Source organism: Bradyrhizobium betae, from assembly GCF_004123905.1.
GTDB classification, from domain to species: domain Bacteria; phylum Pseudomonadota; class Alphaproteobacteria; order Rhizobiales; family Xanthobacteraceae; genus Bradyrhizobium; species Bradyrhizobium betae_A.
On the sequence record NZ_MZXW01000021.1, the window covers coordinates 170,287 to 285,629 of the forward strand.

99 protein-coding genes and 2 pseudogenes (2 of these 101 only partly in view) are annotated in these 115,343 nt (G+C 64.1%); 67 read left to right on the forward strand and 34 right to left on the reverse strand.

All coding sequences use genetic code 11. The annotated features are described in order from the left end of the window. Both B5V03_RS19020 and B5V03_RS19025 read right to left on the reverse strand, forming a co-directional pair. Positions 1-1,526, reverse strand: partial view of a xanthine dehydrogenase family protein molybdopterin-binding subunit gene (locus tag B5V03_RS19020; RefSeq protein WP_129271935.1) — the 5' portion only. It extends 661 nt beyond the left edge of the window; the window shows 1,526 of its 2,187 coding nt (coding positions 1-1,526); its start codon is at positions 1,524-1,526; its stop codon lies off the left edge, out of view. Positions 1,527-1,537: 11 nt separating this feature from the next. Then, entirely contained in the window at positions 1,538-1,987 is a 450-nt protein-coding gene (locus tag B5V03_RS19025; RefSeq protein ID WP_092029291.1) for a (2Fe-2S)-binding protein, read from the reverse strand. A 269-nt stretch (positions 1,988-2,256) separates the two neighbouring features. Between B5V03_RS19025 and B5V03_RS19030 the strand changes: the two genes are divergently transcribed. The 7 genes from B5V03_RS19030 to B5V03_RS19060 all read left to right on the forward strand — a co-directional run bounded on the left by B5V03_RS19030 (position 2,257) and on the right by B5V03_RS19060 (position 10,828). Beyond that, the gene (locus B5V03_RS19030) at positions 2,257-2,511 is read left to right on the forward strand and encodes a hypothetical protein (RefSeq protein WP_129271936.1); all 255 of its coding nucleotides are present in this window, start codon (positions 2,257-2,259) and stop codon (positions 2,509-2,511) included. A gap of 84 nt (positions 2,512-2,595) precedes the next feature. After that, complete coding sequence (locus B5V03_RS19035; RefSeq protein ID WP_129272037.1) at positions 2,596-3,654, forward strand: radical SAM/SPASM domain-containing protein; 1,059 nt, start codon at positions 2,596-2,598, stop codon at positions 3,652-3,654. Next, a complete protein-coding gene (locus tag B5V03_RS19040; protein WP_129271937.1) occupies positions 3,651-5,597 on the forward strand; it encodes a RiPP maturation radical SAM C-methyltransferase in 1,947 nt (648 codons plus the stop codon). The genes B5V03_RS19035 and B5V03_RS19040 overlap by 4 nt, the downstream gene beginning before the upstream one ends. Beyond that, positions 5,594-6,754, forward strand: a complete 1,161-nt coding sequence (locus tag B5V03_RS19045) for a radical SAM protein (protein WP_129271938.1) — start codon at positions 5,594-5,596, stop codon at positions 6,752-6,754. The genes B5V03_RS19040 and B5V03_RS19045 overlap by 4 nt, the downstream gene beginning before the upstream one ends. Then, positions 6,751-8,175, forward strand: a complete 1,425-nt coding sequence (locus B5V03_RS19050) for a hypothetical protein (protein WP_129271939.1) — start codon at positions 6,751-6,753, stop codon at positions 8,173-8,175. Before B5V03_RS19045 ends, B5V03_RS19050 begins: the two co-directional genes overlap by 4 nt. A gap of 22 nt (positions 8,176-8,197) precedes the next feature. Further along, positions 8,198-9,037, forward strand: a complete 840-nt coding sequence (locus tag B5V03_RS19055) for an aKG-HExxH-type peptide beta-hydroxylase (RefSeq protein WP_129271940.1) — start codon at positions 8,198-8,200, stop codon at positions 9,035-9,037. 174 nt (positions 9,038-9,211) lie between these two features. Then, positions 9,212-10,828, forward strand: a complete 1,617-nt coding sequence (locus B5V03_RS19060) for a B12-binding domain-containing radical SAM protein (RefSeq protein ID WP_129271941.1) — start codon at positions 9,212-9,214, stop codon at positions 10,826-10,828. 5 nt (positions 10,829-10,833) lie between these two features. On the opposite strand, the gene B5V03_RS19065 is transcribed toward B5V03_RS19060, so the two are convergent. After that, positions 10,834-12,222, reverse strand: coding sequence for an MFS transporter (locus tag B5V03_RS19065; protein WP_129271942.1), 1,389 nt, complete (start codon positions 12,220-12,222; stop codon positions 10,834-10,836). A 172-nt stretch (positions 12,223-12,394) separates the two neighbouring features. Between B5V03_RS19065 and B5V03_RS19070 the strand changes: the two genes are divergently transcribed. Both B5V03_RS19070 and B5V03_RS41535 read left to right on the forward strand, forming a co-directional pair. Continuing rightward, on the forward strand, positions 12,395-13,456 hold the full coding sequence (locus B5V03_RS19070) for an isocitrate/isopropylmalate dehydrogenase family protein (protein WP_129271943.1): 1,062 nt from the start codon (positions 12,395-12,397) through the stop codon (positions 13,454-13,456). Positions 13,457-13,527: 71 nt separating this feature from the next. Continuing rightward, positions 13,528-13,683 carry a hypothetical protein gene (locus tag B5V03_RS41535; protein WP_164988122.1) on the forward strand — a complete coding sequence of 52 codons (156 nt, stop codon included), beginning with the start codon at positions 13,528-13,530 and terminating at the stop codon, positions 13,681-13,683. 4 nt (positions 13,684-13,687) lie between these two features. Here B5V03_RS41535 and B5V03_RS19075 read toward each other — a convergent pair whose 3' ends face one another. Together B5V03_RS19075 and B5V03_RS19080 are read right to left on the reverse strand one after the other, a co-directional pair. Beyond that, a complete protein-coding gene (locus B5V03_RS19075) occupies positions 13,688-14,782 on the reverse strand; it encodes an amidohydrolase family protein (RefSeq protein WP_129271944.1) in 1,095 nt (364 codons plus the stop codon). 244 nt (positions 14,783-15,026) lie between these two features. Next, positions 15,027-16,802, reverse strand: a complete 1,776-nt coding sequence (locus B5V03_RS19080; protein WP_129271945.1) for an adenylate/guanylate cyclase domain-containing protein — start codon at positions 16,800-16,802, stop codon at positions 15,027-15,029. Between the two features lie 334 nt (positions 16,803-17,136). Between B5V03_RS19080 and B5V03_RS19085 the strand changes: the two genes are divergently transcribed. Next, entirely contained in the window at positions 17,137-17,490 is a 354-nt protein-coding gene (locus B5V03_RS19085) for a UBP-type zinc finger domain-containing protein (RefSeq protein ID WP_129271946.1), read from the forward strand. 237 nt (positions 17,491-17,727) lie between these two features. Here the strand turns inward: B5V03_RS19085 and B5V03_RS19090 are convergent. Continuing rightward, positions 17,728-18,078, reverse strand: a pseudogene (locus tag B5V03_RS19090) (SDR family oxidoreductase); the annotation flags it as partial. A 118-nt stretch (positions 18,079-18,196) separates the two neighbouring features. Between B5V03_RS19090 and B5V03_RS19095 the strand changes: the two are divergent. Next, positions 18,197-19,219, forward strand: coding sequence for a Bug family tripartite tricarboxylate transporter substrate binding protein (locus B5V03_RS19095; protein WP_245502269.1), 1,023 nt, complete (start codon positions 18,197-18,199; stop codon positions 19,217-19,219). A 127-nt stretch (positions 19,220-19,346) separates the two neighbouring features. Here B5V03_RS19095 and B5V03_RS19100 read toward each other — a convergent pair whose 3' ends face one another. Further along, on the reverse strand, positions 19,347-20,090 hold the full coding sequence (locus B5V03_RS19100; protein ID WP_129272039.1) for an SDR family NAD(P)-dependent oxidoreductase: 744 nt from the start codon (positions 20,088-20,090) through the stop codon (positions 19,347-19,349). Positions 20,091-20,235: 145 nt separating this feature from the next. Between B5V03_RS19100 and B5V03_RS19105 the strand changes: the two genes are divergently transcribed. The 5 genes and pseudogenes from B5V03_RS19105 to B5V03_RS19120 all read left to right on the forward strand — a co-directional run bounded on the left by B5V03_RS19105 (position 20,236) and on the right by B5V03_RS19120 (position 26,426). Further along, positions 20,236-21,006, forward strand: a complete 771-nt coding sequence (locus B5V03_RS19105; RefSeq protein ID WP_129271947.1) for a methyltransferase domain-containing protein — start codon at positions 20,236-20,238, stop codon at positions 21,004-21,006. 199 nt (positions 21,007-21,205) lie between these two features. Beyond that, entirely contained in the window at positions 21,206-22,219 is a 1,014-nt protein-coding gene (locus B5V03_RS19110) for a DctP family TRAP transporter solute-binding subunit (protein WP_129271948.1), read from the forward strand. Positions 22,220-22,479: 260 nt separating this feature from the next. Then, positions 22,480-22,830: pseudogene (locus B5V03_RS42920) on the forward strand (TRAP transporter small permease); the annotation flags it as partial. A gap of 234 nt (positions 22,831-23,064) precedes the next feature. After that, a complete protein-coding gene (locus tag B5V03_RS42925) occupies positions 23,065-24,348 on the forward strand; it encodes a TRAP transporter large permease (protein WP_245502275.1) in 1,284 nt (427 codons plus the stop codon). A 146-nt stretch (positions 24,349-24,494) separates the two neighbouring features. Then, positions 24,495-26,426: an alkyl/aryl-sulfatase gene (locus tag B5V03_RS19120; RefSeq protein ID WP_129271949.1), complete on the forward strand. Its 1,932-nt coding sequence runs from the start codon at positions 24,495-24,497 to the stop codon at positions 26,424-26,426. A 268-nt stretch (positions 26,427-26,694) separates the two neighbouring features. On the opposite strand, the gene B5V03_RS19125 is transcribed toward B5V03_RS19120, so the two are convergent. Next, positions 26,695-27,765 (reverse strand): glycosyltransferase family 4 protein, encoded by a 1,071-nt coding sequence (locus B5V03_RS19125; protein ID WP_129271950.1) that lies wholly within the window; start codon positions 27,763-27,765, stop codon positions 26,695-26,697. Positions 27,766-28,066: 301 nt separating this feature from the next. On the opposite strand from B5V03_RS19125, the gene B5V03_RS19130 reads away from it, so the two are divergent. From B5V03_RS19130 to B5V03_RS19145, 4 genes are read left to right on the forward strand one after another with little or no spacing between them, the layout of a single operon-like run. Continuing rightward, entirely contained in the window at positions 28,067-29,830 is a 1,764-nt protein-coding gene (locus B5V03_RS19130; protein ID WP_129271951.1) for an ABC transporter ATP-binding protein, read from the forward strand. A gap of 57 nt (positions 29,831-29,887) precedes the next feature. Next, the gene (locus B5V03_RS19135; RefSeq protein WP_129271952.1) at positions 29,888-32,092 is read left to right on the forward strand and encodes an amylo-alpha-1,6-glucosidase; all 2,205 of its coding nucleotides are present in this window, start codon (positions 29,888-29,890) and stop codon (positions 32,090-32,092) included. Positions 32,093-32,111: 19 nt separating this feature from the next. Then, complete coding sequence (locus B5V03_RS19140) at positions 32,112-32,648, forward strand: PRC-barrel domain-containing protein (protein WP_164988124.1); 537 nt, start codon at positions 32,112-32,114, stop codon at positions 32,646-32,648. Between the two features lie 23 nt (positions 32,649-32,671). Then, positions 32,672-33,982: an MFS transporter gene (locus B5V03_RS19145; RefSeq protein ID WP_129271953.1), complete on the forward strand. Its 1,311-nt coding sequence runs from the start codon at positions 32,672-32,674 to the stop codon at positions 33,980-33,982. A 36-nt stretch (positions 33,983-34,018) separates the two neighbouring features. Here the strand turns inward: B5V03_RS19145 and B5V03_RS19150 are convergent, their stop codons facing one another. From B5V03_RS19150 to fixL, 4 genes are all read right to left on the reverse strand, one after another. Beyond that, a complete protein-coding gene (locus B5V03_RS19150; protein ID WP_164988125.1) occupies positions 34,019-34,729 on the reverse strand; it encodes a helix-turn-helix domain-containing protein in 711 nt (236 codons plus the stop codon). Positions 34,730-34,882: 153 nt separating this feature from the next. Beyond that, complete coding sequence (locus B5V03_RS19155) at positions 34,883-35,311, reverse strand: response regulator (protein WP_129271955.1); 429 nt, start codon at positions 35,309-35,311, stop codon at positions 34,883-34,885. 73 nt (positions 35,312-35,384) lie between these two features. Continuing rightward, positions 35,385-36,002, reverse strand: a complete 618-nt coding sequence (gene fixJ, locus B5V03_RS19160; RefSeq protein ID WP_129271956.1) for a response regulator FixJ — start codon at positions 36,000-36,002, stop codon at positions 35,385-35,387. Between the two features lie 3 nt (positions 36,003-36,005). After that, positions 36,006-37,523, reverse strand: a complete 1,518-nt coding sequence (gene fixL, locus B5V03_RS19165) for a sensor protein FixL (RefSeq protein WP_129271957.1) — start codon at positions 37,521-37,523, stop codon at positions 36,006-36,008. Between the two features lie 202 nt (positions 37,524-37,725). Here fixL and B5V03_RS19170 point away from each other — a divergent pair, with 202 nt between their 5' ends. The 12 genes from B5V03_RS19170 to B5V03_RS19225 all read left to right on the forward strand — a co-directional run bounded on the left by B5V03_RS19170 (position 37,726) and on the right by B5V03_RS19225 (position 49,513). Beyond that, on the forward strand, positions 37,726-38,559 hold the full coding sequence (locus B5V03_RS19170) for a universal stress protein (protein WP_129271958.1): 834 nt from the start codon (positions 37,726-37,728) through the stop codon (positions 38,557-38,559). 26 nt (positions 38,560-38,585) lie between these two features. Next, the gene (locus B5V03_RS19175; RefSeq protein WP_129271959.1) at positions 38,586-39,011 is read left to right on the forward strand and encodes a CBS domain-containing protein; all 426 of its coding nucleotides are present in this window, start codon (positions 38,586-38,588) and stop codon (positions 39,009-39,011) included. A 299-nt stretch (positions 39,012-39,310) separates the two neighbouring features. Next, positions 39,311-40,960 (forward strand): cytochrome-c oxidase, cbb3-type subunit I, encoded by a 1,650-nt coding sequence (gene ccoN / locus B5V03_RS19180; RefSeq protein ID WP_129271960.1) that lies wholly within the window; start codon positions 39,311-39,313, stop codon positions 40,958-40,960. Between the two features lie 10 nt (positions 40,961-40,970). Further along, a complete protein-coding gene (gene ccoO, locus B5V03_RS19185) occupies positions 40,971-41,705 on the forward strand; it encodes a cytochrome-c oxidase, cbb3-type subunit II (protein ID WP_129271961.1) in 735 nt (244 codons plus the stop codon). 12 nt (positions 41,706-41,717) lie between these two features. Further along, positions 41,718-41,882, forward strand: a complete 165-nt coding sequence (locus B5V03_RS19190; RefSeq protein ID WP_015687703.1) for a CcoQ/FixQ family Cbb3-type cytochrome c oxidase assembly chaperone — start codon at positions 41,718-41,720, stop codon at positions 41,880-41,882. A gap of 6 nt (positions 41,883-41,888) precedes the next feature. After that, entirely contained in the window at positions 41,889-42,764 is an 876-nt protein-coding gene (gene ccoP, locus B5V03_RS19195; RefSeq protein WP_129271962.1) for a cytochrome-c oxidase, cbb3-type subunit III, read from the forward strand. Positions 42,765-42,877: 113 nt separating this feature from the next. Then, the gene (ccoG, locus tag B5V03_RS19200; RefSeq protein WP_129271963.1) at positions 42,878-44,341 is read left to right on the forward strand and encodes a cytochrome c oxidase accessory protein CcoG; all 1,464 of its coding nucleotides are present in this window, start codon (positions 42,878-42,880) and stop codon (positions 44,339-44,341) included. 15 nt (positions 44,342-44,356) lie between these two features. Beyond that, positions 44,357-44,842 (forward strand): FixH family protein, encoded by a 486-nt coding sequence (locus B5V03_RS19205; RefSeq protein WP_129271964.1) that lies wholly within the window; start codon positions 44,357-44,359, stop codon positions 44,840-44,842. 11 nt (positions 44,843-44,853) lie between these two features. Further along, positions 44,854-47,046, forward strand: coding sequence for a cation-translocating P-type ATPase (locus B5V03_RS19210; protein WP_129271965.1), 2,193 nt, complete (start codon positions 44,854-44,856; stop codon positions 47,044-47,046). Further along, positions 47,046-47,213: a cbb3-type cytochrome oxidase assembly protein CcoS gene (gene ccoS, locus B5V03_RS19215; protein ID WP_129271966.1), complete on the forward strand. Its 168-nt coding sequence runs from the start codon at positions 47,046-47,048 to the stop codon at positions 47,211-47,213. The genes B5V03_RS19210 and ccoS overlap by 1 nt, the downstream gene beginning before the upstream one ends. 128 nt (positions 47,214-47,341) lie before the next feature. Further along, positions 47,342-48,484: a patatin-like phospholipase family protein gene (locus B5V03_RS19220; RefSeq protein ID WP_129272042.1), complete on the forward strand. Its 1,143-nt coding sequence runs from the start codon at positions 47,342-47,344 to the stop codon at positions 48,482-48,484. Positions 48,485-48,562: 78 nt separating this feature from the next. Continuing rightward, the gene (locus B5V03_RS19225) at positions 48,563-49,513 is read left to right on the forward strand and encodes an oxygenase MpaB family protein (RefSeq protein ID WP_164988137.1); all 951 of its coding nucleotides are present in this window, start codon (positions 48,563-48,565) and stop codon (positions 49,511-49,513) included. Positions 49,514-49,798: 285 nt separating this feature from the next. Here the strand turns inward: B5V03_RS19225 and glgA are convergent, their stop codons facing one another. After that, on the reverse strand, positions 49,799-51,214 hold the full coding sequence (gene glgA, locus B5V03_RS19230; RefSeq protein ID WP_129271967.1) for a glycogen synthase GlgA: 1,416 nt from the start codon (positions 51,212-51,214) through the stop codon (positions 49,799-49,801). A 184-nt stretch (positions 51,215-51,398) separates the two neighbouring features. Between glgA and B5V03_RS19235 the strand changes: the two genes are divergently transcribed. The 3 genes from B5V03_RS19235 to B5V03_RS19245 all read left to right on the forward strand — a co-directional run bounded on the left by B5V03_RS19235 (position 51,399) and on the right by B5V03_RS19245 (position 55,027). Next, a complete protein-coding gene (locus B5V03_RS19235) occupies positions 51,399-52,595 on the forward strand; it encodes a CaiB/BaiF CoA transferase family protein (RefSeq protein ID WP_129271968.1) in 1,197 nt (398 codons plus the stop codon). Positions 52,596-52,744: 149 nt separating this feature from the next. Next, positions 52,745-53,812 (forward strand): alcohol dehydrogenase, encoded by a 1,068-nt coding sequence (locus B5V03_RS19240; RefSeq protein ID WP_129271969.1) that lies wholly within the window; start codon positions 52,745-52,747, stop codon positions 53,810-53,812. Positions 53,813-53,947: 135 nt separating this feature from the next. Then, positions 53,948-55,027 (forward strand): isocitrate/isopropylmalate dehydrogenase family protein, encoded by a 1,080-nt coding sequence (locus B5V03_RS19245; protein WP_129271970.1) that lies wholly within the window; start codon positions 53,948-53,950, stop codon positions 55,025-55,027. A gap of 43 nt (positions 55,028-55,070) precedes the next feature. Here the strand turns inward: B5V03_RS19245 and B5V03_RS19250 are convergent, their stop codons facing one another. From B5V03_RS19250 to B5V03_RS19270, 5 genes are all read right to left on the reverse strand, one after another. Further along, complete coding sequence (locus B5V03_RS19250; protein ID WP_129271971.1) at positions 55,071-55,352, reverse strand: hypothetical protein; 282 nt, start codon at positions 55,350-55,352, stop codon at positions 55,071-55,073. 103 nt (positions 55,353-55,455) lie between these two features. Next, entirely contained in the window at positions 55,456-56,271 is an 816-nt protein-coding gene (locus tag B5V03_RS19255; protein ID WP_129271972.1) for an enoyl-CoA hydratase, read from the reverse strand. Between the two features lie 121 nt (positions 56,272-56,392). Then, positions 56,393-57,754 (reverse strand): L,D-transpeptidase family protein, encoded by a 1,362-nt coding sequence (locus B5V03_RS19260; protein ID WP_129271973.1) that lies wholly within the window; start codon positions 57,752-57,754, stop codon positions 56,393-56,395. Between the two features lie 399 nt (positions 57,755-58,153). Next, positions 58,154-58,525 (reverse strand): helix-turn-helix domain-containing protein, encoded by a 372-nt coding sequence (locus B5V03_RS19265; protein WP_045008888.1) that lies wholly within the window; start codon positions 58,523-58,525, stop codon positions 58,154-58,156. Between the two features lie 29 nt (positions 58,526-58,554). Beyond that, positions 58,555-59,601 carry a LysR family transcriptional regulator gene (locus B5V03_RS19270; protein WP_129271975.1) on the reverse strand — a complete coding sequence of 349 codons (1,047 nt, stop codon included), beginning with the start codon at positions 59,599-59,601 and terminating at the stop codon, positions 58,555-58,557. A gap of 492 nt (positions 59,602-60,093) precedes the next feature. Between B5V03_RS19270 and B5V03_RS19280 the strand changes: the two genes are divergently transcribed. After that, on the forward strand, positions 60,094-60,360 hold the full coding sequence (locus tag B5V03_RS19280) for a hypothetical protein (RefSeq protein ID WP_129271976.1): 267 nt from the start codon (positions 60,094-60,096) through the stop codon (positions 60,358-60,360). 203 nt (positions 60,361-60,563) lie between these two features. After that, positions 60,564-61,295: a cytochrome c biogenesis CcdA family protein gene (locus B5V03_RS19285; protein ID WP_129271977.1), complete on the forward strand. Its 732-nt coding sequence runs from the start codon at positions 60,564-60,566 to the stop codon at positions 61,293-61,295. A 91-nt stretch (positions 61,296-61,386) separates the two neighbouring features. Here the strand turns inward: B5V03_RS19285 and B5V03_RS19290 are convergent, their stop codons facing one another. From B5V03_RS19290 to B5V03_RS19315, 5 genes are all read right to left on the reverse strand, one after another. Next, complete coding sequence (locus B5V03_RS19290) at positions 61,387-62,304, reverse strand: MBL fold metallo-hydrolase (protein ID WP_164988138.1); 918 nt, start codon at positions 62,302-62,304, stop codon at positions 61,387-61,389. Positions 62,305-62,396: 92 nt separating this feature from the next. Beyond that, complete coding sequence (locus tag B5V03_RS19295; protein WP_129271978.1) at positions 62,397-63,602, reverse strand: NAD(P)/FAD-dependent oxidoreductase; 1,206 nt, start codon at positions 63,600-63,602, stop codon at positions 62,397-62,399. A gap of 522 nt (positions 63,603-64,124) precedes the next feature. Then, the gene (locus tag B5V03_RS19305) at positions 64,125-65,081 is read right to left on the reverse strand and encodes a helix-turn-helix domain-containing protein (RefSeq protein WP_129271980.1); all 957 of its coding nucleotides are present in this window, start codon (positions 65,079-65,081) and stop codon (positions 64,125-64,127) included. A 249-nt stretch (positions 65,082-65,330) separates the two neighbouring features. Then, positions 65,331-66,839 carry a sensor histidine kinase gene (locus tag B5V03_RS19310; protein WP_164988126.1) on the reverse strand — a complete coding sequence of 503 codons (1,509 nt, stop codon included), beginning with the start codon at positions 66,837-66,839 and terminating at the stop codon, positions 65,331-65,333. 292 nt (positions 66,840-67,131) lie between these two features. Further along, positions 67,132-67,476, reverse strand: coding sequence for a DUF1236 domain-containing protein (locus tag B5V03_RS19315; protein ID WP_129271981.1), 345 nt, complete (start codon positions 67,474-67,476; stop codon positions 67,132-67,134). 138 nt (positions 67,477-67,614) lie between these two features. Between B5V03_RS19315 and B5V03_RS19320 the strand changes: the two genes are divergently transcribed. Further along, positions 67,615-67,848: a hypothetical protein gene (locus B5V03_RS19320; protein WP_129271982.1), complete on the forward strand. Its 234-nt coding sequence runs from the start codon at positions 67,615-67,617 to the stop codon at positions 67,846-67,848. 229 nt (positions 67,849-68,077) lie between these two features. On the opposite strand, the gene B5V03_RS19325 is transcribed toward B5V03_RS19320, so the two are convergent. Beyond that, entirely contained in the window at positions 68,078-69,352 is a 1,275-nt protein-coding gene (locus tag B5V03_RS19325; RefSeq protein ID WP_129271983.1) for a serine hydrolase domain-containing protein, read from the reverse strand. A gap of 162 nt (positions 69,353-69,514) precedes the next feature. Here B5V03_RS19325 and B5V03_RS19330 point away from each other — a divergent pair, with 162 nt between their 5' ends. Together B5V03_RS19330 and B5V03_RS19335 are read left to right on the forward strand one after the other, a co-directional pair. Next, entirely contained in the window at positions 69,515-70,432 is a 918-nt protein-coding gene (locus B5V03_RS19330; protein ID WP_129271984.1) for an intradiol ring-cleavage dioxygenase, read from the forward strand. Positions 70,433-70,761: 329 nt separating this feature from the next. Next, positions 70,762-71,595, forward strand: coding sequence for a Crp/Fnr family transcriptional regulator (locus tag B5V03_RS19335; RefSeq protein WP_129271985.1), 834 nt, complete (start codon positions 70,762-70,764; stop codon positions 71,593-71,595). 16 nt (positions 71,596-71,611) lie between these two features. Here the strand turns inward: B5V03_RS19335 and B5V03_RS19340 are convergent, their stop codons facing one another. Next, positions 71,612-73,342 (reverse strand): bifunctional protein-serine/threonine kinase/phosphatase, encoded by a 1,731-nt coding sequence (locus B5V03_RS19340; RefSeq protein ID WP_164988127.1) that lies wholly within the window; start codon positions 73,340-73,342, stop codon positions 71,612-71,614. A gap of 67 nt (positions 73,343-73,409) precedes the next feature. Next, the gene (locus B5V03_RS19345; RefSeq protein WP_129271987.1) at positions 73,410-74,249 is read right to left on the reverse strand and encodes a formate/nitrite transporter family protein; all 840 of its coding nucleotides are present in this window, start codon (positions 74,247-74,249) and stop codon (positions 73,410-73,412) included. 687 nt (positions 74,250-74,936) lie between these two features. On the opposite strand from B5V03_RS19345, the gene B5V03_RS19355 reads away from it, so the two are divergent. The 11 genes from B5V03_RS19355 (at position 74,937) to B5V03_RS19405 (ending at position 88,483) form a co-directional block, all read left to right on the forward strand. Further along, the gene (locus tag B5V03_RS19355) at positions 74,937-76,256 is read left to right on the forward strand and encodes a CmpA/NrtA family ABC transporter substrate-binding protein (protein WP_129271988.1); all 1,320 of its coding nucleotides are present in this window, start codon (positions 74,937-74,939) and stop codon (positions 76,254-76,256) included. Between the two features lie 63 nt (positions 76,257-76,319). Further along, positions 76,320-77,216, forward strand: coding sequence for a nitrate ABC transporter permease (ntrB, locus tag B5V03_RS19360; RefSeq protein ID WP_129271989.1), 897 nt, complete (start codon positions 76,320-76,322; stop codon positions 77,214-77,216). Positions 77,217-77,229: 13 nt separating this feature from the next. Continuing rightward, entirely contained in the window at positions 77,230-78,024 is a 795-nt protein-coding gene (locus B5V03_RS19365) for an ABC transporter ATP-binding protein (protein WP_129271990.1), read from the forward strand. 327 nt (positions 78,025-78,351) lie between these two features. Then, positions 78,352-79,731 (forward strand): MFS transporter, encoded by a 1,380-nt coding sequence (locus tag B5V03_RS19370; RefSeq protein ID WP_129271991.1) that lies wholly within the window; start codon positions 78,352-78,354, stop codon positions 79,729-79,731. Positions 79,732-79,853: 122 nt separating this feature from the next. Continuing rightward, complete coding sequence (locus B5V03_RS19375; RefSeq protein WP_129271992.1) at positions 79,854-80,282, forward strand: globin family protein; 429 nt, start codon at positions 79,854-79,856, stop codon at positions 80,280-80,282. A 10-nt stretch (positions 80,283-80,292) separates the two neighbouring features. Continuing rightward, on the forward strand, positions 80,293-81,510 hold the full coding sequence (locus B5V03_RS19380) for an NAD(P)/FAD-dependent oxidoreductase (protein WP_129271993.1): 1,218 nt from the start codon (positions 80,293-80,295) through the stop codon (positions 81,508-81,510). 1 nt (position 81,511) lies between these two features. Continuing rightward, the gene (locus B5V03_RS19385) at positions 81,512-84,214 is read left to right on the forward strand and encodes a nitrate reductase (protein WP_129271994.1); all 2,703 of its coding nucleotides are present in this window, start codon (positions 81,512-81,514) and stop codon (positions 84,212-84,214) included. A 243-nt stretch (positions 84,215-84,457) separates the two neighbouring features. Further along, positions 84,458-85,354, forward strand: coding sequence for an SMP-30/gluconolactonase/LRE family protein (locus B5V03_RS19390; RefSeq protein WP_129272048.1), 897 nt, complete (start codon positions 84,458-84,460; stop codon positions 85,352-85,354). A gap of 8 nt (positions 85,355-85,362) precedes the next feature. Then, positions 85,363-86,202 carry an aldo/keto reductase gene (locus B5V03_RS19395; protein ID WP_129271995.1) on the forward strand — a complete coding sequence of 280 codons (840 nt, stop codon included), beginning with the start codon at positions 85,363-85,365 and terminating at the stop codon, positions 86,200-86,202. Between the two features lie 199 nt (positions 86,203-86,401). Further along, a complete protein-coding gene (locus tag B5V03_RS19400) occupies positions 86,402-87,343 on the forward strand; it encodes a DMT family transporter (protein ID WP_164988141.1) in 942 nt (313 codons plus the stop codon). A 60-nt stretch (positions 87,344-87,403) separates the two neighbouring features. Next, positions 87,404-88,483 (forward strand): zinc-binding dehydrogenase, encoded by a 1,080-nt coding sequence (locus tag B5V03_RS19405; protein ID WP_129271997.1) that lies wholly within the window; start codon positions 87,404-87,406, stop codon positions 88,481-88,483. 162 nt (positions 88,484-88,645) lie between these two features. On the opposite strand, the gene ppk2 is transcribed toward B5V03_RS19405, so the two are convergent. Beyond that, a complete protein-coding gene (gene ppk2, locus B5V03_RS19410; RefSeq protein WP_129271998.1) occupies positions 88,646-89,566 on the reverse strand; it encodes a polyphosphate kinase 2 in 921 nt (306 codons plus the stop codon). A 74-nt stretch (positions 89,567-89,640) separates the two neighbouring features. Beyond that, positions 89,641-90,102, reverse strand: coding sequence for an Lrp/AsnC family transcriptional regulator (locus B5V03_RS19415; RefSeq protein WP_129271999.1), 462 nt, complete (start codon positions 90,100-90,102; stop codon positions 89,641-89,643). A 131-nt stretch (positions 90,103-90,233) separates the two neighbouring features. Between B5V03_RS19415 and B5V03_RS19420 the strand changes: the two genes are divergently transcribed. After that, entirely contained in the window at positions 90,234-92,597 is a 2,364-nt protein-coding gene (locus B5V03_RS19420; RefSeq protein ID WP_129272000.1) for a transketolase, read from the forward strand. 301 nt (positions 92,598-92,898) lie between these two features. Continuing rightward, the gene (locus tag B5V03_RS19425) at positions 92,899-94,329 is read left to right on the forward strand and encodes an aldehyde dehydrogenase family protein (RefSeq protein ID WP_129272001.1); all 1,431 of its coding nucleotides are present in this window, start codon (positions 92,899-92,901) and stop codon (positions 94,327-94,329) included. A 175-nt stretch (positions 94,330-94,504) separates the two neighbouring features. On the opposite strand, the gene B5V03_RS19430 is transcribed toward B5V03_RS19425, so the two are convergent. Beyond that, the gene (locus B5V03_RS19430) at positions 94,505-95,482 is read right to left on the reverse strand and encodes an SMP-30/gluconolactonase/LRE family protein (protein ID WP_129272002.1); all 978 of its coding nucleotides are present in this window, start codon (positions 95,480-95,482) and stop codon (positions 94,505-94,507) included. Positions 95,483-95,571: 89 nt separating this feature from the next. On the opposite strand from B5V03_RS19430, the gene B5V03_RS19435 reads away from it, so the two are divergent. Both B5V03_RS19435 and B5V03_RS19440 read left to right on the forward strand, forming a co-directional pair. Beyond that, positions 95,572-96,396 carry an NAD-dependent epimerase/dehydratase family protein gene (locus tag B5V03_RS19435; RefSeq protein WP_129272003.1) on the forward strand — a complete coding sequence of 275 codons (825 nt, stop codon included), beginning with the start codon at positions 95,572-95,574 and terminating at the stop codon, positions 96,394-96,396. A gap of 356 nt (positions 96,397-96,752) precedes the next feature. Further along, positions 96,753-97,178, forward strand: coding sequence for a hypothetical protein (locus B5V03_RS19440; RefSeq protein WP_129272004.1), 426 nt, complete (start codon positions 96,753-96,755; stop codon positions 97,176-97,178). A gap of 154 nt (positions 97,179-97,332) precedes the next feature. Here the strand turns inward: B5V03_RS19440 and B5V03_RS19445 are convergent, their stop codons facing one another. After that, positions 97,333-98,007, reverse strand: coding sequence for a GntR family transcriptional regulator (locus tag B5V03_RS19445; RefSeq protein ID WP_129272005.1), 675 nt, complete (start codon positions 98,005-98,007; stop codon positions 97,333-97,335). 177 nt (positions 98,008-98,184) lie between these two features. Here B5V03_RS19445 and B5V03_RS19450 point away from each other — a divergent pair, with 177 nt between their 5' ends. The 4 genes from B5V03_RS19450 to B5V03_RS19470 all read left to right on the forward strand — a co-directional run bounded on the left by B5V03_RS19450 (position 98,185) and on the right by B5V03_RS19470 (position 103,099). Beyond that, complete coding sequence (locus B5V03_RS19450) at positions 98,185-99,897, forward strand: IlvD/Edd family dehydratase (protein WP_164988128.1); 1,713 nt, start codon at positions 98,185-98,187, stop codon at positions 99,895-99,897. 63 nt (positions 99,898-99,960) lie between these two features. Further along, a complete protein-coding gene (locus B5V03_RS19455; protein ID WP_129272007.1) occupies positions 99,961-100,956 on the forward strand; it encodes a TRAP transporter substrate-binding protein in 996 nt (331 codons plus the stop codon). Between the two features lie 227 nt (positions 100,957-101,183). After that, on the forward strand, positions 101,184-101,762 hold the full coding sequence (locus B5V03_RS19465; protein WP_129272049.1) for a TRAP transporter small permease: 579 nt from the start codon (positions 101,184-101,186) through the stop codon (positions 101,760-101,762). After that, positions 101,759-103,099, forward strand: coding sequence for a TRAP transporter large permease (locus B5V03_RS19470; RefSeq protein ID WP_129272008.1), 1,341 nt, complete (start codon positions 101,759-101,761; stop codon positions 103,097-103,099). Before B5V03_RS19465 ends, B5V03_RS19470 begins: the two co-directional genes overlap by 4 nt. Positions 103,100-103,104: 5 nt before the next feature. Here the strand turns inward: B5V03_RS19470 and B5V03_RS19475 are convergent, their stop codons facing one another. Both B5V03_RS19475 and B5V03_RS19480 read right to left on the reverse strand, forming a co-directional pair. Continuing rightward, the gene (locus tag B5V03_RS19475; RefSeq protein ID WP_129272009.1) at positions 103,105-103,677 is read right to left on the reverse strand and encodes a histidine phosphatase family protein; all 573 of its coding nucleotides are present in this window, start codon (positions 103,675-103,677) and stop codon (positions 103,105-103,107) included. Continuing rightward, entirely contained in the window at positions 103,674-104,468 is a 795-nt protein-coding gene (locus B5V03_RS19480; protein ID WP_164988129.1) for an enoyl-CoA hydratase/isomerase family protein, read from the reverse strand. The genes B5V03_RS19475 and B5V03_RS19480 overlap by 4 nt, the downstream gene beginning before the upstream one ends. A 228-nt stretch (positions 104,469-104,696) precedes the next feature. On the opposite strand from B5V03_RS19480, the gene B5V03_RS19485 reads away from it, so the two are divergent. Next, positions 104,697-105,917, forward strand: coding sequence for an NAD(P)/FAD-dependent oxidoreductase (locus B5V03_RS19485; protein WP_129272010.1), 1,221 nt, complete (start codon positions 104,697-104,699; stop codon positions 105,915-105,917). A 166-nt stretch (positions 105,918-106,083) separates the two neighbouring features. Here B5V03_RS19485 and rbsK read toward each other — a convergent pair whose 3' ends face one another. Both rbsK and B5V03_RS19495 read right to left on the reverse strand, forming a co-directional pair. Then, on the reverse strand, positions 106,084-106,989 hold the full coding sequence (gene rbsK / locus B5V03_RS19490) for a ribokinase (RefSeq protein ID WP_129272011.1): 906 nt from the start codon (positions 106,987-106,989) through the stop codon (positions 106,084-106,086). A gap of 18 nt (positions 106,990-107,007) precedes the next feature. Next, positions 107,008-107,901, reverse strand: coding sequence for a sugar kinase (locus tag B5V03_RS19495; protein ID WP_129272012.1), 894 nt, complete (start codon positions 107,899-107,901; stop codon positions 107,008-107,010). Positions 107,902-108,116: 215 nt separating this feature from the next. Between B5V03_RS19495 and B5V03_RS19500 the strand changes: the two genes are divergently transcribed. The 7 genes from B5V03_RS19500 to B5V03_RS19530 all read left to right on the forward strand — a co-directional run. Then, positions 108,117-108,965, forward strand: a complete 849-nt coding sequence (locus B5V03_RS19500) for a VOC family protein (RefSeq protein ID WP_164988130.1) — start codon at positions 108,117-108,119, stop codon at positions 108,963-108,965. A gap of 222 nt (positions 108,966-109,187) precedes the next feature. Then, a complete protein-coding gene (locus B5V03_RS19505) occupies positions 109,188-109,847 on the forward strand; it encodes a TetR/AcrR family transcriptional regulator (RefSeq protein WP_129272051.1) in 660 nt (219 codons plus the stop codon). 308 nt (positions 109,848-110,155) lie between these two features. Further along, entirely contained in the window at positions 110,156-110,965 is an 810-nt protein-coding gene (locus B5V03_RS19510; RefSeq protein WP_129272014.1) for an ABC transporter permease, read from the forward strand. Between the two features lie 52 nt (positions 110,966-111,017). Continuing rightward, positions 111,018-112,010, forward strand: a complete 993-nt coding sequence (locus B5V03_RS19515; RefSeq protein WP_164988131.1) for an ABC transporter substrate-binding protein — start codon at positions 111,018-111,020, stop codon at positions 112,008-112,010. Beyond that, positions 112,007-112,855 (forward strand): ABC transporter ATP-binding protein, encoded by an 849-nt coding sequence (locus B5V03_RS19520; protein WP_129272016.1) that lies wholly within the window; start codon positions 112,007-112,009, stop codon positions 112,853-112,855. The genes B5V03_RS19515 and B5V03_RS19520 overlap by 4 nt, the downstream gene beginning before the upstream one ends. Positions 112,856-112,859: 4 nt before the next feature. Next, a complete protein-coding gene (locus tag B5V03_RS19525) occupies positions 112,860-114,257 on the forward strand; it encodes a hypothetical protein (protein WP_129272017.1) in 1,398 nt (465 codons plus the stop codon). Further along, positions 114,254-115,343, forward strand: the 5' portion of a protein-coding gene (locus tag B5V03_RS19530) for a Gfo/Idh/MocA family protein (RefSeq protein ID WP_129272018.1). 62 nt of this gene lie beyond the right edge of the window; the window shows 1,090 of its 1,152 coding nt (coding positions 1-1,090); it begins with the start codon at positions 114,254-114,256; the stop codon falls past the right edge of the window. The genes B5V03_RS19525 and B5V03_RS19530 overlap by 4 nt, the downstream gene beginning before the upstream one ends.

Consider the following 115,343-nt stretch of genomic DNA (forward strand, 5'->3'; position numbering starts at 1 on the left):
TGCTCGACCAGCAGGTTCGGCACCGAATAGCCGATCGCGGCCTCGCCGGATTGGGCGACGCCCTGGAAGGCGGCCGGATCCATGCCGTTCTGCAGCGCTTCGGGGCGCAGCGAGAACAGGATCGACTGCCCGGACAGGCGGTAATGCAACGCGACCAGGTTGTTATTGGCATCGAACGCGCCGGTCATCTTGCACTGGGTGACCGGGTGATACCGGCCATGCGCCATGTCCTCTTCGCGCGACCACAGCAGCTTGATCGGCGTGCCCGGCATCTGCTTGGCGATCAGAACGGCCTGGCGGACATAATCGGTCTGGCCGCGCCGGCCGAAGCCGCCGCCGGGCATCACCTTGTACATGTCGCACTTCTCGGCCGGCAGGCCTGAGGCCTCCAGCACCGCCGCGAAGACGGCCTCGCCGTTCTGCGTGCCGCACCAGACCTCGCATTTGTCGGCCGTGTAGAGCGCGGTGGCGTTCATCGGCTCCATCGTGGCGTGGTTCTGGTAAGGATAGTTGTAGACGGCTTCGACCTTCTTCGCCGCACCGGCAATCGCCGCTTTGACGTCGCCGTTCTTGTTGCCGACATAGGCCGGCTGTGCGTCGTCGAGGCCTTCGGCGAGCCACTTCGCAATCGACTCGCTGGAGACTTTTGCATTCTCGCCCTCGTCCCAGACGATCGGCATCGCTTCCAGCGCGGTCTTGGCGTGCCACCATGTGTCGGCAACGACGGCGACCGCGGTGTCGCCGACCTTGACGACCTTCTTGACGCCTTTCATGCCGGCGACCTTGGCTTCGTCATAGCTCTTCAGCTTGCCACCGAACACCGGGCAGTCCTTGATCGCGGCGTTCAGCATGCCCGGCAGCTTGACGTCGATGCCGTAGATCATGGTGCCATTGGTCTTGTCGGCGGTGTCGAGCCGCAGCAGTCCCTTGCCCGCGATGGTCCAGTCCTTGGGGTCCTTGAGCTTGACGTCGGCCGGCGGCGTCAGCTTGGCGGCGGCTTCGGCGACCTTGCCGTAAGTCGTGGTCTTGCCCGATGCCTTGTGGGTGATGACGCCCTTGGCGACGGTGCATTCGGAGGCCGGTACCTTCCACTCGTTGGCGGCGGCCTCGATCAGCATCACGCGTGCGGTGGCGCCGCCCTTGCGGACATAGTCCTGCGAGGAGCGGATGCCGCGGCTGCCGCCGGTCGAGAAATCGCCCCAGGCGCGCTTGCGGGCGACACTCTGGCCGGGTGTCGGGTACTCGGTCGTGACCTTCGACCAGTCGCATTCGAGCTCTTCGGCGACGAGCTGGGCAAGGCCGGTGAGCGAACCCTGGCCCATCTCGGAGCGGGCGATGCGGATCACCACGGTGTCATCGGGCTTCACCACGACCCAGGCATTGACCTCGGGCGAGCCGTCGGCGGCGCGCACCACGGCGGGGCCGCCGAAAGGAAGGTCGAGGCCGATGGCGAGGCCGGCGCCGACTGCGGCGGTGCCGACGACGAAGGCGCGGCGGTTCATCTTGGGAGAGACGTGCTTGTTCATAGGGCGGCTCCTCAGGCGCTGGCGATCGTGTGGATCGCTTCGCGCACCTGCTGGAAGGTGCCGCAGCGGCAGATATTGGTGATGGCCTCGTCGATATCGGCGTCAGTCGGTTTCGGCTTCTCGGCGAGAAGCGCCGCGACCGCCATGATCATTCCGCTCTGGCAGTAGCCGCACTGCGGAACGTCTTTCGCGATCCACGCTGCCTGCACCTTGTGCAATGTATCGCCGGAGGCGAGCCCCTCGATCGTGGTGATCTTCTTGCCCTCGGCCTCGCTGACCGAAACGCCGCAGGAGCGCATGGCGACGCCGTCCATGTGAACGGTGCAGGCGCCGCATTGTGCAATGCCGCAGCCATATTTGGTGCCGGTCAGGCCGGCATTCTCGCGGATCGCCCAGAGTAGCGGCGTATCCGGCTCGACATCGAGTGTGAAGGTTTTTCCGTTGATTGTTAGATTTGCCATCGCAAGTCCCTTGATTGGCCCAATCCACCGATTGGACTCAGGGAAACAATGTGTCTGGCAAATTGGAACTGTTCAAATCAATAGTCCGAGGGGTGGTTCTCAAAGAGGCTGACATGCGCGGGGAAGAATGTCGGGAGCACGGTGTTGCGCGTTGTGAATGGCCGTACAATTCCGCAGCCTTTGGTCGCATCGATTTCATTTGACTATCTGGGGGTATTGTACAACCTTGGGTTTGATGGATCATTAGTCCATCCTAAGGGAGAAGTGCCATGGGTCGCATTGTCACGATTGATCTCGAAAAGGTTCTCGCGTCAGGTAACGATCTCAAAGCCAAGTCACCTTCTGGTCTCACCAGCCACGCCGACCTGCTCGGCCTTGCCAGCGACGTCAGCAAGGATCCGGTCGCCTATCTGAGCAGCGTTGGCGTACAGCTCGACGACACGACGGCGACGATGCTGCGGAGCAAGCTGGCCACGCGTAGCGGTGGCATACAGGCCGGTTCGATCCATATCGACCTCATCTGATCCGGCTTCGGCAAACTTTCGTCGGCAGATCATGATGGCCGGCTGACCGGTTCGCCGGGCAGCCGGGATATGGGGTCGTCGGCCATGGCGCTCGGCGCACAATATTTATCCGATTTCCGCGCGGCCAGGGTGACGCCCAAGAATCTCGTTTTGAACGTCACGCTGAAATGTCCGCTCAAGTGCTCGCACTGTTGCTTTTCATCCGACATGTTTCACGGCGGCCATCTTTCCGCCGCTGACGTTCATCGGTGCATTCAGCAGGCTGCGCAGATACCGTCGATGGAGATCGTCCATTTCGTCGGTGGCGATCCGATGCTGCACGCGGATATCGTGGCTGACGCCGTGGCGTTGGCCTCGTCGCTGGGCTTGCGCGCCGGCATCACCACGAGTGCGTTCTGGGCCAAGTCGCCTGCGCGCGCGATGGCGGCTGTTCAACGACTGCGGGTCGCGGGCCTCACCGAGATGACGCTGTCGTATGATGATCCCCACGCCGAGTTCGTGCCGCTGAACTTCATTGCCAATGCGGTCGCTGCCGCGCGGGACAACGGCCTGCTGCTTCGAATCGCGGTGGTGGTCGAGGCCGGCTCGCGGATCACGGCCGCCAGCCTGCGCGTCGACCTTGGCCTTCAGGATGAGCCCGGGATCAACATCTACGAAACTGTCGCCAACTCGACCGGCCGTGGCGAGGGCACGGATGAGGAAACGCGAGCGGGGCGCGTTCGCCACGCGTCGGCTTACCGCGGACCGTGCGAGTCCGTTCTCCACACCCTCACAGTCGATCACGAGGGCGGCATCCAGCCCTGCTGCGGCGTGCTTCCTCACTACGATTCCCTGAAAGTCGGCCACATTGCGGAGGAGGGGATCGAAGCCGCCATGCGGGCGGCCGCCGACGATCCGCTCTATAGATGGATCAGGCTGGAGGGACCCGTTGCCATCCTCGCTGCTGTCACGGCCGACGATCCCGTGCCAATGCGCGCGGAGGAGTTCGATGGTATCTGCACCGCCTGCGATCGTATCTTCCGCTCGCCGGATCTGCTGGCGCGGGTGCGCGAAGCCGCCGAGGCGCGCCGCAGCCAGATCGAGACCTGCGAGATCCTGCTGGACGGCCAGGCCGGACCTGCCAACCTCGTGGCCGCCCCATGAGCGTCGATGTCCTCTTCTGCTCGGCGCCGGTGATGTCCGTGGTACGCCCGTCCGCGGCGCTCGGCCTGTTGCAGGCGCTGCTGCGGCAGAAGGGCATTCGGGCCGAGTCGCTCTATCTCAATCTGCTCTTCGCGGATCGCATCGGGCTCGACCTGAACGAGCAACTCGCGGAGAAGCTGCCAAGCCATCTTCTGGCCGGCGATTGGCTGTTCGGCGATTGCCTGGGCGCGCGGCCCGACCGACCGCAGGTGCAGCGTCATATCCAGGAGCTCAGCGCCGCCGTCGAGCGAAAGGGATTGGCGCAGCTCCATGAGATCCGCCGCAATCTGATCCCGTCCTTTGTCGCCGAAGCGGCGGACCGGCTGCTCGAACGCAACCCAAAAATCATCGGCTTCACCTCGATGTTTGAGCAGACGGTCGCCTCGCTCGCGATCGCGGCCGCGGTGAAAGAGCGCGATCCGTCCGTGATCGTCTGCCTCGGCGGCGCCAATTGCCATGGCCCGATGGGCGCGGTGTTGCTGAAGAACTTTTCGCAGATCGACTACGTCTTCAATGGCGAGGCCGATACCGTGTTCGGCCCGGCCGCTGAGGCGATTCTGCGCGGCGAGCAGCCCCGCGGTATGCCGGGATGCCTGTCACGTGAACAGTCTGCCACAGGTAGCGCGGCCGGTCCGACCGCGATGGATGCGCTGCCGATACCGGACTACGCAGACTATTTCGCGCAACTGGCTTGGATGTCTGAAGCCTCGCGCGTGCGTCCTTCGATTCCGTTCGAGTCGTCGCGGGGCTGCTGGTGGGGGCAGAAGCATCACTGCACCTTCTGCGGCCTGAATGGGGAGGGCATGGCGTTCAGGGCAAAGTCGGCGCCACGCGTGCTCTGCGAAATAGAGACACTGCATGCGGAATTCGGGATCGGACGTTTTGCCGCCACTGACAACATCCTGGGCATGTCCCACATCGACGGCGTGCTGGGAAAGCTCGCCGAACGCCCGGCGCACGGCTTTCGCTTCTTCTACGAGATCAAGGCCAATATGGACGAAGCGCAGCTCGAGAAGCTGGCGCTGGCCGGGACTGTCTGGCTGCAGCCCGGCATCGAAAGCCTCTCAGACCCGGTGCTGCATCTCATGCGCAAGGGCGTGAGCGCCTTGCTCAACCTCCGTCTGCTGCGCAATTGCCGTGAGCTTGGCGTCGGGCTGGTCTGGTCGATCCTCTATGGCTTCCCCGGCGAGCCGCGCGACGCTTATGACGCCGTCGCCAAGATGGTGCCGCTGCTCGAACACCTTCAGCCGCCGGTCGGCTGCGGCCGCATCCGGCTCGACCGCTTCAGCCCCAATTTTGAGCGCGCCGCCGAGATCGGCTTTCACAACGTCACGCCGATGCCGGCCTATGGCGCGATCTATGACGTCCCGGACGAAGATCTCGCTAACCTCGCTTATTTCTTCGAGGGCGATGCGCCGGACGCCGCACGTGAGCAGGATCTGGTGTCGCTCAAGGACGCAAGCGCAGGCTGGCGCGCGCGCTGGTTCGACCAACCCTTCTCACCGCAATTGACGATGACGGCCGTGGGCACCGCGCATCTCGTCAGCGACACCCGCGCATGCGCGCTTCAGCCGTTTTATTGCCCGACACCGTCCGAGGTCGCCGTGCTCAATCTGCTGCGCAATCCCTGCACGCGGCCGAACATTGCTGAGCAGCTTGCGGATCGCTTTGACGTGACATCAGTCGAGGCCGCAATGGATGCGGTCTTGATGCGGCGGTTCGCGATCGAGATCGACGGCAGGATGCTCTCGTTGGTCACGGACGCCGGCCGGGAGGTTTTTGACGCCGACGCGCGCGCCGAGTTTCCGCTCGGCTTCGTTCTTCCGCGCGAGCGCCCGAAAATTCACGCGAGCTTGACGGATCTCCGCGATGAGCCGGCAGGCCTCGAACGGGTGCAGCCATGACCGTCGAAGTCCGCCCGCTCGGCGACAAGTGCAACATCAAGTGTCGCTACTGCTATCAGGAGGGCATCCGCACCGCCGGCAACGTCCCGACGCGCTACGATCTCGATGCGATCATCGCGACGCTGGACAGACTGGGCGAGCCGTTCAGCCTGTTCGGCGGCGAGATCATGATGACGCGCCGGTCCGATCTCGAACGCCTGATGCAGCTGGGCTTCGACCGCCATGGCGGCGTCGGCATGCAGACCAACGGCACGCTGATCGAGGAGCGCGACATCGAGCTGTTCAGGAAATACCGCGTGCGCATCGGAATCTCCATCGACGGGTCGGGACCGCTCAACGATGCCCGCTGGGCCGGCAGCCTTGCAGCAACGCGGCGCGCGACTGCGCGCATCGAGGCCGCGATCGAGACGCTGTGCCGCGAGGGCATGCCGCCGAACGTGATCGTGACGCTCAACCGGATGAACGCCGCGCCGGGGCGGCTCGACGTGCTGTGCGACTGGATCGGGTTTCTCGGCAGCCTCGGCGTACGCAAGCTGCGACTGCATCTGCTGGAGCAGGACGAAACGGAAGGAGGCGAGGGCCTCGCGCTCACCGCGCAGGAGAATCTCGTGGCTCTCAGGCGATTGCGCCGGCTCGAACAGGAGCTGCCGTCAGTCGAGTTCGACATCTTCACGGAGATGGCCGCGATGTTGGGGGGAGACGACGCCCGCACCTCATGCGTGTTCCATGCCTGCGATCCCTATGCGACGCGCGCCGTGGTCGGCGTCGAAAGCGACGGCCGGCTCGGCAATTGCGGCCGCACCAACAAGGATGGCGTCACCCATCTGCGCGCGAGCCGCGAGGCTTTCGAGCGCCAGCTCTCGCTCTACCGGACGCCGCAGGCCGATGGCGGATGCCAGGGCTGCCGGTTCTTCCTCGCCTGCAAGGGCAACTGCCCGGGCACCGCGATCGGCGGCGACTGGCGGATGCGCTCGATTGACTGTCCGGTGTGGTTCGGCCTGTTCGAGGATATCGAGACCGAACTTTTGGCGAGCGGCGAAATCGCGATCAGCCGGTCGGAGCTTCGACCTGATCTCGAAGCGAAGATGATCGCGGCATGGTCGATCGGTGACAATCCGACATTGCATTCGCTGCTCCAGCCAGCGGATTCAACATGAAATCCGCGTGGCTGACATGCTGGTTGGCTTGGCCTCGTCCTCCACTTGCGGCCGCGCCGCGCGAGCCTGTTGTCGCGAAGGCGGCTACGCAGCGCATCAGTTTCAGCGGCCCACAGGCGCGTGCGCTTTGGCAGCCGCGCCTGGAACGTCTCGGCGAGGCGGCACTCGCGATTGAACTGGAGATGGTGCGACGGAAGCACATTGCAGCGACGGTGCTGTGGACCGGCTATGATGGCATCGAGGCCTTGACGGAGCGGGTGCGTGCGATCGGCCTCGAGGCCAGGCCGATCAAGGCTTCGCTCGGCTACGCCGCCGACTGGTCGCAGGACGCGTCGATCGACGAGCCGAAGCGGCTGCTCGACTATGCGTTCCTGATCGGCGCTGCGCCGCTCGACGCAGCGATGGCCGATCCGGCAGCAGAGGACATGGCAGAGACGGCGATACGGTTCGGCTATCCCGCCTGCTGCGCGGAATCCTGGGCGAATCATCTTCGGCGCGGCGGAAGCGATCCGCTGGCTCGTGTGCTTGCGCGTGAGGACAAGACAGCCGTGCCAGCCCACACCGCACTCGCAGTTTTGGGGCTGGGGCCGGTGCGGCACGCGCCATGTTCGACGGACTGCTCCGCCACGCGCGATCGTTCGCGTCCGTTTCTCGATCTCGGCCGAGAGCTGGGATTCGTCGAGGAAATGAGCTGGCTCGAAGAGATCGCGGGTTGGACGGTCGGCGCGTCGCTGGTCAACGGCGTCGCCGAAATCACGACGGCTGCGTTCCGCTGCACCTGGCTGTCCGACGAGGGGCCGTCGCAACCTCGTCTCGCCGCGCCAGCGCGCCGCCCGGAAAAACGAAAGGCCGCAGCGATCGAGCTCGTCGACAGCGCCCACGTCCTCGCCGAACTCGGCACCGGATTTGAATCGGCCGGTTTCGCGAGTCCTTTCGCCATGCGCTCGCGCTTCAGCGCCGTCGTCTGGGAACAGACCGCTGCGCTGCGCCGCGCCACAACGGCTGTGCATATCGGCTGCGGCGATGGCTTGCTGCTGGAGTTGATCGCGCAGACAAAGCCAAAGCTGAGATTATACGGCACCGAGGAAGATACTGCGGCGGCTGAGGCCGCGCGCCAGCGGCTCGGCGCGTCATTCCCCGTGCTTGGCGGGACCAGTACAGATGTATTTGCGGTGCTGTCGCGTCTTGCGCCTGAAGGCATCGATCTCGCTTTCGTCGATCCGGAGCAGCTTGGCGATCGCGACGCGCTCGCCGCCATCTCCGCGATCGCAAGGTCGATCATCGTGATCGGCACCGACCGGTCGCTGCGCCGCTTCAGGGATATCGACAATCTTGCGGCAACGATGGGGCTTGCCCTGCTGCCCGGGCGCGCAGCGCGGGTGTCCGCGACGCTCTCGCCGGCGATGGATCGCCTGCACTGACTGGTTTGAAGGAGAACGCGCCATGAATGCGACGTCGATTGACTGGGAACGCACGGCACGCCCGCAGGCCGATGGTTACGACACGGCCGTCGCCCTCGGCCTGATCGAAACCGAGTCGACCCCGTGGCGCCCGTTGCCGCCGCAGCGTTCCCCGGTGAACGGTGCGCCGACCGTTGCGGAGGGCAGGGTTGTCCTGCGCATTGAGGATCCACTGCTTCCCGCGCCGCGCTTCGTCCCCGACACGCAAGCCATCACGGCCATGGAGCAGGCGCTTCATTATGTCCACCGCTGGCCGCTCGCTGCAAAACAATGGCCTGACATCGTGCACACGATCCAGTGCTATCACGACACCGAGCAGCCGACCGAAGGGCCCGGCCGCCTCGGCTCGGCCAGCCATTCGGTCGATGCGCGGTTCGGTGTCATCGGCTTGACGGTGAACTGTCCGCTCGCGACGGCGCAGGCGATCGTCCATGAAATGGCCCATCACAAGCTGCGGGCGTTCGGTGTCGCCAACGAGAATGCGATCCGGATCATCAGCAATCCGCAAGACGAGCTCTATGCGAGCCCGATCGTGGTCGACCGGCCGCGTCCGATGACGGCTGTGCTGCACGCGCAATATTCGTTCATCCACGTCACCCAGCTCGACGTGCACATGCTCGAGCAGGAGGAGGATCCGCAGGTTCGCAGCGACATCCGCACGCTGCTTGCGCGAAATGCGTCAAGGATGGAGAAGGGGTTCGAGACGTTGCGGCAGCACGCGCGCACCGACGCGGCCGGCCGTGAGTTCCTCGGCGCGTTCTACGCCTGGTGCAGTGATGTCCTGGCAGCCAGCCGGAAGCTGCTGGCGACCGAGCACGCTTGATCAGCGGGCCGGGTTCCAGCCCTGGACGCCAGATGCGCGGCGTGGGGCGACGTCCGTTCATGAACGGCGGTTCCAGGTCCGATCATCACTGCGCTGCAGCGACAGTTTGTCCCTTTTGCCGGGATGCAAGACGGAAACGCTTTGCTACACTGCACCCGAGTCAAGAGGAGTTCCATGAACGTGGCGAGCCCCTGCAACGTGCTGATGCTTTATCCGCTGTTCACGGCGGAGTCGTTCTGGAGCTTCGGCGAGTCCTGCAAGCTGATGGGCGTGCGGCGCCCGGCCGCTCCCCTTGGCCTCATCACCGTCGCCGCGATGTTGCCGAAGGACTGGACGGTGCGGCTGATCGACTGCAATACGCAGCCCTTCGGTGACGACGATCTCGCCTGGGCCGATGTCGTCTTCACGGGCGGGATGCTGCCGCAGCAGGCCGACACGTTGCGCCTGATCGACATGTGCCGCGCGGCGGGCAAGCCGGTGGTCGTCGGCGGTCCCGATCCGACGTCGAGCCCGCACATCTATGAGCGGGCTGACTTCGAGGTGCTCGGCGAAGCCGAGGGCGTCATCGACGAATTCATTGCGGCGTGGGAGAGCGGCAAGCGCTCGGGCGTCTTCACAGCGCCGAAATTCCAGGCCGACGTCACCACGACGCCGGTGCCGCGCTTCGACCTGCTGAAGTTCGAGGACTATCTCTATCTCGGTGTGCAGTATTCCCGCGGCTGCCCGTTCACCTGCGAGTTCTGCGACATCATCGAGCTCTATGGCCGCGTGCCGCGGACCAAAACGACCGAGCAGATGTTCGTCGAGCTCGAGACGCTCTACAACATGGGCTATCGCGGCCATCTCGACTTCGTCGACGACAACTTTATTGGCAACAAGAAGTCGCTCAGGCAGTTCCTGCCCAAGCTCGCTGAATGGCAGCGCGCGCATGGCTATCCCTTCGAATTGTCGACCGAGGCTTCGGTCAATCTGGCCGACGATCCCGAATTGCTCGACCTGATGGGTGCGGCCAATTTCTTTGCCATCTTCGTCGGCATTGAAAGCCCGGACCCTGCGACGCTGGTCGCGATGCGGAAGAAGCAGAACACAAGACGCAACATCGCCGAGAGCATTCACAAGATCTACGGCGCCGGCATGCTGGTCACCGCCGGCTTCATCGTCGGCTTCGACAGCGAGAAGGTTGCGATGGCGGATGCCATGGTCGACTTCATCGAGGAGGCCGCGATTCCCGTCGCGATGGTCGGTCTGCTCTACGCGTTGCCGAACACGCAGCTCACGCGGCGTCTCGCCAAGGAAGGCCGGCTGCACGCGGACCACGATCTGGCTTCGACCACAGGCGGCGACCAGTGCACCGGCGGCATCAATTTCGATCCGGTCCGTCCGCTGCGCGACATCCTGATGGACTACAAGACGGTGCTCGAGCGGGTCTATAGCCCGGCGGCCTATGCAGGCCGCATCGACAAGCTGATGATGCTGCTCGACCGCTCCAGGCAGCGCCACGAGCTTGCCGAAGGCGACATCCGCGCCAGGGTCGGCGCGATGGAGACGGTCCACCGTGTGGTCACGGCCATTCCGAACGGACGCCCGCTGTGGCAGACCTTCATGAACTGCGCCAAGCGCGACACGTCGTCGGCGCGGATCGCGGTGCAGATGATCGCGGCCTATGCGCATCTCGGGCCGTTCTCGCGTAAGGTCATCGATGCCATCGACGCGCGCCTTGCTGCGCTTGACGACGAGACGGTCATTCCGGCGCCGCCGATCGACGCGACGGCGGTCCGGTACCTCGCCTGAGAGGTTTACTTCACCGCCAGCCGCAGAAAACTCATCACACTGCCGAGCGCGGCAAAGCCTGCGCCGAGCGAGAGCGCGACGGTTGCGCCATCGTGACCGGCAAGCGCGAAGCAGAGCGCAGCGAGCGCCGCGCCCGTCGTCTGTCCCGTCAGCCGCGCGGTCGCGACGATGCCGGAGGCGCTGCCGCTGCGGTGGGGCGGCGCGCTCGACATCACCGCCTTCATGTTCGGCGCCTGGAAGAAACCAAAACCCATGCCGCAGATCACCATCCGCCAGATGATGTCGGGGATCGCAGGATTGGCCGGAAGCATCGCGAGCAGCGCCATGCCGAGACCGAGCAGCACGAGGCCGATGCCGCCGAGCAATCCCACTGCGTAACGATCGGACAGGCGGCCGGCGATCGGCGCCATGATGCCGACCACCAGCGGCCACGGCGTCATGAAGAAGCCGGTCTCGACCTGCGAACGTCCGAGCACGTCCTCGAAATAGAACGGCAGCGAGACGAAGGCGAGGCCCTGGACCGCGAAGGAGCACACCGCGGTTGCCGCCGACAGCGCGAACATGGGCCGGCTGAACAAATCGATCGGCAGCATCGGCGCGGGGTGATCGGCATGGCGCCGCGTCAGGATGAATCCGAGCGCAAGGGCCGTGACCAGTTCGATGCCCACGACGACAGGCGACAGATTATGCGCGGCGCTACCGATGCCCGTGATGAACAGGCCGAGGCAGGCAGATGCGAGGACCGCGCCGAGAAAGTCAAAGCCGTGATCCGCGCGCGGCGTCTTCGGCAGCATCGCAAAGCCGATCCCGGTCGCGACTAGGCCGAACGGGATGTTCACGGCGAACAGCCACGGCCACGGTCCGAGCGCCAGGATCGCGGAGGCGACCGAGGGTCCGACGGTGAAGGCGGTCGCGACCACCAGCGCGTTGTGGCCGAACCCGCGGCCGAGCATTCGTCCAGGATAGACGAAGCGCACCAGCGCGGTGTTGACGCTCATGATGCCGCTGGCCCCGAGGCCTTGCAGCGTGCGCGCGACCAGAAGGCTGTCCAGCGACCACGCCACCGCGCAGAACAGCGAGGCGATGGTGAACAGGATCAGGCCGCCGAGATAGATGCGCTGGTGTCCGACGATCTCGCCGAGCGCGCCTAACGGCAGCAGCGTCGCCACCAGCGCGATCTGGTAGACGTTGACGACCCAGACCGACTGCTCCGGCGAGACATGCAGGTCGGCGGCAATGGCGGGCAGCGCGATATTGGCAATGGCGGTGTCGAGCGAGGCCATCGCCAGCGCGGTGAAGATCGCAGCGATCGCCCAGCGCCGCTGCGCGGCCGGCAGGCCATCGGACATGGTGTGGTCGGGCTCGCGCGCGGCGGCGGGTAACGTGATTGTCATTGCGTTCGCGCGTTGCTCCGGCAGCGTGACTAAAGAGGGCTTTTGGCATGTACTACGCCGGGGCCCGCTTCCACAGGTACAAGCACGCATGCACTGTATGCGCGAAGACAGGGCGAAGCGGCCTCGCGCCGGCGTATGATCGCGCCAGCAGTTGCAATTTCAGGGGATCGCCATGCAAATCGTCGTTCTGCCCGGTGACGGCATTGGACCGGAGATCACGACCGCGACATCGGGCGTGCTGCGCGCAGCCTCCGAGCGCTTCCAGCTCAATCTGCGGCTGGAGGAGCACGCGGTCGGGCACGCGAGCCTGAAGCTATCAGGCACGACGGTGCGTCCTGAGCTGCTCGACATCGTCCGCGCCGCCGACGGCCTGATCCTGGGGCCGACCGCGACGTTCGACTTCAAGGACGAGGCGCATGGCGAGATCAATCCGTCCAGGCACTTTCGCAAGAACCTCGACCTCTACGCCAATGTCAGGCCGGCACGCACCTACGCCGGGCGGCCCGGCCGGCTCGGCGATTTCGACCTCGTCGTCGTCCGCGAGAACACTGAAGGGTTTTACGCCGACCGCAACATGGAGCAGGGCAATGGCGAGATGCTGGTCACGCCTGACGTCGTGATCTCGCTACGCCGGATCACGCGTCTGTGCTGCGAGCGCATCGCGCACGCTGCCTGCCGTCTGGCGATGAAGCGCCGAAAGCACCTCACCATCGTGCACAAGGCCAATGTGCTCAGGATCGGCGACGGCATGTTCCTCGACATCTGCCGCGCGGCGGCGAAGGACTATCCCGGCCTCGCAGTCGACGACATCCTCGTCGACGCCATGATGGCCCATGTGGTGCGCAACCCCGATCGCTTCGACGTCATCGTCGCCACCAACATGTTCGGCGACATCCTGTCGGATCTCACGGCTGAGCTGTCAGGCAGCCTCGGTCTCGGCGGCTCGCTCAATGTCGGCGACCGCTATGCGATGGCGCAGGCCGCGCACGGCTCGGCGCCTGATATCGCGGGGCAGGACGTCGCCAATCCGGTCTCGCTGATCCTGTCGACAGCGTTGCTGCTTGCCTGGCACGGCGAGAAGACCGGCGCCGTGCGCTACGAGGAAGCCGCGCATGCGATCGAGGCGGCGGTGGCGAAGGCGCTTGGTGAGGGCCGGGCGACACGCGACGTCGGCGGCAGGCTCGGCACGATCGCGGCGGGGGCTGCGATTGCGGAGATCCTGCAGGCGGAGTAGGGGCCTCACAAATTTTTTCGTCGTTCAAGACAAAAAGTCGAAAAACAACCCCATGCACAGTAGAAGGCCCCTTGATCAACAAGGGTTTTTCGAACCGCGTCGCGACGACATGCGCGGCCGTCATGATGTTGACCCGTCGGGCAAAACACTGGCATGATGTCATCGTGGCAGCGACCGGCAGCAAGGCCCAGGCACTGGCCGAATCCGCGCCACGCTTTTCAGGATGATGCTCTAGGCTTGCAACCGCGGAATGAGACGTATCGCGTTCTCATGGCCGATCGCATCGAGATCCCCTGTCGAGAGGCCGAGCTTCTGCAACTGCTCGAACTGGCCAAGGCCGAAATACGGATAGTCGGTGCCGTAGGTGATCTGGGAGGCGGGGACCAGCTTGAGCAGCGCGGCCATGGACGGCGCGAAAGTCGCATTCGCGGTGTCGTAGTGAAGCCGGCGTAGCTCGCCCTCGATCCCGTCCGGCGCAAATTCCTTCAGGTCGGGCCGCGCCCCATAGAACGAATTGATGCGCCCGGCCATCATCGGGATCGTGCCACCGGCATGCGAGAACAGCCATTTGATGTCGCGGTGTCGGGCAAATGAGCCGCTGAGCAGAAGGCTGGTCACGGTGCGTGTGGTGTCGTGCGGGACTTCGATCACCGCCGGAAATGTGCCGACGCTGAGCGCACTACAGCAACTCGCGACCAGCGGATGCACATAAACGACAGCCTTGCGACGGTTCAGTTCTTCCAGCACCGGCCTGTAGGCGGCATTGCCCAGCCATTTGTCGCCGTAGCTGCTTTGCAGCCCGATCCCGTCCGCCTTCAGCGTGTCGAACGCATATTCGATCTCCCTGAGCGTGGCATCGATGTCCAGCATCGACAAGGTCGCGAACAGGCCGAAGCGGCCCGGATGCTCGCGCATCATCTCAGCCGCGTATTCGTTGCAGACGCGCGCAAGCCGGCCGGCCTCCGCCGGCCCGAGGTCGAACCATACGCCCGGCGTGGAGGCGATCGACAGGATGCCTGTACGTATGCCGTTGCGGTCCATGTCCTCGACGAGTTTTTCGCGGGTCCAGGCGACCTGGCCGGGAAAGTGCGGCTGCTTGCGAGCGTCTTCGTAGCCAAGCCAGAGCTTTTGATATTCAGGCGGATAGAAATGAAGGTGGGTATCGATCAGCGACGGTCTGGTCTGTCCGTGGACCGCAATGGCGGGGACGGCCGAGGCAAGGCCGAGTGCACCGACGCCCGCGAGGAAGCTCCGGCGCGACGAGGACGGGCCGCAGCAGTCGGGGCAGGGCTGATGCCCTCGCGATGTCCGATCCCACATGTTCATGTTGCGCGTCTCCCGTGACGAATTGGCAGAGGCATGGCCTGTCGTGCTTCGTCCGTGATTGTTGGGGATTGGAATGTGCCGACTTTTCGTTGCGAAGCGATGTCTCTCGTCTCGCGATCGCCAGCAACTTTATGTGAACGCGACGCGAGCTTTACGCTGCGGATCGAGGCCTTGGCAGGCACTCAAGCCCGTCGGATTCATCCTCCATCGTGACAAGAGCTTCGTTGTTCTCAGAATCCCGCTGTCACTCGGGGAGGCCTGCCTTTTCCAAGCCGCTGATGTAAAGATCGGACATGCGCTGATCCCGAAACACGCTGCTGCGGGAGTTCCGAAGACTCGAACTCGGCTGAGCCTGGAGGAGATCGGCGATCGCGGCGCGAGCTTCGTTCAAGCGACCAAGGTGTGCGAAGGCTGCGGCTCGGTAGCGGCGCGCGACGTTGTGGGTCGGCACCTCCACCAGGATACGGCCTGTGATCGCCACGGTCTCCTCGAAGTGGCCAGCAAAGAAGTGGGCTACAGCAAGCCCGAGCATTGGAAAATAGCTCTTCGGATCGATCGGGCTCAGCCGCCGCGCCTCTTCGAACTGCTCTATGGCTTTGAGACTCTCGCCAAAATAGTTGTACACCCACCCGCAAAACGAACGGACATGAACGGAGTTTGGGTGGATCGCGAGAGCACGGTCCGCAAGCTCGAGGGATTGCTCGAACCGCACGCCAACCGTCGAATAGGCCCAGGCCGCAATGGCAAGAATCGTGGCGTTCGCGGGATCAAGAGTGACGGCTCTCGCCGCGAGGTCGGCGGCTTCGGCCGTTGCAGCCGATTTGTTCGCCACCCAGCCGTTGAGCGTCATTCGTACCAGGCACTCCGCAAGGGCCGCGAGCGCTTCGGCGTAGGCTGGATCGAGCGCCACCGCGCGACGCAGCAGGGTTTCAGCCTCCGCGAACCCCTCTCGCGTATAGGCATTTATGGCGGGGAGCGCACGGAGGAGCAGGTCGTAGGCGTCCAGGTTGTCGGTCGGCTTCCGCTGGGCGCGCTCAATCTCGGCCAGGCGAACGCTTGGTTCGATCGCTACCACGACCGAAGCGGTGATCCTGTCCTGTAGATCGAAGATGTCCGCGAGATCCCCGTCGAAGCGGTCAGCCCAGAGATGCCGCCCTGTTGCGGCCTCGATCAACTGTCCCGAGATTCGGACCCTCTGTCCCGCCTTCCGGATCGAGCCTTCGACAAGGTAGCGCACACCGAGTTCATGCCCGACTTGGCGAGCGTCAACGGGCCTGCCCTTGTAGATGAATGACGAATTGCGAGCGATGACGAACAGCCATCGCGTGCGGCTTAGGGCTGTGATGATGTCCTCAACGATACCATCCGCGAAATAATCGGTCTCATGGTCGCCCCCAAAATTCTGGAAAGGTAACACCGCGAGAGAGGGCCTCTCCGCCTGGGACCGACCCGTTGCGGAGCCAATCGACCTCTCCGCGACGACGCTCCCATGGTTCGCCACTCCCCCGATCAGATAAGCTCTGACCGGGCGCTGGATGTTCTTGAGATCCCGCTCGCCGAGGTCGATGACGTCGTGATTCAATCTGTTGCGAACTTGATCGTATGCGGCGGCTGAGATGCAGATGCCATTTGGGGCCGAGATGCTTTCGAGCCTGGCCGCGATGTTGACCCCGTCCCCCATAAGGTCGCCATCGTCTTCTTCAATGATCTCGCCGAGGTGGATTCCGATGCGAAATTCGATGCGACGGTCAGCTGGCAAACTCGTATTGCGATCCGGCATGGCCGCATGGATGTCGAGCGCACAACAGACGGCGTCGCTCACGCTTCTGAATTCGGCCAAGAAGCCGTCGCCCGTCCACTTGAACTCGCGGCCGTGATGGGCTGCAACGGTTGGATCGAGGTGTTCGCTCCGAAGTGCCCGAAGCCGCGCCAGCGTGCCATCCTCGTCCGTGTTCGTCAGACGACTGAAGCCGACGACATCAGCGGCAAGGATCGCGGCGATCTTTCGGATTTCGGCCATACCGTGCTCAGTGAATCCAAAGGTGGGGCTTACCACGCTTTTCTCTACACGGGACCGCCCTGTATGCGTCCACCAGGGACCGCTCAGCTTAGCAGGTGGTTCCAGAGCATGTCGAGGTCCGTAGGATGGGTAGAGCCCTTGCGAAACCCATCATGTTTCAACTTGGATGCTCTCGATCGGTCGCTGCGCTCTCCCCTCCCTACGGAGTGCGGGCCGGCGCAACGTTGACCTGTCCGACAAAACATTGGCAAGGTGCGGCCGTGGCGGAGATGTGGACGAGATCGCCGCGCGAATGTATCTGCGATGACCGCGAGCCGCTTCAGCGAGTTGACCTATGACGTCTGAGAGGGATGGCATCAACCTTGCCGCCAAGCCGAGCGGAACGGGCTGCGTGGAATGCTCGGCGGCGGGCGGGTGGTGGTTTCATCTTCGCAGATGTGTCGAATGCGGTCACATCGGCTGCTGTGACGCATCGCCCAATCAGCATGCCTCGAAGCACAACGCGGCGACTGGTCACCCTGTCATCACGAGCTTCGAGCCGGGCGAACGATGGTTCTACGACTATCGCACAGGAGAGGCTTTCGCCGGCCCGAAGCTTCTGGGCCCGCACGCGCATCCGTCGGATCAGCCGGTGCCGGGACCGGATGGGGTGGTGCCTCCGGACTGGCAAGCGCGGCTGCATGAATAGGGGTAGCTTTTTCGGCGTTGGCTCGTGGCCGACCTTCCAAGCGTGTTTCGCAGAGGGGCGGCTTCTGAGCCCTGGCGGCCGCGACGCGTCATGTTGGATGCTGTCGCTGGGCTCTGCCCTTCCTCAGGGTTAAGGCTCGTGTCCCGGACGCGGTGCGGCACGAAGTGACGCGCCGCAGAGCCGGGACCCAGAATCGCTTGTTGATGCCATTCGAACATGCAATCTTACGTAGCGCAACTGATACCTCCGTAGCCCCCCATCCACCGGGATCACCGTGCCCGTGATGTAACGCGCCACCGGTGACGCCAAAAACACCACGAGCGCCGCAAGATCCTCCGGCTCGCCCCAATAGCCGACGGGAATCTCTTCCTCCGCAAAGCGCTCGCGATAGTCCGGCGCGTAGTTGCGGCGGATCTGTTCGCTCATGATGCGGCCGGGCGGGATGCAGTTGATGGTGATGCCGTGCTCGCCGATCTCACGCGACAGGCCCTCCGGCTCGGACTTGCCGGTGATGTAGACGATGCGGCCCGATTTGCGTGCGATCATCCGGGGCAGCAGCGCATGCGTATGTCCGCTTCGAGACGTGAAGCAGACTTACGCGGGCAACTCCGGTATCTCGCCTTTTGCCCCAAAGCTGTCATCTGGAGTATTTGACCGCGAAGGTCACCCTTTGGGGTGATTGCAGCTCACGATAGTTGGTTTATCGTTGCCGCTTTATCCGCCGCTGGGGGTAGCAATGATATTGCCATCTCGTCGCGAAGTTTTATTTGGCGCCGGCAGCTTGGGTGCGCTCACGCTAACTTCTTCAGGCGTGAGAGCCGACACGTACCCGGCCCGACCGATCCGCTTGGTGGTGCCGTTCGCCGCCGGAGGCTCAAACGACATCATCGCAAGACCTTGGGCAGACAGAATAGGATCTTCGTTTGGCCCCGTAGTCATAGAGAACATTGCTGGCGCGGGGGGAGCCGTTGGCTGCGCCTCGGTTGCTCATGCGCCTGCTGATGGCTATACGCTTTTGCTCGGCAATGCCGGAAATCAGGTCGTTATACCGCTCGCCTCAACGCGCCCGAGCTACGACAGTGCGAGAGATTTTCGGGCGATCTACAGGCTCGTCTCCAGTGGCCTGGCCTTCGCAGTCCACCCTTCACTTCCTGTCAAGGACCTGGGAGAGCTTGTCACATATGGCAAAGCGAACCCGGGCAAACTCTCATATGGCTCGGCCGGGGTCGGCACGACCAATCAGCTTGCTGGCGAGATGTTCAAATCACAAGCTGGACTTCCCGACATCGTTCACGTGCCTTACCGAGGTGCGGCGCCAGCCACCAATGACTTGCTCAGCGGTCAGCTGCCCCTGATCGTTGCGGTCATGACAGGCCAACTGCTTCAACTTCACGAAAGCGGTAAGCTCAGGATACTGGCGGTGACCAACGAACGGCGCATGGCCGGTGCACCCGATATACCGACTGCCATCGAGAGCGGAATGCCTGATCTCAAATTCGATGGCTGGTTCAGTTTATTTGCGCCGAAGGCGACACCCGAGCCGATAATCAGCCAGCTGGCTCAAGCAACGCGCAAAATCATGTCAAACACGTCGTTGCTCGAAACGTATCGGGCTGAGGTGCTGGAGCCTGATAGAGACTCCAGCCCAGAGAAGGCGCAGCAAATAGTACAACGGGAAGTCGAGCGGCTTTCGCCACTGATAAAATCAATACAATTGAAACTCGAATGAGCCATGATGGTCCTGTCTGCTCCTGGCTCAAAGCCGACTCGTTCGCACCGGGTTCATGCTATCCGCGGCCGAGAGCAGAGCGGACACGGCATGCTTTCGTCGGCTGATCGGACCCAGCAGGCCCGCCCTAAAACTGATACCTCCGCAATCCCCCGTCCACCGGGATCACCGTGCCCGTGATGTACCGCGCCACCGGTGACGCCAGGAACACCGCGAGTGCGGCAAGGTCCTCCGGCTCGCCCCAATAGCCGACCGGGATCTCCTCCTCCGCAAAGCGCTCGCGATAGTCAGGCGGATAGTTGCGGCGGATCTGTTCGCTCATGATGCGGCCGGGCGGGATGCAGTTGATGGTGATGCCGTGCTCGCCGATCTCGCGCGACAGGCCTTTGGCCCAGGCGTGCACGGCGGCTTTCGCGGCGAAGGCGGCGTTGAGGCCTTCGGGCTCGGACTTGCCGGTGATGTTGACGATGCGGCCCCATTTGCGTTTGATCATCTGCGGCAGCAGCGCGTGCGCGATGCGGCGATAACTGGTGAAGTTCAGCGCGATCGCCTCGTCCCATTGGCTGTCGGGCGCATCGACGGGGAGGGGGCGGCTGCCGCCGGCATTGTTGATGAGGATGTCGACATGGCCGAGCTCCTTCACGGCGAACGCCGCGATCCTCTCGGCTGCGTCCGTCGCCATCACGTCCTGCTCGAGCGGCGTGATCAAGCCGCCGCCGACTTCTTTCACCAGTTCGGCGAGCAGGTCGGTGCGCCTGGCCACGCCGACGATGCGCACGCCTTCGGCGGCAAGGCCCTTGGCGATGGCGCGGCCGATGCCGATGCTCGCGCCTGTCACGACAGCGGTTTTCGATTTGAGCCCGAGGTCCATGGTCACACGCTTTCTTGTTTCGGCTTTTGATTATTGGTGCTCGTTTCCTGCCCTGTCCCGCCCGGCTTGAATTGCCTGTGCCGGACGAGCAGTGGTAACCAAGAGCGAGGTTGAAGGAAACACGAAAAAGAAAAGGCGTCGAACGATGGTCTGGGATCCGCAGCAATATCTAAAATTCTCCGGCCACCGGCTCCGGCCCGCCGTCGACCTGTTGATGCGGATTCCGGATGTTGGACCGCGCACGATCGCCGATCTCGGGGCCGGCGCCGGCAACGTGACAAAACTGATCAAGGAGCGTTGGTCGGATGCGGCGGTGACCGGCGTCGAGGGCTCGGCCGAGATGGTCGCCGCCGGCCGCAAGGCGGCGCCTGACGTGGAATGGTCGCACGAGGACCTCGGCCATTGGCGCCCGGCCAGCCAATACGATGTGGTCTATTCCAATGCCGCACTGCACTGGCTGCCCAATCATGCGGCATTGTTTCCGTCGGTGATGGAGAAGGTCGCGCCCGGCGGCATGCTCGCGGTGCAGATGCCGCGCAACTTCCTCGCGCCGTCGCATGTGCTGATTGGTGAGACCGCGCTCGACGGTCCGTGGCGGTCCAAGGTCGAGCATCTCGTCACCCTGCCGCCGGTCGAGGCGCCGGCCTTCTATCATGATCTGCTGGCGCCGTTGTCGGAGAACGTCGACATCTGGGAGACGGAGTATCTTCAGGTGCTCGAAGGCGACAACCCTGTGAAGGAATGGACCAAGGGGACCTGGCTGACGCGCTATCTCGATATTTTGCAGGGCGAGGAGAAGGCCGCGTTCGAAGCGGCATATGGGATGCGCGTCGCCAAGGCGTACCCGAAGAATGCCGCGGGGCAGACGCTGTTTCCGTTCCGGCGGCTGTTCATGGTGGCCCAGCGCAAGGGCTGATGCGACCTTCGCAATGCGACATAAGCGCTCGCTCCCCTCGGAGGGAGCGGGTGCCGGGTTGCGTCGAGCGCAGCCGTCAAGATAGCTTGCCTGCGGCAAATTGGGCTTAGGTCTAGTTGTTTGGGTGGCGGATTGCTGCCACTACTGAAACCGTAAAACAAAAAAGACCCGGTTTTAGAGGTTGTTGGGAGGTTGGTTCATGCGCAAGCTGCTTCTCGCGGTCGCGGCCGCGGCTATTTTCGTGGCTCCCGCCTTGGTTCCTGATCTGGCCCAGGCTCAGACCCCTGTTATCATCAAGTTCAGCCACGTCGTCGCCAACGACACCCCGAAGGGCAAGGGGGCGCTGAAGTTCAAGGAGCTCGCCGAGAAGTACACCGACGGCAAGGTCAAGATCGAAGTCTATCCGAACTCCTCGCTCTACAAGGACAAGGAGGAGATCGAGGCACTCCAGCTCGGCTCGGTGCAGATGCTGGCGCCCTCGACCGCAAAGTTCGCGCCGCTCGGCATCAAGGAATTCGAGGCGCTCGACCTGCCCTGGCTGTTCAAGGACGACGCGACCTATTCCAACGCGATGAAGGGTACCATCGGCAAGTGGCTGTTCCAGAAGCTCGAGGCGAAGGGCATCACAGGCCTCGCTTATTGGGACAACGGCTTCCACATGGTGTCGTCGAACCGAGCGCTGATGAAGCCGGAGGATTTCAAGGGTCTGAAATTCCGGATCTCAGGATCGAAAATCGCCGATCAGTATTTCCGCCTGATGGGCTCGATCCCGCAGATCATGGCGTTCTCGGAAGTGTATCAGGCGCTGCAGACCGGCGTGGTCGACGGCTGCGAGAACACCGCGTCCAACTATCTGACGCAGAAGTTCTACGAGGTGCAGAAGGACATCACCGTGTCCTATCACGCCCATCTGCAATATGCCGTCATCGTCAACTCGAAATTCTGGAACGGGCTGCCGCCAGATATCCGCGCCCAGGTCGAGAAGGCGATGGCGGACGCAACCGAATACACCAACCAGATCGCGCATCAGGAGAACGAGGACGCGCTGGCCGAGATCAAGAAGGCCGGCAAGACCACGCTGCATTATCTCAGCGACGCCGATCGCAAGGCGTGGCAGGAAGCGATGCGGCCGACTTATACCTGGGCCAAGGGCCGGGTCGGGCAGGAAGTGCTCGATCTCGTCGCCAAGGAACTCGACGTCAAGATGAACTGACGCGTTTTCCCGGAGAATAATACCAACGGTCGGGAGTGTGGGCACTCCCGACCGTTTCGCATCGATAGGGGGACTTTGATTTGCTTCGCGTGCTCAATTCGGCGCTCAATCATCTCGAAGAATGGTTGATCGCGACGCTCATTGCGGCTGCAACCGGCCTGATCTTCATTGCCGTGGTGCACCGTTACGGCGCCGGCGAATCGATCGTCCTCTCCAGATGGGCGGCCGCGCACGGAATGAGCTGGCTCGCGTCGCTGTCGATGGCGGTGTTCACCTTCCTGTCCGAGCTCGATCTGTCCTGGGCGCAGGAACTCTGCATCTACATGTTCATCTGGATGGCGAAGTTCGGCGCGGCCTATGGCGTGCGCACCGGCATCCATGTCGGCGTCGATCTGCTCGTCAACCGCCTGCCCGAACATTCGCGCAAGCACGTGATCCTGTTCTCGCTGCTCTGTGGCGCGCTGTTCACCGGCATGATCGCCGCCTTCGGCGCCTCCTTTGTCAGCGAGATGTTCAAGACCGGCCAGCAGTCCAACGATCTGGAAGCGCCGATGTGGTTCGTGTATCTCGCGATCCCGCTCGGCTCCGGCCTGATGTGCTTCCGTTTCCTTCAGGTCTGCTGGTCCTACTACTGGACCGGCCATCTGCCGCATCATGACGAGAGCCATGTCGAGGGCGTCGAGGCTGATGGCTCGCCGGCGCTGCATCCGCAGCCGGCTGGTGCTGCGACCAAGGCTGCCGCGCGAAAGGTTTCGCCGCTGGGCGTCATCCTGATCATGGCGCCGATCCTGATTTTTATGATGTGCCTTGCCGAAAAATTTGGCGTGGTGGTGCTGCCGCACTGGATGCGGGCCGCGACTGTCTTTGCGCTGCTGATCGCGCTGATGCTGACCGGCATTCCGGTCTCGATCGCGCTCGGCCTGACCGTGATGACGTTCCTGTTCACGCTGACCACGGTGCCGATCGAAGCCGTCTCGATGAAGCTCTTCACGGGCATCGAGGGCTTCGAGATCATGGCGATCCCGTTCTTCATCCTCGCCGGAAATTTCCTCACCCATGGCGGCGTCGCGCGCCGCATGATCAATTTCGCGACCTCGCTGATCGGGCACTGGCATGGCGGCCTTGGGCTGGCCGGCATCGTCGCGTGCGCGATGTTCGCGCTGGTGTGCGGCTCGAGCGTCGCGACTGTCGCTGCGATCGGCGCCATCGTGCTGCCCGAGATGGTCCGCCACGGCTATCCGATGCGCTTCGGCGCCGGCATCATCACTGTTGCCGGCTCGCTCGGCATTTTGATGCTGCCGTCGATCCCGAAGATCGTCTACGCGGTCTCGACCAATACCTCGATCGGCGCGCTGTTCGTCGCGGGCTTGCTCCCCGGCATGCTGCTGACGACAATGCTCTGCATCGTCACCTGGTGGCTCGCGCGCAAGCGTGACTATCCGCGGATGGCCAAGGCGAGCTGGAGCGAGACCGCCCGCACGTTCCGCGAGAGCATCTGGGGCCTGATGCTGGTCGTGATCATCATCGGCGGCATCTATAGCGGCCTGTTCACCGCGACCGAGGCAGCCGCGATGGCCGCGGTCTACTCCTTCGTCATCGCGGTGTTCGTCTACAAGGCGATCAGAATCGTGGACGTGCCGCGGGTGCTGCTGCGCGCCGCCAACACCAGCGCGATGCTGCTCTACATCGTCACCAACGCAGTGTTGTTCTCATTCGTGCTCTCCAACGAAAACCTGCCGGCAACGCTCGCCGACTGGATCGCCGCGCAGAATCTCGGCTGGGTCGGCTTCCTGCTGGTCGTGAATATCCTGCTACTGCTCGCCGGCAATTTCATGGAGCCGAACTCGATCATCCTGATCATGGCGCCGATCCTGGCGCCGGCGGCGAAGAAGCTCGGCATCGACCTCGTGCATTTCGGCATCGTGATGGATGTCAACATGGAGGTCGGCCTCTGCCATCCGCCGGTCGGATTGAACCTCTATGTCGCATCCATGATAGCGCGAATGCGGATCACCGATCTCGCGGTCGCGGTGATGCCATGGCTGATCACCATGCTCGGCTTCCTCGTCATCGTGACCTACTGGCCCGATTTGACGCTGTGGCTGCCGAGGGTGCTGGGGATGCATTGAGAGGCTATGGAGGTTCTTACCCTCCCCTAGCCCCCTCCAGGGGAGGGTAAGATCCGCGTGGCGCGAGCTGAGCGCGAAGTGCCCCCGATGGCAATCGGCCGCGAGATGCGGTTAGATGTCGCGCAACAGTCCGGGAGGACGTGGAGATGACCGAGATTTCCAGCAGCGAGCCGAAGGACGCAACGGCGTCTGTCATCGCGCAGCAGACGGCGATGCTGAACGCGCTGCCGTTTTCCGACACGCGGGATTTCGACGATGCCGCGCGCGGCTTTCTCGGCACGATCGAGAACGCAGAGATTACCAACCCACAAGGGCGAACGGTCTGGAGCCTGAAGCCGTACGGCTTCCTGTCTGACGAACAGGCGCCGCCGACGGTCAATCCCAGCCTGTGGCGGCAGGCGCGGCTCAACATGCAGCACGGGCTGTTCGAGGTCGTGCCCGGGGTTTACCAAGTGCGCGGGCTAGACATTGCCAACATGACGCTGATCGAAGGTGACCGCGGCGTCATCGTCGTGGATACGCTGACCTCGATCGAAGGCGCGCGTGCCGCACTCGATCTCTACTTCAAGCACCGGGGCGTGCGGCCGGTTGCGGCCGTCATCTTCACGCACACCCACACCGATCACTGGGGCGGCGCACGCGGCGTGCTGGAGGAGGATGCGCTGGCAAGTAGCCGCGTGCCCATCATCGCACCAAATCTGTTCATGGAGCATGCCGTCTCCGAGAACATCATCGCAGGGCCGGCGATGCTGCGGCGGGCGCAATATCAATTCGGCCCGTTCCTCGCCAAGGGCGTGCGGGGGCAGGTCGACAACGGGCTCGGCAAGTCGATGGCGGCGGGCGCGGTGGCGCTGCTGCGGCCGACCGATCTGATCATGGCGACCGGCGAGAGGCGCGTCATCGACGGCGTCGAATTCGAATTCCAGATGGCGCCGAACAGCGAAGCGCCAGCGGAGATGCATTTCTTCATCCCGCGTTACAAGGTTTTGAATCTCGCGGAAAACTGCACGCACAATTTCCACAATCTGCTGCCGTTCCGCGGCGCCGACGTGCGCGACGCGCTGGCCTGGTCGAAATATCTGGGCGAGGCGCTCCAGCTTTGGGACGGCAAGGCGGAGGCGATGTGCGGGCAGCATCACTGGCCGGTGTGGGGAGCCGAGCGCATCGGCACCATGATCCGGCAGCAGCGCGATCTCTACAAATTCGCGCACGACCAGACCATTCGCCTGATGAACCATGGCCTCACCGCCCCCGAGATCGCCGAGACGATCCAGCTGCCGAAGAGCCTCGACGGCGCCTGGCACGGCCGCGGCTATTACGGCCACATCCGCCACAATGTGAAGGCGATCTACCAGAAATACCTTGGCTGGTATGATGCCAATCCGGTCAATCTCGACCCGCTGCCGCCGGTGGCGTCGGGCAAGAAATACGTCGAGTACATGGGCGGCGCCGACGCGATTTTGACGCGAGCGCGGACCGATTTTGACAAGGGCGAATTCCGCTTCGTCGCGCAGGCGCTCGGTCATCTCGTCTTTGCCGAGCCTGACAACGCGGCGGCGCGCGCGCTGCTGGCCGATACGCTGGAGCAGCTCGGCTATGCCGCCGAGAGCTCGACCTGGCGCAACGCCTATCTGTTCGGTGCGCAGGAATTGCGCCAGGGCATGCCGAAAACGCCGCCGCGCCCGCCGATGCCGCGGGAGACGCTGGCAGCACTTCGCACCGGGCAGCTCTGGGACGTGCTCGGCATCCGCCTCAACGGTCCCAAGGCGGAAGGCAAGCACATCGTGCTGAATTGGAGCTTTTCGGACACCGGTGAGACGTTCGTGCTCAATCTCGAGAACTGCGCGCTGACTTATACCGAGGGCGTGCAGGCGGTAGGCGCCGATGCCAGCTTCACGCTCGCGCGCGCGACGCTCGATGAGGTGATTGCGAAACTGACGAGCTTTCCGGAGGCGGTGGCTGCCGGCAAGGTGAAGCTATCGGGCAATCCGATGCGGCTCGCCGAGCTGATGGGCCTGATGGACGAATTCCCGCGGATGTTCGAGATCGTGGAGCCGAAGCGGGCGGTGGTGGTGTAGGGCGCTGCAACTGCCGCACATTCTGTCATTGCGAGCTCTTGCGACGAAGCAATCCAGAGTCTTTTCGAAGAGGCAGTCTGGATTGCCCCGCTACGCTCGCAATGACGAGGAGGAGAGAGTGGGGCGTCCCACACTCGGTGTCATCGCCCGGCTTAGACCGGGCGATCCAGTATTCCAGAGACCGCAGTGCTTGAGCCGGGAAGCCGCGGCGTACTGGATGCCCCGGTCAAGCCGGGGCATGACAGTGTGCCCTAAGGTAGAGCGACCTTTACTCCGCGCTGCTCACCAGCTTGATCCGCGGTGCCTGGGCTTCCTGCAAACTGCGATACGCCGCGAGATAATCCAGCGCCATGCGCCGCGCGGTGAAGCGCTTCTCGAATTGCTTGCGGATCGCGGCACGGTCGAGCTGCGGCAGTCGCTTGACGACGCCGGCGGCGCTGAGGATGTCCTCGACCACGAAGCCGGTGAGGCCTTCGTCGATGATTTCCGGCACCGAGCCGCGGTTGAAGGCGATGACCGGCGTGCCGCAGGCCATGGCTTCGATCATGACGAGGCCGAACGGCTCCGGCCAGTCGATCGGCAGCAAGAGGCCGAGCGCGCCGCTGAGGAAATCGGATTTCTCGTGATCGCCGATCTCGCCGATGAAGTCGACCAGCGGATTGTTCGCGATCATCGGCTTGATCAGCTCGTCGTAATAGTCCTGGTCGGCGCGATCGACCTTGGCGGCGATCTTCAGCGGGATGCCGCAATGCATGGCGATCTTGATGGCGCGGTCGACGCCTTTCTCGGGCGCGATGCGGCCGAGCACGGCGAGGTATTCCTGTTTCGCCGGCTTCGGCGTCAGCAGATTCTCCGGCAGGCCATGGTGGATCGTCGTCACCCAGTTCGCCTGCGGCACCGGCCGCCGCTGCGCGTTCGAGATCGAGATGACAGGCATTTTTGAAAAGGTGTTGAACACCGGCTGATGCTCGGGCAGGTCGAGCCGGCCGTGCAGCGTGGTCAAAAACGGTGTCGGCTGCCGGTGGAACAGCGACCACGGATAATAATCCAGATGGAAGTGGAGGAAGTCGAACTCCTCGTCGTCACATTTCTGCCGCACGCGCTCCAGCAGCACCATGTGCAGCGCGTTAGGATCGCGCACGGAACCGTCGAGGCGAAGCGCCCGGGGCCATAATGCGTCGAGCTTCGCCGACGTCTGCGAGTCGCCGCTGGCGAACAATGTCACGTCGTGTCCCAGGGCAACCAACTCTTCCGTCAACCAGTGCACCACCCGCTCGGTGCCGCCATACAGCTTGGGTGGAACAGCCTCCGTCAACGGAGCTACCTGCGCGATGCGCATCTCACCTTCTCCTCTGTGCGAACATGGAAGTCAAAACCCCCGCCGTGTCACGGCACCGGCATGCCAGTTGAGGGAACGTTCTCGCAATTGCGAAGTTCCTTCAATGAACGTTACTTCTTCGACACACTGCGGCTTGGTCGCGATGCTGCCATCACCTCAACTCAGATCGCCCGCATCCGCATGTCGTGATGGCTTTGCCCGGGAACCGAGGCGAAGCGGTCGATGTTCAGTCGACAGCCAAGAAAGTCGATGTTCAGTCGACAGCTAAGAAAATTGAAAGCATAACGGGGTTCGCAGCTACATGGATCATCTTTCTGGATACGCGCGCAGGCCATTTGCCTTTGTCTTGCGCTATCTCCGCCGCCGTTTGGCATCGCATCTCGTGATCCTGAGCGCTGTCGTTGCAGCCGTTGCCTGCTCCGTGGGCACGCAGTATGGCGTCAAATCGCTGGTCGACAGTCTGTCCGCGGGAACCTCGCATGGCGCCAGCGTATGGCTGGCATTCATTCTGCTCATGTCACTGATCGCGGCTGACAACTTCTTGTGGCGGGTCGCGAGCTGGACGGCGAGCTTCACTTTCGTTCGGGTCACGGGCGATTTGCGCCGCGACATCTTTCGACATCTGACCGGGCATGCGCCGAGCTATTTCTCGGACCGGATGCCGGGCATGCTCACCAGCCGCATTACCGCGACATCCAACGCCGTGTTCACGGTCGAGAACATGTTCGTCTGGAACGTGTTGCCGCCGTGCATCGCCACGGTTGCGGCCATCGGGCTGATTGGAACCGTCAGTCCCTATATGGCGCTCGGCCTGATCGTGATTGCGGGCGGCATGGTGGCGGCGATGTTCCGGCTCGCTGCGGCCGGCAAGCCGCTGCATGACGACTTCGCCGACAAGGCCGCCGTCGTCGACGGCGAGATGATCGACGTCATCAGCAACATGCCGCTGGTCCGTGCCTTCTGCGGCATCAGCCACGAGCACGAACGGTTCGATGCGACGGTGAACCGGGAACTCACCGCGCGCGGGCGCAGCCTGCGCTATCTGGAGAAGCTGCGGCTCATTCACGCCGGCGTGACCGTGGTCCTGACGGTGGCGCTGATGGCCTGGGCGATCACGCTATGGCAGCAGGGCGAGGCGACCACGGGTGACGTCGTGCTGGTCTGCACGCTGGGCCTGTCCATCCTCAATGCGACGCGCGATCTTGCGGTGGCGCTGGTCGACGTCACCCAGCATGTCGCGCGGCTGACCGAGGCCATCGCGACGCTTTTGATTCCGCATGAATTGCGCGACCACCCCGAGGCCGAGCCGCTGGTGAAGAGCGGCGCCGCGATCGCGTTCAACAACGTCACGTTCGGCTATCCCGGCGGCGAGAAGATCTTCGAGCGCTTCAGCCTGCGGCTCCAGCCCGGCCAGCGCGTCGGACTGGTCGGCCAGTCCGGTGGCGGCAAGTCGACGCTGTTCACACTGCTTCAGCGCTTCTACGATCCGGACGAGGGTAGCGTGACTGTCGACGGCCAGGACATCGCGATGGTGACGCAGCTGAGCCTGCGCGAGGCGATCTCGGTCGTGCCGCAGGACATTTCCTTGTTCCATCGCTCCATCCGCGAGAACATCCGTTACGGCCGGCCGAACGCCACCGACGATGAGGTGTTGCGCGCGGCGATTGCGGCGCGCTGCGATTTCATCGACAGCCTGCCGGAGGGCCTCGACACCATGGTCGGCGACCGCGGTGTCAAGATGTCAGGCGGCCAGCGCCAGCGCATCGCGATCGCGCGCGCCTTCCTGAAGGACGCGCCGATCCTGCTGCTCGACGAGGCAACAGCCGCGCTCGACAGCGAATCCGAGGAGGCGATCCGCGAGGCGCTGTCGCGGCTGATGCGTGGCCGCACCGTGATCGCGATCGCGCACCGGCTTGCGACGCTGCGCAATTTCGATCGTGTGATCGTGTTGAAGGGTGGTAAGATCATCGAGGACGGCTCGCCCGAGCGTCTGATGCAGGGCCACGGGCCCTACCGCGAGCTGGTGACGCAGGAAATGAGCCGGCTCGCGCAAGCCGCCGCGTAAACCCAACAGTCGCGTTAGCGTTGGTCGCGTCTCGAAACAGGAGCAGGGGAGCCGCTCATGGCAGCCGAAGTCGTCACCAAATTCGTCTCCGTGGCGCGGACCGTGGAGCAGGTCGCGGAGCAGCCGTTCTATATCCCGATGACCGGTCCTGCTGCCCGGCCGCGCCGGTCGCTCAAGCATGACGATACCTTCATCGTGCTCGACAGCCACGGGGACATCGGCGCGTCTGCCGGCGGTCCCGATGGGCTGTTCAACTACGACACGCGCTACCTGGCGCGGCTCGAGCTTGTCCTGAACGATCTCCAGCCGCTGCTGCTCGGCTCGAACCTGCGTGACGACAATTCGGCGCTGACCGTCGATCTCACCAACCCCGACATCTACCGTCAGGGCAGCCTCGTGCTGCAAAAGGACCTGCTGCACATCGTGCGCACGATCTTCCTGTGGCGCGGCACCGCCTATCAGCGCATCGGCGTGCAGAACCACGGCGACCGGCGCGCCAGCTTCGAACTGACGCTGCTGTTCGACAACGATTTTGCCGATCTGTTCGAAGTTCGCGGCGAGCGGCGCCCGCGCCGCGGCACCGGCGCCAGCAAGCTGCTCGGTCCGACCGACGTGCTGTTCGAGTATCGCGGCCTCGACGATGCCCAGCGCACGACAGGCCTGCATTTCGATCCGCGCCCCACCCGGCTTTCGGTCAACGCGGCGACCTGGCAACTCGAGCTGGACCCACACGAGTCGAAATCGCTGTTCGTGGCTGCGTCCTGCAACCGGCCGCTCGAAGAGAGGCCTGCGCGCTTTTTCAGGGGCCTGCTCGCCCATCGCCGCGAGATGCGGCAGTCGACGATCGGAGCGGCCAGCATCGAGACCTCCAACAACATCTTCAACGAGGTGCTGTGCCAGGCCATGGCCGACCTCAACATGCTGATGACGGAAACGCCGCAGGGCCGTTATCCCTATGCTGGCATTCCCTGGTATTCGACGACGTTCGGGCGCGACGGGCTGATCACCGCGCTCCAGATGCTGTGGGTCGATCCGCGCGTCGCCAAGGGCGTGCTCAGGCGGCTGGCGCATTTCCAGGCGAGTGCGGTCGATCCGCTCGCCGACGCCGCGCCCGGAAAGATCCTCCACGAGATGCGCGGCGGCGAAATGGCGGCGCTGCGCGAGGTGCCGTTCTCGCAATATTACGGCAGCGTGGATTCCACGGCGTTGTTCGTGCTGCTCGCCGGAAGCTATTTCGAACGCACGGGCGACGTAGAGACGTTGATGGAGTTGTGGCCCGCCATCGAGGCGGGGCTGGCGTGGATCGACGGCCCCGGCGACCCTGATAATGACGGGTTCGTCGAATATCAGCGCGCCACCGAGAAGGGGCTCGCCAACCAGGGCTGGAAGGATTCCTATGACGCGATCTTCCATGCCGACGGCCGGCTCGCGGAAGGCAATATCGCGCTCGCGGAGGTTCAGGGCTACGTCTATATGGCCAAGCAGCTCGCCGCGCGTTGCGCACTGCGGCTCGGCAAGCCGGAGTCCGTGCGCAAGCTCGAGGCCGAGGCCAAGGCGCTCGCCGAGCGCTTCGAGAAGGCGTTCTGGTGCGAGGAGCTCGGCACCTATGCGCTCGCGCTCGACGGCAAGAAGCGGCCCTGCAAGGTGCGGACATCCAACGCGGGGCAGGTGCTGTTCAGCGGCATGATCCGGGAGGACCGCGCCCGTCTCGTCGCCGCCGATCTGATGCAGCCGCATTTCTTCTCGGGCTGGGGCATCCGCACCGTCGCTGTGGGCGAGGTGCGCTACAATCCGATGTCCTATCATGACGGCTCGATCTGGCCGCACGACAATGCGCTGATCGCGCTCGGGCTTGCGCGCTACGGCCTCAAACATTCGGTGGCGCATGTCTTCAAGGGGCTGTTCGACGCCGCCAGCTACATGGATCTGCGCCGGTTGCCCGAATTGTTCTGCGGCTTCCGGCGCGAGAAGCGGCGCGGCCCGACGCTCTACCCCGTCGCCTGCGCCCCGCAGGCCTGGGCCAGCGCGACGCCATTCACCTTGCTGGAGGCGGCGCTCGGTATCGAGTTCGACGTGGCGCGCTGCGAGATCCGCCTGCGCAACCCGCATCTGCCGGCCTTCCTGAACGAGGTCATCCTGCGCGATCTGCGCCTCGGCGAATCCGCCGTGGATCTGCGCGTCAGCCGCCACGGCGACGACGTGGCGCTGGAAGTGCTGCGGACGCGTGGCCAGATCCAGGTGTCGATCGTGCTGGCGCGCTAGCTGCGCGCAAGGAGGGACCATGCGTACGATCGGAGCGTTGATCCTGAGCTTGGCAACCGTAGCGGGCTTGACGATCGCCGTATCGCGCGCGGCCGAGGAGCCGCCTGCGGTAGCCCCGACGACGCCCCCGAGCGAAGCGAACGCACCGGCAACGGTGCAGCCGCCGGCCTCGACCGTGCCTGTCACACCGAAGGATGCCGCGCCGCCGCCGTCGGTGACGATCATCGGCGCAAGCGATGCCCATGGCGTGCTTGGCCGCGATGTGCGCAGCGCCGCTGATGAGGACATGGGCCGCATCGTCGACGTTGTCGTCGACCGCACCGGCCATGTGCGCGCCGCTGTGATCGATTTCGGCGGCTTCCTCGGCGTCGGCAGCCGCAAGATCGTGGTGGATTGGAACGCCATGCGGTTCGGCAAGATTGTCAACAAGAAGGACAGCATCACGCTGGAACTGACGAAGGCGCAGGTCGCGGCCGCGCCGGAATACAAGGAAGACACGCCGATGGTCGTGCTCGGCGCGTCCGGCAGCCTGCAGCCGCTGCAAGCGATCCAGTGAGGTGCGGGGAGGGCTGACCGCCTGTGCTCTTGTCGAAGCCGAACCGTGCAGATCGCGACAGGCGCGTTGAAAAGGACAACGTCGCCGCGCCGCCGCCTGCGGGCATGCCGGCGCCGTCGCGCCAAAGCCTGCGCGGTCTCGACTGGTTCATCTTTTTCCTTGCTGATGTGCAGACCGGGTTCGGTCCCTTCATCGCGGTTTATCTCACGACGCAGAAATGGACCCAGGTCGAGATCGGCCTGGTGCTGTCGATCGGCGGCATCGTCGCACTGATCGGGCAGATGCCGGGCGGTGCCATCATCGATGCCGCGAAATCCGAGCGGCTGGTCGCGGCCCTCGCCATCGTGACGATCGGCGGTTGCGCGTTGGCCTATGCGGCGATGCCGATCTTCCCGGTCGTCGTGGCGGCTGCCACGCTGCATGCGGCGGCCAGTTGCGTGCTGGGGCCTGCGATCGCGGCGATCAGCCTTGGTCTCGTCGGTCCTTTCGCGATCGGCGAACGGCTCGGCCGCAATGCGCGCTTTGCATCGCTCGGCAACGGCGTGGCCGCCGCGGTGATGGGCACCGCCGGCTATCTGCTGTCGAGTCGCTCGGTGTTCCTGGTCACCTTCCTGCTGGCGATCCCGACCCTGATCGCGCTGTCGCGGATTCGCGAGGAGGAGGTGGATATCGCGCGCTGCCACGGCGCGATGCCGCGCGAGGCGGAGGACCGTGGCGATACTAATATCTGGCATTTGATCCGGCAAAAGCCGCTGATCGTTTTTGCGCTGAGTGTCTTGCTGTTGCAATTGGCGAACGCCGCGATGATGCCGCTGATGGCAAGCGCCGTGACCGCGCGGTCGAGCCAATGGGCGACGGTGCTCGTTGCCTTTTGCATCGTCGTGCCGCAGGCGATCGTGGCGCTGCTATCCCCTTCAGTTGGACGCAAGGCGCAACTCTGGGGCCGGCGTCCGCTGCTGCTGATCGGGTTCGCCGCGCTGACGATCCGCGGCGTCCTGTTTGCAACCGTGCGCGATCCCTATCTGCTGGTGCTGGTGCAGGTGTTCGACGGTTTCACTGCCGCGGTGTTCGCGGTGATGATCCCGCTGATCGTGGCCGACGTCGCGTTCGGCAGCGGCCACTTCAATTTGGCGCAGGGGATCGTCGGCACGGCAACGGGCATCGGTGCGTCGCTGAGCACCGCGCTCGGCGGCTATGTCAGCGACAAGTTCGGCAATGCCACGGCCTTCGTCGGGCTGGCGAGCATTGCTGCGACGGGGTTTCTTCTGATTCTGCTGGTGATGCCGGAGACGCGGCGCACGGGCATGGTCGTAACAAAACAAATGGCCGGCTGAATGAAGTCAGCCGGCCAAAGTGGGCGGAACGAAAGATCAGGCGTCGAGATGGTGCAGGCGCGCCCGGTTGCGCAGCACGATCTGGCGTGCGCCGGAGAATCCCAGAATTCCCTGGGCGTGAAGCTGCGACAGCGCGCGCGACACGGTTTCCAGCGTGAGGCCGAGATAGTCGCCGATGTCGCGGCGGCACATCGGCAGCGCCATCATGCCGGCGACGGCGAGGCGGCGGTCCATTTCGAGCAGGAAGGTCGCAACGCGCTCCATCGCGGTCTTGCGGCCCAGCAGCAGCATGTGGTCTTCGGCGTGGCGCAGCTCGCCAGCCGTCATCGCCCAGAGCTTGCGGGCGACCAGCACGTCGGTGCCGGCGGCCTTCTCAAGGCTCGCGCGCTTCACGAGGCGCACATGGGTGTCGATGATGGCTTCAGCGGCAAGGCGGTGAGTGGGGCCGGATTCGAGGCCGAACACGTCGCCGGGTAGATGGAAGGCGCCGATCTGGCGGCGGCCGTCGGAGAGAAGCTTGTAGCTGCGCACCGCGCCTGACACGACCTGGTAGACATATTCGGCTGGCTCGTCCTCGCCATAGATCTCCTCGTCCTTGCGGTAGGAGAACTCGGTGGCGACGAGGCCGGCATGACCGGTGATCGCGCCGAACTGGTCGGAGACGGGATGGGCAGGGGGATGAGCAGGTGCGATCTTGCCACGAACTTGCGTGTTGATCGCCTGGGTGTTGAGCGTCTGGGTCAGCATCTGCGCCATCTCCGTTGTGATGACGCTTTGGTACGCGGTAACGGGTGCTTCGAAAATTTCGCGCGATATCTTAGGGAGGTTTACCTACGTATAACCCCGTAGGTGAGGGAACGCGTAGCCCGGATTGCGCTGCGCTCCAGTCGGGCTACGAAGTTAACTTCGTGCGGATAACTTGCCCTGGATGGCGTGGCGAATGGATTTTGCCAGGCTTTCGTCGAGCAGCGGCTTCAAAATCACGTCTTTGACGCCCGCGGCGGCCGCCCGGGCCGAGATGTTCCCGTCGGGATAGCCCGTGATCAGGATCACGGGCGTGTCCTCGTCGGACTGGCGCAGCCGGCCGGCCAGCTCGATGCCGTTAATGTCGGGCATCTTGTAGTCGATCACGTAGCAGTCGGCGCCGGGCTCGCCGGCAGCATTCAGCAGTGCCGCGGCGTTCCGGAAGGTCCGCACGTCGTAGCCGTCGGTCTCCAGCAGGAATCGCAGGGATCCCAGCACGGCGGCATCGTCGTCGACCACGTAGACGGTGGGCTTTGCCGATGGCGCCATTGGCAGCTGCTGATGGTGCGAGCTGATTTCGATCATCCTGATTGGCTAACACAGGCGGACGCAACGGCCTTGACTTGCCTCAAGCCGATCTGCCCCAAGCCGATTTGCCTCAATCTCCCAGCATGCCGGCCCGCATCGCCAGCCGGACCAGTTCCGAGAGGCTGCCCGCCTGCATCTTGGTCATGACATTGGCCCGGTACACTTCGATGGTGCGCGGACTGATGTCGTATTCCCTGGCGATCAGCTTGTTGGAGAGGCCCGCGATGAGCCCCTCCATGACCTGATGCTCCCTGGGACTCAAGGAGGCGACGCGGGCGGCGATATCCTGCGTGATGGCCTCGTTCTTGGCCGCGGGCTCGGCCTGGCGGATCGCGCTCTCGATCATGGCGGTGAGGCGGTCGTCCTCGAACGGCTTTTCGAGAAAGTCGACCGCGCCCAACTTCATCGCCTCGACCGCGAGCGGCACGTCGCCATGTCCGGTCATGATCAGGATCGGGAACGGGCTTTGCTGCGCCTTCATGCGCTTCAACAGCTCGATGCCGTCGAGGCCGGGCATGCGCACGTCGGAGACGACGCAGCCGAAGGCGAGGCCGGGCAGGGCGTCGAGGAAGGCTTGCGCGTTGTCGAACAGCGTGACGCCGAAGCCGCAGGACTCCAGCAGGAAGTTCAGCGAGTCCCGCATCGCGGCGTCGTCATCGATGACGTAGACATGGCCCTTGGTCGTCATTGATCAGTTCTCGTCGGCTGCCGGAAGAGTGAAGCGGAATGTCGCGCCGCCCGATGCGTTGCTCTCGGCCCACATGCGGCCGCCGTGAGCTTCGATGATCGAGCGGCTGATCGACAATCCCACGCCCATGCCGGTGTCTTTGGTGGTGAAGAAGGTCTGGAACAGGTTTGGAATGACGTCGTCCTGGAAACCGGAGCCGGTATCGGAGACCTCGACCTCGATCATGTCGTCACTGATGCGTTTGTTGGCGACGACGAGCTCGCGACTCCTGGATTGCGCCATCGCTTCCAGCGCGTTGCGGAACAGATTGACCAGCACCTGCTGGATCTGCACGCGGTCGGCGAGGACGAGATCGGCGTCCGGATCGAGGCTGAAACGGAGCTGCACGTTCTGCTCGCGCGCACCGGCAAGCCCGAGCGCGCCGGCCTCCTCGATCAGCTTGGACAGGCTCTCGACCCGCTTCTCGGATTCGCCGCGGGAGACGAAGTCGCGCAGGCGCCGGATGATCTGGCCCGCGCGCAAGGCTTGCTCCGCCGCGCGATCCATCGCGCTTTCGATCTTCAGCGTGTTGGGATCGGTGCTGCCGGCCAGCAGCCGCCGCGATCCCTTCATGTAATTGCTGATCGCCGCTAAGGGCTGGTTGATCTCGTGCGCGAGCGCGGACGCCATTTCGCCCATCGCGGTCAGCCGCGAGACATGGACGAGCTCGGACTGCAACTCCTGCAGCCGGGCCTGGGTCTGCTGGTGTTCGGTGAGGTCGCGGACGAAGCCGGTGAAATAGGGCTCGCCGCCGGACTGCATCTCGCCGATCGACAGATGCATCGGGAAGGTGGTGCCGTCACGGCGCTTGCCGGTCACGATGCGACCGATCCCGATGATGTGCGGATCGTGGGTCGTGCGATAGCGCGCGATGTAGCTGTCGTGACGGGTGCGGTCGGGCTCCGGCATCAGGATGCTGACGTTCTGGCCGATCGCTTCCTGCTCGGACCAGCCGAACAGGCGCTCGGCCGCCGTGCTGAACAGCTGCATGATGCCGTGGCCGTCGATGACGATCATGGCATCGGGAATGGTGTGGAGGATGGAGCGGAGGTGGGTCTCGCGCGTGCGCAGCGCTTCCTCCACCTGCTTCTCCTCGTCGATATCGAGGAAGATGCCGCTGAGATGACGCGCGGAGCCGGCGTCGTCGCGAATGACCCCCGCCCGGGCGCGAATCCATTGCCCTCTGCCGGAGGTGCCCCCGACCCTGAAGGACACGTCCAGGCCGCCACCACGTTCGGAGACGCGCTTGATCGCGCTCTCGACTCGCTCGCGGTCCTCAGGCCCGAGGCGTGACAGGAAAACCTCGTAGCTTGCGGGCTGATTTCGCTCGACGCCGAGCAAAGCTCCCGCGGTCTCCGACCAGTCAAGCTCCCGCGTCGTGAGGTCGAGATCCCACGTGCCGACGCCGAATCCTTCGATCCGGACCCGGAAATGCTCGCCCCGACCGTCGTCTGGCGGATGCGTTACGCGGGTCGGCGACAAGCTATTGCTCCCATTCTCCTGCGGCCAGTCCGGTGCCGCGAACGTGGCGGCAATTTCGCCCATGGCCGTGCCGGAGGCAAGTTGGGATGTCTGATTCCGCTGGCGAATTTCCCGCGACGCGGCCGGGCGATTTGATCTATCTCATCCTGCCCTGCGCCGGCGGGGCTAAATTCCGCGGCGGTTCATTGCCCGGAGAGTCCCGATGACATACGCCACCGTGATGGTCAGCCTGGCGCTCGGTCAGCCCAACGAGGCGCGTCTTCAGGTCGCGGGCGAACTCGCCGAACGATTCGACGCGGGGATCGTCGGGGTCGCCGCGGCGCAGTTCGCCCCGCCGCTCTATTTCACCGACGGCGCCGAGGCGCAGGGGCTGATCGATCGGGGCGAGGCCTCGGTCAAGCGTCGCCTTGCCGGGCTGGAGGCGCAATTCCGCGCTGCGACCCGAAATCGCGGCGGCCATGTGGACTGGCGCTGCGCCATGGATTTTCCGGCGCGGTTCGTTGCGGCGCAGGCGCGCTGCGCCGACATCATCGTCAGCGGCGGCCAGAGCACGGTATTGTCCGATGCCTTCGCATTTGCAAGCCCCAAGGACCTGGTGATGCAGGCCGGCCGGCCGATCCTGGTCGTGCCGGACAATGTCAACTGGCTCGATCTGCGCAGCGTGCTCGTGGCGTGGAAAGACACCGCGGAGGCGCGGCGGGCCGTCGCGGATGCGCTGCCGATGCTGCGCAAGGCGAGGGACGTCACCGTCGTCGAAATCCCGGAGGACGACCACGACCATTCGGCGGTGATGGCTGATATCACCGACGTGGCCGCATGGCTCGCCCGGCACGGCGTCACCGCGACCGCGCGCGTCTGCGAGGCGGTCTGGAACCAGAGCGCCGCCGAGCAATTGGAGATTGTTGCCGGCGATGTCGGGGCGGGCCTGGTCGTCGCGGGCGCCTACGGTCATTCGCGATTCAGCGAGCTGATCCTCGGCGGCGTCACCGAGTACCTGGTTACGCAATCCGCCCGCTGCGTGCTGCTGTCGCACTGAGCACGAGGAATCGATGAGGACGCGCCATGTACAAATTTCTTGAACAGACCGTCGACGGCTACATGACGCGCAACGTCAGGACGGTCGCGCGCGACCTCGACATGCTCGCGCTCAGCGAGATGTTCGAGCGTGACGATTTCAACTCCTATCCGGTCGAGGACGACGGGCAGGTGGTCGGCATCGTCACCAAGTTCGACATCCTCAAATGCTTCGCCTTCACGCCGAGCCAGATGCTGCCGCACTATCACGACCTGATGAGCCGCAAGATCGGCGACGTCATGACGCCGGAGTTCATCTATGTCAGTCCCGACACGCGGCTGACACGCGTGCTCCAGATCATGGTCGAGCACCGCATCAGGAGCATCATCGTGCTCGACGGCGCGCAGAACCTGGTCGGAATCATCGCCCGCGAGGACGTCATCAAGGCGCTGAAGGCGACGGCGAGCGACTGAGGCAGTGCCGTAGGGTGGGCAAAGCGAAGCGTGCCCACCATTTCTGTCGCGGTGTTGGATAGATGGTGGGCACGGCGCAAGTGCGCCTTGCCCACCCTACGATTCTGGACTCGCGGAGAGATACCCATCACCCACGTGAGTTTGCCGCACTGTCCTCGCTGCCCTCTCCCGCAAGGCGAGAGGGCACTTCAACTGGCAGCCGCACATGAACCGAAATCCATCTCCCTTGATTTCAATCAATTCCCCGCGAGGGTGAATGTGGTTTCTGGCGGCGTGTTCTTTTCGAGAGAGAATCCGCGATGAGCCAGCCCTCCATCTCCAAAACCATGACGACAGGCGAAAGCGGCCTGGCTGTCGTGTTCGCGGTCACCGCCTTCCTTTGCGTGATCGCCGCGGCCAAGGCGGTCGATACACCCTTCGCCTTCCATGCCGCGCTGAGCGCTGTGGCGAGCCTCGCTGCGGTGTTCTGCATCGTCAACCGCTACTTCGATCGCCCGACGGCGCTGCCGCCGGCAGAGATCAACGGCCGCCCCAACTACAATATGGGCCCTATCAAGTTCTCCTCTGTCATGGCGATGTTCTGGGGCATTGCCGGCTTCCTGGTCGGCCTCATCATCGCCTCGCAGCTGGCCTGGCCGGCGCTGAACTTCGACCTGCCCTGGACCAGTTTTGGCCGTCTGCGTCCGCTGCACACCTCCGCGGTGATCTTCGCCTTCGGCGGCAATGTGCTGATCGCGACGTCGTTCTACGTCGTGCAGAAGTCGTGCCGCGTTCGCCTTGCCGGCGATCTCGCGCCCTGGTTCGTCGTGGTCGGCTACAACTTCTTCATCCTGGTCGCCGGTACGGGCTATCTGCTCGGCGTCACCCAGTCGAAGGAATATGCCGAGCCGGAATGGTATGCCGACCTCTGGCTGACCATCGTCTGGGTCACCTACCTGCTGGTCTTTCTCGCCACCATCATCAAGCGCAAGGAGCCGCACATCTTCGTCGCGAACTGGTTCTATCTCGCCTTCATCGTGACGATCGCGGTCCTGCATCTCGGCAACAATCCGGCGCTTCCGGTCTCGGCGTTCGGCTCGAAATCCTATGTCGCCTGGGGCGGCATCCAGGATGCGATGTTCCAGTGGTGGTACGGCCATAACGCGGTCGGCTTCTTCCTCACCGCCGGCTTCCTCGCCATCATGTACTACTTCATCCCGAAGCGCGCCGAGCGGCCGATCTATTCCTACCGCCTGTCGATCATCCATTTCTGGGCGCTGATCTTCCTCTACATCTGGGCAGGTCCGCACCATCTGCACTACACGGCGCTGCCGGACTGGACGCAGACGCTTGGCATGACCTTCTCGATCATGCTGTGGATGCCCTCCTGGGGCGGCATGATCAACGGCCTGATGACGCTGTCGGGTGCCTGGGACAAACTGCGCACCGATCCCGTGCTGCGCATGCTCGTGGTCTCGGTCGCCTTCTACGGCATGTCGACCTTCGAGGGCCCGATGATGTCGATCAAGGTGGTGAACTCGCTCAGCCACTACACCGACTGGACCATCGGCCACGTGCACTCGGGTGCGCTCGGCTGGGTCGGCTTCGTCTCCTTCGGCGCACTCTATTGCCTGGTGCCGTGGGCCTGGAATCGCAAAGAACTCTACAGCCTGAAACTCGTCAACTGGCACTTCTGGATCGCGACGCTCGGCATCGTGCTCTACATCTCGGCGATGTGGGTGTCCGGCATCCTGCAGGGCCTGATGTGGCGTGCCTACACCTCGCTCGGCTTCCTCGAATATTCCTTCATCGAGAGCGTCGAGGCGATGCATCCCTTCTACATCATCCGCGCCGCCGGCGGCGGGCTGTTCCTGATCGGCGCGCTGATCATGGCCTACAATCTCTGGATGACCGTTCGCGTCGGCGAGCAGGAAGTCCAGATGCCCGTCGCGCTTCAGCCGGCGGAATGAGGAGCTTTCCATGTCGTTCTGGACACGCCACCAAATCTTCGAAAAGAACTCGATCATCCTGATCGTCGGCATTTTGCTGGTGATCGCGATCGGCGGTCTCGTCGAGATCACGCCGCTGTTCTACCTCAAGAGCACGATCGAGGCGGTCGACGGCGTCAGGCCGTACACGCCCCTGGAGCTCGCGGGACGCAACGTCTATGTCCGCGAAGGCTGCTATCTCTGCCATTCGCAGATGATCCGGCCGCTGCGTGACGAGGTCGAGCGCTACGGCCATTTCTCGCTCGCCGCCGAGAGCATGTACGACCACCCGTTCCAGTGGGGCTCGAAGCGCACTGGTCCCGACCTTGCCCGCGTCGGCGCAAAATACTCCGACGACTGGCACGTCACCCATCTGACCAACCCGCGCGCGATCGTGCCGCAGTCGGTAATGCCGGGCTATCCGTTCCTCAGCGCAACAGAGGTCGACTCCGATACGATCGCCGACCATATGAAGACGCTCAAGGCGATCGGCACGCCCTACACCGACGACCAGATCGTCAACGCCGGTGCCGACATGAAGGCGCAGGCCGATCCCGACAATGCCGGAAGCGATGCCTTCACCAAGCGCTACGCCAAGGCCGTCGTGCGCAATTTCGACGGCAAGCCCGGCACGCCGACCGAGATGGACGCGCTGATCGCGTACCTGCAGATGCTCGGCACGCTGGTCGACTTCAAGATCTACAACGAGAAAGCCAATCTTCGCTGAGAAGGCATCACGATGAAAGCCATCCTGACACTCGACAATCTCGCGTCCGGTCTCGTGACCACGATCTGGACGCCGGTGTTCGTCGCGATCTTTCTCGCGATCATCGCCTACGCGTTCTGGCCCCGCAACAAGGCCGCCTTCGACGAAGCAGCCCACCTGCCGCTGCGGGAGGAGTAAGACATCATGACCGATCATCATGGCGAATTTGATTCCGTCACCGGCAAGTCCACGACCGGACATGAATGGGACGGGATCAAGGAGCTCAACACCCCGCTGCCGCGCTGGTGGGTGATCTCCTTCTACCTCACCATCATCTGGTCGATCGGCTACTGGATCGTCTATCCCGCCTGGCCGCTGATCTCGAGCAATACAACCGGCCTGTTCGGCTATTCGACGCGCGCCAGCCTCGGTGTGGAGCTCGCCAATCTCGAGTCTGTCCGCGGCGAGAAGATGGTGGCGTTGGCGGCGGCGCCGCTCGCCGACATCGAGAAGGACCCGGCCTTGCTGGCGCTCGCCCGCGCCAAGGGCAAGACCGTGTTCGGCGACAATTGCGCACCGTGCCACGGCTCCGGCGGCGCCGGTGCCAAGGGGTTTCCGAACCTGAACGACGACGACTGGCTGTGGGGCGGCACGCTCGACCAGATCATGCAGACCATCCAGTATGGCGCGCGCTCCGGCCACGCCAAGGCGCATGAGGGCCAGATGCTCGCCTTCGGCAAGGACGGCGTGCTGAAGGCGGATGAGATCGTCACGGTCGCCAATTATGTCCGCGCATTGTCGGGCCTTCCGACCCGCAAGGGCTATGACGCCGCCAAGGGCGAGAAGATTTTTGCGGAGAATTGCGTCGCCTGCCATGGCGACGGCGGCAAGGGCAATTCGGAGATGGGCGCACCCAACCTGACCGACAAGATCTGGCTCTACGGCTCGGACGAGGCGACGCTGATCGAGACCATCAGCCAGGGCCGCGCCGGTGTGATGCCGGCCTGGGAAGGGCGGCTCGACCCCGCCACCATCAAGGCGATGGCGGTCTATGTCCACTCGCTGGGCGGTGGCAAGTAGCGGATATCGGGACGGGCGGGGGCGAACAAAAGTGCCCCCGTTTGAGCTGGATCAACTGACGCGCTCGCGTCGGGTCTAGGTTTAATCGCACCTTTTCGAGAAGTTCTAGAGCGATGAACAAGACCGTGAACCCGAACGAACTCACATCGGACGACGACAACGGGCCGCTCTACGTCGCCCAGAAGAAAGTGTATCCGCAGAGCATCTCCGGCACGTTCCGCCGGATCAAATGGGGCCTGATGGTGCTGTGCCTCGGCGTCTACTACCTGCTGCCCTTCGTTCGCTGGAACCGCGGCCTTGGCGCGCCAAGCCAGGCGGTGCTGATCGACCTGCCCAACAGCCGCTTCTATTTCTTCTTCATCGAGCTGTGGCCGCAGGAGGTCTACTACTTCACCGGCCTGTTGATCGTGGCCGCGGTGGCGCTGTTCCTGATGAACTCCGTCGGCGGCCGCATCTGGTGCGGCTATCTCTGTCCGCAGACGGTATGGACCGATTTGTTCTACGCCGTTGAGCGTTTCGTCGAGGGCGACCGCCGCGAGCGGATGAAGAAGGACAAATCATCCGGCCTGACGCTGCGGCGCATCAGCGAGCTCGCACTCAAGCATACGATCTGGCTCATGATCGCGTGGTGGACCGGCGGTGCCTGGGTGCTCTATTTCAACGATGCACCGACGCTGGTGAAGGAGCTCGTCACCTTCCAGGCGCCTGTCATCGCCTATATCTGGATCGGCATCCTGACCGCGACGACCTATGTGCTCGCCGGCTACATGCGCGAGCAGGTCTGCACCTATATGTGCCCGTGGCCGCGGATCCAGGCCGCGCTCACCGACGAATGGGCGCTCAATGTCACCTATCGCTACGACCGCGGCGAGAAGCGCACCTCCGTCAAGAAGGCGGCCGAGCTGCGCGCGCAGGGCGAGCATGTCGGCGACTGCGTCGACTGCTATCAATGCGTCGCGGTGTGCCCGACCGGCATCGACATCCGCAACGGGCCGCAGCTCGAATGCATCCAGTGCGGGCTCTGCATCGACGCCTGCGACAACGTGATGACCAAGATCGGCCGGCCGAAGCGGCTGATCGGCTATGACAACGACATCAACATCCGGCGCCGCCGGGCAGGCAAGGCGCCGGTCTATCGCATCGTCCGTGCCCGCACCGTCGTCTACAGCGCGATCATCGCGGCGGTCGGCGGCATCATGCTCTATACGCTGGCGACCCGCAGCCTGCTCGACATCAACGTGCTGCACGACCGCAATCCGGTCGCGGTCAAACTCAGCGACGGCTCGATCCGCAACGCCTATACGGTGCGGTTGCTCAACAAGAGCGGCTACGACCGCGTCATCGCGATCGACGCGTACGGTCCGGTCAATTTGACCACGCATGTCGTCGGCGCCGATTCCGTGACGCCTGATCGGCCGATGATCGTGATCCCGCGCGATAGCACCAGCGAGTTGCGCCTGCTGGTCACCGCGCCGGCCGACGGCAATCCGGAGAAGTCGATTCCTGTGCGCTTCCACGTCACCGATATCGGCCTCGGCGAGGTCGCCACCTCCACCGACAATTTCGTCGTGCCGTAAATTCAGGAGACCACCATGGCCACCAAGCCGCTGACCGGAACAAAAGTGTTCCTGATGCTGGTCGCCTTTTTCGGAATCGTGATCGGCGTCAACGTGACCATGATGAAGCTCGCGATCGCGACGCTGCCAGGCACCGACGTCGATAGTCCTTATGCTGCTGGCCTCAGCTATGACCGCGAGATCTCCGCGGCGCAGGGTCAGGCCGCGCGCAAATGGAAGGTCGGCGCGCATATCGAGCGGCGCGCCGATGGCAATGCCGTGCTTCAGGTCGAGGCGCGCGACGCGGCGGGCCAGCCCGTGACCGGATTAAAGTTCGGCGGGCGCCTGGAGCGGCCGACCGACAAGCGCGCCGATCTCGCGGTCGAGCTGTCGGAAGCAGGCGTCGGAATCTATCGCGGCAATGCCGCCGCCGTTGCACCAGGGCAGTGGGATCTGGTGATCGAGGGCGAGGCGCGGGGACAGCGTGTGTTCATGTCGCGCAACCGCGTGATCCTGAACTGAGGGACATCGTCATGCAGTTCACGCGGGATTTCTCTCATTACGTCCGCGCCGCGGGCGAGGGCCTCCAGCATATCGATCTCGCGGTCGAGGGTGTTCACTGCGCCGGCTGCATGGCCAAGATCGAGCGCGGGCTCTCCGCCATTCCCGACGTCACGCTGGCGCGCGTGAACCTCACCGACCGGCGCGTTGCGCTGGAGTGGAAAGAAGGCACGCTCGACCCGGCGCGTTTCATCGACCGGCTCGCGGAGCTCGGCTACAAGGCCTATCCCTATGAGACCGAAAGCGCAGAGGCGACGGAAGTTGCCGAATCCCGCTTCCTGCTGCGCTGCCTCGGCGTCGCCGCCTTCGCCACCATGAACGTGATGATGCTGTCGATCCCGGTGTGGTCGGGCAATGTCTCGGACATGCTGCCCGAGCAGCGCGATTTCTTCCACTGGCTGTCGGCGTTGATCGCGTTGCCGGCGGCAGCCTATGCCGGACAGCCGTTTTTCCGCTCGGCTTGGCGCGCGCTGTCGAGCAAGACCACCAACATGGACGTGCCGATCTCGATCGGCGTGTGCGTTGCGCTCGGCATGTCCGTGGTCGAGACCATTCATCACGCCGAGCACGCTTATTTCGATGCGGCGATCATGCTGCTGACCTTCCTGCTGGTCGGCCGTTTCCTCGACCAGAACATGCGGCGGCGGACCCGCGCGGTCGCCGGCAATCTCGCGGCGCTGAAGGCGGAGACCGCGGCCAAGTTCGTCGGGCCCGACGAGATTTCGCAGGTGCCGGTCGCGGCGATCCATCCCGGCGACATCGTCCTCTTGCGGCCCGGCGAGCGCTGCGCGGTCGACGGCACCGTGATCGAAGGCCGTTCCGAGATCGACCAGAGCCCGATCACCGGCGAGACACTCTACGTCACGGCCGGGCGGGGCACGCCGGTTTATGCGGGCTCGATGAACATTTCGGGCACGCTGCGGGTGCGGGTCTCGGCGGCGTCGGAGGCGACGCTGCTCGCCGAGATCACGCGATTGCTCGACAACGCGCTGCAGGCTCGCTCGCGCTACATGCGGCTCGCCGACCGTGCTTCGCGGCTCTATGCGCCGGTGGTGCATGCAACCGCGCTCATCACCATTTTGAGCTGGGTCATCGCCGGCGCGAGCTGGCACGATGCGATCGTGACCGGTGTTGCGGTGCTGATCATCACCTGTCCCTGCGCGCTGGGCCTTGCCATTCCGACCGTGCAGACGGTCGCGTCGGGCGCAATGTTCAAGGCGGGCGTGCTGCTCAATTCGGGCGACGCCATCGAGCGCCTCGCCGAAGCCGACCATATCATTTTCGACAAAACCGGCACGCTGACGCTGCCCGATCTCGATGTGATCAACGCGGCCGACATTCCCGCCGACATTTTTGAGCTTGCTGGCCGCCTCGCGCTGTCGAGTCATCATCCGGTCGCCGCCGCAGTCACGCAGGCTGCCGGCGCGCGATCGCCTGTCGTCGGCGCGGTCGAAGAGGCCGGGCAGGGCGTCCGTGCAACGGTCGACGGCATCGAGATTCGCTTGGGACGTCCTTCCTTCTGTGGCGCCGAGGGCCTCGTCGGGTTGACCGACGATCTCGACCCCGAGGCCTCCATCGTGGCGTTCAGCAAGGGCAGCGCAAAATTCATCCTCTCGGTGCGTCAGGGCCTGCGTCCGGATGCGCAAGCCGTGATCGCGGCGCTGAAGGCGCGCAACGTCGGCATCGAGATCCTCTCCGGCGACCACGAGGCGGCGGTGAGGGCGGCCGCGCACGCGCTCGGCATTCCCGAATGGCGCGCCGGCGTCACACCGGCCGACAAGATCGCGCGGATCGAGGAATTGGAAAAGCGCGGCGCCAAGGTGCTGATGGTCGGCGACGGCATGAACGATGCGCCCTCGCTGGCGGCCGCCCACGTCTCGATGTCGCCGATCTCGGCCGCGCATCTGAGCCAGGCCACCGCCGATCACGTCTTCCTCGGCCGGCCGCTGGCCCCCGTCGTTGCCGCCATCGATTCCGCGCGCAAGGCGCTGCATCTGATGCGGCAAAATCTCTGGCTTGCGATCCTCTACAATGTCCTCGCCGTGCCGGTCGCGATCAGCGGCGTCGTGACGCCGTTGATCGCGGCGGCGGCCATGAGCGGATCGTCGATCCTGGTGATGGTGAACTCGTTGCGTGCGCGCGGCAACTCGCGGGAGAGCCTGTGATGGAAATTTTGGTCATCCTGGTACCGCTGGCGCTGATGCTCGGTCTCGCCGGTCTCGCCGGCTTTCTGTGGTCGCTCCGGAGCGGCCAGTACGACGATCTCGACGGCGCAGCCTGGCGCGCGATTGCGGACGACGAGCCGCCGCAGGAGGCGCCGGCAAAGCGTTAACGCTCCGCCGGTTCCGTAGCTTTCCGCCCCCCTTCCCAGACGTTGATTGCTGGACGGCCGATGGTCGTCGGGCGTAACAATGCCGCAGGATTTTGCGTAAGGCTCTCTGGAGCAGGAGCGTGACGAGCATGCAGGGGAGTGCCGAGGTGTGCAGGCATAACGACCTGCCGGGACAGATCGTGCTGGTGCTGCAGGGCGGCGGCGCACTCGGCGCCTATCAGGCGGGCGTCTACCAGGCCCTGCACGAGGCCGGTATCGAGCCGGACTGGGTCATCGGCACCTCGATCGGCGCCATCAATGCGAGCCTGATCGCCGGCAATGCGCCGGAGAACCGGCTCGCGCGTCTGAAGGAATTCTGGAAGCGGATGGAGCAGAATCCGGCCTGGCCTCTACCAATCGGCATTCCCGGCTTTGACGACAAGCTTGCTTATTGGTCGACCGTCACCCACGGCATTGCCGGCTTCTTCCAGCCCAATCCGCTGGCGCATGCCGGCGAGACCTATCCGCTCGGCGCCGATCGCGCCGGTTACTATTCGACAGCGCCGCTGGAGAGCACGCTGCGCGATCTCGTCGATTTCGGCCTCGCCAGTCGCGGCGCGCCGCGACTCACGGTTGGTGCAGCTCATGTCGGCACCAGCCAGATGCGCTATTTCGACAGCCGCGACGGCGAGCTGACGGTGAAGCATGTGATGGCTTCCGGCGCGCTGCCGCCTGCGTTCCCGGCGGTACGCATCGACGGCGAGCTCTATTGGGACGGCGGCATTTTGTCGAACACGCCGACGGAAGCCGTGTTCGACGACAATCCACGCAGGGATTCGCTGATTTTCTCGGTGCATCTCTGGAATCCGGTCGGTGCCGAACCGACGACGATGGGCGAGGTGCTGAGCCGGCACAAGGACGTGCAATATTCCAGCCGGATCGCGAGCCAGATCGAGCGTCAGCAGCAGGCCCATCGCCTGCGCCACGTCATCAATCAACTCGCGGCGCGACTGCCCGAGAGCGAGCGCAGCGATCCCGCGGTGATGGAGTTGATGAGCTACGGCTGTCCGACCCGCATGCATGTGGTGCGGCTGCTGGCCCCGCAGCTCGACCGCGAGACCCATACCAAGGATATCGACTTCAGCCCGTCAGGAATTACGCGGCGCTGGCACGCCGGCTACGCTCACACGAAGTCGGTGCTCGCGCGCAAGCCGTGGATCGGCGAATTCGACCCGCTCGCCGGCGTGGTGCTGCACGAGCATTTGGATGAGATGCCGATGGCCGCGGAGTAGGGCTGCATCAGCCGTTCATCGAATTGCCACAGGCATTGCGGATCGTCCGTCGTTGTCCGCCTTTGAAAGGCCGTGCAAGTGGTGTCCGGAAACGATCTGGAACTGGCGCTCGACAAGGTCCGCGCTGACGCGGCGGGACCGGTCCCCGGCGTGTTCGGTCCCTCCTCGGTCACCTGGCGGATCGACCGGGAGGCCGTCATCTTCCTCGGTGCCGGCCGCGCGCTGCTACTGCAACTGGCCCATCCCTGGGTCGCGGCTGCCATCGCCGAGCATTCAAAGACCTTTGCCGATCCGATCGGGCGCTTCCATCGTACCTTCGACATCGTCTTTGCCATGGTGTTCGGCTCGCTCGACCGGGCCTTGCTGTCGTCGCGACAATTGCACCGGCGCCATTCGATGATCGTCGGCGAGATGTCGGAGACGGTCGGCCCGTTCGCGGCGGGCTCACTCTATTGCGCCAACGACATCCCCTCGTTGCGCTGGGTTCACGCCACGCTGGTCGAGACCGCACTGATGGCGCACGATCTGGTCCTGCCGCCGCTCTCCGCCGAGGAGCGCGAGCGCTACTGGACGGAGAGCCGGACGTTTGGCGCGCTGTTCGGACTGACGGGCGATGATTTGCCGGCGGACTGGGCCGGCTTTGCTGCCTACACCTATGCGACGGCGCAGTCGGACACGCTGACCGTCAGCCCGCCGGCGCGCGAGATCGCGGCGCAGATTTTTGGCGGCGCGCGTCCATGGCTGCGGCCGCCGCGATGGTATCGTGCGATCACGGCGAGCCTGCTGCCGGGGCCGTTGCGCGCCGGATTTGGGTTTGAGCTGGATGAGCGGGACAAGAGGTCTGCCGACAACGCGCTGAAATGGATCAGGCGGGTCTATCCGAAATTGCCGGACCGGCTGCGCTATGTCGGTCCCTACCAGGAAGCGCAGGCGCGATTGCGCGGCGAGCTGCAGCCTGACTGGATGACGCGCTGCCTCAACCGCGCCTGGATCGGCCGGCCGCAGATGGATGTGCGCGGGAAGGGGTGAGAGCCACGCTCGTGTCCCGGACAAACCGGAACGCGTAAGCGTTGCGGCGCAGAGCCGGGACCCAGAGGCCACGAACTCCGTCGAGATATGGGCCCCGGCTCAGCAGTGCACCGTCAAGAGACGCTGCGCTGCGTCCGCGGCACGAGAGTGGGGGTGAGGCGCACGCTCTCCCCATCGTCATTGCGAGGAGCTCTCGCGACGAAGCAATCCGGGCTGTCTCCGCGGAGGGATTCTGGATTGCTTCGCTTCGCTCGCAATGACGGAGTGTGGCGAAGCGCCGTGGGCTCACACCGCCGCCAGCTTCCGGTACAGCGCGCTGTAGCTGCCGGCCGAGATGCTCCAGGAGAACGACCGGCCCATCGCGCTGCGGCGCATGGTGTCGAGCTGGTCCTGGGCCATGAAGGCCTCGAAGGCGCGGCGGACGCCGCCGAGGAAGGATTCGTGCGAGGGTTTTGAGAACAGGAAGCCGGTCTCGCCGTCGGTGATGGTCTCGGCGAGGCCGCCGGTCTGGTGGCCGATCGGAAGCGAGCCGAAGCGCTGGGCATACATCTGGCTGAGACCGCACGGCTCGAAGCGTGACGGCATCAGGGTAAAATCGCTGCCGGCGAAGATGCGCCGCGCCTGGGCGTCGTTGAAGCCGATCGTGACGCCGATGGCGTCCGGGCGGCGGCGATGGGCGTCGACCAAGGCCTGTTCGAGGGCGGGCTCGCCGGAGCCGGTGACCACGATCTGGCCGCCGGCGTCGATGATCTCGTCGGCGGCTGCCAGCACGAGGTCGATGCCCTTCTGGTGCACGAGCCGCGCGACGATGCCGAACATCGGCCCGCGCGACACCGCAAGCCCGAACTGCTTGCGCACGTAATCCGCATTGGCCTTCTTGCCGATCCAGTCGCCGGCGCCGAATTGCTGGGCGAGCTGCGCGCAGGAGCGCGGGTCCCAGCTCTCGTCGATGCCGTTGAGGATGCCCGTCAGCTCGGAGGCGTCGGAGCGGACGCGGAGCAGACCTTCGAGGCCGCAGCCGAATTCATCCGTGGTGATTTCCCGCGCGTAGGTCCCGCTGACGGTGGTGAGGTGCGAGGCGTAGACGAGGCCGGCCTTGAGGAACGAGAGCTGATCGTAGAACTCGACGCCGTCGATGTGGAAGGAGCTCTCGGGGACGCCGATCCGCCGCAGTGAGTCCTTCGGGAAGAGGCCCTGATAAGCGAGGTTGTGGATCGTCAGGATCGACGGCAGCTTGCTGCCGCGCCAGGCGAGATAGGCCGGCACGAGCGAGGCCTGCCAGTCATTGGCATGGATCAGGTCTGCTGCCCAATTCTTGTCCAGCTTGCCCATGGCAAGCTCAGCGGCTGCCGAGGCGAAGCGCGCGAAGCGGATGTCGTTGTCGGGCCAGTCGCGCCCGGACTCGTCGCCATAGGGATTGCCGGGCCGGTCGTAGAGTTGCGAGCACAACAGCACATAGACCGGCAGGCCGTCCTTGGTCGCGGCCCGGCCGAGCGAGCAGGCCGGCATCTCCGCGAACGCCGGACAGCGGCCAACGATCTGTATATGGGTGAGTTGCTCGATGATGTCGCGATAGCCGGGCAGCATCACCCGGATATCGGCGAAAGGGCGAAGGGCTCTCGGAAGCGCGGCGGAAACGGCTCCGAGTCCGCCGACGCGGACGAAGTCGTCCATCTCTGTCGTAACGAACAAGACCCTCAAGAACTGCTGCCCTCATCCGATCCCGTTTGCTGCTATGCAAGAACGGGTCCAGTTGCCCTGGAAATTCTCAGCCTGCCCACCAGACGCGTCCGTTCGGTAAAGACTTTCCTACTCAGCCGCCGCCCTCTAGGGTCGGCGCATCAACAAGAGGGAACATTGATTGTTCCTAAGGGACGGGCCGGGGATGCAACTACAAGATAAGCACGAACAGACGACGACAAGGGCTTTCGCTGGCCTGCGGGTCCTGGATTTTTCGACCACCATCGCCGGTCCCCATTGCGCGCGGATGCTCGCCGACATGGGCGCCGAGGTCATCAAGATCGAGACCGACGGCGGCGAGACGATGCGGACCCGGCCTCCGCTGCGCAAGGGCTGCAGCACCGTGTTCGGCCAGCTCAATGTCGGCAAGAAGAGCGTGGTGCTCGACCTCAAATCCGAGGACGGCAGGGAGGCGGTGCGACGGCTGGTCGCGGCCGCGGACATCCTGGTCGAGAACTTTCGGCCAGGCGTGATGCGCCGCCTGCGGCTGGACTACGACAGCCTGCGTCCGGTCAATCCCAAGCTGATCTATTGCTCGATCTCCGGCTATGGCCAGAGCGGTCCCTCGGCGGAGTTGCCGGCCTACGCGCCGGTGATCCACGCAGCCTCCGGCTACGACATGGCGCATCTCGCCTACCAGCCCGGCCGCAACCGTCCCGATTATTGCGGCATCTACCATGCCGACGTCGTCACCGGCACTTACGGCTTTGGCGCGATTGCGTCTGCGCTTTATCAGCGCACCGTGACCGGCCTTGGTCAGCACATCGACGTCTCCATGCTGGAGTCGATGTTGACGCTGACGGTGATCGAGTTGCAGAGCTCGCAATTCGCGGTGAAGCCGCCGCCGCGCCCGATGTTCGGGCCGACCGAGACCGCCGACGGTTACGTCATGATCACAGTTGCGAGCGAGAAGACGTTTCAGTGCCTGATGGGCGTGATCGGCCGCCCCGAATGGATTTCCGATCCGCGCTTCTCCAGCTATGCGCCACGCCGCGAGAACTGGGCGGACATGATGGACGGCGTCGAAGCCTGGTCCCGGCAGCTCTCGACCGATGCTTGTCTCGTCGCGCTTGGAGCGGCCGGCGTGCCGGCCTCGGCCTATCGCACCGTGTCCGAGGCGCTGGCTGATCCGCAGCTCGCACACCGGCAGGCGCTCTCGTCGGTGGAGGACGGAGGCGGTGCGTTCCAGGTGCTCAATCTGCCGTTCCGGATGTCGGGTGCCGACACCACGCCGGCGAAGACGATGGCCGTGCTCGGCGAACACACGCGCGAATTGCGCGACGAGGTTGGCCTCGCCGATGAGGCGCCAACTCCCTCGGGCAAAACGGCCGTGCAGGGCTGACGAACGGCGTTGTGCAGCAAGCAATGCGGCTTTGCGCGTGGTCGGCTTGCCATCATCGGCCGGTGTAAACTAGACAGGTCCAGGTTTGTCTCGCCTTGCCGGCCGTGGCATGGTGGCGCGACAACAACAAATACGCCGGGAGGATTCCGATGAAGAGTTTCAAGGTCGCTGATTTCAAGGCGCCGCTGCAGGAGTTCGACGAGGCGACACCGCAGCCGTCGGGCACGCAGGTGCTGATCAAGGTCAAGGCCGCCGGCGTCTGCCACAGCGATCTCCACATCTGGGAAGGCGGCTACGATCTCGGCCACGGCCGCAAGCCGCTGTCGCTGAAGGACCGCGGCATCAATCTGCCGCTGACCATGGGTCACGAGACGGTCGGCGAGATCGCGGCCTTCGGCCCGGACGTGAAGCCGACCGACCAGGGCGATCTGAAGCTCGGCGATGTCGGCCTCGTCTATCCCTGGATCGGCTGCGGCAAATGCGCGACGTGCCTGGCCGGTGACGAGAACATGTGCCTGACGCCGCGCTCGCTCGGCGTCTATTGCGACGGCGGCTATTCCGATCACATGCTGGTGCCGCATCCGCGCTATCTGCTGAATCTGAAAGGGCTCGATCCCGCGTCGGCTGCGCCCTACGCCTGTTCGGGCGTCACCACCTACAGCGCGCTGAAGAAGGTCGAGCAACACTTTGACACGCCGATCGTGATGTTCGGTGCCGGCGGCCTCGGGCTGATGGCGCTGTCGCTGCTCAAGGCGATGGGCGGCAAGGGCGCGATCATGGTCGACATCGACGGCAGGAAGCGCGAGGCCGCGGAGAAGGCCGGCGCGCTCGCGACCGTCGATCCCAAGGCGCCGGACGCGCTGGAGCAACTCGCCAAGAAAGCGGGTGGCCCGATCCGCGCTGTGATCGACCTCGTCGGCAACGCCGCGACGACACAACTTGGTTTTGATTGCCTCACCAAGGGCGGCAAACTCGTCATCGTCGGCCTGTTCGGCGGCGGCGCGACCTGGGCACTGCCGCTGATTCCGATCAAGGCGGTGACGATCCAGGGCAGCTATGTCGGAAACCTGCGCGAAACGCAGGAGCTGCTCGATCTCGTGCGCGCCAAGAACGTCGCCCCGATCCCGGTGACGAAGGCGCCGCTCAACAAGGCCAACGACGCGCTGGTGCAGTTGCAGCAGGGCGCGGTGGTTGGCCGCACCGTGCTGACGCCGTAGTTCGACGCTCTCTCCTCGTCATTGCGAGCGAAGCGAAGCAATCCAGAAATCCCTCCGCGGACGCAGTCTGGATTGCTTCGTCGCAAGGGCTCCTCGCAATGACGAGGCTACACTTTCCTTCATACAGGAACCTCCATGTCCGCAAACAACGCCTTCCACATTGCCGTGCTCGCCGGTGACGGCATCGGTCCCGAAGTCATGGCGCCGGCGATCGAAGTCCTGCGCAAGATCGAACAGAAATCCGGCTTGAGCTTCCGCTTCACCGAGGCGCCGGCTGGCGCCAACAATTATCTCGCGACCGGCAAGTCGATGCCTGACACCACCATCAAGCTCTGCGAGGAAGCCGACGCGATCCTGCTCGGGGCCTGCGGCCTGCCGTCGGTGCGCTACCCCGACAACACCGAGATCGCTCCGCAGATCGAGCTGCGCTTCATCTTCGATCTCTATGCCGGTGTGCGCCCGGCGCGGCTGATTCCGGGCGTGCCGAGCCCGATCGTCGGCGCCGACCAGCGCGGCATCGATCTCGTCGTGATCCGCGAGTCCACCGAAGGCCTGTTCGCCTCGATGGGCAAGGGCGTCGTGACGCACGAAGATGCACGCGAGACCATGGTGATCACGCGCAAGACCTCCGAGCGTCTGTTCGAGTTTTCGTTTCGCCTCGCCGAGCGGCGCAAGGCACGCGGCAAGCCGGGCATGCTGACCTGCGTCGACAAGGCGAACGTGTTCAAGGCGTTTGCCTTCTTCCGCGGCATTTTCGACGAGATCGAAAAGAAGCATCCTGATGTGAAGACCGATCGGCTCTACGTCGATGCCTGCTCGGCGATGCTGGTGAAGCGGCCCTGGGATTTCGACGTGATGGTGATGGAGAACATGTTCGGCGACATCGTCTCCGACATCACCGCGAGCCTGATCGGCGGCCTCGGCATGGCGCCGTCGGCCGACATCGGCGACAAATATGCCGTGTTCCAGCCGTGCCATGGCACAGCACCCGATATCATGGGGCAGGGCAAGGCCAATCCCACCGGCATGATCCTGTCGGCCGCGATGATGCTGGACTGGCTAGCCGACAAGCACGGCGTGGAGGGCGCGGCGGAAGCTGGCGAGACGATCGAGCGCGCGGTGGATCAGGTCTATGCCGGCGGCATCAAGCCGATGGAGTTCGGTGGCAGCAACGGCACGGCTGATATCACGAAGGCGGTGCTGGGGGCGTTGTAGCCATCGCGACAAGAAAAAAGGGGCCTCGCGGCCCCTTCGTCGTTTACCAGCGGCGCCAGTGGCGGTGGCCCCAGCCCCACGGACGCGGGCCGTAGAACCGGCGCGGGCCGCCGTAATAGCCATAGGCGCCGTAATAGTTCGGACGCCACCAGCAGCGGCCCCACGCGTTGCAGACCATGCGCACCTGATCGATGTTCGCGGCCGGACCGCTAGCGATCCGATCGGCCTGCGGAATGCCGTTCGGCATCGCCGCGAGCGCTTGTCCCGACGCCAGCGCCACGCTGCCGAGGGCAGCCAGACTAAGAACAGCAAGTTTCAGTTTCATCGTCATCTCCCTCGTTGGTGGCGAGAGAACTTTTGACGGATCAACTGGTTGCTATAGCGGCGAGCTGCGCGAGGAATTTAATCTTCCTGAATAAAGGTTCAGCTTACTTCCCCTGAAACTGCGGCTTGCGCTTCTCCATGAAGGCCTGGCGGCCTTCGCGAAAATCGGCGCTGTCCATGCAGGCGTTGCCGATCGCCTTGATCGCGTCCGTGTCGCGCTGGCTTTCGTCCTTCAGCACCTGCGCGATGGTGAGCTTGGCCGCCTTGATGGCGAGCGGGGCGTTTTGCGAGATCGTCTCGGCGATCGCCATCGTCTCGCCCCAGAGCTGGTCGTCCGGGATCACGCGCTCGACCAATCCGATGCGCAGCGCCTCGGCGGAATCGATGCGCATGCCGGTGTACATCAGAAGCCGCGCCCAGGACGGGCCGACCAGTGACACCAGGTGCTTCAAACCGTCATAGCCATAGGCGATGCCGAGTTTTGCGGCGGGAATGCCGAACTGGCTGCCATGCGCGGCGAGGCGGATGTCGGCAAGCATCGCAACCTGCATGCCGCCGCCGAGACAGAAGCCCTCGATGCAGGCGATCGTCGGCTTGGGATAGTCGGCGAGCAGCGTGCGCTGGACGGCGCTGCGCTTGCCGTATTCCTCGGACGCTGCCGCGTTGTGACGCGTCTTCTCGAACTGGCTGATGTCGGCGCCCGAGACAAATGCCTTGCCGCCGGCCCCGCGCAGGATTACGACGCGCACCGCATCGTCGTCGCGCAAGGCCGTCAGCGCCTCGCCAAATCCTTCCCACATCTCGAGCGACATCGCGTTGCGCTTGTCGGGGTTGTTGAAGGTGATGACGCCGACGCCGCTGGCGGTGTGCTGGAGGATCTTGCCGTCGGCGTAGGATTTTTCGTTGGAGAGATCAGGCATCGCGCGCTCGCTTGTCGGTGGCCGGGCGCAATGTGCGGCCGGGCTGCGGCCCGGGTCAACCGCGGCGAGGGAGGCGGCTTTGCATCCGCCTGTGCCGCGATTGCATGGCGCGCTGGCTGCGCTACTGCGCCATGTGCGCTGTCAGCGGATGGCCGGCGGCCTTGCCGAAGAACGCGGCCTCCTCGGCGGTGGCCTCGAGCAACTGCTCGTCCTGGTTATAGACGTCGTTGCGGAACTGGATGGTCTGGTCCTTGGTCATCCACGCGGTGAGGTAGATCCAGGCCACCGGCACCTTCTTTGCCATGGCGACGTCGAGATGCTGGCCGGTGGCGATCTCCGTATCGATCGCGGCGCGGCTCCATTTCGGCTGGTCCTTCAGCAGCCACGCCGCGAGATCGCGCACATTGTCGACGCGCGAGCAGCCGTGGGAATCGAAACGGTAGTCGTCGCTGAACAGATTTCGCTGGTTGGTGTCGTGCATGTAGACCGAATAGGGGTTCGGCATGTCGATCTTTACCGCGCCGAGCGCGTTGAAGGTGCCGTTCTGCTGCCGCACGGTGAAATTCGGTGTGTGCGTGCCCGACCAGTCGACCGAATGCGGGTCGATCGGATTGTCGTGGCCGTCGAGCACCTCCATGTGCATACGCGACAGATAGGTCGGATCTTTCCGCATATGCGCGGAGATCTCGGTCTTGGCGATCGAGGACGGCACCGTCCATGTCGGGTTGAGCACGACGCTGCTGATCTGCGCCGTCAACGTTGGCGAGGGTTTTTCGGTCTTGCCGACGATGACGCGATAGCGCCGCATGACGACGTCGTTCTCGACCGCCTCGGCGAAGGCGGCGGGAATGTTGACCACGACATAGCGCTGGCCGAAGCCGAAATTCATGTTCTCGAGCCGCTCCAGCGAAGCCTCGAGCTGGCGGATACGCTTCTGCACGGAGACGTTCATCGCCGTGAGCGTGCGCGGCGTCATTGTGCCTGTCGGCGCCAGCCCGTGGCGGGCCTGGAAGCGCTTCACCGCGTCCGCGAGATCCTGGTCGAAGGCGCCGCTGGCCTTGTCGGCGGCGAGATCGCCGGAGACGATCAGGCGCTTGCGCAGCAACTCGTCATTGGCGCCCTGGATGCCGAGCGCGAACTTCGCATCCGCCGGGATGGTCGGCCAGCCGCCGCGCACCGCAAGGTCGGAATAGCTCAGCGCCGCGTCCTTGATCCGCTGGGCCGTCCCCTCGTCATAGGTCGGCTCGTGCGTCATCGCGAGCGCCGCGGCCGAGCGGCTCTCAGCCGTCGATGTGGGTGTTGCGGCAGCTTTCGGCGCGGCCGCATGAGCCGGATTGGCTGTGGCCGGCACCGTGCCGGCCGAAGTTGCCGGCTTCGGACCGGCTTGGCCCGTGGTCTCGGTTTGCGCAAGCGCGGAGGCGCTGGCGAACAGGCCCACCGCGAACAGATTTACGGCAATGATCACGGCATGGCGCTTCGACATCAGTCTTGTCTTCCCCATGAGGACGGGGCCCGGACGGGCCGCGTATTGGCAATTCCCGGTCGCCGCGCCACGTGCGCCGATGGGTAAAATCGGCGGGACGTTAGGCCATCAATGTTGAGGTCCCATTAAGCACGGCAGTCGAACGCCCCGCGCGTGAAGTCGCGGAGGCTCTCGATTAGGTCGCAGCAAAGGCGGGATGGGTTCGCGACAACCGCGCGCGATGGCGGGGAAAAGCCAAGAAAAAGGGGCGGTCAGACCGCCCAGGACGGGCCACGCGCGGACAGCGCGCGGGCCAGATCTGACCCAGTTCGTCTGATCCGGTCGGTCTCGTTCAATCCGGCCGCGCCCCCGCGACGCGGCGGATTGAACATCGGCCGTAACGGCCAGACCGTCGATCGATCAGGCTTCGTTCGCCGCGATCGATTCCATCAGCGAGACGAGCTGACGCTGCACCGTCTGATCCTTGATCTTGCTGTAGGCGCGCAGCAGGCGGAGGCTGAAGGCCGAATCGAGGAACAGCAGGCTCTCGACTTCGCGCGCCTTGTTGTCGCCGTCGTAGAAGAAGGTCACCGGCACATCGAGGGCGGTGGCGATCTGCTGAAGGCGGGCCGCGCCGACGCGATTGACACCCTTCTCGTATTTCTGGACCTGCTGGAAGCTGACGCCGAGCTTGTCGCCGAGCTCAGCCTGCGAGATCTTCATCTCGACGCGCCGCAGACGGATCCGCTTGCCCAACTCAATGTCCGGCTTGCCGGCACTGCGCTGCTTCATTCTCTTCGCCGCTGTTTTCATTCGTTTTCTCATCGTTCTTCGGTTGAAAATCCCCCGAAGAGGTGGGTCAGGGGTTCGCCCATGTACGAGTCCTTGAATTCATGCGGATGCACGAATTCTTCCTTAAACCACGGGAATCGCGCCGGATTGAAGGCTTCGATCAGCCAGTCAATCATGTGCCGCACTCTCGGTATCCGACCGCTACCGGGATGGTAGGACAGCCAGATATCCAGCGGTCTGTTCAGCTCGACCTCCAGTGGAATCAACTTCCCGCCAAGCGCGATGGCATAGCTCGGGAATACGCCTATTCCGGCTCCATTCGCGACAGCCCAGTAGTTGGCGCTTGAGACGTTGGTTTTCATGACCAGCAGGTCACGTTCCGAAACGCCCGGGAAGAAGCTCTCAAAGGTTTCCTTGGCGGCGAGCTGGTCGGCGAATTGCAGCACCAGGCGGTGCTTGATCAATTCGTGGGCCGAGCGCGGTGTGCCATATTTCTCGAGGTATTTTTCCGAAGCCCAGAACATCAGATGCATGCGGCCGAGCCGCACCAGCTTGACGTCGAGCGCGGACGGGCGCGACAGATGGATAGCGACGTCGGCCTCGTGGCGGGAGACGTCGGCCGAGCGCATCGCGCAATGCAGGTCGACCAGGATTTTCGGATAGGCCTGCTGGAATTCGACCAGCCGGGGAGCTAGCCAGAACGTCCCAAGTCCCTCGGTCACGGCGACGCGAACCTCGCCGGACAGGGCATTGGCCGTCGAATCGCTGGTGCGCAGCACGTCGAAGGCGGCCGCCTCCATGCGCTCAACAGCAGAGACCACCATCGCGCCCTCGTCGGTCAGATGGGTGCCGTGGACATCGCGGGTGAACAAGGTGGTGCCGGTCTGGCGTTCGAAATCATCGATTCGGCGGCGGACGGCGTTGATCGACAGGGACAGGCGTTCCGCCGCCGAGCGGAAACTTCCGCGTCGAACGACTTCCAAGAATATCCGCGCCGCATCCCAATCGGAGAGGCCGCTGATATTTGCCTTTAGGCGTTCTTCCAATGGAACGCCCCTTTCCGCCAAGGAGTGCATACAAGTCCCTTCAGGTTGCTAAACTGGCAGAATCTCGTGCAAACCACAACCACGACGGGTTGGGGAACGACGAGTTTTGAACGTCATCCTTACTGCGTCGCGGGTGGTATTCGAGTGCGGCCAGGACGGGGAATGAGGTTGGGAATCGGGCAGTTTATCGCCCGGCTGAGGGGTGTCGCGTGAGTTCCGTTGCGAGCCTTGAGATGGCTACGGGATTGTCGGCGCTGTCCGCGATGGACGGTCTCGCGCGAGAGGTGCCGCCGAGGTCCCGGATGGATCAACCACAGGTCCTCCGGCGTCTTGTCTCCGGCGGTTTCTCCGATCGCCAACAGCGCAGCGGCGCAATGGTCGCGGAAACTGCGGTTTCAGCGCAGAAACACATTGAAATCATGTTCGGAGGCGCAGGAGCCTCGTGCTATCCTTGGTTCTCCATGGGGGCCGAAGGGATCACCACCAACACGTCTCACAGGCCGAATTAACGGAAAGAACGCCGTGTCGCATTCAGACGAACAGTTGCAGTCGGTGCTGGAAACGCTTGAGGAGTGCCGCAGGGCGCTCAACGAGATGAACAGCCGTGAGTCGGCCGAGCTGCTGTCCATCGTCATCCTCGACGTGCGGATGAAACTCAAAGGAATTGACGGCGCCGATCTCAAGGCGCTGTGCGACGAAATGCTGCGGAGCGCCGGAAGCGAACCGCAGCCCCCTTCCAAGCAGACGCAGGACCAGCCCCGGCGTCCGCTGCTCCGCGTGGTGAAGTAGCCGCGCCGCCTGATCTCGCTTTTTGGCGAGATTTGTGCGCGTCCCGATGCCGCATCTGTGATCACGGACGGCATCGGGAGGAGCCCTGGTTTTATGCGCCTCTGTTGCGCATTCCCCCGCATCGGCTACACCAGAGCCGGTGCTCCGGCCCGCGCGCAGTCCCAGCGCGCCCTGCCGGCGCCTGAGATGGCTCCGACTGCATCATGCAAAATGTCTCGATCCCGGCGGCGCTGATTGCCGGCCTCGTCAGCTTCCTCTCCCCCTGCGTCCTGCCGCTGGTCCCGCCCTACCTGATCTATCTCACGGGTGCGACGATCGAGCATGTCAAGAGCGCCGATGAGGCTGCGGCCTCCAAGCGTGCGATCATGATGTCGGCGCTGCTGTTCGTGCTCGGCTTCTCCACGGTGTTCGTGGCGCTCGGCGCCAGCGCCTCGCTGATCGGCGGGCTGATCCGGGCCTGGTCGGCCGAGCTGTCGATCCTCGCCGGCATCGTCATCATCGTGATGGGTCTGCACTTCCTCGGATTGACCCGCATCGGCCTGTTGATGCGTGAGGGACGCCTGCCGATCCCCAGACCCGTCGGCCTCTGGGGCGCCTACATTATGGGCCTAGCCTTCGCCTTTGGCTGGACGCCCTGCATCGGCCCGATCCTGGCCGCGATCCTCTCGATCGCCGCGGCCGAAGCCACGGTGACCAAGGGCGCGGGGCTCCTCGCGGTCTATTCGGCCGGTCTCGGCATTCCCTTCCTGATCGCCGCGCTGATGATCGAGCAATTCTCAAAACTGTTTGCGCGCATGAAGGGCCATCTCGTCAATGTCGAGCGCGGCATGGGCGTGTTGATGGTGATCACCGGTATCGGCTTCCTCACCGGCGCGGTCTCGAATGTGAGCATCTGGCTGCTCGAGACGTTTCCGGCGCTTCAGACGATCGGGTAGAGCCGCTTCTCGCGCGTCACCGAAGGCGAGCGGGCGCGCGCTCATGAAGGCCATGAGCCCGCGCCCTGGTGCGGCCTAGCCGATCCCTTCGTCAGTAATCCCAGAACACCGGCACAAAACGGAAGGCGTCGCCATCGGTGGCCACGCGGCCGATGGACGGGAACGGCAGGTGCGTGGCCACCAGCATCTCGCTGCTCTCGGCGATCTCGCGCAGAAGACGGACGCGAACCCGCGCCGCCTCTTCGGGATCATGTTCGAAACCGTTATGCCAGTCGGGTTGCTCGAACCCGACGGCAAACACGGCGTCGCCGGCGAATGTCAGGGCGTCGTCGTCGGATGCGATGCGAACCACGGAGTGCCCGGGGGTGTGACCGCCAGTGCGACGGGCGATGACGCCGGGCGCGATCTCGTGCGTCTCATCGAATGTGCGCAGCTGGCTGCCATACTCCTTCACGAACCGCTTGGCGGTGGCGCGAAGCGCGTCGGGGAATCCCGGCGGCATGGCGACGCGGGAGAAATCGGGTGCCTCCCAGAACTTGACCTCGGCAGCCGCCACGTGGATACGCAGGTCCTTGCGCAGCCGCTGCTTGACGCCGTCGACGAGCAGCCCGCCGATGTGATCCATGTGCATGTGGGTCAGCACCAGATCGGTCACCGCCGAGAGGTCGATGCCGGCGGCCTCAAGTCGCCGGATCAATTGGCCGGCCCGGGGCAAGTTCAGGTTGGGGTCGGATCCGAGGCCGGCGTCGATGAGGATGGTCTTGCCGCCGCTGCGGACCATGACCGCATTCAGCGCCCAGTCGAACGCGTCCTGCGGCAGGAACCTGTCGTGCAGCCAGGCCGCCCGGACGGTCGGGTCGGCGTTGTGCGCCAGCATCGTGGTTGGCAGTGGCAGCACGCCGTCGCTGACCACGAGCACGTCGATGTCGCCGATCTTCAGTGCGTAGCGCGACGGAACAAGTTCTTCGCGGCCTGATCCCACTGGATATGAAGTGTTGTGCAGGTTCATGTTCGTCTCCTGTTGCATGATGAGTGTTTCCGGCTGTTCCTGGTTGAGCAGGCCGCGCGGCCGGGAGCGCGCGGTCGTCATCGCTTCGTGCGTCAGAGATCGGTGACGCGCTCCGGATCGGCCGATGCGAGCGCGGCGGCGCGCGCAGCTTTCGGCGGATAGATCCAGACGGTGTTGATCTCCTGCTTCGTTTTCTTGGCGACGTCGCCGACCATCTCGACGGTGCGCTCCCATCCGCGCGTGAACAGTGCGCCGGCTTCGCCGAGGTCGAGACAGGTGACGTAGGCCTTCTGGTGGTAGGGCCTGGTCGGAATGCCGAGCAGCTCGGCGGCCGCGTTGTTGCCGGCAAAGGCGCCCATGCGCGTGGCGTGCTGACACGACATCAGCGCGTAATTGCCGTCGTCATCGCAGGCCGCGCGGGCGGCATCGCCGGTCGCAAAGACGCCGGCGATACCCGGCACGCGCAGATGGCGATCGACCAGCAGCCGGCCGAAATTGTCGCGCTCGGCGGGGATCTGCGCCGTCAATGGCGCGGCGCGGATGCCGGCCGCCCAGACCACCGTCCCGGTTTCGATGTGTTCGCCGGTCGACAGCGTCACGCCGGATTTGTCGAGCGAGGCGACGCCGGCCCCTAGCCGTGTCTCGACGCCGAGCCTGCGCAATGCGTCCTCGATCACCGAGCGGGCGCCTTCGCCCATGTCGGGCGCGATCGCGCTGTTGCGCTCGACGATGATCACGCGCGTCGTGGAATCCTTGCCGAGGATCTTGCGCAGGCGCGCGGGCAACTCGGTCGCGGCCTCGATGCCCGTAAAACCGCCCCCGGCGACGACGACCGTGTCGCGTCCGTTCGCGGCCGGCCGGTCGGCGAGGCCGTGCAGATGCTTGTCCAGCGTAATCGCGTCATCGAGGGAATCGACGCTAAAACCGTGCTCGGCAAGGCCGGGAATGTTGGGGCGGAACAGGCGGCTGCCGGTGGCGACCACCAGGCGGTCGTAGGACAGGGTCTTCTTCGTGCCGTTTGCCGTGGTGATCTGCACTGTCCGCGCCTCGGTGTTGACGGTCTCGGCGCTGCCCTGGATGTAGTGGACGTCGATCGCCTCGAGAACGTCGAGCAGCGGTGCTGTCAGGGTTTCCGGCTTCGGCTCATAGAGCCGCGGACGGACCACCAGCGTCGGCTCCGGTGCGATCAGCGCGAGCTCGAGATCGTCAGGCGAAGCGCCCTTGATGTCGCGCAGGCGGGCGGCGGAGAGGGCGGCGTACATGCCGGCGAAGCCGGCGCCGATGATGAGTAGTCGCATGTGATTCACTCCTGAGTTTTATTCTTGGGTTGTTTTTGGGTCTGGTCGGTCCGAGACGCGCGTGTCATCGCCGCTGCCGAATGCAAGCAGGCCTGTTGCGAGCGCGGAGAGATGAGACGGAAACGGGCGGGCCGTTATGGCGCGGTGCAGTTCGGCAGCGAGGACAGCAGCGCAGGACCTTCGCATGCCGTGCTGCAGCTTCGCGGGCCCAAGAGCCAGCCGCGCAGGGCTAGCGGCATCGCAGGCTTACTCGGCCAATCATGACTGATCAGGATTGACGTCGCGGCATTGGCGCTTGGCCCGATTTGTGCCGGCGCTTCCTCGGCCGTCGGCGAGGTAAGACGCACGGTCAGTGAGAGCCCGTACACGATCGCCGTCGAGACGGCTCTTCGTCGCGGTGCAATTGCAAGGCGTTTCCAGTTCATCGTCTGCCTCCGTCCGCATGATGTGACGTTGCGATGTGTAGCGAACCGGATGTTCGACTGCCCCAGAGCGATTGCCGTCGCTATCGAGAGATTGCTGCTAACGCACGCGCCTGCGCCAATCGCTCGGCGTTTCGCCCGTGAGCTTCTTGAATGCCGCGGCAAAGGCGGTCTGCGAGGCATAGCCGAGCGCGGCTGCGACCGAGACGACCGATTCGTCACTCTCCCGCAGCATGTTCATGGCCTGCTCGAGCCGGTGCTGGCGCAGCCAGGCGTGCGGCGAGAGCCCGGTGCTCTCCTTGAAGGACCGGCAGAAATGGAAGCGCGACAGGCCGGCGTCGGAGGCAAGCGCCGAAAGCGAGACGTCTGCATCGCTGTCCGACCGCAACCGTTCGATCGCACGGAGCAGGACCTTCGGCGACAGCCCACCCATGGTCGGTTGGAATGTGGATGGCGAACCTGTGTGGGCAACCAGCAGGCGCGTGGCCAGAAGGTCCGTCAGCTGATGGCGGAACAGCATATCGAGGGCTCCGTTGCCCTGCAGCGTCTCCGCTGCGCTCAAGAGCAGTCTGGACGTGATGGGGTCAGGATGCGCCGTCCGCTCCAGCAGATCGCTCGCTCCGGCGGTTCCTGCTTCGTTGGCAACGCGCTTCAGCGTTGCATTCGGAAGATAGAGTTGAACCACGTCGACAGGCTTCGGAATATCCCATCGCGAGCTCGATCCTTCCGGAATGATGATCACGACTCCGGCACGAAACGTACCGATCGCAACCGATCGTCCTGTCCGGCGCTCCATGCGTTGCATCACGCCGTTGTACGCCATGATCACGTGGTGGCTCATGGGCTCGACGATGTCGTGCAATGGATCATGTTTCCAGTGCGCGATCCCGGCGCCGGAGGAATCCAATGCCATGCGAGCCGGTTCGGTCCTGAGCACCCGCGCCATCTCCGCATCGGCGCGCCGCTCAGATGACGAGCTGTCGTCCGGCTGTTCGGCTGGCGCGGGCGGCAAGCCCTTGTGCGATGGATTGCGCATGCGTGCGGTGCTCTCGATCATTGCGTGGCTTCTCCTGACCGTCTTAAGCTGCGGATCAGATGTCCGTATTTGTACGGGCGGCGCGTTCTATGCGCTGCGAAGGCTCAGGGTCTTTCCTGAAGCGGCCATGCTTTGTCCGATCCTGCTCTGGGCAGGCGCGCGTTTTCGCAAACGCACGCCGGACGGCGCTGCGCTGCTATGGAACGGAGACCGCAGGGAGCTTGCCGGATCGGATGTTCGGTGCGGCGGCCGGTTTCCCTTCCAGTCGCTTCAGTGCGCCTCGTCCAGCGCGCAGACCACCGTGCAGACGACGCCGCGCGGCAGGAAGTCGACGGTGGCCTCGCCGCCGAGCTGATCGCGCGCGCTGCGCTCGATCAGACGGGAGCCGAAGCCGCGCCGCACCGGCTCGGTCACCGGCGGCCCGCCGATCTCGGTCCAGATCAGGCGCAGCCGCGGCTTGGGGGTGTCGGCGATGACCTCCCACTCGAGCGTCACCCGGCCGGTCTCGTTGGACAGCGCGCCGTATTTCGCGGCGTTGGTGGCGATCTCGTGCACGATCATCGACAGCACCACGGCGAGCCGCGGCGACAGCGGCACCGCGGGGCCGGTCATGCGGATACGTTCGGGACCGGAGAGCAGGAACGGTTGGAGCACGCGCGTCACCACGTCCTTCAGCTCGGAGCCGGCCCATTTCTCCTGGCTGAGCAGATTATGCGCCTCGGCGAGCGCGCCAAGACGGCCCTCGAACTTGGTCCGTTCATCGCGGCTTGCGCTGCGGAAGGTCTGCACCGCGATCGCCTGCATCAAGGCCAGCGTGTTCTTGACGCGGTGATTGAGCTCATCGATCAAGAGATCATGCAGCATCTCGCCGCGCGCGATCGTGGTCGCCATCCGCACTGCAAACGTGAGACCCGTCAACAGCAGGATGCCGCCGATCAGGCTGGTGATGGCGATGTTGCGCCACAGCGGCGCGATCAGTGAACTCTCGGGGACGCCGGCGGCCACGGTCCAGCCGGTCAGCCGCGAGCGGGTATAGGCGGAGGCGAGTGGAATGCCGTCGAGCGACACGGTCGGGAGTGACGCCTCGTTGCCGCGAAACATCTCGGCGTAGAACGAGGGCGAGGCGCGCTTGCCGAACGACTCGGTGGGGTTCGGCACGCGCGCGAACACGGTGCCCTTGGCGTCAAGCAGGGACACCGTCCATTGCCGGTCGGGTCGCTGCTTCTCGACCAGCTCCTGGAAGATGCCGACCGGCGGGCCGAAGCAGAGGTCGTAGATCACCTCGCCGTCGCGGAACACCGGCACTTCGACGGTGAGAACCTGCCGCTGGTCGAGCGTGCCGGTGAACAGGTCGGAATATTGCGGCACCTTGGTCGCGAACACTTTCTCGACGATCACCAGATTGCCGCGCGGCGGCAGGCTCGCGATGTCCTCCGTCGCCGAGGAGAACAACAGCCGGCCCTTGCGGTCGGAGATCAGGACCAGGCCGCCCTTGCCGTATTGGTCGAGGAAGCCGAGCGCGATGCGGCGAAAGTTTGGGAAGTCGTCGGTGCGCAGCGAGTTCGTCAGCGCCAGCACCTGCAAGCCGCCGGTCATCCGCTGCACCTCGGAATCCAGCACGAGGCGCATGCTGCGCACGTTCTCCAGCACGCGGCGGTTCGCGTCGCTGCGGTCCTGCTTGTAATTGTAGAAGGCGATGCCGACCGCGAAGATGATCATCGGCAGCGTCGTTCCCGCGACCAGGAGAGCGAGCCGGACCGGCAGGGTGAACTTGGACAAACGCGGGCGTCCCGGTTCCAGCGCGACAGCGCCGGATGATGATTTTGGCCAGAACCATACGGGCAGGACCTGCATCGCGCCACGATTTTCGCGTGCGGGGAGCAGTCCAGAAGGATTTTGCAGCGCAGTGCAGGAGGTCTGCGCTTCAGCTCATGCTGATTGCGGTCAGCAGCAGACACAAGAGGTAGACGGCCGCCAGGCTGAGTCCGGCGATCCGGGCTTCTCGCTGCGATGTCATGCGGTCAACTCCGGGAGGGCGGCCGCCGTCGCGGCGGCCGCCCGTCTGTCGGTATCAATCGATTTCCTGGACGACGGTGCGCGTGCCCGGATCCACGAGCATCACGCGCTCGCCGGAATAGACGTAGCGATATTTCGTCAGCGACGGACCCCAGTCAGACGGAACGGCTTCGAGCTCGACGTCGCTTGGAACCGTTGCGCCGACGATGATCTTCTCCTTTGTCGTCACCGGACGGAGATGATGTTCGGTGACGTAGGATTTGATCCTCGTCCGGTATTGCGGCTCGATCTGAACCGCTGCCGCGTGACCGGTTCCGGTGGTGGTCACCACGGTCGATTGCGCGAACGCGCCGGTCGAAATCAGGATGGCCGCGGCGGAAAGCAGGAACAGCTTCTTCATCTTGTCCTCCTCGATGGCAATATGCGCCGCAACAACATCCGATGGCAGACGGCGTTCCTGCGAATAGGAACAAATTGCTACTTTTTCCCGTTTGTGAATCGGCCGGGCCGGACAGCCCGGCGATTGGAGGAGAAGAAAATGAAGTTGAAAGCAGTAACCGCGGCGCTGATGCTTGCCGCAATATCCCTGCCGGCGTTCGCGGCCGACGAGTTCTACGTCGTCCAGGACGTCAAGACCAAGAAGTGCACGATCGTCGACAAGAAACCGACGGACACGTCCATGACCGTCGTCAGCCCGTCAGGCACGATCTACAAGTCGCGCACCGAGGCTGAAAGCGGCATGAAGACCGTCAAGGTCTGCACGTCAAACTGAGGAGAGATGACCCAATGCCAGTCCTGATTTTGTGGGCCGTGCCCGCCGTGCTGGTGATCGGCGGCGGCATCTATTTGATCGGCCATTTTCATTGACGGACAACGAAGCGTCATGCCCGGGCTTGTCCCGGGCATCCACGTTCTTCGTTCCTCTTGGCTAAGATGTGGATGGCCGGGACAAGCCCGGCCATGACGACTCCTCGCAAAAGCCCAAGGGAACGTCCGCAGTCTCAGAGATTGCTCTCGGTGATCGCGGCGTAGACCATGCTGCGCAGCTCGCGCCGGATCGGATAGGCACTCGACGGCAGCACCTGCGTCATGAAGATGGTAATGAGCTCCTCGGCCGGATCGATCCAGAACGAGGTCGTGGCCGCGCCGCCCCAATTGTATTCGCCGGGGCTGCCGGCAATCAGCGTTTCCGCCGGGCGCATGGTTACGGCAAAGCCGAGGCCGAAGCCGATGCCATTATAGGCGGCCTCGGCGAACATCGAGCGCGACACCTCGGGCAGCGCACGTCCTCCGGGGATATGGTTGCTCGTCATCAGCGCCAGCGTCTTCGGCCCGATCAGCCTGACGCCACCGAGTTCGCCGCCATTGAGCAACGCGCGGCAGAAGGTCAGATAGTCGGCCATCGTCGAGCACAGCCCGCCGCCGCCGGAGATGAGCGAGGGCGGGGTCAGGAACGAGCTCGTGGCCGGGTCGTCCTGGAGCGTCAGGCCCTCGCGGCGCTGGCCGGCATGGAAGGTAAATCCACCAGCGGGATCGGCATTGTAGCAGGCGGCGAAGCGATGCGCCTTCGAAGCCGGCACGTGGAAATCGGTGTCGGTCATGCCGAGCGGATCAAGGATGCGTGTTTTCAGGAACTGCTCGAACGGCATGCCGGAGATCTTGCCGACGAGGTAGCCGAGCACGTCGGTCGAGACCGAGTAGTTCCAGGCCTCGCCGGGCGAGAATTCCAGCGGGATCTTGGCGAGGCTCTCGATCATGCTCTGGAGCGTGCCCGACTTCTCGACCTCGCCGATCTTCTCGGCGCGATAGGCGGCATCGACATTGGAACGCTGCTGGAAGCCGTAAGTCAGTCCGGAAGTGTGGCGCAGCAGGTCCACGATCAGCATCGGCCGGGACGGCGGCCGGGTCAGGAACGCAGGCGCAGTGCCGGCGACGAACACGCCGAGGTCCTTCCATTCCGGAATGTATTTTGCGACCGGCTCGTCGATCGCGACGAGGCCTTGCTCGACCAGCATCATGAAGGCGACGCTGGTGAGCGGCTTGGTCATGGAATAGATGCGGTAGATTGTGTCGTCCTTGATCGGCGCCTTGCGCTCGACATCGGCAAGGCCCTGGACGGAGCTGTGGGCGATCTTGCCGCGGCGGTAGACCAGCAGATGCGTGCCCGGGAAGCGGCCGGCATCGATGTACCTGGTCTTCAGATGCGCATCGACGCGGTCGAGCGCGGCCTTGGACATGCCCACGGATTCGGGCGAAGCGGGGGTCGGGGCGAGCATCAGTTCCTCCGGGGCATTTTGTCGGAAAGTTGATACCGAAATGGCGGCCTCATTCCAAGCCGGTTGCGCTTAACGTGGCCCCGACGACTGGTGTAGGCTGCAGTCTGGAACGCCTCCAAGGAGCCCATCCGGGCCAAAGAGAAAAACGCAGGGCAGACGCATATGACCCAGTTCAATGAGACCGAACTCACCGAAGCCGTGGTCGCGAGCTTCGACAATACGCCAAATCCGCGTGCAAAATTCCTGCTCCAGGAATTGGTGAAGTCGCTGCACGATTACGTGAGCAAGACCGGTCTCACCTTCGAGGAGTGGGAATACGCCATCGATTTCCTGACCCGCACCGGCCAGAAATGCACCGACACCCGCCAGGAGTTCATCCTGCTGTCGGACGTGCTCGGCGTCTCCATGCTGGTGGACGCGGTCAACCACCGGGAGCGCGAGGGCGCCACCCAGACCACCGTGCTCGGCCCGTTCTATGTCGGCGAGCACAAGGTGACCGCGCACGGCATCGATATCTCTCCCAACAATCAAACCGGTGAACGCATGTTCGTGCAGAGCCGCGTCACCGATCTCAAGGGCAAGCCGCTTGTGGGCGTTCCCGTCGACGTCTGGCACGCCGATGACGACGGCTTCTACGATTCACAGAAGGCGAATTACGATGAGGTTGGCGCTTCGGCGCGGGCGCGCTTCATCACCGACAGCGACGGCCGCTTCTTCTTCCGCACCATTTTGCCGTGCAGCTATCCGATCCCGACCGACGGTCCGGTCGGCGAGATGATCGCGCAGACCAGGCGTCATCCGATGCGCCCTGCGCATGTGCACTTCCTGGTCAACGCCAAGGGCTACGAGCCGCTGATCACCCACGTCTTCATGGACGGCGACAAATATCTCGATTCCGACGTCGTGTTCGGCGTCAAGGACGACCTCGTCGCCAAGGTCGAGCCGCGCAACGATGCGGCGATGCCCGACGGCAGCAAGGCGAACGGGCAGTGGCATTTGATGACTTACGAATTCCATCTCAAGCCGGGCGGCGGCATGGCGCCGAAGCCGCTGGGGACGAAGGCGGCGGAGCCGGTCTGACGGCCCGCTGGAAACGCGGCAGCCTTAGCGTAACAGGCTTGGCGCGTAACAGTCTTGGCGCGCAAGACGTCCGCGGTGCTTCTGACAGCGGCGCAATAGCGGACTTCAGAGAGTTTCCGAGTTGCGCCAAGGGCAGGCTCAGGCGTTGCCGCGATCATCACTGGTCGATCACCTCGCCGAGCGGCAAAGATCGTTAATAGTATGATTTATGCAAGATCCCGTTTGCGCGGCGAGGACGGCGGTCAGCTCTCCGCAATTATCCGTGCTTGATCTCGACCAATGGCTCTGTTTGGATAGTTGCCCTTCGGCAATTCGTATTTCGGATAATCATGGCAGATGAGAAAAATGGATACCGTCGTTCGTCGGGTGCTCGTTCACAAGAAAGCATCGTGACTGTCCACCGCACCGGCATCGGGAATCGGTTACTGGCGGCGTTGCCGGCGGCGGATCTCGGCTTGCTCACGCCCTACTTCCAGAAGATATCGTTCGAACCCGGTGCCGTGCTGGTTCGGTCAGGCGATGAGCTCGACCCGGTTTGTTTTCCCCATAGCGGCGCAATCGCCTTCATGCTCGATATGCCGGACGGGCAAACAGTCGCAACCACCTTGATGGGACGGGAAGGTGCTTTGGCCTCGTTCTCCGTGCTCGGCCCATCGCTTTCATCGGTGACCGCGGTTGCTCGCATGGCCGGCACAGCATCGCTGATCTCTGCCGGAAAATTTCGGGCTGCCTATGGGCAAAGCGCAGCCATCAGGAATGTCGTGCAGGTCCACGCCCGCGCTGTGTTGCTGCAGCTCCAGCACGTAGCCGCTTGCAATGCGCTGCACCGGGTGGATGGCCGCATGGCGCGATGGCTCCTGCAACTTCACGACCGCGTTCTCGACGACCTGCTTCCGGTAACGCAGGAGGCGCTTGCACAATTGCTCGGGGTGCGACGGACGACAGTGAATCTGATGATGAGCAAACTACGCGAAACCGGCGCCGTCAGGTCCGACCGGCGCGGGCTGGTAGAGATCGATCGGGCGCGGCTCGAGAGGGTCGCATGCGATTGTTATGCGCTCATGCAGCGCAAGATCGATCGGATGTATTGCCAGGAATTGGAGGCGCCGCAGCCTACCTATGCGCCGTTCCGAGAACGCGCCTTCGTCGCCTCCGACGGCTAGTGACGCCAACACTCGGCTAACGCGCGTGCAGCAGCGCCAGCAGCACGACGACCGCGCAGGCGAGCACCGCCGAGGTCAGCTTCCAGAACATCAGCGGGCTGCGCTCCAGCAGGGGTGTGATCCGCGTGTTGAGATAGGCCGGATTGGGCGAGCGAAGTTCGAAGACGAATTCCGAGAGATCCTCGTGCCGCTTGTAGGGATCGGGATGGAGCGCGCGCCTCAGCGCGCCGTCGACCCACGCAGGCACGTTGCGGTCGTCGTCGGCCGGGCGATATTGCAGCCGCCGCACATCCGCCTTGCGCCTGATCCTCGCGACCTGGGTGCCATAGGGCAGCTTTCCCGTGAGCATCTGGTAGCAAATCACGGCCAGCGAAAACATGTCGGAGCGCGGCGAGCCGCCTTGCCCAAGAAAATATTCCGGTGCGGTATACTGGACCGTTCCGAGGATTTCGTCGGCATCGTCCTGCGGTGCGGCTTCCGCGACACCGGCGACCCTGACCGATCCGAAGTCGATGATCTTTGCTGTGCCGGTCTTGTCGATCAGGATGTTGTCGGGCCTGAGGTCCTGATGCAGCATCTCCATGCGGTGGAAGGCGCGCAGGCCCGCGGCGATCTGCTCGATCAGGCCGCGCACGGTTTCGAGGTCCGGGCGCGGATTGTCGGTCATCCACTGCCGCAAGGTCTGCCCCTCGACGAATTCGGTCGCGACGTAGAGGTAACCGCGCCGTCGCGACTGTGACAGCGGCTTGAGCACATGCGGGCTGTCGATCCGCCGCGCGATCCATTCCTCCATCAGGAAGCGCTTGAGATAGGCCGCGTTGTCGCGCAAATCGATCGACGGCAGTTTGAGCGCGACCGGCGCATCGGTCTCGGGATCGACGGCAAGATAGATGTGGCTGCGGCTGCTGCCGTGGATCTCCCTGATAATCCTGTAGCCGTCGAAGATCGCCCGCGGCTCCGGCAGCGGGGGCAGCGGCAGCTCCGAGCTCTGATTGAAGATGCTGGCCGGCTCGCGCTGCGGCACCGCATCGATGCGGAGGATCTGGACAGTGATGTTATCATCGCTGCCGCGCCGGTAGGCTTCCTCGACGATCGCCTTCGCCGCACCGTCGAGCTCGGCCGCATGCTCGCTGAGCGCGTTCGTGACGAAGCGCTGCTCGACGAATTCGTAGGCGCCGTCGGTCGCCAGCAGGAAAGTGTCGCCGGCCTCGATCTCGACGGCCTGGTAGTCGATTTCGAGCTGCGGATTGATGCCGAGCGCGCGGCCGAGATAGGTCTGCTCCGACGATACGATAATACGGTGATCGTCGGTCAGCTGCTCCAGCGCCTTGCCGGCGACGCGGTAGATGCGGCAATCGCCGACATGGAAGATGTGCGCGGTGGTCGCCTTGATGACCATGGCGCTCAGCGTGCAGACATAGCCTTTGTCCCGGTCATAGGCATATTGGCTCTTGCGCGTCTGCGCATGCAGCCACGAATTGGTCGCCTCCAGCACGCGGCGGGCGGAGGTCTTCACCGTCCAGGATTCCGACGTGCAGTAATAGTCCATCAGGAAGCTCTTGACCGCCGACTCGCTGGCGATCTGGCTCACCGTGCTGCTGGAGATGCCGTCGGCGAGAACGGCCGCGATGCCCTTGAGGCTGAGCTGAGGCTCTTCCGGAACGAGGACGCCGTGAAAATCCTGGTTGACGGGCTTGCGCCCCCTGTCGGAGTACTGGCCGATCGAGATCCGGAGTCCGCGCGTCATCGTCGTCACCAAGGCAAAGAGAGCCTCACCCTAACCGGGCGAGGCTCTCTTGTTGAGGTGCGTGTGATCAGGCCGCGACGCGGGGCGGCGTGACCTTGCCGGCCTGGCGTTTCGGCTGGGTCATGACGTGCGTGGCGTAGAGGGTCATGCCGGTGAAGGCGAGGCCGCCGACGAGGTTGCCGAGCACGGTCGGGATCTCGTTCCAGATCAGATAGTCCATGATCGAGAATTTTGCGTGCAGCATCAGGCCCGACGGGAACAGGAACATGTTCACCACCGAGTGCTCGAACACCATGTAGAAGAACACCAGGATCGGCATCCACATCGCGATGACCTTGCCGGGGACCGAGGTCGAGATCATGGCGCCGACGACGCCGGTCGAGACCATCCAGTTGCAGAGCATGCCGCGCAGGAACAGCGTCGCCATGCCGGCGGCGCCGTGGGCGGCATAGCCCAGCGTTCGGCCTTCGCCGATGTTGCCGATGGCCGCGCCGACCTTGTCGGGGTCCTGCGTGAAGCCGAACGTCGTGACGAAGGCCATCATGAAGGCGACGGTGAAGGCGCCGGCGAAATTGCCGACGAAGACGAGGCCCCAGTTGCGCAGCACGCCGCCAAAGGTGACGCCCGGGCGCTTGTCGAGCAGCGCGAGCGGCGACAGCACGAACACGCCGGTCAGGAGATCGAAGCCCAGCAGATAGAGCATGCAGAATCCGACAGGAAACAGCAGCGCGCCGACCAGCGGCTGGCCGGTGTTGACGTTGATGGTGACGGCGAACCAGGCCGCCAGCGCCAGGATAGCGCCGGCCATATAGGCCCGGATGATGGTATCCCGGGTGGACATGAAGATCTTGGACTCACCTGCATCCACCATCTTGGTGACGAATTCCGAAGGCGCGAGATACGACATCAATGGTTCCTTTTGCTTCGTAAGTGAGATCGACACACGCACCAGGGGCGCGCGACTGAACGTGGTTGAACGTCGGGCCGTGCGGACGGTTCTGCCGCGCACGAGGGCTATGGAAGGTTTGGAAGCCGTGGGAATCGCGTCACGAGGACTGAGCCGGGAAGGGCCGCGAAGCAGTTGAGCTTCCGGATGCAGCCGCCAGAGGCTGCAACAATGCGGCAAAGCCGCAGTCTTCGTTGACGTCCATGGAAATGCAAGTTGCGTGCCGTGTGGGTTTGCTAGAAAAGACAAGCGATATCAACTCGATGGCGCTCGGCCTGATCCAGCTTTTGCGGACGCCGCGGCCCGTTGCGTAGGCGACTGCATAACATTTGTGCGGCGCACAATAATTGGGCAGGTCGCAAATTTCGCGTGCGCCGCAAACCTGCGACAGACTGGCGCGGATCATATAAGCATATGATTTTATTTCAGTTTTTATGGTCGTGGGCTTGGCATGAAGCTTGAATAGTTCCAAGCCGACGCCATTGAAGCCGTCCCGCGAGACTTCTCATCCGAATTTGCTGACGCCACCCAGGCGGGGGTCTCCCCGTCGCGCGTTCGCATGCGTCCTTTTTCGGGCGCCACGGACGGACGGGCTGCTCGTGCGCACTGACGCAATCATTCGCAACGACGCAAAGGACGACACCAGCTATGACCAAGCGCATTCGCCGGCCTTCGGATAGTGGCCTCAGCCGCCGTCAATTGTTGAAGGCCACCGGCAGCACCGCTGCCCTTCTCGCCGCCGCCAAGCTGAATTTCCCCGCCGGCGCCTTCGCGCAGGATGCAGGCCCCGAGGTCAAGGGTGCCAAGCTCGGCTTCATCGCACTGAGCGATGCCGGCCCGCTCTTCGTCGCCAAGGACAAGGGCCTGTTCGCCAAATACGGCGTGCCCGACACCGACGTGCAGAAGCAGGCCTCATGGGGCACCACGCGCGACAATCTCGTGCTCGGCTCTGAGGGCAACGGCATCGACGGCGCGCACATCCTGACGCCGATGCCGTATCTGATCTCGGCCGGCAAGGTGACGCAGAACAACCAGCCGACGCCGATGTACATTCTGGCGCGGCTTAATCTCGACAGCCAGTGCATCTCGGTGGCCAACGAATATGCCGACCTCAAGCTCGGCGTCGACGCGACGCCGTTCAAGGCGGCGCTGGAGAAAAAGAAGGCCTCCGGCAAGTCGGTGAAGGCCGCGATGACCTTCCCCGGCGGCACGCACGATCTCTGGATCCGCTACTGGCTCGCCGCCGGCGGCATCGATCCCGACAAGGACATCGAGACCATCGTGGTGCCGCCGCCGCAGATGGTGGCCAATATGAAGGTCGGCACCATGGACTGCTTCTGCGTCGGCGAGCCCTGGAACCTGCAGCTGATCCACCAGAACATCGGCTACACCGCCATCAATACCGGCGAGCTCTGGAACAAGCATCCGGAAAAATCCTTCGGCATGCGCGCCGCCTTCGTCGACAAATATCCGAAGGCCTCCAAGGCGCTGCTGATGGCGGTGATGGAGGCCCAGCAATGGGCCGACAAGGCCGAGAACAAGGCGGAGCTCGCCGCCATCATGGGCAAGCGGCAGTGGATGAACTGTCCGGTCGAGGACGTGCTCGATCGCACGGCCGGCAAGTTCGACTACGGCATCCCCGGGAAGGTGGTCGAGAACTCGCCGCACATCATGAAGTACTGGCGCGACTTCGCCTCCTATCCGTTCCAGAGCCACGACCTCTGGTTCCTGACCGAGGACATCCGCTGGGGCAAGTACGAGGCGAATTTCGACACCAAGGCCCTGATCGCCAAGGTCAACCGCGAGGACATGTGGCGCGACGCGGCCAGGACGCTTGGCGTAGCTAGCTCCGAGATCCCGGCCTCGACCTCGCGCGGCAAGGAGACCTTCTTCGACGGCAAGGTGTTCGATCCCGAAAATCCGGCGGCCTATCTGAAGTCGCTCGCGATCAAGCGCGTCGAAGTCTGATGGAGCCAGCGGCCGCCGTCATCAGGCGGCCGCGTCGTCCTTTGAAGCCGGAGAGATATTGCGATGAATATGCCTGCCACGAAGATCGAGGTTGAGACCGCGACGCCTGCGGCTACCGCAGCGCCTGTTGTCGCGATGACGCCGAAGCGTGCGCCGCGCAGTGAAGCTTACGCACGCATGGCACGGGAGGCCGCCGTGCGCGTGGTCCCGCCGCTGGTCGTGATCGCGCTCTTGATGCTGGTGTGGGAGCTGGTCTGCCGCCGCGCCGGCTCGGCGCTGCCGCCGCCGTCAAAGGTCTTCAAGGACACCAAGGAATTGATCGTCGATCCGTTCTTCGACCATGGCGGCATCGACAAGGGCCTGTTCTGGCATCTCTCCGCCAGCCTCCAGCGCGTCGCGCTCGGCTACTCGCTCTCCGCCATCGCCGGCATCGCGCTCGGCGTGCTGGTCGGACAGTCGGTCTGGGCGATGCGCGGGCTCGATCCGCTGTTCCAGGTGTTGCGCACCATCCCGCCGTTGGCCTGGCTGCCGCTGTCGCTTGCAGCGTTCCGCGATGGCCAGCCTTCGGCGATCTTCGTCATCTTCATCACCTCGGTCTGGCCGATCATCATTAACACCGCGGTCGGCATCCGCAACATCCCGCAGGATTACCGCAACGTCGCCGCCGTGGTGCAGCTCAACCCGCTCGAGTTCTTCGCCAAGATCATGATCCCGGCCGCCGCACCCTATATCTTCACGGGGCTTCGCATCGGCATCGGCCTGTCGTGGCTCGCGATCGTCGCGGCGGAAATGCTGATCGGCGGCGTCGGCATCGGTTTCTTCATCTGGGACGCTTGGAACTCCTCGCATATCAGCGAAATCATCCTGGCGCTGTTCTACGTCGGCATCATCGGCTTTGTGCTCGACCGCCTGATCGCGGGGCTCGGCAAGGTCGTTACGCGCGGCACCGCGATAAGCTAAGGGGAAGGGACACATGACCGCCTATCTCAAACTCGACCACATCGACAAGATCTTTACCCGCGGCAATGCCACGACCGAGGTGCTGAAGGACATCAACCTGACCATCGAGAAGGGGCAGTACGTCTCGATCATCGGCCATTCCGGTTGCGGCAAGTCGACCCTGCTCAACATCATCGCCGGGCTCACGACCGCCTCGACCGGCGGTGTGCTGCTGGAGAACCGCGAGGTGAACTCGCCCGGGCCCGATCGTGCGGTGGTGTTTCAGAACCACAGCCTGTTGCCGTGGTTGACCGTGTACGAGAACGTCCGGCTCGGCGTCGACAAGGTCTTCGCCAAAACCAAGACCAGGGCCGAGCGCGATGCCTGGGTGATGCACAATCTCAACCTCGTGCAGATGGCCCATGCCAGGGACAAGCGCCCTTCCGAAATCTCGGGTGGCATGAAACAGCGCGTCGGCATTGCGCGAGCGCTGGCGATGGAGCCGAAGGTGCTGCTGCTGGATGAGCCCTTCGGCGCGCTCGACGCGCTGACCCGGGCGCATTTGCAGGACTCGGTGATGGCGCTCCATCAGAAGCTCGGCAACACCATTTTGATGATCACCCACGACGTCGACGAAGCCGTGCTGCTGTCCGACCGCATCGTGATGATGACGAACGGGCCGAGCGCGCGCATCGGCGAGGTGCTGGAAGTGCCGCTCGCGCGCCCCCGCAAGCGGCTAGAGCTCGCCACCAACACGACTTACCTGAAGTGCCGGCAGCGCGTGCTCGAATTCCTCTATGAGCGTCATCGCTTCGTCGAGGCCGCCTGACGCATCGCTGACACCGCGCCTAATTTTGGATCATCAAGCTCAATCCTTGTGCGCCGCACAAAGATTGAGCGAATCGCAAAATATGCGTGCGAAACAGCCTTGCAAAAGTTTCGGTCAATTCGAATAAACCCCTGAATTCCCTGTCTTTCCCGGCTACACGCAATTGGCACGGAAATTGAAATACTTTGTCCGACGCCAACGACGACGTCCCTCAACATCATCAATCAGCATCGTGAACTCGCCATCGGGGCCTGGCCTCGACGCGCGCCTCCATGCCTGGAGGCAGAGCCTGCAACGAAGCAGCGGTGAGCCTGGAAGGGATTTGCAATGACGAAGAATCCGACGTGGATATCTGACTGGCGCCCCGAAGATGAGGCGTTCTGGAATGCGGGCGGCAAGGCCATCGCCCGGCGTAACCTGATCTGGTCGATCGTCGCCGAGCATATCGGCTTCTCGGTGTGGCTGATCTGGAGCATCGTTGCGACCAAGCTGCCGCAGGCGGGCTTCCATTACTCTACCGACCAGCTGTTCCAGCTCGTCGCGGTGCCCGGGCTGATCGGCGCCTTCATGCGCTTTCCCTATACGTTCGCGGTTACGACCTTCGGCGGTCGCAACTGGACCATCTTCAGTGCGGCGATCCTGTTCATTCCGACGCTGTCGCTCGCTTATTTCGTCAGCCAGCCCGACACGCCGTTCTGGCTGATGCTGCTGATCGCCTCGACGGCAGGTCTCGGCGGCGGGAATTTCGCCTCAAGCATGACCAACATCTCCTTCTTCTTCCCCGACCGGATGAAGGGATGGGCGCTCGGCTTGAATGCGGCCGGCGGCAATATCGGCGTCTCCAGCGTGCAGCTCTTGACCCCGATCCTGATGACGCTCGCGGTCATCAACCTGTTCCAGGCAACCCCCGTCGACGGCGTCTTTCTGCAGAACGCCGGTCTGATGTGGGTCCTGCCGATCGCGATCGCGGTGTTCGGTGCGGTGTTCTTCATGAACAACCTCACCACGGCCAAGTCGTCGATCAAGAATCAGCTCGCGGTGGTCAAGCGCAAGCACACCTGGATTATGGCGTATCTCTATATCGGCACGTTCGGATCCTTCATCGGCTACTCCGCGGCGTTCCCGCTGCTGATCAAGACGCAGTTTCCGCAGGTCACGATCGCGATCGCGTTCCTCGGGCCGCTGGTCGGCTCGCTGTCGCGACCACTTGGTGGCTTGCTCGCCGACAAGATCGGCGGCTCCATCCTCACCTTCTGGAATTTCATCGCGATGGCGGCGGCAACGGTCGGCGTGCTCTACTTCGTCGGGCACAAGGATTTTATCGGTTTCCTCGTGATGTTCCTGATCCTGTTCGTCACGACGGGCATTGGCAACGGCTCGACCTATCGGATGATCCCCTCGATCTTCCGCGAGCAAAATTTGTTCAAGGTCCGCGGTAAGGGTGACGCTGCTCGCGCGATGGCCCTGAAGACGGCGAGCATCGAGAGTGGTGCTGCGGTCGGCTTCATCGGCGCGATCGGCGCCGTCGGCGGCTATCTGATCCCGAGCGGTTTTGGCAAGTCGATCGCCATGACCGGTGGTCCCTCGCTCGCGCTCGCGATCTATCTTGGCTTCTATGCCTCCTGCCTCGCTCTGACCTGGTGGTTCTACCTGCGTCGCAGCCCGCAGGGTGAGGGCGCGCCAAGCCTCGCCGAAGCTCGGGTGTGACAGTTGGTACGAATCTCGCTTCTCCCCGTACGCGGGGAGAAGTCTCGCTGATGACGTTTGACCCATGAACCTGGTTCGCAATGGCGCGCACCAAGGCAAACCGAAACAGGCAGGAGAACATCATGACGCCCGAGCAGATCACCCTCATCCAGCAGAGCTTTTCCAAGGTCGCGCCGATTTCGGAAGCAGCCTCTGTGTTGTTCTATGACCGCTTGTTCGAGGTGGCGCCATCCGTGCGCGCGATGTTTCCCGAGGACATGACCGAGCAGCGCAAGAAACTGATGGGCATGCTCGCCGCCGTCGTCGGCGGCCTGTCGAACCTGGAAACGATTCTTCCCGCGGCCTCCGCGCTCGCCAAGCGTCACGTCGGTTATGGCGCCAAGGCCGAGCATTACCCGGTGGTCGGCGCGACCTTGCTGTGGACCCTGGAGAAGGGCCTTGGCGAAGCGTGGACGCCCGAACTCGCCACGGCCTGGACTGACGCCTACGGCGTGCTGTCCGGCTTCATGATTTCCGAGGCCTACGGCGTGCAGGCGCAGGCCGCCGAATAGGAGATGTGTTGTGAGTGAACCACTCGTCATCGTCGGTAACGGTATGGCGGCCGCGCGTCTTGTCGATGAACTCGCCAAGACCGCACTCGGCCGCTACGCGGTTGCCGTTATCGGCGATGAACCACGGCTCGCTTACAATCGTGTGCTGCTCTCCTCCGTGCTGGCCGGCGAGACCGGCTCGCACGAGATCGAGCTGAGACCTGCCGACTGGTGGCGCCATCGCGGCGTCACCGTGCGCTACGGCTATCGCGTCACCGAGATCGACACCGGCCGCCGCGAGCTCAAGATCGCCGGTGAAGAGAGCATGGAATATTCCAAGCTCGTGCTCGCCACTGGATCGACGCCGCTGCGGCTCAACGTGCCCGGCGCCGATCTTGCCGGCGTTCATACCTTTCGCGACACCCGCGACGTCGACCTGCTGTTGACGCTTGCGGCCGCCAAGAAGCGCGTCGTCGTGGTTGGCGGCGGCCTGCTCGGGCTTGAAGCGGCCTACGGCCTCGCCAAGGCCGGCGCGCCGGTGACGCTGCTGCATCTGATGGACCGGCTGATGGAGCGCCAGCTCGACGGGCCGGCCGCCGATCTGCTGAAGACGCTGGTCGAGCGCAAGGGCATCCGCATCCTGCTCAATGCCAGCACGAAGTGCATTCATGGCGACGGGCATGTCGAGGCCGTCGAGCTCGCCGACGGCAGCCGCCTCGAGGCCGACGCCGTGATCTTCGCCGCGGGCATCAGGCCCAACATCGCGCTGGCCAGGGATGCCGGCATCGCGGTCAACCGCGGCGTCGTCGTCAATGACGAGATGCAGACGGCCTCGCCCGACATCTACGCGCTCGGCGAATGCGCCGAGCATCGCGGCACCTGTTATGGTCTGGTCGAGCCGGCCTACGAGCAGGCGCGGGTGCTGGCACAGCATCTCGCCGGGCGGTCCGCTTCGTATCATGGCAGCGTGGTCTCGACCAATCTGAAGGTCTCCGGCGTCGGCGTGTTTTCTGCCGGCGATTTCATGGGCGGGGAGGGCAGCGAGAGCCTCGTGCTGTCAGACCGCAGGCGCGGCACCTACAAGAAGCTCGTCATCGCGGATGGACGGCTCACCGGTGCGCTGCTGATCGGCGATACCGTCGATGCGCTCTGGTATCTCGGGCTGATCCGCAATCGCGAGAATGTTGCCGCGATCCGCGCCGACATGATGTTCGGCCGCGCGCTCGCGCTTCCTTCGAAAGCAGCTTGATATGACGGCGATCGACCCAAAACTCCGCGCCACCAAGACGACCTGCCCCTATTGCGGGGTCGGCTGTGGCGTGCTCGCGACGCCCGACGGCAAGGGCGGCGCGGCGATCGCGGGCGATCCCGATCATCCCGCCAATTTCGGCCGTCTGTGCTCCAAGGGCTCCGCGCTCGGCGAGACCGTTGGCCTCGAGAGCCGGCTGCTCTATCCCATGATCCGCTGCAAGGGCGTGCTGGAGCGCGTCGCCTGGAGCGATGCGCTCGATCACGTCGCCCATCGCATGCAGCACATCGTCGCGCGCGACGGTGCCGACGCAGTCGCGTTCTATCTGTCCGGCCAGCTCCTCACCGAGGATTATTACGTCGCCAACAAGCTGATGAAGGGCTTTGTCGGCACGGCCAATGTCGACACCAATTCGCGGCTGTGCATGTCGTCCTCGGTCGCGGGTCATCGCCGCGCCTTCGGCGCCGACACCGTGCCCGGCTGCTACGAGGATCTCGACCAGGCCGATCTACTCGTCTTCGTCGGCTCGAACGCGGCCTGGTGCCATCCGGTGTTGTTCCAGCGCATGGTGAAGAACCGTGGCGAGCGCGGTGCGCGCATGATCGTGATCGATCCGCGCCGCACCGACACTGCAAGCGACGTCGATCTGTTCCTCGGCCTCAAGCCCGGCACCGACACCGCGCTGTTCTCCGGGCTGTTCGTCCATCTCGCCGACAGCGGCGCGCTCGATCAGGATTACATCGCCGCCAATACGTCCGGCTTCGACGATGCGCTGGCACGCGCGCGCAATATCGCCGGCAGCGTCGCCGCGACCGCGCTGGCGACCGGCCTCACCGAGCAGGACGTCGCGACTTTCTTCAAGATGTTCCGCGATACCGAACGGGTCGTCACGCTCTATTCGCAGGGCGTCAACCAGTCGGCGCAGGGCACTGACAAGGTCAACGCGATCCTGAACTGCCATCTCGCCACGGGGCGCATCGGCAAGCCCGGCGCATCGCCGTTCTCGCTGACCGGCCAGCCCAATGCGATGGGCGGCCGCGAGGTCGGCGGCCTCGCCAACCAGCTCGCCGCACACATGAACTTCACGCCGCCCGACATCGATCGCGTCAGGCGGTTCTGGAAGGCGCCGCGCATCGCCACCCATGAGGGGCTGAAAGCAGTCCAGCTGTTCGAGGCGATCAACCGTGGCGAGGTCAAGGCGCTGTGGGTGATGGGCACCAATCCCGCGGTGTCGCTGCCCGACGCCGACTTCGTGCGCGAGGCGCTGAAGAAGCTCGAGCTGTTCGTGGTCTCCGAGAACGTGCTTTCCAACGACACCGTCGATGCCGGGCCGCACGTGCTGCTGCCGGCGCTGGCCTGGGGCGAGAAGTCCGGCACGGTCACCAATTCCGAGCGACGCATCTCGCGCCAGCGCTCGTTCCTGCCGGCGCCCGGCGAGGCGCGGCCCGATTGGTGGATCCTGAGCGAAACCGCCAAGCGCCTCGGCTTCGGCGACAGCTTTAACTACAAATCCGCCGCGGATATCTTTCGCGAACATGCTGCGCTCTCGGCCTTCGAGAACGATGGCAGCCGCGATTTCGACATCGGCGCGCTGACCTCGCTGTCGGATGAGGCTTTCGATGGATTGAAGCCGGTGCAGTGGCCCGCGCGCGAGGGCCAGACTCCCGGCGAACGTTTCTTCGCGAGCGGCGGCTTTTTCACCAATGACGGCAAGGGCCGCTTCGTCGCGCCGGAGGTGCCGGCGCTGCGCGGCGAGACCGGGCCCTCGCGCCCGCTGCGTCTCAACACCGGACGCATTCGCGACCAATGGCACACCATGACGCGCACGGGCCTCAGCCAGCGGCTCGGCGCGCATCTGCCCGAGCCGTTCGTCGAGATCCATCCTGATGACGCCAACAAGTACAACATCGTCCATGACGGTTTTGCCCGTATCACCACCGACTACGGCCAGTGCATTCTGAAGGTCGTCGTCAGCGACCGCCAGCAGCGCGGCACGCTGTTCGCGCCGATCCACTGGAGCGCGATGAATGCCTCCCACGGCCGCGTCGGCGCGCTGGTCGCGCCGTTCACCGATCCGTTCTCTGGCCAGCCGGAGTCCAAGGCGACACCGGCCGCGATCACGCCGTATGAATACGTCTTCCGCGGCTTTGCGCTCTCGCGAAAACAGCTCGATCTGCCGCCAAACCTGATGTGGACCCGTGTCACAGTCTCGGGCGGCTTCGGCTACCTCTTCGCAGACAATGCGGATCTGTCGCGCTGGCCGGCCTGGCTCGATGGCGTTGCCGGCGAGGATGTCGCCGACTATCGGGATTTCGGTGGCGGCGTCTATCGCGCTGCGTCGTTCGTGGGCGACCGCATCGAGACCTGCCTGTTCGTCGGCCCCGCGCATGATGCCGGTGACTGGGAGGTGGTGAAGAGCCTGTTCGTGGCCGATCAGGTCAGCGACGACCAGCGCCGCATGCTGTTGTCAGGCAAGTCCAGCGAAGGCGCCGCCGCAACCGGCCCGATCGTCTGCGCCTGCTTCGGCGTCGGCCGCGGCACCATCTGCGACACGATTGCCGCCGGCGCGCGCTCGGCGGCCGAGATCGGCGCAAAACTCAAGGCCGGCACCAATTGCGGCTCCTGCATCCCCGAACTGAAGCGCCTGATCGCGACGACGGACGTGCCGGTGAAGCAGGCAAAGGTCGCGGGCGCGGCGGGGTAGGTAGGTCTCGTGCACCGGACGCTGCCCAGCACGAAGTGATGCGCTGCAGAGCCGGGGCCCATCTAACAGCGGAGTGTTTGGCCCTTCTGGGTCCCGGCTCTGCGCAGCAGCGTTTCACGCTGCAGCGCGTCCGGGACATGAGAGTGGCGTGGACGCAGCCATGCCCTCCCCCCAATCGACGCGCCCTCGATTGTGCCCTATGTTGCCGCGCTCTCCGCCTCAACACACACAAAAACAACAATGATGTACCTGGAAACGCCGCCACGCCTGATCGAGACTAAAATCTTCTCCGCCATGCCCGACAAATTCCGCCGCAAGGGTGAGCGGACCGATTGGGCCGACGCCAACCGGCCGGGTGTGCCGACCGACAGTTTTATCGAGGGGCCGTCCTTCGACAGCGACGGCCGTCTCTACATCGTCGACATTCCTTTCGGCCGCATCTTCCGCATCGCGCCTGACGGCGAGTGGTCGCTGGCGATCGAGTATGAGGGATGGCCGAACGGATTGAAGATCGCAGCCGATGGCCGCATTCTCGTGACCGACTACATGCACGGCATCATGGAGCTCGATGCCAGGGACGGCCGCATCAAGCCGATCCTGACCGCACGCAATTCGGAATCGTTCCGCGGCTGTAACGACCTGCATCTCGCATCCAATGGCGACATCTATTTCACTGACCAGGGCCAGACCGGCCTGCACGATCCCGGCGGTCGCGTCTATCGGCTGGCGTCGAGCGGCCGGCTCGATTGTCTGATCGATACCGGCATCAGTCCGAACGGTCTGGTGCTCGATCCCACCGAGACCGTGCTGTTCGTCGCGATGACGCGCGACAATGCGGTGTGGCGGCTGCCGTTCATGAAAGACGGTAGTGTATCGAAGGTCGGCCGCTTCTGCTCGCTGTTCGGCACCAGCGGTCCTGATGGTATGACCATGGACGCGAAGGGGCGCCTCTTCGTCGGCCATGCCTCGCTCGGCCATGTCTTCGTTTTTGCGCCGAACGGCGAGCTGATCGCACGGATCAAGTCGTGCGCGGGGCCAAACTGCACCAATGTCGCCATTGGTGGCGCGCAAAAGGATCGTCTCTATATCACGGAGTCGGCGACCGGCAGCGTGCTGGTCGCGGACATCAGCGCTCTCTAGGAATAGACATGAACACGCACCCCTTCGGCAAGACCGGCGCCAACGTCTCCGTGATCGGGCAGGGCACCTGGTATCTCGACCATGGCGACCGCAAGCGCGCGATCGCGGCGCTTCAGAGTGGACTCGATCTCGGCATGACGCATATCGATACCGCCGAGATGTATGGCGATGCCGAGCTCGTCATTGCCGATGCGATTGCAGGCCGGCGCGACGAGGTGTTCCTCGTTTCAAAGGTGCTGCCGAGCAACGCCTCGCGTCGCGGCACCATCACAGCCTGCGAGCGTTCGCTCAAGCGGCTGAAGACCGATCGGCTCGATTGCTATCTCCTGCACTGGCGCGGCTCGTATCCGCTAGAGGACACCGTCGCCGCGTTCGATGAATTGGTGAAGGCGGGCAAGATCAAATCCTGGGGCGTCTCCAATTTCGACGCTGACGATCTTGATGAGCTTCTTGATGTCTCCGGTGAAGGCCGCATCGCCTGCAATCAGGTGCTCTATCATCTCAAGGAGCGCGCGATCGAGCATGCGGTGATCCCGTGGTGCGAGCAGCATGGCGTCGCCGTCGTTGCCTATTCGCCGTTCGGGCATGACGATTTCCCGGACGCGCGCAGCAAGGGCGGCGCCGTTCTCGCGCGCATTGCCGATGCGCGTCGCGCGACGCCGCGTCAGGTCGCGCTCAGCTTCCTCACCCGTGCGACTACGGTGGTCGCGATCCCGAAGGCGTCGTCCGCCGAACATGCCGGCGAAAATGCGGCAGCGGGGGATCTCGTGCTGACGAAAGACGAGATTTCTGCGCTGGATGCGGCGTTTCCGCGCGGATCGAAGCCGCGCGGATTGCCAATGCTGTAGTGCAGCAAACCGCACTTTACTTGCATTCTTAATGAAGCATTGACGCGCGCGGACCTGAGCGCATATCGGCATCCTGTTTTCGGAAGTTGTGAAAGCGGCGCATTTGTCGTTTTTTACGACCGCACACGATTCGCATTTTCCCCGAGTTCCAGCCGTGACACCGCCGCCAGCCGCAGCCGCAAGGCTCGATAGTATTTCCGTGCCTGCGCCCGAGAAGAAGCATGTCGGCCGCCGCGCACCCGCACGCGTCGATCATCCCTTCAAGGGCATTGCGCTGGTGCTGCTCTCGACGGTGTTTCTCGGCTGCTCCGACGTCACCGCAAAATATCTCTCGACCAGCCTGCCGTCGATCGAGATCACCTGGATCCGCTTCGTCACCTTCGCGCTGATGTTTACGCCGGTGATGCTGCCGGCTTCGCCGATCTATGCGATGCGCACCGAGCGGCTTGGCCTTCAATTGATGCGCGGTACTGCGCTGCTCGGCTCCTCGCTGTTCTTCATCACCGGGCTAAGCTTCCTGCCGATCGCGGAAGCCTCCGCGACCGGCTTCGTCTCGCCGCTGTTCGTCACCGCGCTGTCGATCATCTTCCTGAGCGAGAAGGTGGGCATGCGCCGCTGGATCGCGACGGCGATCGGCCTCACGGGTGTGATGATCATCCTGCGCCCGGGCTCGAGCGCGTTTCATGTCGCCGCGTTCTTCCCGATCATCTCGGCGTTCTGCTGGGCCGCCGCGCTGATCCTGACCCGCATGATCAGCGGGCGCGAAGCCGTCGTCACCACGATGGCCTATTCCGCGCTCACAGGCGTGGCGATCCTCAGCGTGATGGTGCCGTTCGTCTGGGTGACGCCGACCTGGACCGCGATTGGCCTCGGTATCGTGATCGGTGTCGCCTCCACCGTCGGGCAGTGGATCATCGTGCTGGCCTATCGCTACGGCGATGCCTCGGTGCTGGCGCCATTCTCCTACACGCAGTTGCTCTGGGTCAGCATTTTGGGCTTCTTCCTGTTCGGAGAAGTGCCTGACGTCTGGACCATCACCGGTGCGGCCTTCATCGTCGCCAGTGGTCTCTACATCGCCCATCGCGAGCGCATCCGCCGCGCCCAGCTGCTGGTGCTGGAAGAGCGTTCCCCGAACCCCTGACGCAAGTTCGCACGTCCTGTTACGTGCTATCAATGGCTCCAACGAAAAGGGAGGAGCCGGATGCGCGCTGCGATTTTCAGGAACGGTGAGATTGTCGTCGACCGGATGGCAGGGCCGAAGCCCGGCCCCGGCCAGGTGCTGGTCAAGACGCTCGCCTGCGGCATCTGCGGCTCCGACCTTCACGCGCGCCAGCACGCGCCGCGGATGGTGGAGATGGCGAGGAAGACCGGGCGACCGCCGATGGATCTGTCGCGCGACGTCGTCTTCGGCCATGAGTTCTGCTGCGAGATCGTCGATTACGGCCCCGGTGCCGCGCGAAAACTCAAGCCGGGTACGCATGTCTGCTCGCTGCCCGCGCTGCTGACGCCGGAGGGCATCAAGGGCATCGGCTATTCCAACGACTTCGTCGGCGGCTATGCGGAGCAGATGCTGCTCAGCGAGCCGCTGCTGTTGGAAGTGCCGAACGGCCTTGCGCCGGAACATGCCGCGCTCACCGAACCGCTTGCGGTCGGCGTTCACGCTGTCGCCAAGGCGAACATCCGCGGCGGCGAGGTGCCGCTCGTCATCGGTTGCGGACCGGTCGGGCTCGCGGTCATCGCCGCACTGAAGATCAAGGGGTTGCATCCGATCGTCGCCGCCGACTATTCGCCGGCGCGCCGCGCGCTTGCGGCAAAACTCGGCGCCGATATCGTCGTCGATCCCAGGGTGTCGCAGCCCTATGCGACCTGGGCCGAGCACGCGCAGATGTCCGAGGCCGAGAAGGCGGCGCGTCCTCCGCTCCAGGCCGTGCTGCCGGCGCTGAAGCCTGCCATCATCTTCGAATGCGTCGGCGTGCCCGGCCTGTTGCAGCAGGTGTTCGAGGGCGCACCGCGCGATGCGCGCATCGTGGTGGTCGGCGTCTGCATGGAGAGCGACAGAAACGAGCCCATGCTCGGCATCATGAAGGAGCTCAACGTCCAGTACGTGCTCGGCTACACGCCGGAGGAGTTTTCCGCGTCGCTGCGCTTGATCGCGGAAGGGCAGGTCGATGCGGCCGCGATGGTGACGGAGGAAGTCGGCATCGACGGCGTCGCAAAGGCGTTCGCTGACCTAGCCAACCCTGAAACCCACACCAAGATCATCGTGCAGCCGTGGCGGTAGCGGTGCTGCCGCGACGGCGGTGCGCTCCCTCTCCCGCTTGCGGGAGAGGGGCGGGGAGAGGGTATCTCCCCAGTGGGATTCTCCAAGAGGAGAAAGCCCTCACTCGCGCCTGCGGCGCGACCTCTCCCGCAAGCGGGAGAGGTTAACGGCGAGCACCTACCCTCAATAGTTCGACGGCACGTACATCTCCGGCGGGATCGGGCCACGGTGATAGTCGGGATTGCGCACGCGCGGCGGCAGCACGACCGGCGCGCGCGCGACCTCCTGATACGGCATCTGACTCAGCAGATGGGCGATGCAGTTGAGGCGGGCGCGCTTCTTGTCGACGGCATCGACGATCCACCACGGCGAATCCGGGAGATGCGTGTGCTCCAGCATCGTCTCCTTGGCCTTGGTGTAGGCCTCCCAGCGGCTGCGCGCCTCGACGTCCATCGGACTCAGCTTCCACTGCTTCAAGGGATCCCGGATGCGCATGCTGAAGCGGAACTGCTGCTCGTCGTCGGTGATCGAGAACCAGTATTTGACCAGGATGATGCCGGAGCGGATCAGCATCCGCTCGAATTCCGGCACCGTCTTGAAGAACTCCTGGTACTGTTCCTCGGTGCAGAAGCCCATCACGCGCTCGACGCCGGCGCGGTTGTACCAGCTGCGGTCGAACAGCACGATCTCCCCGCCGGCCGGTAGATGCGCCACGTAGCGCTGGAAATACCATTGGGTGCGCTCGCGTTCGCTCGGGGCGGGGAGCGCCGCGACGCGGCAGATGCGCGGATTGAGACGCTGGGTGATGCGCTTGATGACGCCTCCCTTGCCGGCGGAATCGCGGCCCTCGAACAGCACCACGACCTTCTTCTTCTCGCTCTGTACCCAGTCCTGCAGCTTGACCAGTTCGCCCTGGAGACGGAGCAATTCCCGGAAATAGAGCCTGCGATCCACCGTCGGGCGGAGCGCGTCGGTCTCGTCCAGCAGTTCGTCGAGCCTGCTGTCATCGAGCTCCATCTCCAGCTCTTCGTCGAGATCGTCGGTCATTTCCCGGATGATGCGCTCACGTTTGGCCATTTCAGGGGTGCGGTCGGATGCGGTCATGGGTCCTTCTTTCGGCAGGGTGCCTGTCGCCACGACCATCGGCGGGGTTTGTTGCGGCCATGTGACAGCCGCCGCTACACCGGCAGCGCGATCGAATATTTCACCTGGCTCAGCGCAAAGCTCGACTCGATCGAGGCAATGCCGTCGAGCCGGGTCAGCTTGGTCTTGAGGAAAGTCTCGTAGGAAGCGAGGTCGGCCGCGACGACGCGCAAGAGATAATCGCGGTTACCGGTCATCAGATAGCATTCCAGCACCTCGTCCCATTTCGAGATCGCGCGCGCAAAGCGGTTGAGGTCCTCCTCCTTCTGCCGCGCCAGCTTGATCGAGATGAAGACGCTGACATGCAGACCCAGCGCCTTCTGGTCCACGGTCGCGATGTAGCGCGAGATGACGCCGCGTTCCTCCAAAAGCTTGACCCGGCGGTGGCAGGGCGACACCGAAAGCCCGACCTTGTCGGCGAGTTCCTGCATGGTCAGCCGGCTGTCGTTCTGGAGGTAGCCGAGGATTTTTCGGTCGATGGCGTCGAGCTCGGGCATTGGGATGAAACCTGGGTCAGAGGGCATTCGATTGGTAAAATATCCCAATATCGACGGGTATGGCGCGAAAAATTGAGAAATCTGGCATCGCCCGCAGGCGTATGATCCGCCTTATTTTCCGGAGCATCGCCATGCCCGTCGATTCCGCGCGTCTCGAAACCCTGACTGCACTGGCCCGCAAGGCGCTGTGGCTGTCGTCATGGACCATCCACCACGCCAACCACATCCGCCCGAACGCGGACGGCCTCAAGGTCGGCGGCCACCAGGCCTCCTCGGCCTCGCTCGCGACCATCATGTCGGCGCTGTACTTCCACGTGCTGCGCCCTGAGGACCGTGTCGCGGTGAAGCCGCATGCGAGCCCGGTGTTCCACGCCATCCAGTATCTGTTCGGCCGGCAGAGCCGCGAGAAGCTGGAGAACTTTCGCGGCTTCAAGGGCGCGCAGTCCTATCCCTCGCGGACCAAGGACGTCGACGACGTCGATTTCTCGACCGGCTCGGTCGGCCTCGGCGTCGCGCAGACGCTGTTCGCCTCGCTGGTGCAGGATTACGTCAAGGCGCATGGCTGGATGAAGGACCGCCGCGAGGGGCGGATGATTGCGCTGGTCGGCGATGCCGAGATGGACGAGGGCAACATCTTCGAGGCGCTCGCAGAAGGCTGGAAACATGGCCTGCGCAACACCTGGTGGGTGGTCGACTATAACCGCCAGTCGCTCGACGCCGTCGTGCGCGAAGGTCTCTGGGAAAAATTCGAGACCATGTTCCGCAATTTCGGCTGGGACGTGGTGATCGTGAAATACGGCCGGCTGATGCGCGAGGCTTTTGCCGAGCCCGGCGGTGAGGCGCTGAAGCGCTGGATCGACAATTGCCCGAACGCGCTCTACGCCGCGTTGTGTTTCCAGGGCGGCGCGGCCTTCCGCAAGCATCTGCATGACGAGATCGGCGACCAGGGGCCGATCACCAAGCTGATCGACAAGCGCAGCGACGAGGAGCTGCTGGCGCTGATGTCGAATCTCGGCGGCCACGACATGGCGAGCATGCTGGACGCCTTCGAATCGATCGACCACGACCGCCCGGTCTGCTTCATCGCCTACACCATCAAGGGCGTCGGCTTGCCGTTCCAGGGCCACAAGGACAACCACGCCGGCCTGATGACTGTTACGCAGATGGAGACATATCGCGAGAGCCAGAACATCCGTCCCGGCCACGAATGGGACAAGTACGAAGGCCTGACGCAGGATGCCGCCGAGCTCGACGCCTTCCTCGCGCGCGTGCCGTTCAATAAGGATGGCCGCCGGCTGACTGCGCCGGTCGTCGAAGTGCCGGCGCAGCTCGCCTTCAAGCCGGCGCCGCAGATGTCGACCCAACAGGGCTTTGGCCTCGTGCTGAACGAGATCGCGCGCGGTGACAGCGAGCTGGCAGAGCGCATCGTCACGACTTCGCCCGACGTCACCGTCTCGACCAATCTCGGCCCCTGGGTCAACCGGCGCGGCTTGTTCGCGCGCGCGGAAAAGGCGGACTTATTCCGCAGCGAGAAAATTCCCTCCACGTTCAACTGGGATTTTTCGCCCAAGGGCCAGCATCTCGAGCTCGGCATTGCCGAGATGAACCTGTTCATCATGCTCTCGGCGCTCGGCCTGTCGCACCAGATCAACGGCGCGCGGCTCTTGCCGGTCGGCACGCTCTACGATCCCTTCATCGAGCGCGGCCTCGATGCACTTAACTACGCCTGCTATCAGGATGCGCGCTTCATGGTGGCGGCGACGCCATCCGGCATCACGCTCGCGCCCGAAGGCGGCGCGCACCAGTCGATCGCGACTCCGCTGATCGGCATGGCGCAGGACGGGCTCGCCTCGTTCGAGCCGGCCTTCGTCGATGAGCTTGCCGTGATCATGGGTTGGGGCTTTGAGCACATGCAGCGCGATCCGGGCGAGGGCGGTTCCGTCTATCTGCGCCTGTCGACGCGCAGCATCGAGCAGGCGCAGCGCATCATGACGCCGGAACTTCAGCAGGGCATCACCGACGGCGCGTATTGGCTGCGCAAGCCGGGCCCGAACGCGGAACTCGTGATCGCCTATACCGGCGCGGTCGCGCCCGAAGCGATAGAGGCGACCGGCTTCATCGGCGAGAGCCGCCGCGACATCGGCCTGCTCGCGATCACCTCGGCCGACCGTCTCCATTCGGGCTGGACCGCCGCGCGGAAATTGCGACGCGATCGGCGCGGCGTGCAGCATCTCAGCCACATCGAAAAGCTGCTCGCGCCGCTGCCGCGCGACTGCGGCATCGTGACCGTGATCGATGGTCATCCCTCCGCGCTCGGCTGGCTCGGCAGCGTCCGCGGCCATCGCGTCGAGGCGCTTGGCGTCGAGCAGTTCGGCCAGACCGGCACGATCGCCGACCTCTACCGCCATTACGGCATCGACGCCAATGCGATCATCGATTCGGCCGAAAGCCTCACCACCGGCGCGCCGATCGTTCACCGCAAGATGGCGGTGTAGTTGAGGTAACCTAGCGCATGGGCCCCGGCAGCAGCGCACCGCCGAAGAAGCGCTGCGCTGCGTCCGGGGCACGAGAGTGTTTACACACGCTCTAATTTCGTGTCCCGGGCGCACTGCGGCGCGAAGTGCCGCGGTGCTGAACCGGGACCCATGGCAGCGCTTGCCTCGGTTCAAGCCAAGTCCCATATTCCGCGCGTCCGCCACAACGCTGGCCCCGCATATGGCGGGTTCAATTGTCGGCGCTTTCGTGCAAGGATGCCTGCCGAAACGCCCCCTCCAAGCCCCCAAGAAGAGGTTAACGATGGTCAATCGCATGCAATTCTACATCGACGGCGCCTGGGTCGATCCCGCCGTCAAGAAGTCCACCGCCGTGGTCAATCCGGCGACGGAAGAGGCGATGTACGAGGTTGCGCTGGGCTCCAAGGCCGACGTGGACAAGGCCGTCGCTGCCGCCAAGCGCGCCTTTGCGACGTTCTCCCAGACCAGCCGTGACGAGCGCGTCGCGCTGCTCACCAAAGTCATCGAGATCTACAAGGGCCGTCTCAAGGAGATCGGTGCCGCCGTCTCCGACGAGATGGGCGCGCCGCTGCCGATGGCCGAAAAACTCCAGGCCGGCGCCGGCCTCGGCCATCTCATGACCACGCTCGACGTGCTCAAGAACTATCATTTCGAGGAGCCGGTCGGCACCGCCATGGTGCTGCGTGAGCCGATCGGTGTGGTCGGCATGATCACGCCCTGGAACTGGCCGCTCAACCAGATCGCCTGCAAGGTCGCGCCCGCGCTTGCCGCTGGCTGCACCATGATCCTGAAGCCCAGCGAGTTCACGCCGACCTCGGCGTTGATCTTTGCGCAAATCCTCCATGAAGCCGGCGTGCCCAAGGGCGTGTTCAACCTCGTCAACGGCCTCGGCCCCGAGGTCGGCGCCGCCATGAGCGAGCACCCCGACATCGACATGATCTCCTTCACCGGCTCGACCCGCGCCGGCATCGACGTTGCCAAGCGCGCAGCGCCCACCGTGAAGCGCGTCAGCCAGGAGCTCGGCGGCAAGTCGCCGAACGTCATCCTCGAAGGTGCCGACCTCACGAAGGCGGTGACCGGCGGCGTGATGCACATGTTCAACAACTCCGGCCAGTCCTGCAACGCGCCCTCGCGCATGATCGTGCCGCTGTCGAAGATGAAGGAAGTCTCAGCGATCGCGAAGGCCGTCGCCGACAAGACCAAGGCCGGCGATCCCCGCGCCGAAGGCACCACCATCGGCCCCGTCGTCAACCGCGGCCAGTGGGACAAGATCCAGGGCCTCATCAAGAAGGGCATCGACGAGGGCGCAACGCTCGTCGCCGGCGGCCCGGGCCTGCCCGAGGGCGTCAACAAGGGCTTCTACGTTCGCCCGACCATCTTCGCCGACGTCACCCCCGACATGACGATCGCCCGCGAAGAGATCTTCGGACCGGTGCTCACCATCATCGGCGCCAAGGACGAAGCTGAGGCCGTGCACATCGCCAACGACACGCCCTATGGTCTCGCCGGCTACGTCACCGGCGCTTCGGTCGAGGACGCCAAGCGCGTCGGTCGCCAGATCCGCGCCGGCAACGTCAACCTCCAGGGCGTGCCCAACGACCGCACCGCGCCGTTCGGCGGCTACAAGCAGTCGGGCAACGGCCGCGAGTGGGGCAAGTACGGCCTCGAGGACTTCCTCGAAGTGAAGGCCGTCGCCGGCTTCAACGCGGCGTAGGTTTTAGCGCTTGAACAAATGACGCCGGAGCGGGAAACCGCTCCGGCGTTTTTGTTTTGCTCCGCCGTCATTGCGAGGAGCTCTTGCGACGAAGCAATCCAGACTGCTTCGGCGGAAAGATTCTGGATTGCTTCGCTTCGCTCGCAATGACGGGGAGAGAGTTGTCGGCGGAAAACTATCCCCCCACCGCGCCCTGCGTGTTCACATACAGTGCGTAGATCGACTGGCTCGCCGCCATGAACAGGCGGTTGCGCTTGACGCCGCCGAAGCAGAGATTGGCGCAGCGCTCTGGCAGCGCGATGCGGCCGATCATGACGCCGTCGGGCGCGAACACGACCACGCCGTCGAGCTCGGGATCGCCCATGCCCCAGCCGCACCAGAGATTGCCGTCGATATCGCAGCGCATGCCGTCGGGCGTGCCCGGGCCTGCATCGATGTGAACGCGCTTGTTGGAAATCGTGGTGCCGTCGGCCGAGACGTCATAGGCGAGAATCTTGCGGTTCGGCACGCCGCGGGATTCGACGACGTAGAGGATCTTCTCGTCGGGTGAGAAGCACAGCCCGTTCGGACCGAGCACGCCCTCCGCGACGATGGTCGCCTTGCCGGTCGCGGGATCAAGCCGATAGACGTTCGGATCGATCTCGGGCTCGGCCTTGTAGCCCTCGTAATTGCCGAGCAAGCCGAAAGTCGGATCGGTGAACCAGACCGCGCCGTCGGATTTCACCACGACGTCGTTCGGTGAGTTCAGCGGCTTGCCGTTGAACTGATCCATCAGCACGGTGATGCTGCCGTCATATTCGGTGCGGGTCACACGGCGCCCGCCATGCTCGCAGGTGACGAGCCGGCCCTGACGGTCGCGCGTGTTGCCATTGGCGAAATTGGAAGGCTTTCGGAAGACCGAAACCGCGCCGGTTTCTTCCTCCCATTTGATGATGCGTTGGTTCGGGATGTCGCTACAGAGCAGATAGCGCCCGTCGCCGATCCACACCGGACCCTCGGCCCAGCGCAGGCCGGTCGTCAACCGCTCCACCGCCGACAGTTTCAGCCAGTATTTCTCGAAGCGGGGATCGAGCGCATGAATGGCCGGATCGGGATAGTAGCTCGCCGGCCGCCAGCCTGGCCGTTCCTGGGTGTGGGACGATGCCTCATTCATGTCGGTTCTCTCGTTTCGTTCCCTCTGGACATTCCTGCTATCATTAGAGACACGTGACCGCAAATTGGTCACCAACGGCGAGGGAAGACATGCCGCGTATTTTGATGACGGGAGCTTCGGGCGGGATCGGAACGCGCTTGCGGAAACTGCTGCCGCCGATCTATCCGGACCTGCTGCTCAGCGATATCCGCAAGCCCGCCGATCTCGGAGCGAACGAGCAGTTCAAGGCGGCGGACCTGTCCGACCTCGCGCAATGCGAGGCGCTCTGCGAGGGCGTCGACGGCATCATCCATTTCGGCGGCTATTCGGTCGAAGGCCCGTGGGACGACATCCTCCAGGCCAACATCATCGGCGGTTACAATCTGTTCGAGGCCGCGCATCGCAAGGGCGTCAAGCGCGTCGTGTTCGCTTCGTCCAATCACGTCGTCGGATTCTATCCGCGCCACCACAAGATCGGCACCGACGTCACCGTGCGCCCCGACGGGCGCTACGGCGTCAGCAAGGTGTTTGGCGAGGCAGTCGGCGCGCTCTATGCCGACAAGCACGGGCTGAAGGTCACCTGCATCCGCATCGGCAATTGCGACGAGCGCCCGCTCGACCATCGCCGTATCGCGATGTGGCTGAAGCCGGAAGACCTCGTGCAGCTCTGTCAGATCGGCCTCGAGCATCCCGACATCCATTTTGAGGTGTTTTATGGCGTGTCGCTGAACGAACGCGCCTGGTGGGACAACAGTCGCGCCTACGCATTCGGCTATCGCCCCACCGGCCGCTCCGAGGATCATGTGGCGCACGCGATGGCCGAGCAGGCCAAGCTCAAGCCCGATCCGATCGGCGACCATTTTCAGGGCGGCGCGTTCGCGAGCCTTGAGTTCGACGGCGACGCGAGCCGGATCATTGATTGGAATAAGCGGTAGTCGAGACAGCAAAGGCGTCTCCGCAGCGGAGTCCGCTCCCTCGCCCCACTTGCGGGCAGAGGGTTGGGGCGAGGGGGACCCTCCGCGGGAACGGTGGCAGTTGGACTTGCAGCCACACGTCATTGCGAGCGCAGCAAAGCAATCCACAATCCCTCCGCGGAAGCAGTCTGGATTGCTTCGTCACATCAGCGCAAAATTGCTACGCAATTTTGTCGCGAGCTCCTCGCAGTGACGTGTTGAGGGAGCGCTGGGCGCCGGCGGACACATGACTCGTAGCTCCTATTGATGTAGATCAACGTCGCCCTGGGCGTCATCTGGCTCTCGATCTGTGCGATCGCAATTCGAGAGCCACGACAATGAATTTCAAATTGTCAGCCGTCGCCATGCTCGCGACGATCGTGCTGGGAGCGATGTCAGGACCGGCGCGAGCTGCATCACTGAGCGACGCCGAGGCGACGTTCCTCGACCAGCTCGTCACCGCATCCGTGGTGCTGGAGCAACGATGCGATGGTTACGAGGTCGATGGTGCCGGCGGCGTTCAACGCGGCGCCCGGCTGCTCGGCAGCCCTGAGGCCGCGATGGCCATGATCGACGCCTATGCTGCGGCCATCAAGGCCAGCGATGGCGAGAGCTACGATCCCGGTAAATTCCGCCCTGAAGTGTCCGAGGCGGCGGGCAAAACGTTCAGGCGCGTCCGGGCGGAGTTGATCAGAAATCCGAAGAGGGCCTGCGCCGACTATGGCGATGCCAGCGTGGATCGCGGCCTGCTGAGGCGGTATTGATAAGCGCGCGCTGGCGCCACTCGTCATTGCGAGCGCAGCGAAGCAATCCAGAAACCCTCCGCGGAGGCGGTCTGGATTGCTTCGTCGCAAAGGCTCCTCGCAATGATGTGCTGAGGCGGTGCGGCTGCGGTTCGCGGAGGCGAAGGAACGTTCGCTAGCCGTCGCCGATGCGCTTGAGATAATCCTCCTTGCTGAACTGCATATGATCCACACACAGCTGCGCCAGCGCCCAGCTGTCGCGGCCCTTCAGCAGCTCGATCATCAGTTCGTGCTGGCGGCGCGACTGCGCGAGCCCGTCGCGGTCGGCGAGGTTCTTTGCGCGCATCGGCAGCGTCAGGCTCATATAGTCCTGGAGCGAGCGGACCAGATAGGGATTGCCGCACGCCGAGAACAGCGCGACGTGAAAGGCGTCATTGGCTTCGTGGATGCCGCGCAGGTCGCGGATATCAGCCTTCGCGCAATACTCGCGTTGCAAGGCGGAGAGCTCGTCGATCAGGCTTTGCGGCGCGGGCAGGGGGATCATCAGCGCGGCTTGCCGCGTCAGCATCTCCCGCACCTCGTAGATCTGCCGGACCTCGTCGGCCGAATAGAACCGCACGGTGGCGCCGACATTCTTCTCGCGGCGGACGATGCCGCGCCGCTCCGCGTCCACCAGCGCCTGGCGCACGAAGTGCCTGGAGGTGCCGTAGCGCGACATCAGCGCGTCTTCGGTCAGGCGCGCGCCCGGCGGCAGGCGGCCGAAGATGATGTCTTCTTCCAGCCGCGCGACGACATCGTCCGGATCGTCGCGGCGGACCGGTAGGACGTCTGCGGTGCGAATGTCGGACATGCCCTCAGCCTCCGGCGCGCCTCGCCGGTCCGTCTTGTGGAGCAGGGAGAGCCTCGATTGTCAATAATTTGTGTCAGCAAGCGCCGTCAGAAGCAGAAAGGGCGACGATTTAGCCCTATCTTATTGACAATCAGGGGGCAGGCTGTACCACAATGGTAAGCTGGAAGGAGTGGCATGATGACGAGTGGGTTGCGCAAGGGTCTGACGAGCTATGGCGATGCCGGCTTCTCGCTGTTCCTGCGCAAGGCGTTCATCAAGGCCATGGGCTATTCCGACGACGCGCTGGAGCGCCCGATCGTCGGCATCACCAACACCTACAGCGATTACAATCCCTGCCACGGCAACGTTCCTCAGATCATCGAGGCCGCCAAGCGCGGCGTGATGCTGTCGGGTGCGATGCCGTTCGTGTTCCCGACCATCTCGATCGCCGAGAGCTTTGCGCATCCGACCTCGATGTATCTGCGCAATCTGATGGCGATGGACACCGAGGAGATGATCCGGGCTCAGCCGATGGATTCGGTGATCGTGATCGGCGGCTGCGACAAGACGCTGCCGGCGCAGGTGATGGCCGCGATCAGTGCCGATTTGCCGACCGTGGTCATCCCCGTGGGGCCGATGGTTGTCGGCCATCACAAGGGCGAGGTGCTCGGCGCCTGCACCGACTGCCGCCGTCTCTGGGGCAAGTATCGCGCCGGCGAGATCGACGATGTCGAGATCGAGGCGGTGAACGGCCGCCTCGCGCCGTCCGTCGGCACCTGCATGGTGATGGGCACGGCCTCGACCATGGCCTGCATGATCGAAGCGATGGGCCTGTCGCTGCCGATGAGCGCGACGATTCCGGCGCCGCATGCCGAAAGATTTCGTTTGGCGGAAGCGAGCGGCCGGGTTGCGGCCGAGATGGCCAAGACCAAGGGGCCGAAGCCGAGCGAATTCTTGACGCCGGCCTCCTTCAAGAACGCGCAGGTCGTGCTTCAGGCGATCGGCGGTTCGACCAACGGCCTGATCCATTTGACCGCGATGGCGCATCGCTCGCCGCATCGGCTCGATCTCGGAGTGTTCGACCAGATCGGCCGCGAGGTGCCGGTGCTGGTCGATCTCAAGCCGTCCGGCGAGCACTACATGGAGCATTTCCATCACGCCGGTGGCGTGCCGAAACTTTTGGCGCAGCTCGGCGACCTCGTCGATCTCGACGCCAAGACCATCTCCGGTGAGAGCCTGCGCGATGTCGTGGCAAACGCGGAAGACGTGCCCGGCCAGGACGCCATCCGTCCGCGCAGCAATCCGATCAAGAAGGAAGGTGGCCTCGCCGTCCTGCACGGCAATCTCGCTCCGCGTGGTGCCGTCATCAAGCAGTCAGCCGCGAGCCCAAAACTGTTGCAGCACACCGGGCGTGCAGTGGTGTTCGAATCCGTCGAGGACATGACCTTGCGGGTCGACGATCCCGAGCTCGACGTCACCGCCGACGACGTGCTGGTGCTGCGCAACGCGGGCCCGAAGGGCGCGCCGGGCATGCCCGAGGCCGGCTATCTGCCGATCCCGAAGAAGCTGGCGCGCGGCGGCACCAAGGACATGGTGCGCATTTCCGATGCGCGCATGAGCGGTACCGCGTTCGGCACCATCGTTCTCCACATCACGCCGGAATCCGCCGTCGGCGGCCCGCTGGCGCTGGTCAAGAACGGCGATATGATCAGCCTTGATGTGGCCAAGCGCAGCATCGAGCTCTTGGTCGATGCTGCCGAACTCGAACGGCGCCGTGCCGGATTCAAGCCGGCTGCTGCGCCTGAGGAGACGCGGCGCGGCTATGCCTGGCTGTTCAACGAGACCATCATGCAGGCCGACGAGGGATGCGACTTCGATTTCATGCAGAGGACTGGGAAGAAGACTGAGTAAGGGCTGACAACCAACTAGCGCTCAGACCGCACAAGCGGCGGGCGACAAAAACAGGGGGAAACGATGATTGCACGATCCATGCGTGGGTTGGTGGCTATTGCCGCCGCACTTTTCGTCACTGGGGCCGGGGCACAGGAGGTGAAGCATTATCGCTTCGCCTACGACCAGCCGCGCAACACCGGCTATTCCATCGCGGGCGACCTCTTTGCCGACAAGCTCAAGGAATTGAGCAAGGGCACCATGATCATCGATCAATATCCCGGCGCGCAGCTCGGGCAGGAGCCGCAGGTGCTCCAGCTCGTGAAGGCCGGCGATGTCGAGTTCGCCATCATTTCCTCCGCCAACACCGCAACCATCTCGCCGCAGGCCGGCGTGATGTCCTTGCACTTCCTGTTCCGCGACGAGAACCACGTGGTCAAGGGGTTGGCCGATCCAAAAGTGTTCGAAGCCCTCAAGACCCTGATCGACGAGACCACGCAGGGCCTGCATGTGATCGCAACGGGATCGCAAGGCGTGCGCCACATGTACTCGAAGCGGGAGATCCACAATGTCGGTGACATCAAGGGCCTGAAGATCCGCGTGCAGGCGACCGCGACCGAGGACACCATGTTCCCCGCCTATGGCGCCCAGACCGTGCACATGCCGTTCGGCAGCGTCTACACGAGCCTGCAAACCGGCGTGGTCGACGTCGCCGAGAACAGCATCAACGTCTACCTCGTCAACAAGCACTACGAGGTCGCCCCTGTCCTGAACATCACCGAGCACGAGGCCAACAACGCGCTGGTGTTCATCTCCGACAAGCTCTGGCAGAGCCTATCGGCCGAGCAGAAGGGCTGGGTGCAGACCGCGGCCAACGAGATCAGCTCGAAGGAGCCTGCGAAGGCGTTCGACCTGGAGCGGGCCGCGGCCGAGAAGCTGAAGAAGATCGGTGTGAAGATCGTCGACAACGTCGACAAGAAGAGTTTTACGGCGATCGCCGATCCCTATCTCGACAAGCTCGCCAAGGATCTCGGCCCGCATGCCGAGAAGATCAAGAATTTGATCCGGGCGATCAATTAAGGCGCTTGCCGGAAGACGGTGCGCTCCCTCTCCCGCTTGCGGGAGAGGGCAGGGGAGAGGGTCTCTCCGCAATGGGATACTTCCCCAGAGGAAAGAACCCTCACCCGCGTCGCTTCGCCATAGCCGCGGCTCCGCCTCGGCGTCTCTTAAAGGAACGGCCGCCGAAGGCGGCCTATGCCTCTCCCGCAAGCGGGAGAGGTGAAGCCAACTCGCAGCCGGGAGCAACAATGCCCATCGCCGACAAACTGCTCGTTCAGCGCCAGCGCCACCTGAAATGGCGCTGGCTCGACTGGCTCGAGCTTGCGCTGATGATCCTGTGCGGCGTGCTCTGCTTCGGCTTCTCGCTGTCGGTGACCGCCGACATCGTCACCCGCACCATTGGCCATCCCTGGCTGTGGCTTCAGGAGGTCACCTCGACATTGTTCATCTACGCGATCTTCGTCGGCACGGCAGCCGCGACCCGGCGCAACGATCATCTCTATCTCACCGCGATCTCGGAGGCGATGCACGGCACGCCGCGGGTGATCGTCGAGGTCATCATCCGCATGGTCGTGCTCGGCGTCGCCTTCTGCCTGATCTGGTACGGCTACCAGAATTATCTGCGCGGCTTCGGCAGTTTCCGCCTGCCCTCGGGCACGCCGATCGCGTCGCTCTACGCGATCATCCCGCTGTCGGGCGTGCTGATCGGCCTCTTCACCATCGAGCAACTCGTCAACGGCCTGCGCAACGGTTTTGACCATCCCGAGCCGCCTGAGGAGGACACGTCCCCCGTCGTCACCGAAGCGCAAGTGAGGGCGCAGCCGTGAGCGCACCCATTGTCCTGGCGTTGATGTCGATCTGCTTCCTGTCGTTCGGCTATCTCGGCGTGCCCGTGCCGTTCTCTCTGATGGCCGGCGTTTTCATCGGCGCGCTCCTGTCCGACGTTTCGCTCGCCGCGATCATCCAGAAGATCTTTGACGGCGTCGATTCCGAGGCGCTGCTGGCGATCCCGTTCTTCCTGCTGGTCGGCGAGCTCATGAGCTCGGCGAATGTGGTGGTGCGAATAGCCAATCTCTCGGTGTCGCTGGTCGGGCACATCAGGGGCGGGCTGTCGCAGGTCGTGGTCGTCTTCAGCATGTTCTTCTCGGAGATGTCGGGCTCGACCACGGCCGATGTCGCCGTGATGAGCCGCGCGCTGGGCGGCCCGATGAAGCGCGAGGGCTACGAGCCCGCCTTCATTGCTGCCATCATCGCATCGGCCTCGACCATCGCGGCGCTGGTGCCGCCGAGCATCACGGCCGTGGTCTATGGCGCCGTCGGCAACGTCTCGATCGCCGGCCTGTTCATGGCAGGCGTCGTGCCGGGCCTGATGATCGGCTTCGGCCTGATGATCTACTGCTATTTCTTCGGCCCTTCGGGCCTGCGCAAGCCGCGCGCCCCGCTGCGGCAGGTGGTGTTCGCGGCGGGCGACGCAGCCCTGCCGCTGATGATCCCGGTCATCCTGTTAGGGGGCATTTTGACCGGGTGGTTCACGCCGACGGAAGCCGGCGTCGTCGCCGTGGTCTGGATCATCCTGGTCGTGATCCCCGCGCTCAACCGCGGCCATATCAGAAAGATTCCGTTCGATTTCTGCCTCGCCGGCCTGATCTTCTCGCTGCCGCTGATCACCATCGGCGCCGCCAATGCCTTTGGCTGGATGCTCGCCTATCTGCGCGGCGCCAGCTACATCGCCGACATGATCACCTCCATCGCGGGCAATGATCCGCATCTGATCATGCTGTTGATGGTGCTGCTGTTCACCGTGGTCGGCGACTTCATCGAGCCGGTGCCGACCATCATCATCTTCATGCCGCTGGTCAACACGCTCACGGAAGCCGGCGACATCAACGGCGTGCACATGGGCGTGGTGCTGATCGCCACGCTCGCCTTCGGCCTGATCACGCCGCCCTATGGGCTGGTATTGCTGATGGCGTCCAAGTTCGTCGGAGTCAGTTTTGCCAAGGCGCTGCGCGCGGCACTGCCGATCTACGTCGTGTTCTTCGCCACCATCGCGTTTGCGATCTACTTCCCGAGTGTGGTGCTGTGGCTGCCGCAGAAGGTGCTGCCGGAATCGGTCGGCTGCTTCAAGTCGCCGGCGGGGACGGGCTACATCTGCCCCAAGTGAACGTCCTAAGTAATGACCTGCTCCACGCGCCATTGCGGCGCGTCGCAGACGTAGCGAAACGGCGTGCCGTGGCTGTTCTTGAAGTAGCTGCCGCACAGCGCGTTGGCCATCCCCTGCATCACCGCGTCATGGCAGACGAACAGGATGTGGTCGCCGGGATGCCGGTCCAGCCAGAGCGAGACGCAGCGCAGTGATCGCTCAGTCATGGCGTCCCAGTTCTCGCCGTCGGCGGGCAGGATCGAGACGAGGCCCGTTGCCGAATTGACGCCATGCTTGACCATGAGATCCCGGACCGGGAGGCCCTCAAAGCTTCCGAAATCGAATTCGATGATGCCGGCGTCGATCGTGAGCGGCGCGGAGATCGCGTCCGCGATGATCTCGGCCGTTCGCGCCGCGCGCACCAGTGGGCTTGCGACGATGCGGTTGACGCCGATGCCGCGCAACATGTCCGCGGCCTCGTGCGCCTGCCGCAGACCGTCCTCGTTCAGAGGGTTGTCGGTCCGGCCCTGGAAAAGTCCCTGCCTGTTCCAGTCGGTGGCGCCGTGGCGCAGGCCGCAGAAGGAGCGCGCGGGGGTCACTTCGACTTGCTCGTGAACTTCTTCACGGCGAGGCGAAACTCCTCCGTGTTCATCGCCATGATGATCTTGTGCTCCTCGGCATCGAGTTGCTGTTTTACGGGCGTGGTCGCAGCCTGGTAGACCAGCGACTTGGTGCCTGATATCGCGGCCGGCGGGTTCTGTGCCAGCCGCTCGGCGAGTTGTCGCGCGGCCGCCTTCAGCTCCGTCGCAGGAACGGTCTTGGCGACAAGGCCCCATTCATGGGCCTGCTGCGCTGTAAAGCTGTCCTCGGCCAGGAAAATCTGCAGCGCGCGCCGCGAGCCGACCGTGCCGACGATCCCGACCGTCGAGCCGCCATCCGGCGACACGCCAATCTTGGCATAGGCCGGCGTGAACTTGGCGTCATCAGCGGCGATGCAGAGATCGGTGACGAAGGCGAGGCCCATGCCGGCGCCGGCCGCCGAGCCGTGCACGCTGGACAATGAAATCTTCGGCATCCGCCGGATGATCTCGATGAAGGAATGATAGTGCTTCAGGAGTTCGCCGACGACAGGCGTCACCGTGTTGGCCTCGGCCGCTGCACCGATCGTCTGCAGATCGCCGCCGGCCGAGAAGGCGCGGCCTTCGCCTTCGAGCACCACGACCCTGATGGCGTCATCGCCTTCGATGTAGGACGCGAGCTGCTCGAGCTTTTGCGCGATCGCAAGGTCGATCGAGTTGAACGCGGCGGGGCGATTGAGCGTGATGGTCGCGATCGGGCCGTCGATCCGCAGCAGGGCGGGATCATCGGGCTGGGAGACGGGAGCTGGCATCTGAGTAATCCCCGGCAAGAGGTCGATCGTGCGACTAAATCGCAGAAGGCGAGGGGTGACAATCCCCGCTGACCTCCCTTGCGCAAGCCGGAACGATAGGCTCAAATGGGCGGCCTTGGTTGAGGGACGGACACGAGCGCCGGCTCCTCCCAGGGCAAGCCAAGCCAGAATCAGCGAGAGAGGAGACGACATGGGTGACGCTCGTGTCTCCGGAAGTGGTCTGTTCCAATGAGTGACGGTCCGGTGATCATCGTCGGTGCCGGTCATGCTGGCTACCAGGTCGCGGCATCCCTGCGTCAGGCGGGCTTTTCAGGCCGCATTTGCCTGATCAATGACGAGGCGCATCTGCCCTATCAGCGGCCGCCGCTGTCCAAGGCGTACATCAAGGGTTCCGCCGGGCCGGAGAGCCTGATGTTCCGGCCCGAAAAGTTCTACCACGACCAGACCATCGAGCTGATCGCGGGCCGTGCCGTGTCGATCGATCGCGCGGGGCGCAAGGTGCTCCTCGCCTCCGGCGAGATGCTTCCCTACGGCCACCTCGTGCTGGCGACCGGGGCGCGCAACCGGCTGCTCGATCTGCCCAATGCCAATCTGCCCGACGTGAAATATCTGCGCATCCTCGACGACAGCGAGGCGCTACGAAAAATCATGCCGTCGAAGACGCGCGTCGTGGTGATCGGCGCCGGCTTTATCGGTCTCGAATTCGCAGCCACCGCGCGGATCAAGGGCCTTGAGGTCGACGTGCTCGAGCTCGCGCCCCGCGTGATGGCGCGCGCGGTGACGGCGGAGGTGTCGGAGTATTTCCAGGCGCGGCACCGCGAGGCCGGCATCCGCATTCACCTCGGTGTGCAGGCAACCTCGATCGAGGCTGAGGGCGGCAAGGTCACCGGTGTCTCCTTGAGCGACGGACGGCATCTGCCGGCTGACCTCGTCGTGGTCGGCGTCGGCGTGCTGCCGAACATCGAGCTGGCGGCCGAGGCGGGGCTGTCGGTTGCCGCCGGCATCATCGTCGATGAGTATCTCTCGACGACCGATCCTGACATTTCGGCGATCGGCGACTGTGCGCTGTTCGCCAGCCCGCGCTTCGGCGGATCGCTGCGGCTGGAATCGGTGCAGAACGCCACCGATCACGCCCGCTGCCTCGCCGCCCGGCTGACCGGCGACAAAAAGCCCTACGACGGCCATCCCTGGTTCTGGAGCGACCAGGGCGACGACAAGCTCCAGATGGCCGGGCTCACCACCGGCTACGACCGCGTCGTGCTGCGCGGCGATCCCGCGAAGAAAGCTTTCTCGGTGTTCTGTTACAAGGGCGACGAACTGCTCGGCATCGAGTCGGTCAACCGCGCCGGCGACCACATGTTCGGCCGCCGCCTGTTCGGCATGGACCGCTCGATCACGCCGGAGCAGGCGATGGACGAAAGCTTTGACCTGAAGGGCGCGCTGGCGTGATCTCTTCTCCCTCGCCCCGCTTGCGGGGAGAGGGTCGGGGTGAGGGGGACTCTCCACGGGGATGGTGAGAGTTGGATTCGCGGAGACTCCCCCCACCCGGATTGCATCTTCGATGCAATCCGACCTCCCCCCGCAAGCGGGGTGAGGTGAAGAAAGCAGCTCCGTCTTATAGTACCGCGGCCACTTCCTTTGCCGTCGGCATCGACGGCCCTGCGCCCATGCGCTGGACGCTGATCGAGGCGGCGGCGTTGGCGAAGGCGAGGGCGGTGCGCAACGCGACGCCATCGGCCAGCTGCGAGGCGAGCGCGCCCACAAAACAATCGCCGGCGCCTGTGGTGTCGACCGCCTTCACGGCGCGCCCCTGCACCGCAAACTCTTCGCTGGCAGCGAGCGTCAGCACGCCGCGCTTGCCAAGCGTGATGCAGATGGTCTGGTCGGCGCGAGCCTGAAGCCCCCGCGCCACGTCGATGATCCGCGCGGCCTCGTCGCTGTCCGAAAGCTCCACGCCTGCGAGGAAGCCGAGCTCGGTCTCGTTCAGCACGAGGATGTCGACCAGCGCGAGCAGCTCGCCGGACATTTTTTGCGCCGGTGCCGGGTTGAGCAGTGTCGTCGCCCCTGCCTCGCGCGCCCGCGTAAAGAACGCGGCAATCGTCGGCAGAGGAATCTCGAACTGGCTGACGGCGACATCGCCCTTTGCGAGCGGAACGTTCGCGACGTCATCCACGCTGACCAGCTCGTTGCTGCCGGGGATGACGACGATGGTGTTGTCCGATTCGGCGACGGTGATGATCGCGGTGCCGCTGTGCGTGTCGGCCTCGCGGACGGAGCCGAGATCAACCCCCTGCGCGCCGAGGAACGTCCTCAGCTCAGCGCCGAATGCATCCTTGCCGAGCCGCCCGATCAGCGTGGTCTTCGCACCCAACCGCGCGGCCGCGACCGCCTGGTTCGCGCCCTTGCCGCCCGGGAAATACAGCACCTGCTTGCCCGCGACGGTCTCGCCGACCCTGGGGTGGCGATCGGCCGTCGCCACCACATCCATGTTGATGCTGCCGGCGATGAAGACGCGCCCCATGATATGCCCTTTCGAAGCCTAAACCCTGACTTCGAACTCGTGCCTGACTTTGGCGATGTCCACAAGGGTCGGCAGCCCGGCTTCGTTGCCGAGCCGCTGGATCTTGAAGGTCGAGGCGGCGCGGGCAAAATCAAAATGCTCGCGCCAGCTTTTGCCGGGATGGGCCAGATACGAATAGACGTAAGCGCCGTGGAAGACGTCGCCGGCGCCATTGGTGTCGATCACGCGCTCGCGCGGGATCGGCATCGCCGGCATGGTCTCGACCGTGCCCGTCTCGTTGTACCAGAGCAGGCCCTTCTCACCCATGGTGATACCGCCGATCTTGCAGCCGCGGCCCTTGAGGTAATCGAGCATCTTTTCCGGCGTGAGATCCATCTGCTCGCACAGCCGCTCGGCGACGATCGCGACGTCGATATATTCCAGCAGCTCATGCGTGTTGGTGCGCAGGCCGCCGCCGTCTAACGAGGTCAGGATGCCGGCCTCGCGGCAGACTTTTGCGTAGTGGATCGCGGCGTCCGGCTGGTGGCCGTCGATATGCAGCGCGCGGCAGCCGCCGAGATTGAGCATCGGGAACGGATGGATGTGCTCGTCGTCGCGGCAGCGGACGATGGCGCGCTTGCCGTCCTTGGGCATGATGAAGGACAGCGACGACTGGTTCACCTTCCGCCCGTGCAGCGAGATGGCGTATTTCGCGCACATGTCCTGGAACATGCGCCCCAGCCAGTCATTGGCTGCGGTGGCGATGAGGTCGGGCACAATGCCGAGCTTGGCGCAGCAGAATGCCGCCGTGACCGCATTGCCGCCGAAAGAGACCGCGTAGTCGGTAGCCACGTGCTTCTCGTCGCCGGTCGGCATGTGGTCGGTGATGAAGACGACGTCGATATAGGTCTGTCCGATAAAGAGAGCCTGCATTGGTTGTCCGTGATGCGCTTTGTGGTCCCGGCCGGCCGCTTACCTTAGCACCGCTTCCGCGGGAGAAACGCCAAAAATATTCGCAAAGCCATGGCCATAGCCGCTTGAGGTGCGTCGGGGGCCGGAATACGACCGTGGCAGGGCGAGCTGTGCCCCCGGGGCGCGGCCAACGACCAACGGGCGTTTCGGTTCCGCACCTGTCGGAGGGAGCAAGAATGATCACCGGCCTCGATCACGTCGTCGCTCTGGTTCAGGACATCGGTGCGGCCAGGGCGGCCTATCAGACGCTGCTGGGGCGGGCGCCGGCCTGGCAGAATTCCGGCGAGGGCGCCGACCGGGTGCTGTTCACGCTCGAGAACATGACGATCGAGCTGATGGCGCCGAGCGGCTTCAGCGTGGCCGCCGACCGGATGCGGGCGCTGCTCGACGACCGCGAGGGCGTGCTCGCCAGCCTGTGCTTTCGTGTCGCAGACATGGGCAAGATGCACCGGCGGCTGGAGCGGGTGGCGCTCAAGCCCGATCCGGTGGCCGAGGTCGAAAGCAGCGATGCTGCGACCGACGCCGTGCTGCACTGGAAGCGCACGCGCGCGGCCACCGAACTTACGCGGGGCGTGCGCATGTTCTTCCTCGAGCTTGCGGAGGAGCGCCCCAAATCGGTCGCGACCGAGATCGCGCCAATCGATGCGCTCGACCATGTCGTGATCACCACCGAGGATTCCGAGCGCGCCGCCGCACTCTACGGTGCGCGGCTCGGGCTTGATCTCGCGCTCGACCGCTCGCACCAGGATTGGGGCCAGCTGATGTTCTTCCGCTGCGGCGACCTGATCGTCGAGGTGGTGCGCCGTCCCGTGGCGGGCGGCGACGCCGCGCATGACCGTCTCTGGGGCCTGAGCTGGCGCGTCGCCGACATCGACGCCACCCGCGCCCGCCTGATCGCCAATGGCCTCGACGTCACCGAAGTGCGCAACGGCCGCAAGCCCGGCACGCGGATCATGACGGTGCGGAACGGCACCTGCGGCATCCAGACGGTGCTGCTGGAGCGCTCGCCGAAGCCGGTGGAATAACCGCCGTTCTCTCCAGGCGTCATTGCGAGCGAAGTGAAGCAATCCAGAATCCCTCAACGGCGGAAGCCTGGATTGCTTCGTCGCAGGGGCTCCTCGCAATGACGAAACTATGCGGCGGGCAGTGTGCATGATAAATGCGATGTGGACGAGCAACAGCGAGCATCCGGTTTGGCGAAGGCACAGGCAAAGCGAACTCTGAAATGGCAGCGCGATCCCGAAGGGATGCGGCTGCGCATTCTCGAAGCCGCCAAGCAGGAATTCTCCACCCACGGGCTCGCCGGCGCCCGCGTCGATCGCATCGCGGCCAAGGCCGGCGCCAACAAGCGCATGCTGTACTACCACGTCGGCAACAAGGACGAGCTGTATCTGGCGGTGCTCGAAGGCGCCTATGACAAGATCCGCAGCGAGGAGCGTGGGCTCGATCTCGAACATCTCGATCCGCCCGAGGCGATCCGCCGCCTGATCGAGTTCACCTGGAATTACTTCCTGCGCAATCCCGAGTTCCTGTCGCTACTCCAGACCGAGAACCTCGCGCGCGCAAAACACCTGAAGAAATCGACCAAGGTCAAGTCGATGCACTCGCCCTTCGTCGAGATGATCCGCACCGTGGTCCGGCGCGGCGTCGACAGCGGCGACTTCCAGGTCGCGGTCGATCCGGTGCAGCTCTACATCTCGATCGCGGCGCTTAGCTTCTTCTATCTCTCCAACTCCGCGACGCTCAGCGTGATCTTCGGCCGCGATCTCTTGGACAAGAAAGCCAAGGACGAGCGGCTTTCGCACATGGCGGGCCTCGTGCTCGCCGCGCTGACGGGGCGGTCGACGGAGCTGTTCGCGATCGCGAAGGCGCCGAAGTCGCGTAGCGCGGTGGCGCAGACGGCGTAGTCTATCGCCCGCGTGGAGCGAACGAGGCGGGAGGCAGGTGGATGCCGAAGCAGCAGTCTCGTGTCCCGGGCGCGCCGCGGCACGAAGTGACGCTGCGCAGAACCGGGACCCAGTAGCCGCGTTCTCTGCCGTTAAGTGGGCCCCGGCTCTGCAGCGCACCGCAAGGGCGCTGCGCTGCGTCCGGGGCACGGACCTCGCAACCAATTCGCCCCGGAACCCACGCAAAACGTCACAGGAAATCCTCTGGACAGTATTTATCCAACGGGTTAATTTCTCCCCAGAACCAAGAAGAATGCCGGGAGTGAAAATTGGCCGAACCGAAGCCGCAAAGTGCGGTATCCAAGATGCTGAACGCGGCCTGGGTTCGGCCGTTCTTGTTCCTGGTCTTCATCGTCGTGGCCTGGGATCTCGCGATCCGGCTGTTCAAAATTCCCGCCTATCAGATCCCGTCGCCGGGCGATGTAATCGCCGTGTTGCGCACCGATTGGCCGGAACTGCTGCGCCAATCCTGGCCGACCACCTATGCGACCGTCTGCGGCTTTATGCTCTCGGCGCTGTTCGGCATTCCCGTCGCGATGCTGATCGCGGGCTCGAAGACGGTGGAAAGCTATGTCTATCCGCTGCTGGTGTTCTCCCAGTCCGTGCCGAAGATCGCGATCGCGCCGCTGTTCGTGGTGTGGTTCGGCTTCGGCATCATTCCAAAAGTGATCTCGGCGTTCCTGCTCGGCTTCTTCCCGGTCGTGGTCTCCGCCGTGCAGGGTTTCAAGTCGGTCGACCCCGACATGGTCGATCTCGCCCGCGCCATGCAGGGCAGCCGCTTCCAGGTGTTTTGCGCAGTGAACCTGCCGCATGCGCTGCCGGCGATCTTCTCCGGTCTCAAAGTGTCGGTGACGCTCGCCGTGGTCGGCGCCGTCGTCGGCGAGTTCGTCGGCTCCAACTCCGGCATCGGCTACGTTATGCAGCGCTCGATCGGCACGTTCGACCTGCCGACGATGTTCGCAGCGCTCGTCATTCTCGCCCTGCTCGGCGTCATCCTGTTCTGGATCGTCGACCGGATCGAGAAGCTGGTCATTCCCTGGCATGTCAGCCAGCGCGAAGACGTGATTTTCGCCTCTTAACTTCACGCAACGGCCACCAACGGCCGAAACACAACGACAAGGGAGAGTGACGATGAAGCGGTGGATAGGAGCTGTCTCGGCGGCGCTGATGGTGTTTGCGGCGATGCCGGCGCAGGCGGCGGACAAGGTCGTGCTGATGCTGAACTGGTATGTCTATGGCGAGCACGCGCCGTTCTATTACGGCAAGGCCAAGGGCATTTATGCGGCCGAAGGTATCGACCTCGAAATCCAGGAAGGCCGCGGCTCGGCCGCAACCACGCAGGCCGTCGCCGCCAAGACCGCCGATTTCGGCTATGTCGACGTTCCCACGATGATGCGCGCCGCGATCAAAGGCGCGCCCGTGGTTGCGACCGGCGTGCTGCTCCAGACCTCGCCGATGTCCGCGATGGGTTTTGTCGACAAGAACATCAAGAAGCCCGAGGACATCAAGGGCAAGACGGTGGCGATTACGCCGGCCGATTCCATGACCCAGATCTGGCCGCTGTTCCTGAAGAAGACCGGCCTGAAGGAAAGCGACTTCACCACCGTTGCCGGCGACGGCCAAACAAAACTCAACGCCGTCATCAACGGCCAGGCTGATTTGCTGCTCGGCTACGTCATGGACCAGTCGATGAAGATCAAGGACGCCACCGGCAAGGACGTCTATCCGATCAAGTTTGCCGACTACGGCATCAACATGGTTTCGTCAGGCATCATCGCCAATTCCGACTATGTGAAGGCCAATGCCGACCTCGTCCGCCGCTTCATGTCGGCGACGACCAAGGCGGTGGAAGCCGCCGAGAAGGAGCCGAAGGCGGCGGCGCAGTCGATCCTCGATGCCAACCCCAAGGGCGGCAAGATCGACACGCTGACCCAAGGCTTTGAGCTGACCATTCCGCTCTACCGGACCGCGGAGACCAAGGCCAAGCGGCCGTTCCAGGTCACCGACCAGAACATGACCGACAGCGTCAATCTGATGGTCGAATATGGCGGGCTCGATGCCAAGGCCAAGGATAACCCGAAGGCCTTCTACACCAACGACTATCTGCCGAAGAGTGGCTCGTGAAACCTGCGACAGTCGTGAGTGACACCGTGCAGCCGGCCGCACACCTGAGACTGGTGAGCGACCGGGCGGCCGGCGATGCGTCGGGCATCAATCTGTCCGGCGTGTCCAAGACTTACCGGACGCGCGACGGCGATGTGCCGTCGCTGCGTCCGCTCGATTTTCACATCAACGAGGGCGAGTTCTTCGTCGTGGTTGGTCCGTCCGGCTGCGGCAAGTCCACGCTGCTCAAGCTGATCTCCGGGCTGCTGCCGCCGACCACAGGCGACATCCTGGTCGAGGGTGAGAAGGTCACGACGCCGCACGGCAATGTCGGCATCGTGTTCCAGAACGCGCTGCTGCTGCCATGGCGCAACATCCTCTCCAACGTGATGTTGCCGATCGACATGAAGCGGCTGCCGCGGCAAACCTATCTCGAACGCGCCAAGGCGCTGTTGAAGATGGTCGGGCTCGAAGGCTTCGAGAAGAAGCTGCCGTGGCAGCTCTCCGGCGGCATGCAGCAGCGCGCCTCGATCTGCCGTGCCCTCGTGCATGATCCAAAAATCATGCTGATGGACGAGCCGTTCGGCGCGCTCGACGCGCTGACACGCGAACGCATGAATGTCGAACTGATGCGAATCCAGCGCGAAACGAAGAAGACGGTGCTCCTGATCACGCATTCGATCCCAGAGGCCGTGTTCCTCGCCGACCGCGTGCTGGTCATGACCGAGCGGCCCGGCGCGGTCGCCGCGATCTACGACGTGCCGCTGCCGCGCCCGCGCTCGCTCGACGTGATGGCCGATCCGGTGTTTACCGAGCTCGTGCAACGCATCCGCAAGCATTTCTTCTCGCAAGGTGCATTGGATTAAAATCATGTCACCCCGCCTGAAGCTGCGAGATATCGCCTTCTTCGAACGTCCCGTGCAGTTCGCGCGGCCGTTCCGCTTCGGCGCGATCACCATCAATGCGACACCGCAGCTGTTCGTGCGGGTTGAGATCGAGGTCGAGGGCAGGGGTGTTGCGGTCGGCGCCAGCGCCGAGCTGCTGGTGCCAAAGTGGTTTGACAAGCGGCCGGAGTTGTCGCCGGCGCAGACGGTCGACGGCTTGCGGCGCTCGCTGGAGATCGCGCGCGGGCTATATCTTGCGCGGACTGGATTCCTGACGGCGTTCGATCTGCATGCCTCGTGCATCGGTGCCCAGGTCGCGACCTGCGCGAAGAAGAACATCCCGGCGTTGGCAGCGGCCTATGGCCCCGCGGAGATCGACAAGGCGATCCTCGATGCGCTGCTCCGCGCTGCCGACATCAGCTTTTTCGACGGGATGGCCGGCAACGTCGCCGGCATCGACGCGCGGCTTTCGCCTGACCTGAAGGACGCGGACATCACCGCGTTTCTCTTGGGCCGCAAGCCGCTGCCGCGCGTGGCGATCAGGCATACCGTCGGGCTCGACGATACCGTCGAAGGCGAGGGCGGTGTTGCCGATGCACGCGAGAATGCCGGCGCGAGTTATTTCAAGCTGAAGCTATCGGGTGATCCCGCAGCCGACGCGGTACGGCTGGCGCGGATCGGCAAGGAACTCGATGCGCTCGATCGTGACACCAAGGTGACGCTCGACGCGAACGAACAGTACGCGGATCTTGTCGCGCTGCAGGTGCTGATGGACCGGCTCGATCATGATGCTGCATTGCGGCCGATCGCGTCGCGCCTGCTCTATGTCGAGCAGCCGATGCCGCGCGATATCACGCGGCAATCGCCGCTTGGCTCGCTCGCCGCACGCGGCTTCATCATCGACGAAGCCGATGATTCCTACGATGCGTTCCCAGCTGCGCGTGCGCTCGGCTATCACGGCATTTCCTCAAAGTCCTGCAAAGGCCTCTACAAGTCCATCGTCAACGCAACGCGCGCGGCCAAATGGAGCGCGGGCGGCGAACGGTTCTTCGTCACGGGTGAGGACTTGACCTGTCAGTCCGGCCTTGCCGTGCAGCAGGACCTCGCGCTCGGCGCCTTCATTGGCGTCACCCACGCCGAACGCAACGGCCATCACTATGTCGACGGCTTTGGCGAGACGCCGGCCATTGAAGCTGCGGCCTTCGCGGCCGCGCATCCCGATCTCTACACCGATGCCGGGCACGGCACCCGGCTCTCGATTCACGACGGCGATCTCCTGACGGGATCGCTTCATGCAACGGGCTTTGCGACGTCGGTCCATCCGGACTGGTCGGCGCTCCGCCCGCTCGAACAGCCAAAATCACTTCAGGAGTATCTGGCATGACCACCCAACGCCTCGGCCTCATCATGAACGGCGTCACCGGCCGCATGGGGCTCAACCAGCATCTGATCCGCTCGATCGTCGCGATCCGCGAGCAGGGTGGCGTTCGCCTGAAGAACGGCGACCGCATCATGCCCGATCCGATCCTGGTCGGCCGCAGCGCCGAGAAGGTCGAGGCTCTCGCCAAGCGCTACAACATCACCCGCTGGACCACCGACCTCGACGCCGCTCTCGCCGACAAGAACGACACCATGTTCTTTGACGCCGCGACCACGCAGGCGCGGCCCGGTCTGCTGACTCAGGCCATCAACGCCGGCAAGCACGTCTATTGCGAGAAGCCGATCGCGACGAACTTTGAAGAAGCGCTCGAGGTCGTGAAGCTCGCCAATTCCAAGGGCGTCAAGCACGGCACGGTGCAGGACAAGCTGTTCCTGCCCGGCCTGAAGAAGATCGCGTTCCTGCGCGATTCCGGCTTCTTCGGCCGCATCCTCTCGGTGCGCGGCGAGTTCGGCTATTGGGTGTTCGAAGGCGGCTGGCAGGAAGCGCAGCGGCCGTCCTGGAACTACCGCGACGAGGACGGCGGCGGCATCATCCTCGACATGGTCTGCCACTGGCGCTACGTGCTCGACAATCTGTTTGGCAACGTCCAGAGCGTGGTCTGCATCGGCAACACCGACATTCCCGAGCGATTCGACGAGCAAGGCAAGAAGTACAAGGCGACCGCGGACGATTCCGCCTACGCGACCTTCCAGCTCGAGGGCGGCGTCATTGCCCATATCAACATGTCCTGGGTGACGCGCGTCTATCGCGACGACCTCGTCACCTTCCAGGTCGACGGGACCCACGGCTCGGCGGTCGCGGGTCTCACCGACTGCATGATCCAGGCGCGGCAGGCAACGCCCCGGCCGGTGTGGAATCCCGACGAGAAGCGGCTGCACGATTTCTACGGCGACTGGCAGAAGCTGCCCGACAACGTCACCTACGACAACGGCTTTAGGGAGCAATGGGAGATGTTCATCCGCCACGTCTACGAGGATGCGCCCTACAAGTTTACGCTGCTCGAAGGGGTCAAGGGCGTGCAGCTCGCCG

Excerpts from the sequence above, each read along its gene's own strand:
- B5V03_RS19025 (WP_092029291.1), bottom strand. The coding sequence starts at position 1,987 with ATGGCAAATCTAACAATCAACGGAAAAACCTTCACACTCGATGTCGAG.
- B5V03_RS19030 (WP_129271936.1), top strand. The coding sequence starts at position 2,257 with ATGGGTCGCATTGTCACGATTGATCTCGAAAAGGTTCTCGCGTCAGGT.
- B5V03_RS19035 (WP_129272037.1), top strand. The coding sequence starts at position 2,596 with ATGGCGCTCGGCGCACAATATTTATCCGATTTCCGCGCGGCCAGGGTG.
- B5V03_RS19040 (WP_129271937.1), top strand. The coding sequence starts at position 3,651 with ATGAGCGTCGATGTCCTCTTCTGCTCGGCGCCGGTGATGTCCGTGGTA.
- B5V03_RS19045 (WP_129271938.1), top strand. The coding sequence starts at position 5,594 with ATGACCGTCGAAGTCCGCCCGCTCGGCGACAAGTGCAACATCAAGTGT.
- B5V03_RS19050 (WP_129271939.1), top strand. The coding sequence starts at position 6,751 with ATGAAATCCGCGTGGCTGACATGCTGGTTGGCTTGGCCTCGTCCTCCA.
- B5V03_RS19055 (WP_129271940.1), top strand. The coding sequence starts at position 8,198 with ATGAATGCGACGTCGATTGACTGGGAACGCACGGCACGCCCGCAGGCC.
- B5V03_RS19060 (WP_129271941.1), top strand. The coding sequence starts at position 9,212 with ATGAACGTGGCGAGCCCCTGCAACGTGCTGATGCTTTATCCGCTGTTC.
- B5V03_RS19065 (WP_129271942.1), bottom strand. The coding sequence starts at position 12,222 with ATGACAATCACGTTACCCGCCGCCGCGCGCGAGCCCGACCACACCATG.
- B5V03_RS19070 (WP_129271943.1), top strand. The coding sequence starts at position 12,395 with ATGCAAATCGTCGTTCTGCCCGGTGACGGCATTGGACCGGAGATCACG.
- B5V03_RS19075 (WP_129271944.1), bottom strand. The coding sequence starts at position 14,782 with ATGAACATGTGGGATCGGACATCGCGAGGGCATCAGCCCTGCCCCGAC.
- B5V03_RS19080 (WP_129271945.1), bottom strand. The coding sequence starts at position 16,802 with ATGGCCGAAATCCGAAAGATCGCCGCGATCCTTGCCGCTGATGTCGTC.
- B5V03_RS19085 (WP_129271946.1), top strand. The coding sequence starts at position 17,137 with ATGACGTCTGAGAGGGATGGCATCAACCTTGCCGCCAAGCCGAGCGGA.
- B5V03_RS19100 (WP_129272039.1), bottom strand. The coding sequence starts at position 20,090 with ATGGACCTCGGGCTCAAATCGAAAACCGCTGTCGTGACAGGCGCGAGC.
- B5V03_RS19105 (WP_129271947.1), top strand. The coding sequence starts at position 20,236 with ATGGTCTGGGATCCGCAGCAATATCTAAAATTCTCCGGCCACCGGCTC.
- B5V03_RS19110 (WP_129271948.1), top strand. The coding sequence starts at position 21,206 with ATGCGCAAGCTGCTTCTCGCGGTCGCGGCCGCGGCTATTTTCGTGGCT.
- B5V03_RS42925 (WP_245502275.1), top strand. The coding sequence starts at position 23,065 with ATGCGGGCCGCGACTGTCTTTGCGCTGCTGATCGCGCTGATGCTGACC.
- B5V03_RS19120 (WP_129271949.1), top strand. The coding sequence starts at position 24,495 with ATGACCGAGATTTCCAGCAGCGAGCCGAAGGACGCAACGGCGTCTGTC.
- B5V03_RS19125 (WP_129271950.1), bottom strand. The coding sequence starts at position 27,765 with ATGCGCATCGCGCAGGTAGCTCCGTTGACGGAGGCTGTTCCACCCAAG.
- B5V03_RS19130 (WP_129271951.1), top strand. The coding sequence starts at position 28,067 with ATGGATCATCTTTCTGGATACGCGCGCAGGCCATTTGCCTTTGTCTTG.
- B5V03_RS19135 (WP_129271952.1), top strand. The coding sequence starts at position 29,888 with ATGGCAGCCGAAGTCGTCACCAAATTCGTCTCCGTGGCGCGGACCGTG.
- B5V03_RS19140 (WP_164988124.1), top strand. The coding sequence starts at position 32,112 with ATGCGTACGATCGGAGCGTTGATCCTGAGCTTGGCAACCGTAGCGGGC.
- B5V03_RS19150 (WP_164988125.1), bottom strand. The coding sequence starts at position 34,729 with ATGCTGACCCAGACGCTCAACACCCAGGCGATCAACACGCAAGTTCGT.
- B5V03_RS19155 (WP_129271955.1), bottom strand. The coding sequence starts at position 35,311 with ATGATCGAAATCAGCTCGCACCATCAGCAGCTGCCAATGGCGCCATCG.
- fixJ (WP_129271956.1), bottom strand. The coding sequence starts at position 36,002 with ATGACGACCAAGGGCCATGTCTACGTCATCGATGACGACGCCGCGATG.
- B5V03_RS19170 (WP_129271958.1), top strand. The coding sequence starts at position 37,726 with ATGACATACGCCACCGTGATGGTCAGCCTGGCGCTCGGTCAGCCCAAC.
- B5V03_RS19175 (WP_129271959.1), top strand. The coding sequence starts at position 38,586 with ATGTACAAATTTCTTGAACAGACCGTCGACGGCTACATGACGCGCAAC.
- ccoN (WP_129271960.1), top strand. The coding sequence starts at position 39,311 with ATGAGCCAGCCCTCCATCTCCAAAACCATGACGACAGGCGAAAGCGGC.
- ccoO (WP_129271961.1), top strand. The coding sequence starts at position 40,971 with ATGTCGTTCTGGACACGCCACCAAATCTTCGAAAAGAACTCGATCATC.
- B5V03_RS19190 (WP_015687703.1), top strand. The coding sequence starts at position 41,718 with ATGAAAGCCATCCTGACACTCGACAATCTCGCGTCCGGTCTCGTGACC.
- ccoP (WP_129271962.1), top strand. The coding sequence starts at position 41,889 with ATGACCGATCATCATGGCGAATTTGATTCCGTCACCGGCAAGTCCACG.
- ccoG (WP_129271963.1), top strand. The coding sequence starts at position 42,878 with ATGAACAAGACCGTGAACCCGAACGAACTCACATCGGACGACGACAAC.
- B5V03_RS19205 (WP_129271964.1), top strand. The coding sequence starts at position 44,357 with ATGGCCACCAAGCCGCTGACCGGAACAAAAGTGTTCCTGATGCTGGTC.
- B5V03_RS19210 (WP_129271965.1), top strand. The coding sequence starts at position 44,854 with ATGCAGTTCACGCGGGATTTCTCTCATTACGTCCGCGCCGCGGGCGAG.
- ccoS (WP_129271966.1), top strand. The coding sequence starts at position 47,046 with ATGGAAATTTTGGTCATCCTGGTACCGCTGGCGCTGATGCTCGGTCTC.
- B5V03_RS19220 (WP_129272042.1), top strand. The coding sequence starts at position 47,342 with ATGCAGGGGAGTGCCGAGGTGTGCAGGCATAACGACCTGCCGGGACAG.
- B5V03_RS19235 (WP_129271968.1), top strand. The coding sequence starts at position 51,399 with ATGCAACTACAAGATAAGCACGAACAGACGACGACAAGGGCTTTCGCT.
- B5V03_RS19240 (WP_129271969.1), top strand. The coding sequence starts at position 52,745 with ATGAAGAGTTTCAAGGTCGCTGATTTCAAGGCGCCGCTGCAGGAGTTC.
- B5V03_RS19245 (WP_129271970.1), top strand. The coding sequence starts at position 53,948 with ATGTCCGCAAACAACGCCTTCCACATTGCCGTGCTCGCCGGTGACGGC.
- B5V03_RS19250 (WP_129271971.1), bottom strand. The coding sequence starts at position 55,352 with ATGAAACTGAAACTTGCTGTTCTTAGTCTGGCTGCCCTCGGCAGCGTG.
- B5V03_RS19255 (WP_129271972.1), bottom strand. The coding sequence starts at position 56,271 with ATGCCTGATCTCTCCAACGAAAAATCCTACGCCGACGGCAAGATCCTC.
- B5V03_RS19260 (WP_129271973.1), bottom strand. The coding sequence starts at position 57,754 with ATGTCGAAGCGCCATGCCGTGATCATTGCCGTAAATCTGTTCGCGGTG.
- B5V03_RS19265 (WP_045008888.1), bottom strand. The coding sequence starts at position 58,525 with ATGAAGCAGCGCAGTGCCGGCAAGCCGGACATTGAGTTGGGCAAGCGG.
- B5V03_RS19270 (WP_129271975.1), bottom strand. The coding sequence starts at position 59,601 with ATGCACTCCTTGGCGGAAAGGGGCGTTCCATTGGAAGAACGCCTAAAG.
- B5V03_RS19285 (WP_129271977.1), top strand. The coding sequence starts at position 60,564 with ATGCAAAATGTCTCGATCCCGGCGGCGCTGATTGCCGGCCTCGTCAGC.
- B5V03_RS19290 (WP_164988138.1), bottom strand. The coding sequence starts at position 62,304 with ATGAACCTGCACAACACTTCATATCCAGTGGGATCAGGCCGCGAAGAA.
- B5V03_RS19295 (WP_129271978.1), bottom strand. The coding sequence starts at position 63,602 with ATGCGACTACTCATCATCGGCGCCGGCTTCGCCGGCATGTACGCCGCC.
- B5V03_RS19305 (WP_129271980.1), bottom strand. The coding sequence starts at position 65,081 with ATGATCGAGAGCACCGCACGCATGCGCAATCCATCGCACAAGGGCTTG.
- B5V03_RS19315 (WP_129271981.1), bottom strand. The coding sequence starts at position 67,476 with ATGAAGAAGCTGTTCCTGCTTTCCGCCGCGGCCATCCTGATTTCGACC.
- B5V03_RS19320 (WP_129271982.1), top strand. The coding sequence starts at position 67,615 with ATGAAGTTGAAAGCAGTAACCGCGGCGCTGATGCTTGCCGCAATATCC.
- B5V03_RS19325 (WP_129271983.1), bottom strand. The coding sequence starts at position 69,352 with ATGCTCGCCCCGACCCCCGCTTCGCCCGAATCCGTGGGCATGTCCAAG.
- B5V03_RS19330 (WP_129271984.1), top strand. The coding sequence starts at position 69,515 with ATGACCCAGTTCAATGAGACCGAACTCACCGAAGCCGTGGTCGCGAGC.
- B5V03_RS19335 (WP_129271985.1), top strand. The coding sequence starts at position 70,762 with ATGGCAGATGAGAAAAATGGATACCGTCGTTCGTCGGGTGCTCGTTCA.
- B5V03_RS19340 (WP_164988127.1), bottom strand. The coding sequence starts at position 73,342 with ATGACGCGCGGACTCCGGATCTCGATCGGCCAGTACTCCGACAGGGGG.
- B5V03_RS19345 (WP_129271987.1), bottom strand. The coding sequence starts at position 74,249 with ATGTCGTATCTCGCGCCTTCGGAATTCGTCACCAAGATGGTGGATGCA.
- B5V03_RS19355 (WP_129271988.1), top strand. The coding sequence starts at position 74,937 with ATGACCAAGCGCATTCGCCGGCCTTCGGATAGTGGCCTCAGCCGCCGT.
- ntrB (WP_129271989.1), top strand. The coding sequence starts at position 76,320 with ATGAATATGCCTGCCACGAAGATCGAGGTTGAGACCGCGACGCCTGCG.
- B5V03_RS19365 (WP_129271990.1), top strand. The coding sequence starts at position 77,230 with ATGACCGCCTATCTCAAACTCGACCACATCGACAAGATCTTTACCCGC.
- B5V03_RS19370 (WP_129271991.1), top strand. The coding sequence starts at position 78,352 with ATGACGAAGAATCCGACGTGGATATCTGACTGGCGCCCCGAAGATGAG.
- B5V03_RS19375 (WP_129271992.1), top strand. The coding sequence starts at position 79,854 with ATGACGCCCGAGCAGATCACCCTCATCCAGCAGAGCTTTTCCAAGGTC.
- B5V03_RS19385 (WP_129271994.1), top strand. The coding sequence starts at position 81,512 with ATGACGGCGATCGACCCAAAACTCCGCGCCACCAAGACGACCTGCCCC.
- B5V03_RS19390 (WP_129272048.1), top strand. The coding sequence starts at position 84,458 with ATGTACCTGGAAACGCCGCCACGCCTGATCGAGACTAAAATCTTCTCC.
- B5V03_RS19395 (WP_129271995.1), top strand. The coding sequence starts at position 85,363 with ATGAACACGCACCCCTTCGGCAAGACCGGCGCCAACGTCTCCGTGATC.
- B5V03_RS19405 (WP_129271997.1), top strand. The coding sequence starts at position 87,404 with ATGCGCGCTGCGATTTTCAGGAACGGTGAGATTGTCGTCGACCGGATG.
- ppk2 (WP_129271998.1), bottom strand. The coding sequence starts at position 89,566 with ATGACCGCATCCGACCGCACCCCTGAAATGGCCAAACGTGAGCGCATC.
- B5V03_RS19415 (WP_129271999.1), bottom strand. The coding sequence starts at position 90,102 with ATGCCCGAGCTCGACGCCATCGACCGAAAAATCCTCGGCTACCTCCAG.
- B5V03_RS19420 (WP_129272000.1), top strand. The coding sequence starts at position 90,234 with ATGCCCGTCGATTCCGCGCGTCTCGAAACCCTGACTGCACTGGCCCGC.
- B5V03_RS19425 (WP_129272001.1), top strand. The coding sequence starts at position 92,899 with ATGGTCAATCGCATGCAATTCTACATCGACGGCGCCTGGGTCGATCCC.
- B5V03_RS19430 (WP_129272002.1), bottom strand. The coding sequence starts at position 95,482 with ATGAATGAGGCATCGTCCCACACCCAGGAACGGCCAGGCTGGCGGCCG.
- B5V03_RS19435 (WP_129272003.1), top strand. The coding sequence starts at position 95,572 with ATGCCGCGTATTTTGATGACGGGAGCTTCGGGCGGGATCGGAACGCGC.
- B5V03_RS19440 (WP_129272004.1), top strand. The coding sequence starts at position 96,753 with ATGAATTTCAAATTGTCAGCCGTCGCCATGCTCGCGACGATCGTGCTG.
- B5V03_RS19445 (WP_129272005.1), bottom strand. The coding sequence starts at position 98,007 with ATGTCCGACATTCGCACCGCAGACGTCCTACCGGTCCGCCGCGACGAT.
- B5V03_RS19450 (WP_164988128.1), top strand. The coding sequence starts at position 98,185 with ATGACGAGTGGGTTGCGCAAGGGTCTGACGAGCTATGGCGATGCCGGC.
- B5V03_RS19455 (WP_129272007.1), top strand. The coding sequence starts at position 99,961 with ATGATTGCACGATCCATGCGTGGGTTGGTGGCTATTGCCGCCGCACTT.
- B5V03_RS19465 (WP_129272049.1), top strand. The coding sequence starts at position 101,184 with ATGCCCATCGCCGACAAACTGCTCGTTCAGCGCCAGCGCCACCTGAAA.
- B5V03_RS19480 (WP_164988129.1), bottom strand. The coding sequence starts at position 104,468 with ATGCCAGCTCCCGTCTCCCAGCCCGATGATCCCGCCCTGCTGCGGATC.
- B5V03_RS19485 (WP_129272010.1), top strand. The coding sequence starts at position 104,697 with ATGAGTGACGGTCCGGTGATCATCGTCGGTGCCGGTCATGCTGGCTAC.
- rbsK (WP_129272011.1), bottom strand. The coding sequence starts at position 106,989 with ATGGGGCGCGTCTTCATCGCCGGCAGCATCAACATGGATGTGGTGGCG.
- B5V03_RS19495 (WP_129272012.1), bottom strand. The coding sequence starts at position 107,901 with ATGCAGGCTCTCTTTATCGGACAGACCTATATCGACGTCGTCTTCATC.
- B5V03_RS19500 (WP_164988130.1), top strand. The coding sequence starts at position 108,117 with ATGATCACCGGCCTCGATCACGTCGTCGCTCTGGTTCAGGACATCGGT.
- B5V03_RS19505 (WP_129272051.1), top strand. The coding sequence starts at position 109,188 with ATGCGGCTGCGCATTCTCGAAGCCGCCAAGCAGGAATTCTCCACCCAC.
- B5V03_RS19515 (WP_164988131.1), top strand. The coding sequence starts at position 111,018 with ATGAAGCGGTGGATAGGAGCTGTCTCGGCGGCGCTGATGGTGTTTGCG.
- B5V03_RS19525 (WP_129272017.1), top strand. The coding sequence starts at position 112,860 with ATGTCACCCCGCCTGAAGCTGCGAGATATCGCCTTCTTCGAACGTCCC.